The organism is Jiella endophytica (genome assembly GCF_004519335.1).
GTDB lineage: Bacteria > Pseudomonadota > Alphaproteobacteria > Rhizobiales > Rhizobiaceae > Jiella > Jiella endophytica.
Window position 1 is genome coordinate 337441 of record NZ_SOZD01000003.1, and the last position, 112615, is coordinate 450055.

Consider the following 112615-nt stretch of genomic DNA (forward strand, 5'->3'; position numbering starts at 1 on the left):
ACGCGCGCAGCCGCTCGGCGGTCGGCTCCTTCGCCGCCTACGCCTCCTATCATCCGAGCGAGGCGACCTTCGCCGAGGCCGCGCTCGGGGTCTCGCGGCTGCGTCTTTCCGATCGCGTCGACGGCGACCTGGACGAGCTCTCCGGCGACGTCGATCATGGCGGCCTCGGCGGCTATGCGACGGTTGCCGTCGGCCGCGTCGAACAGCTCGGCGGCGTCGAACTGTCGCCCTATCTGAAGGCCGCCGGTCAGGTCATCCGCCTCGAAGCGGCGCGCCAGACCATCGGCTCGACCGCCTACAGGACCCACAGCCAGCTCGCGTCGAGCGTCGCCGGAACCGTCGGCGTCGACGCCTCGGTGGCACTGCGGCGGCTGCCGGACTGGATCGCCGTCAAGCCGAAGGCTGGCGTCGAGATCGGCTATTCGCTCAGCCGCCAGGCCGCGACAGCCATTGCGGTAGAGGCGGGGGACGCCAGCGGCACGGTGCCCGGCACCTTCTCGACCGCCCAGACGCTGCGTCTCGATGTCGGCACCAGCATCAAGCTCTTCGACGAACTGTCGCTGGATTTCGACGTCGAATCCCGGCCGATCGAGGATGGCAGGCCGAAGACGCTGCGGCTCTCGTCAAGCTGGAATTTTTAAGGCGCGACCGGCGCCGGCCTGAAAGATCAGGCTTGGCGCGCCGAATTGGGCCGGCGCGCTCCGCCTGCGGTTTCCGCCGAACCGTCCGCTCGCCTGACGATCAGACCATCAGCCTATCGATTGCGCTCCGCTGGAGCTTGTGCAATCTTCGGGCATCTTCGTTGCCCCCGGGGCGGCCATGTCGCGTCTTCTGCGTCGCATCAGCATCGTCAATGTCGCCACCGGCCTCGCTGCCTTGGCGCTGGTGCTCTTCGGCGTCGGGCTCCTCACCCGCGAGGATGTCGCCGACAAGCCCTATCTGAAGATCGCCGGCTCCGGCTTCATCTTCAACTACCGGGTTGCCGACGTCTATTACGGCTTTACCGCCTTCGTTCAGAAGCCGGTGAAGAACTACTCGGTGATCGAGGCGACCTTCGAAGATCCGTCCGGCGGCTCGCCACACCAGGTGCGTGTGAAGATGTCGCCCCGTTCGAGCCGCTACGGCGTCCGCTCGCCGCCGCTGCGGGGCGTCGAGGCGCACCATCCCTACCGGGTTTCCGTTCGCCTCATCCAGAATGGCGACGGCGCCGTGCTGTTCGAGGATGCCTTCACCGTCACCTCGCAGATTTCCGACCGCATCGTGCCGCCGCAACCTCTGACCGTCGGCCCCGGCTACACCCGCAATCCGCAGATGCCGGACGGCTGGACTGCACCTGCGGCTTCGGACCCAAGGTTAGATCACGCGGGATGAATTATTTGCGGCAAATTCGCCCCCGGCTGTTGCGCCTCGGGACGCAAAAGGTTGATATTGCCGCAGCACCGCCGGCAGGGCGGCCGCACGACCGAACCTTCCCCAAGTATCACAGGAGAACCGAATGAACCGGAAATCGAGGGCTCTTGGCCTCTTTGTCGGAGCGTCCTTCATGATGCTGCCCGCGCTGGCGACCACCGCACAGGCGGCCGATGCGGACAGCTGCAAGACGGTTCGCCTCTCCGACGTCGGCTGGACCGACATCACCTCGACCACCGCGGTGATGTCGAAGCTGCTCGAGGGCATGGGCTACGATCCCGACGTCAAGATCCTGTCGGTGCCGGTGACCTTCGCCTCCCTCGCCGACGACAATCTCGACGTCTTCCTCGGCAACTGGATGCCAGCCCAGGCCGAACCGATCAAGAAGTATGTCGACAACGGCTCGATCGAGCGGGTCGAGACCAATCTCGAGGGCGCCAAATACACCCTCGCCGTGCCGAAATATCTCTATGACGAGGGCCTTCACGACTTTGCCGACATCCACAAGTTCGGCGACGAGCTGGACCACAAGATCTACGGCATCGAGCCGGGCAACGACGGCAACTCGCTGGTCATCGGCCTGATCGACAAGAACCGCTTCGACCTCGGCGACTTCGAGCTGGTCGCCTCGTCGGAACAGGGCATGCTCTCGCAGGTGGCGCGGGCGACCAAGTCGAAGAAGGGCATCGTCTTCCTCGGCTGGGCGCCGCATCCGATGAACACCAATTACGACATCGAATATCTGACCGGCGGCGACGACACCTTCGGCCCGAACTACGGCGGCGCCACGGTCTACACCGTTACCCGCAAGGGCTACAGCGAAGAGTGCCCGAACATCGGCAAGCTGATCAAGAATCTGACCTTCGATCTCGACATGGAAAACAAGATCATGGGCAAGATCCTCGACGACGGCGAGGAGCCCGAGAAGGCCGCGACCGAATGGCTGAAGGCCAATCCCGACCGGCTGACCAAGTGGCTCGACGGCGTCACCACCCTCGACGACAAGCCGGCCCTTGCGGCCGTCAAGGAAACGCTCGGCATCTCGTCCTGAGCCCTTCGCCCCTTCGGGCGCGATCGATGACCTCGGGGTCGGCCGGACGGCCGGCCCCGATCCTTTGGCGGAAACGCGCCCTCCCTTTTTCGCAAGACCCTTTTCATCGAAGCCAAGAGGACAGAGCAGCCCGTGGAATGGCTTGAAGCCCACCCCTTGCCGATCGGCGACTATGCCGAGGCCTTCGTCGACTGGTTGACAGCGAACTTCACCTTCGTCTTCGACGGCCTGACGAAGTTCCTGCAGTCGATCATCGACGCGATCCTGTTCGTTCTGACCTGGCCGCATCCCTTCGTCGTCGTCGCGGCCTTCTGCCTGATCGCCTGGCTGGCGCGGCGCTCGATCTTCCCGGTCCTGTTCACCCTCGTCGGCCTCCTGCTGATCATCAATCTCGGCTTCTGGAAGGAGACCACCCAGACGCTCGCCCTCGTCATCGCGGCGACGGCGACCTGCATGGTCATCGGCGTGCCCCTCGGCATCGCCGCCGCGCGGCGCGAATGGGTCTATGTGATCCTCAGGCCGATCCTCGACCTGATGCAGACCATCCCGACCTTCGTCTATCTGATCCCGGCGCTGATCCTCTTCGGCCTCGGCATGGTGCCGGGCCTCGTCGCGACGGTGATCTTCTCACTGCCCGCCTCGATCCGCCTCACCCGCCTCGGCATCGCCTCGACGCCGACGCAGCTTCTCGAAGCCGGCGACGCCTTCGGCGCGACGCCGATGCAGCGGCTGTTCAAGGTCGAGATCCCCTACGCGCTGCCGCAGATCATGGCCGGCCTCACCCAGACGATCATGCTGTCTCTGTCGATGGTGGTCATCGCCGCCCTCGTCGGCGCGCCCGGCCTCGGCGTTCCGGTGCTGAGAGCCCTGAATGCCATCAATGTCGGCAACGGCTTTGAATCCGGCCTTGCCATCGTGCTTCTGGCGATCATTCTCGATCGCTTCTTCCGGGTCGAGGAGAAGGGCCGATGAGCAAGACCGTCGTCTCCTTCGAAAACGTCTCGATCATCTTCGGCCGCAACCGCGACAAGGCTCTGGCGCTGGCCGACGAGGGCAAGTCCCGCGCCGAGATCCGCGAGGAAACCGGCGCGACGCTCGGCGTCACCAACGCCAGGCTCGACGTCAAGGAAGGCGAGATCGCCGTCCTGATGGGCCTCTCCGGCTCCGGCAAGTCGACCCTCATCCGCGCCGTCAACGGCCTTGCGCCGGTCGCCCGCGGCCGCGTCGTCATCGACACCGGCCGCGAGCCGGTCGATCCGAAGGACTGCGGATCGAAGCGGCTGCGCGAACTCCGGCGCCACGAAGTGGCGATGGTGTTCCAGCAATTCGCCCTCTTGCCCTGGCGCACGGTGGTGGACAATGTCGCCCTCGGCCTCGAATTTGCCGGCGAATCGAAGACCGCCCGGCGCGAGCGCGCCCTCGCCCAGCTCGAGCTCGTCGGCCTCTCCGACTGGGCCAATTCGCGCGTTTCGGAACTCTCCGGCGGCATGCAGCAGCGTGTCGGCCTCGCGAGAGCCTTTGCGACGGATGCCCCGATCCTCCTGATGGACGAGCCCTTCTCGGCCCTCGACCCGCTGATCCGCACGCGGCTGCAGGACGAGCTGATCGATCTTCAGCAGAAACTGAAGAAGACCATCATCTTCGTCAGCCACGATCTCGACGAGGCCTTCAAGATCGGCAACCGCATCGCCATCATGGAAGGCGGCAGGATTGTCCAGATCGGCACCGCGCAGGATATCGTGCTGAGGCCCGCCGACGACTACGTCGCCGACTTCGTCGCCCATATGAACCCGCTCAACGTTCTGACCGCCGGCGACGTGATGAAGCCGGTGACCCGCGAGGACACGACGCCCGCCAATGTCGCCGCCATGGCCGAGCCGACGACGCCGCTGAAGCGGGTGATGGAATCGGTGAGCGGGGCGAAGGGCTCGGTCGTCGTCAGCCACAACGGCAAGATCCTCGGCCAGATCGGCCCGCAGGAGATCGTCGACGCGCTGCAGCGCCACCAGGCCGAGGGCTGAGAGCGCCTGGCGAAGGGCCGCTCTCGCCGAGGCGGGGCGGCCTTTCGCATCCGCCTTGCGCCAGGGCCATCTGCGTTTGCCCCTGATCGACGCGAAGCCGTCGAGCTGTCGAGCGTGCTTTTTGAGAAGATCGGTCCGATTGCCGGGCCGATGCTGCAGCCCGTAGCCCATTCCGATTTTCCGCCGAATGCTGTAGACGGCGGGGCAAACCAGCCGACCCTCGCCTGCGACGCGGGCGGGCGAAAACCCTCGGCAAACCTCGGAAAACGCAGCGGAAAGCAGACCCCATGGACAGCCTCGCCGAGGAAACCGGCCTTTTGCGCCAGACGGCACCCTCGCCGCAGCGCCCTTACGAGACCCGGCGGACCTTCGCGATCATCTCGCATCCGGACGCCGGCAAGACCACCCTGACCGAAAAGCTGCTGCTGGCCGGCGGCGCCATCGAGATGGCCGGCGCGGTGCGCGCCAAGGGCAACAAGAACCGCGCCAAGTCCGACTGGCTCGACATCGAGAAGAACCGCGGCATCTCGGTGACCTCCTCGGTGATGACCTTCGAGAAGGGGGGCGTGAACTTCAACCTCCTCGATACGCCCGGCCATAGCGACTTTTCCGAGGACACCTACCGCACGCTGACGGCCGTCGACAGCGCCATCATGGTGATCGACGCGGCCAAGGGCATCGAGGCGCAGACCCGCAAGCTCTTCGAGATCTGCCGCCTGCGCGACATCCCGATCGTCACCTTCGTCAACAAGATCGACCGCGAGGGCCGCGACCCGTTCGAACTCCTGGACGAGATCGAGGAGCAGCTGGCGCTCTCCGTCGCGCCGATGGTCTGGCCGGTCGGCCAGGGCGGCCTGTTCAAGGGCTGCTACGACCTCGTCGCCAACGACTTCCTCCCGGCCAGAGGCAGCGCCGTCCCCTGCCCCGCCGGGCTCGAGGATCCGGCGCTCGAAACGGCGCTCGGCGCCGAGACCCATGCCGCCCTCAACGATGCCGCGACGCTCGCCGTCGAGGGCTACGCGTCCTTCGACCGCGAGGCCTTCCGACAGGGCCATCTGACGCCGGTGATCTTCGGCTCGGCGCTGGAGAACTTCGCCGTCGGCCGGCTGATGGACTTCATCGCCGCCCATGCGCCGGAGCCGCGGCCGCAACCCTCCGACCGCGGCCCTGTCGACCCGTCCGAGGACAAGGTGTCGGGCTTCGTCTTTAAGGTCCAGGCCAATATGGACCCCAAGCACCGCGACCGCGTCGCCTTCGTGCGCTTCTGCTCGGGCCATTTCCGGCGCGGCATGAAGCTCGACCATGTCCGCTCGGGCAAGGCGCTCGCCGTCTCCAACCCGATCTATTTCGTCGCCCAGGAGCGCTCGCTCACCGAGGAAGCCTATGCCGGCGACGTCATCGGCATTCCGAACCACGGCACCCTGCAGGTCGGCGACACGTTGACCGAGGGCGAAGCCTTCCGCTTCACCGGCCTGCCGGCCTTCGCCCCGGAGGTCCTGCGCCGGGTGCGGCTCACCGACACGATGAAGATGAAGCAGATGCGCCGGGGCCTCGAGGATCTCGCCCAGGAAGGCCTTGTCCAGGTGTTCCGGCCGACCATCGGCTCCGACTTCATCGTCGGCGTCGTCGGCCCGCTGCAGCTCGACGTGCTCGCCTCGCGCATCGCCGGCGAATACAAGGCCGAAGTCTCCTTCGAGCCGGTGCAGTACAATGTCGCCCGCTGGATCCGCTGCGAGAACCCGCAGCTGCTGAAGGAATTCATCCGCGAGAACACGATGAACGTCGTGCGCGACCGCGACGACTGGCCGGTCTATCTCTGCAAGGACGAGTGGGACCTTCGCTACATCATGAGCCGCAACAAGGACATCGCCTTCGACGCGACCCGCGAGATCGTCCAGCAGGGCGATACGGGGAAGTAGGGTCGGCCGTTTCGCCGCGCCGAAGGAGGCCGCTTGCGGTCCCGCTGCGTCAGACGCCCGGAAGTTCGCCGACGCTCACGCCTTCCCTGCCCCTCCCCGGCCCGCCGGACAAGGTGCCGTCCCCTGGCGCGCCGTCATTCTCATCTGTTGCAGCCGCCGCTCACCCCCCTCTGCCCTGCCGGGCATCTCCCCCGCAAGGGGGGAGATCGGCCGAGCGTCACCGCTGCGCCCCTTGTTCGCCGAGCGCCGCTGCAGGGACATCAAAGCAAAGCCTGTGCGGCCGAAGCCGCCTGATCTCCCCCCTTGCGGGGGAGATGCCCGGCAGGGCAGAGGGGGGCGCCTCGGCGCAACGGCCGCCGTGTTTCTCTCCCTCCTGCCATCCCGTCCGCCCGAACCACCGTCCCACGCGGAAGCGCCCGGCGGCGCGATGCGCCCCGAGTTCGGCCCATGCGATCTGCCGCTCCCGATGGAGCCGGCAATGTCCCGCCCGACAGGCGGACAGCGGAACGCCGGAGGCAGGCCCTCCGATAGTCTGGTATTCTACGGCCCGCCTCCGGCGTCCCGCGCGGCGTTTTTTCGGGGTCTTCTCGGCTCACCCACCCTGTCCGTCGCCTCGGCCTTGTCAGCCAAAACGCCGACCTCGGGCCGGCCACACCGGCTGCTGGCTCTTCACCCGCCGCACCTTTTCAGCACGGCGACCTCAAGCGGACCGATCCGCACCCGCGCCGTATTACGCGAGGGCCCTTCGACAGGCTCAGGAGCGGATCCTCGAACCCGTCCGGGGCGCCAAACTCATCGGAATAACTCGCGGCTCGGACACCGCCCGCCCTCGCCCTGAGCCAGCCGAAGGGAAGATCCCGGCGATCGTCCGCGTCCCTCGGGACGGCGGTGCAGGGATTGTGGGCGGGGTGGTTGGGGGTGGGGATATCTTTTTTGCCCGCGAGGATGTGACTTCTCGCCAGGGCAGCGGCGGTTCTGCGGAGACGCCGGAGATGGCCGGGGCTGATCTTGCGGCCGACAGATGAGCGGATCTCCGCGTGGCGCAGACGCTCCGCGGCAGAATCGCGAGAAGCCTCAGATCACGCATATGTTCGCGACCCTGACGCGACGTTGCTTCTGATCAGGATGCGCGAGCGCTATGATCGCGGCAGGAGGCGGATCATGGGACGGCGACTACTCATTCAAGCCTTGACAGCGAGCATGTTGACCGGCTCGGCGCCGGTGGTGCTCGCGCAGGCGCAGTCGACGATCCATTTTGCGACTGGCGAAAGCGCGGCGCGCGTGACCGGCGCGATCACAGGGCACGACTATGCCGACTATCGGCTCGAGGCCCGCGGCGGCCAGACGATGGTGGCGTCGATCGAAAAGACCGGCGGAACCGGGCACGGAACGGTCTATTTCAACGTCCTGCCACCCGGAAGCGACGGCGAGGCGATCTTCATCGGAGCGATGGAGCCGGAGAGACGCGGGCGGATCGCCCTGCCGAGGGACGACGACTACACCCTCAGGGTCTATCTGATGGGTAACGACAGGGACGCCGGAAAGACGATCCGATACGCCCTGTCGGTGACGATCGAATAGGCGGACCGTCGGAGCCCGCATGGCTGCGGCAGGTGGTCTGTGACCGCACAGCACCGTAACGCCGCCGCCGTGGTACAAGTCTTGGGAGGAAGCCTCATGCGTATGTTCGGCCGCATCGCCATCGCCGCGTTACTGGCACTGATGGAGGGCGCCCTCCCCGCTCATGCCACCTCCGGCCCGGGCTGCCTGGTAGTCGTCGGCGTCGGCTATGGGGACGTCCTCAACCTTCGCAAACGCCCCTCGGCATCGGTGCCGATCGTCGATGCGCTGGAGCCCAACCGGCACGGCATCATCCATCTCGACGGCGAATGCCGTCCGCTGTCCGTCGCCTGGGGCAGCCGCTGGTGTCCGGTCACCCATTATTACGGGGACCGTACCAGCCATGGCTGGGTGAAGGCCCGCTTCGTCCGCGACAGCGATTGCCCCTGAAGGCGGGGTGAAAGCCCGGCAGATTTCATTTTACCCGGGCATGATCCATTCCAGGGCTGCCGGCGGCGCTTCATGACGGGCTTTGACGTTTGTGCACCGTCGGAAAGTCACAGCCCTTCGATCCGCCCCTCCTCCACCGCAAAGCACGCCACCCGCGTCGGGCCGTGCGGCGTCAGCTCCGGCCGCTCGGTGTGGCAGCGCTCGTTCGCATAGGGGCAGCGGGGGTTGAAGGAGCAGCCGGGCGGCGGGCTGATCGGCGAGGGAAGTTCGCCGGTGAGGCGGATGCGCTGGCCCTTGGATTTGGGGTCGGTGGCCGGCGTCGCCGAGAGCAGCGCGCGGGTATAGGGGTGGAGCGGCTTTGCGTAGAGGGCGTCCACCGGGGCGATCTCGACGGGGCGGCCGAGATACATGACCATCACACGATCGGCGACGTGCTTCACGACGGACAGATCGTGGCTGATGAAGATGTAGGTGAGGCCGAGGCGCTCCTGCAGGTCGGCGAGGAGGTTGAGGATCTGCGCCTGGATCGAGACGTCCAGCGCCGAGACGGGTTCATCCAGGACCAGGATCTTCGGCTCGAGGATGATGGCTCTGGCAATGGCGATGCGCTGTCGCTGGCCGCCGGAGAACATATGCGGATAGCGGCCGTAATGCTCCGGGCGAAGGCCGACCTCGGCGAGCGCCTGCTCGGCCTTCCTGCGGCGCTCGGCGGAGGCGAGCCTGGTGTTGATCTTCAGCGGCTCCTCGATGATCGAGCCGACCTTCTGGCGCGGATTGAGGGCGCCATAGGGGTTCTGGAAGACGATCTGGACGGTGGAGCGCAGCTTCTTCAGCTGCCTGGCATCCTCGCCGGTGATAGTGACGCCGTCGATGGTGAGGGCGCCCTCGGACGGCGTCTCGATCATCGTCAGCATGCGGGCAAGGGTCGACTTGCCGCAGCCGGACTCGCCGACGATCGCCAGCGTCTCGCCCTCCTCGACGGAAAAGCTCGCATCCTTGACGGCCTTGAGGCCGACCGGCCGGGCGAACATTCCCCGTCGCAGCTCATAGACCTGACTGACATCGGTGGCGGTGACGATGGCGTTCAGCGGGGCAGTCGCCCGGGCGCTGAGGGGCGCGGCGGTCGGAGCAGTCGCCGGAGAGGTCGTCGGCGTGTCGGTCGGGGCGCTCATCAGGCGGCACTCACATTGGCGGGGTGATTGAGCGGATAGTGGCAGAGCGCCTCGCCGAGGCTCTTCGGCTGGCGTGGCGGCACCACCGTGCGGCACTTGTCGTCGGCCTTGTCGCAGCGGGGGTTGAACAGGCAGCCGTCCGGCCGGTCGCCCTGCCCCGGCACGACGCCCGGAATGGTCGGCAGGCGCCTTTCCGTGGCCCGCTCGGGGATCGCTGCGAGCAGCGCCGAGGTATAGGGGTGGTGCGGTGCGTCGAAGAGGGTCGAGACCGGCTGGCGCTCCACCTGCTGGCCGGCATATTGCACGACGACGCGCTCGGCGGTCTCGGCGATGACGCCCATGTCGTGGGTGATCAGGATCATCGCCATGCCGCGCTCCTTCTGGAGATCGAGGAGGAGGTCGAGGATCTGCGCCTGGATCGTCACGTCGAGAGCCGTGGTCGGCTCGTCGGCGATGAGCAGCTTCGGCCGGCAGGCGGTGGCCATGGCGATCATCACCCGCTGGCTCATGCCGCCGGACATCTGGTGAGGAAAGGCCGAGAGCCGGCGCTCGGGCTCGGGGATGCCGACGGCGTTCATCAGCTCGATGGCCCGGTCCTTTCGCCCCTTGCGGTCGAGATCGGTGTGGGCTTTCAGCGCCTCCTTGATCTGGAAGCCGACGGTGAAGCAGGGATTGAGGCTCGACATCGGCTCCTGGAAGATCATCGCGATCTCGGAGCCGATGATCTTGCGCCGCTCGCGGCCGGACATCTGTCGCATGTCGCGGCCCTCGAAGGCGATCTCGTCGGCGGTCACCGTCGCCGACGGGGGAAGCAGGCCCATCAGGCCGAGCATGGCGACGGACTTGCCGGAGCCCGATTCACCGACGATGCCGAGCACCTCGCCGGGCTCGACGGTGATGTCGACGCCGTCCACCGCCTTGAACGGGCCGGAGGCGGTGTCGAAGCTGACGGAAAGATTGCGGAGAGAAAGAAGGGGCATTATGTTCCGGCTTGCTCAAGAGGTTCGATCATGACTGGTCCCATCCTTCCCCTCATCTGATCCATCGGTGTCGCCTGAGTCCGCATGCGGCCTCGCGATCCTGTCCGCGACAGCTCGGAATGCCAGAAGGTGGCGCCGGGCGCCCCTGGCGCGCACGAGCTCGTCGAGGGTTGAGAGGTCTTCCCGGACCGTGCGGGTGACGGGCGAACCATCCAGCCCGTCGAAGGATTTGTGCTGGCACTGCCGGTCCATCAGCAGATAAAACAGGAAGTCCCCGCCGGGCGCCCGCATCAGCCGCGCGGTCTGGAAGAACACCCTGATCGCCTGCACCTTGCGCGCGGTCGAAAGCGCCTCGAATTCGCCGGTCGAGAATTTCTGAAATTGCGCGTCGAGCAGCTCGCTGTATTGCGTGAAGGCCTGAAACGTCTCGATCACCCGCGGGTCGAAATGATGGAGGACCTTACGGAACTCGGGATAGGAGTTCTCCGACCGGGAATATACAGAGAAGAAGCGGAACGGCCGGTTCGGCCGGTCGCTTTCCTCGATCAGCCCGACATAGCGGGTTTCGACTTCGGGATCGTAATAGCGGACGAGGCTTTCGAGCCGCGACTTGACGTCGAAATAGGCGCGCATCGCCGCCTCGCGCCGAAGGCTCGTCGCGCGGAGGTGGTCTCTGACTTCCTGATAGATCGTCTTGCCGACCCAGGCCGCGACGGCGAGGATCGCCGCGCCGAGCAGGCTGTCCTTGCTGAAGACGGTGCCCCAGAATCCCGGCTCCGGGGCGGCGGCCGGAGCCGCCGCAAAGCCGAGAAAGGGGAGCAGGAGATCGGGCATCCGCCTGTCAGCTCCGCTTCATCTTCGGGTCGAGCGCATCGCGCAGGCCGTCGCCGACGAGGTTGATGGCAAGCACCGTGACGAGGATGGCGAGGCCCGGGAAGGTCACGACCCACCAAGCGCGCAAGATGAATTCGCGGGCTTCGGCGAGCATGGTGCCCCATTCCGGCGTCGGCGGCTGGGCGCCCATGCCGAGGAAGCCCAGCGCCGCCGCGTCGAGGATGGCGTTGGAGAAGGACAGCGTCGCCTGGACGATCAGCGGGCCGAGGCAGTTGGGCAGGATCGTCACCACCATCAGCCGCAGCGGGCCGGCCCCCACCACCTTTGCCGCGGTGACGTATTCGCGCCGCTTCTCGGCCATCACCGAAGCCCTTGTCAGCCGGACGAAATGCGGCTGCAGGACGAGGGCGATGGCGATCATCGCATTGGTGAGGCCCGGCCCCAGCACCGCGACGAGGACGAGGGCGAGGAGCAGCGAGGGAAAGGCGAGGATGACGTCCATCACCCGCATGATGACGGTGTCGAGCCAGCCGCCGAAATAGCCGGCGACGAGGCCGACCGCGATGCCGACCGAGACCGCCACGACGACGACGATGACGCCGATGAACAGCGAGTACTGCGCCCCGAAGAGCAGGCGGGAGAGCATGTCGCGGCCGATCGCGTCGGTGCCGAGGATGTAGTTCCAGCTGCCGCCGTCCTGCCAGACAGGCGGCAGCAGCTGCGCCTGGTTGTTCGTCGCGATCGGCGAATGCGGCGCCAGCAGCGGCGCGGCGATCGCCGTCAGGACGATCAGGCCGAAGACGACGAGACCGAGCACGGCGCCCTTGTTCTCGGCGAAATAGAACCAGAACTCCTCCAGCATCTGCCGGCGGGCGCTCTTCTTCACGCGGTGATCGGGACCGTCCGCGCCGACACCCTCTTCGGCTTCCTGGGCTGAGATATGGCTCATGGCGGTGTCTCCTATCGCGCCCGGACGCGCGGATTGATCACCCCGTAGAGGATGTCCACCGCAAGATTGACGAACATGATGATCATCGCGATCAGCAACAGGCCGCCCTGCACCACCGGGTAGTCGCGGCGAAAGACGCTGTCGACCATCCACTTGCCGATCCCCGGCCAGGAGAAGATCGACTCGGTCAGGATCGCGCCGGCCATCAGCACCCCGACCTGCAGGCCGATGGTGGTCACCACCGGGATCAGCGCGTTTCGCAGCGCATGGACGCCGACGACCCGCGAGCGCGGCAGGCCCTTGGCCTTGGCGGTGCGCACATAGTCTTCGCCGAGCACCTCGAGCATGGCAGAGCGGGTCTGCCGGGCGATGACGGCGAGCGGGATCGTGGCGAGCACGATCGACGGCAGGATGAGATGCGAGACTGCCGAGCCGAACGCGCCCTTCTGGTCCGACAGGAGCGAGTCGATCAGCATGAAGCCGGTGGCCTGGGGGAAATAATAGAGCAGCGAGATGCGGCCCGAGACCGGCGTCCATTGCAGGACGCCCGAAAACAGGATGATCAGCAGGAGGCCCCACCAGAAGATCGGCATGGAATAGCCGACGAGGGCCGCGCCCATCACCGTCTGGTCGAACCACGACCCGCGCTTGACCGCGGCGAAGACGCCGGCCGGAACGCCGAGCGCGACCGCGATGACGATAGCGCAGAGCGACAGTTCGAGGGTTGCCGGAAACAGCGTGAAGAACTCGCCGGCCACCCCACGCTTGGTCACGATCGAGGTGCCGAAGTCGCCCTGCAGCAGCCCCCAGAGATAGGAGAGATACTGCATCACCAGCGGTCGGTCGAAGCCGAGCTGATGCATGATCGCGGCATGGCGCTCCGGCGAGACCACCCGCTCGCCGGCCAGCATCTGGACCGGGTCGCCGGGAAGCAGGCGGATGAAGGCGAAGGCGACGATCGATACGCCGATGAAAGTCGGGATCAGGACGGCGATGCGCGATAGCAGGAAGCGCTGCATTTTACCTCGAAGGTCAGGTCGAAAGTCTCGTTATCGTTGCCGGCCTTTGCGACCGGAGCTCATGGGGTCAACCGTCGCGGCCGAGCCGCCTCAGCGCGATCCGCGAGGCGTGCGAGCGCACCGCATGGGCGAGGATCTCGAAGAGCGGCTCGCCATCCTCGTAATTGGGGCCGGCCAGGGCGTCGGGGCGCTGCGCCTGCAGCATCTCGTCCTCGGCGGCGAATTCGCCGTCCCGCGCGACGGCGATGGCGAAGCCGCCCATCTCGCGCACGAAGCCGAAGGCCTGCAGGTCGGAGGCGCCGTCGCCGACATAGATCAGCTGGTCGAAGGCCACGCGCAATTCCTCTTCGGGGATCTCCGCCTCGGTGCGCGACGGTGCATTCGAGCCTCCGAGGTCGATCCCCTTGGCGAGCGCCTGGATGTAGCGGACCTTCTCGGGATGGGAAATCATCTTCTTGACGCCGCGAAGGCGCCGGTCGTTGCCGATGTCGAAGGCCGAGCCGTAGCGGCGGTCGAAGGCCGCGGCGATCGGATGGGCGGAAAAGACGTCGAGATAGCCCGAGGAGACGATGGCAAATTCCAGCGTCACCGACGGGTCAACGTCCCTTGCGACCTGCCGCAGGCGCTCCGGCATCGTCTCGGCGCCGGGAAAGCCGCGGGTGGTCCGCCCGGCCTCCTCGGCCTCGTCGAGGCCGATCGTCCTGCCCGCCGGCCCGCACATGCGGCAGAGCCCCTCGAACTTCGCCAGGATATCGTCCCAGCCGGATTTGCCGAGCGGATGATAGTGCTCGGACTTCCATTCGCCGACGTCGAACCCCATCAGCGTGACCAGGCGCTCGAAGGAATCCTCCGCCAGCGTCCAGTCGAAGTCGAAGGCGAGCAGGATGCGCGAGTTGAACGGATGGGTCGCCGTCATCTCAGGCCCTTTCAATCAGCAAGGGGCGGCTGATGCCGCCCCTTTTCGTTTCGCCAAGCGTGCCGAAGCTCACTCTGCGATGTCGACGTCGTCGAAGCGGTGGTAGCCGAGCGGATCCTGGACGAAGCCCTTCACCGACTTCTGCATCGGCATGAACACCTTCGAATGGTCGATGGTCAGCCAGGGCGCCTGCTTCTTGAACACGGCCTGTGCCTGCTCGTAGAGCTTGGTGCGCTCGGCCTGGTCGTCCGTCGCCTTGGCCTTCTTGACCAGGTCGTCGAACTCCTTGTCGCACCACTGGGCGCGGTTGTTGCCGCCGACGGCGTCGCAGCCGAGCAGGGTGTCGAGGAAGTTGTCCGGATCGCCGTTGTCGCCGGTCCAGCCCAGCATCGCGGCGCCGTCGCGGTCCTTGGCCTTGGACTTTTCCAGATACTCGCCCCATTCGTAGGAGACGATCTCGGCCTTGACGCCGACCTTGGCGAGGTCCGCCTGCATCAGCTCCGCCGCGCGGCGGGCATTGAGCATGTAGGGCCGCGACACCGGCATCGCCCAGATCTTCATCGACAGATCGGTGACGCCGGCATCGGCGAGCATCTTCTTCGAGGCTTCCGGATCGTAGGGATCGTCCTGGATCGAGTCGTCATAGGACCACATCGTCGGCGGGATCGGGTTCTTGGCGGGAACCGCCGCGCCCTGGAACACCGCGTCGATGATCGCCTGCTTGTTGATGGCCATGTTGAGGGCCTTGCGGACCTCGACCTTGTCGAACGGCGCCTGGGTGGTGTTGTAGGCCATATAGGCGACGTTGAGGCCTTCCTGCTCCATCACCTCGAGGTTCGAATCGCTCTTCAGCGAGTCGACGTCGGCGGCGTTCGGATAGGGGAAGATCTGGCACTCGTTCGCCTTCAGCTTCTGCACGCGGACAGAAGCGTCGGTGGTGATGGCGAAGATCAGGTCGTCGATCTTCTGCTTGCCCTTGAAGTAGTCCGGATTGGCCTTGTAGCGGATCACGGCATCCGGCTGATAGGCGACGAACTGGTAGGGTCCGGTGCCGAGCGGCTGCTGGTTGAGCATCGACTCCTGGCCATCGGCCTTGAGCTTGTCGGCATATTCCTTCGACATGATCGAGGCGAAATCCATCGCCAGATCGGCAAGGAACGGCGCCTCGGGCCGCGCCAGCGTGAACTTGACCGTCAGGTCGTCGACTTTCTCGATCGACTTGATCAGGTCGGGAAAGCCCATGCCGCTCGAATATTCCCAGCTGGCGCCGGCGACATACTGGTTCCAGGGACTGTCGCTCTTCAGCTGGCGCTCGAAGGAGAACACCACGTCATCGGCGTTGAGGGTCCGCGACGGGGTGAAGAAGTCCGTCGTCTGGAACTTCACGTCAGGCCGCAGCTTGAAGGTATATTCGGTGCCGTCCTCGGAAATCTCCCAGGATTCCGCCAGGCCGGGCTCGATCTCGGTCGACCCGTGCTTGAACTCGACGAGGCGGTTGTAGACCGTGCGCGAAGCCGCGTCGAAGGTCGTGCCGGCGGTGTAGAGTCCCGGGTCGAAGCCTTCCGGCGACGCCTCGGAGCAATAGACGAGCGTCTTGGCCGACGCCGCCGAACCGAGGGCCAGGGTCAGGGCCGTCGCGGCGAGAAGCCGGGTCAGGGATTTCATGCGGTATGCCTCCTGTCAGGATGGGGCGGTTTCTTCTGTCCGCTCACCGGTGAACCTTTCGCATATCAGCTTCGGATGCGATCGCAACCGGCCGTCGAGCCAAGGGCGAAGTCCAGGCATCCACCGGGGTCAAGTGTTTCGCGGCATTGCAGCAGTCGTGTCGGCGCGAACACTTGCCTCTAGCCTTTGGACCGGCAGGGGCCATGGCCGCACCCGACCGCGGGCCGTATCCGACAGCTTTTGATTGACGAAGGCAAGGGCGTTTTTTGACTGGTCACTCAAAAACGATACGCGGCGCATCCGACTTTGGTCGCGAATCTTCGAGCCCGCCGAGGACTTTCGCCGCGATGTCGCGATAGACTGCGGCATGCGGCCCGTCGGGTTCACTCGCCACAACCGGCCGCCCGGCATCGGAGCTCTCGCGGATCGCCATCTCGATCGGCACCTCGCCGAGAAACGGCACGCCGAGCCGCTCGGCCTCGGCCCTGGCGCCGCCATGGCCGAAGATGTCGTAGCGCTTGCCGGTATCCGGGGCGACGAAGTAGCTCATGTTCTCGACGATGCCGAGCACCGGCACGTCGACCTTCTTAAACATGGCAAGGCCCTTGCGCGCATCGATCAGCGCCAGATCCTGCGGCGTCGAGACGATGACGGCGCCGGCCAGCGGCACCTGCTGCGCCATGGTCAGCTGGGCGTCGCCGGTGCCTGGCGGCATGTCGACGACGAGAACGTCCAGAGGGCCCCATTCGACCTCGCGCAGCATCTGCGTCAGCGCCGACATCACCATCGGCCCGCGCCAGATCATCGGCGTATCCTCGTCGACCATCAGGCCCATCGACATCGCCTTCAGGCCGAAAGCCTCGAGCGGAATGATGGTTCGTCCGCCGGCGGATTTCGGCTTGTCCTTCAGTCCGAGGAGCCGCGGCACCGAGGGGCCATAGACGTCGGCATCGAGGAGACCCACGGAGAGGCCGAGCGCGGCAAGGCCGAGGGCGAGATTGACGGCGGTGGTCGACTTGCCGACGCCGCCCTTGCCCGAGGCGACGGCGATGATCCGCTCGATCCCCGGGATGCCGGGCTTGACGCTTCCCGGCTGGCGAGCCGGGGCGGGCGCCGGCTGGCGAGGCGGCGGCGGAGCCGAATTGCGCGCACCGGGAGCGCCGGCAGTCTTTTCCGCCGTCAGCGCCACCATCGCCTTGGAGATGCCGTCGAGCTTGACCACCTCGGCCTCGATCTGGCGACAGAACGGCTCGAAACGCTCGGCCGCGGCGGCCGGGACGGTGAGCGAGAAGAACGCCTTGCCGTCGGCGATGAAGATGTCCGAGACGAGCGAGCGCGTCACGACGTCCGGTCCGCCATCCGGCGGCGTCATCTGCCGCAGAATGCCGAGGATGCGCGCCTTCATTTCGTCAGCCAAAACCGAAAACTCCTGAAAACATCGATCATTGCGGCTGAGATATCGCGGCCGGGGGCGAACGTCCAAGAAAAACCGAGCCAGGCACGGCCGCCGATCGCGCCCTCCCCGGCATGGCGCAGGCCGGCGAGGATGCTATCTCTGATGGGCGCATGACTGTCGGGAGGTCTCCTGCGGCGTGCCTGCCAGGAGCCGACGGACAGCCAGCATGACCCGTAACGAACCGGACGAAAAAACAGACGACGCTCCCGAGAAATCCGTCGAGCCGGCCGGCGAAGCGCCATCGCTGCTCCAGCCGGTCACCGACGAGACCCGGCGTTTCGCACGCCATCTGCTGCGCGCGGCGAGAGACGCCGGGCTCGGCGTCATCCGGCCGGAGGACGGCTTTCCGGCGGTCAGCCGTGTTCTGATCGCCAGCGATTTTTCCGGCCGCCCGGTGGTGCTCGTCTCGGCCCTGTCGCTGCATGCCGGCGCGCTCGCCGCCGACCCGCGCTGCTCGCTGCTGGTCGGCAGGATGGGCAAGGGCGACCCCCTCGCCCATCCGCGCATGACGGTGTTCGCCCGCGCGGAGACAATCACGCGCGACAGCGAAGACGGGAAGGCGGTGCGCCAGCGCTTCCTCGCCCGCCATCCGAAGGCGGCGCTCTATGTCGATTTTCCGGATTTCCGCTTCCTGCGGCTGGAGCCTGTCGACGCGTCGCTGAACGGCGGCTTCGGCCGCGCCTTCGCCCTCGAGGCGAGCGATCTTCGCGACGACCATGACGCGGACCTTCCCGCCAGTGCGCTGCGCGCCCTCGACCATATGAACGAAGACCACGCCGACGCGATCGACCATCTTGCGGCGTTGAACGGCGCAGATGGCAGCGGGTGGCGGATCGCCACCATCGACCGCCGCGGCTTCGAGATCGTGCGGAGCGACAGGCTGGCGAGGATCGAGTTCGACCGCGATCCGGCAGGCGAAGGCGGCTATCGCAAGGCCTTTGTCGACCTGATGCGGCCCGGCCCTCAGGCGGGCGGCAAAGCTGAATGACTGTCAGGAACGCCCTGCCCAGCGCTCTTCCAGGCTCGGTGGCGCGTCAGACGTCGTAGCCCTCGGGGCAGTTGGCGATGAAGCGGTGGCTGCGATTGGCCCGCAGATAGATGCACTGGCCCGGCGCATTGGCGGCAAGGCCGAGAACCCGGTCGCCGGGCTCGACCACCGGCTCCGGGAGCTTGCCCGACCGGAACGGCACGCTTTCGGCGTCTTCCAGGCCGAACACCGCATTGAAGACCGGCGGCAGCGGCGCCCCGCCGGTGCAGCCGGAGAGAACCGCCAGGGTAACGAGCACGAGCGAAGCCGCGACGGCGCCGCCATGCCGATGGCGGACACGGCCGGCGCGACGGCCATGATCCGGCCGGCTGTCGGCGCCCGGCCGCCGCGAAAATCTCAAACCCGCCATCGACTTCCCCCTCGAACGGCCACGAAAAACCCCGCCACGTGGGCGGGGTTCTAGCATGTTCGCAAATCTCAGTGAACGCTTCGTGCCTGACGCAAGCGTATCGCCGGTGCGCGCGATCAGTAGCCTTCGGGGCAGCGGTAGATATTGCCGTCGGAGTAGCGGCAATAGCCCGGGTTCGACTGGGAACGGCCGATGACGTTGCCCGCCACCGCGCCGACGCCGGCGCCGATGGCGGCGCCTGCCAGGGTCGAGCCGGTGTCGTGGCCGATCGCCTGGCCCGCCAGCGCGCCAACCGCGCCACCCGCCAGAGCGCCACCGCCGGTATAGCGGTCCTCGGTGGTGCAGCCTGCGGCCAGCATGGTCGCAACGGCGATGGCTGCGAAGGAAATCTTACGATACATAGTCAATGTCTCACTCTTCACCGTGGTGTCCCCAGTCACCACCGTTATAGGGGAGTTTTCCTGCGGGTCATCACCCCCTGGAAATCGATTTGCAGCCGACGCGATCAGCGGAGCCGGTCAGCACAACGCCGCCTCGTTCAAAGGAACGGGCGGCGCAGATGATTGGGCTTTCTCAAGAATTCAGCGCGAGGCAACGAGGCTCGGCTCGGCGTCGAAGGTGATCGACAGCTGGCCGTCCCTCGAGACAGACCAGTCGAGCGTCGCCGACTGCTCGAAAACCTCCTCGGAGACTTCCTTGCAGGCGCCATAGACATGCTTGTCCGAAGTGCCGCTCAAGCGGATCTGCAGGGGCAATTCCTGCCGGCATTCGGCAACGGTCTCATAGGCCGGGACGGGGACGGCAATTTCCTTACAGACGGAGATATCCCCTGAGCAACCAACCAGCAACATGAATGCAGCGACGTGTTCCATCTCCAGCTCCCTTTTGGGAAGGATAATACACCGGGTGTGGCTCCGGTTCCGCACGCAAGCGAAAAACGGCGTCACGTTCACGTGAGCCGCGATTGATCGGTAACGCTTTGTTACCAGTTGCTTACGCGGCGTGATTTTCTGAAGACGAAAGTGGAAGCCGCAGACGCGGTCCTGCGGGCAATATTGCGGCTTGCCGCCGCCAAGCCGAAGCTCAGGCAACAGACATCCCGGCTGAGATGGCGAGGCCGAGATCCCTATTCGGGCGTACCGCGCTGCATCACCTCATATTGTGCTTCGGGGACCGTCAGCGTGTAGCGGATCCCCTCGGGCAGATATTCGAGACGCGCTTCGCCGCCGACCGCATTGGGAACGATGCGCTCCAGCGTCGAGGTCCCGAAGCGGGCGTCGCGCTCCGCCCTGACGCGCGGGCCGCCGCGCTCCTGCCAGATGATGAGGAGCCCGGCATCCTCGCCGCCCTCGACCCGCGCCTCGATGAAGACCTTGCCCCCCGGCACCGACAGCGAGCCGTAGGAGGCGGCGTTCACCGCGAGTTCGTGGAGGGCGAGGCCGACATGCAGTGAGGCGGTCGGCGACAGATAGACGTCGACCGGCCGGAACTCGATCTGATCCATGCCGTCCGGCGCATAGCGCTCGACCTGGGTGGTTACGAGGCTTTCGAGATCGGCGCCGCGCCAGTCGGCATCGGTGACGATATCCTGGGAATAGGACAGCGACTGGATGCGGCCGCGGAACCGCACGAGGAATTCCGGCACCGTCAGAGAATGGCGTGCGGTCTGGCTGGCGAGGCTCTGGATGATCGCAAGTAGGTTCTTCGAGCGGTGGGAGAGCTCGCGCAAGAGCGTCTTCAGCGTCTCTTCGCGGCGCTTCTGGTCGGTAATGTCGAAGGACGTTCCGATGATGCCGCAGGGCTCGCCGCTCTCGTCGCGGTCGACATCGACGCAGACGTCGTACCAGCGGGTCTGGTTGCCGCGGTTGATCGACATCTCGTAGCGCAGCGGCCGGCCGGTGGAGAGCACCTCGCGCTTCATCTCGGTGGAGCGCTGCGCTGCGGTCTCGCTCAGGATGTCGGCATCGCTCGCGCCTTCATGGGCGGCCTGCAGCCAGGACTGGCCGGCATTCGACACCCACGAATAGTGCAAATCCAAATCTTGGGCGAATACGGACATTTCCGTATTTTCGATCGCTCGCAAGATTTTATTAGCCAACATCAACCGACGCTCACAACGATCCGGCTCGTGATTGCGATCAACCCAACGGAAGATCGATCCGAAACCGGCTTTGCCCCCATGGTCTCACCGTCTCTCGCCGACCTCCGGGACTCATCTGAATGATGCAGCGCCGCAGAGGTTCCGTAGCCGCGACCGGATAAGGCCCGATGGTTGCAGGTCAACCGTTCTGCTGCGTTTGTGTTCCGCCCGTCGCGGGACAATTTGGCGACGGGCGCTGCGGCGCCCACGGCGCCGTCCAGCAGCGCCTGAAAAGGCGCCCCGTCAGGCAGCGGCGCGGCTGCCGGCCTCGAAGAACAGTGCCTGGCTGATCAGGGCCTTTACCATATCCGGATTAAACGGCTTGGTGACGAGGAATGTCGGCTCCGGCCGCTCGCCGGTGAGTAGCCGCTCGGGGAAGGCGGTGATGAAGATCACCGGCACCGAGACCTTGGCGAGAATGTCGTTCACCGCGTCGATACCCGAGCTGCCGTCGGCAAGCTGGATGTCGGCGAGAACCATGCCCGGGTTCTGGGTCTCGAACAGCGCCATCGCCTCCTTGTGGGTGCGGGCGATGCCGGTGACCCGGTGGCCGAGGCTCTCGACCATCTGCTCGATGTCCATCGCGATCAGCGGCTCGTCCTCGATGATCATGATGTCGGTCGAGACCTGGCGGCCAATGTCGGAACCGGCCTGGTCGATCATTTCGGAAAAGCGCGTCTGGTCGACGCCGAGAATGTGCCCCGCCTCTTCGCTGGTGAAGCCCTCGACCGCGACGAGCAGGAAGGCCTGGCGCGGCAGCGGCGCGATGGCCTTGAGGTTGCGCGCGGCGCGCTCTTCCCAGGCCGAGGTCGGCGCGTCCTCGCGGATGTTCACGTCCAGCGACTGCCAGAGCGAGGAGAACAGCTTGTAGAGGGAGATACGGGGAGACTGGTCTTCCGGAAACAGCGAGGGATCGGCAATCAGCGCCTCGAGAACCGCAGCGACATAGGCGTCGCCGCTCGCCTGCGAACCGGTTAGTGCCCGGGAATAGCGACGCAGGTAAGGAATATGCGGCGCTATGCGGGATGACATCGACATTTAGACTCCCCTCGTATCGCTTGAACGAGACGTATTGATCTTTGCAAGGCCCGCGGTTCCGGGCGAATTCCCATCAGGGAACAAGGCCGAGCGCCGCGAGTTTCCGACTAAATGGGACATTGGTCGCTTGCTGTGAAGACCTGGCTGAAAATTGCATCCATACCCACCTTACGGCTTGCGGGACGCGATTGCCGATTTATCTGTCGGCGCAAGCTTTGGATATCCGCCGGGCCTTGAAGAGACCTTTTTATTCCAGATGCCGCCCCGCGCGTGGTCGGCGCCAGTATCGAGATGGTCGATGAGCGATCGCGAGAATGAGGACGAAAAATTGCAGACGGGACAGACCCAGAAATCGCAGCGGACGGGTTCCGAGTTAGGCATAGGTGCCTCGATCGGAAAGCAGCTCAAGGCATATTACGACGATGTCGCCAGCGAGCCCGTGCCGGACCGGTTCCTGAGCCTTCTCGACGCGCTCGACCAGGCGGAATCGGCGTCGAAAAAGAATCGGGAGTGATGGCGTCCATGAGCGTAGAGTTCGATTTCCGCAAGGAACTCATCACGATCATTCCGAATCTGCGCGCCTTCGCGACGTCGCTGACGGGATCCTTCGATCGTGCCGACGACCTTGTCCAGGAAACCCTGGTCAAGGCGTGGGACAAGCAGCACACCTTCCAGCCGGGGACCAACCTGAAAGCCTGGCTGTTCACCATCCTGCGCAACGAGTTCTACACGCAGATGCGCAAGAAGGGTCGCGAGGTTCAGGACGTCGACGGCATCCACGCGATGCAGCTTGCCGGTCATCCCGAGCAGCAGGGGCACCTCGACCTGCAGGATTTCCGCAAAGCCCTCGACCTCCTGCCCGACGACCAGCGCGAGGCACTGGTGCTGATCGGCGCTTCCGGCTTCTCCTATGAAGAGGCGGCGGACATCTGCAAATGCGCCGTCGGAACGATCAAGAGCCGCGTCTCGCGCGCCCGCACCCGCATCGCCGAGATCCTCGGCGTCGAGGGCGACGGCGACTACGGACCGGACTCGATCTCGAGCCAGATCATCGGTGTCGCCCCGGCCGCCTGATCGGCGCACCAAGGCGGGGAACTCCACTGCGCCGCGGCGGTTATCGGATAAGGATGCGGCGGGGCGCAGAGCTTTCATCGAAGGGGACGCGGCCGGCAGTTTCCGCATCGCCGGCACTAATCAAACAATGACGACGAACGGACCGATCTATGAGTGACAACATGGCCAGTAATCCGACAACGCCCGGCGGCGGCGCCCACACGCCGGGCCAGGACCCGCGCACCCAGGCGGACCGGGCGAATGTCGAGGAGCAGCTCGGCCGGCTGCGCGAGGACGTCTCGGCGCTGTCCGAAGCGGTGAAGTCGATGGCCACCCACGGCGCCGACGACGTCCGCCGGCAGGCTTCGGCGCTGCGCGACGACGTGCGCCAGCGTGGCGAAGCCTATTTCCGCCAGGCCCAGGACGCGGCCCACGATCTCGAGGAAGACGTCAGCGAGCGCATTCGCGCCGAGCCGATCAAGGCGGTGCTGATCGCCGCCGGCATCGGCTATCTCTACGCCCGACTCTTCCGGTAAGGCCCGATGATCTGGCAACTCGTCGCCAAGCTGGTGACCGGCGAGGCGGGCGTCTATGTCGCCCGCATTCGCAGACTGATCATGCTCTATGCGGTGATGGCGGTCTTCGCCATCCTGATGCTGACCTATCTGATCAGCGCGCTCTACGTCTGGGTCGCGTCGATCTACGGTCCTCTCGCGACCTCGCTCGGCTTCGCCGGCGGCTTCCTCGTTCTGATCATCCTCACCTGGATCGCGACAATCATCGTCCGGCGACCGCCACGCAAGCGCGCCGACGACCGTCTGCAGCGGGACATCGCCTCGATCGCCGGGGTGGCGGCCCTCTCCAACGCGCCGCTGCTGTTCCAGTCGGCGAAGCGCAACAAGAAGCTGCTGCTCGTCCCCGTCGCCGGCGCGGTCGGCTGGGCAGTGTGGCGGGCGATCACCGCCTACCGGCATCCGGACGACGGCGGGCTGTAAGCTCCGCCGTCGCTTGCCTTTGATGAAAGCGGCCTGACGAACGCGAATACCCCGGCCGACGTCGCAGCGAGCGGACGGCAGCGTGCCGCGGCGCGAGGCTGCATCGCATTTCCCAGCCATCCGACTTCCGGGACAATGCCGTCTGCCGGATCGCACTTGGATCACATCGTCCCTGCGACGATCCGGCAGGAACGCCTTTCCTTCCCCGACGTTTGTCTCGCGAAGCCGCCGCCTTCCCATCGTGGTCGTCGGCGCAGCGACACCAACCTATGCGCGGCATCGGAGCGGCGGCGGCCATCGCCTCGCCACGCAGTCGCGCGTCCGAAAGAAGGAATGACCCGATGACCAAGATCGACGAGGAAAAGGCGAGACAGGGACAGCGCGGCACGCCGATCCTGATGATCCTCATCGTGGCGCTGGCGCTGTGCGCCATCGTCTTCGTCGGCATGCAGTTCTACGGCGCGAGTGAGCCGGACTCCGCCCTCACCGACGGCAGCAGCACGACGAGCGAGACGGCGCCGGCCGCCGCCGACAGCCAGAGCAATGGCGAGGTCGTCAAGCCGAGCGGCGACGGCGTCACCGGAACCGACACCGGCTCGAAATGAAGCAAGGCGGCGGCCCGCCCGCCGTCAAGGCGGTCGGGCCGGCTTTGCCCTCGCGACTTGGACCGTCGGCCGTGGGCTTGGACCCCGGCGCCGGGGTTTGACGCTCAGGCGCCGAGTGGGCTGGATACCAGCCACCGGGAGCCGCTCATCCGGGCCGCTGGTTTGAGGCGCATAGGGAGAGACAAGAGGAGACGGCAATGGCCAAGCGATCGTCGAATGCCAATGACAATTCGTCGCTGAAGGATCCCGAACTCTACGAAGAGCTTCGCGACCAGGGCTACTCGAAGGAAAAGTCCGCCCGCATTTCCAACGCCAAGGCCAATCCCGACATGCATCCCTCCAAGCGCGGCGGCAAGGCTCCGCCATATGAGGAATGGACGAAGGACGAACTCTACGCGCGAGCGAAGGAGATCGGCGTCGAAGGCCGGTCGGACATGACCAAGGACGACCTCATCGCCGCGTTGCGGGGCGGCTGAGCGAGCCGAAGGCGGAAGGAGACCGCCGGCCGCGTTCGCGAACTCGCCCGCCAATCTGCCCGCACCAGACGTTCGCGGCAGGATGGCAGCATACCCATGCAACGCCAAGCCAGGTGGGGCTGGCCGGAAAGCGGCTCAGCCGGAAACGCTCTCCGAGGCCGCGCCGGAGGCCTCCACTGCCTGGTCGAGATAGCTCGCTTCGGCCGGCACCAGAACGTTCAGCGCCAGCGGGTGGAGTTCCACCTGCGAGAGGTCGTCCAGCACTTCGAGCTCGCCGTCGCGCACCGCCCGGTTCGAACGCGGCTTGCCGCGATGGGCGAGATCGACCTTCCGCGCCGACTTGACGATGAGATCGGGATTTTGCCGCCAGCTGCCGGTGAAGATGTCCAGCGTAAGCTTGGCGACGCGCGACAGCCGTCGCTCGGTACAGATATAGACGCCGAGCTCGCCGCCCTTGGGATTGTCCGCATAAGGCAGATGCCGGGGGCCGTAGAGATTGTTGGAAATCGCGATGGCCGAGCACTGCATCCGCTCGGCGCGCCCGTCGACATTGATCACCAGCTCCACCTTCGGCAGCCGCTTGAAGGCCAGGCCGATGGCGCGCGTCGTCGCCCACATCTTGCCGATCCGCGAACCATAGGCGATCTTTTCGCGAAACCGCACCATTCGCGCATGGAGGCCCGTCGCGAACTGGTGGATGAACGGCTTGCCGTTGACCGTGCCGACATCGACCGGCGTGATCGTGCCGCCGGCAAGGGCCTTGACCGCCGCCTCGAGGCCGAGCGGGATCTGCAGCGTCCGGGCAAAGAGGTTCATCGTCCCGGCCGGCAGGATCGCCAAAGCCGTCTCGCGCTTGAACAGCGCCGCAGCCGCCGCCGAGACCGTGCCGTCGCCGCCACCGACGAGCAGGATGTCGAGGCCCTCCCTATTGGCGGCCGACTGGATGGCGTCGACGATCTCCTTGCCGCTGCAGATCTCGATCGAAATGTCGTGGCCGTGGACGCTGAACTCGTCCTTGATCAGCGTCGACAGCCAGTCGAGATCGGTCGTCTTCAGCGTACCGCCATCGCGGTTGAGGAGCGCCAGTATTCGCATTGCGGCAGGACCATCCAGCTTCGTGTTCGAGGCGGCCGCGCGGGCGGCCGACCCGCATCAGCTAGGGCATATGGGCGAGAACAGAATGGACCGGGCGGACGATCCGGCAATTTCGGGACCGCCGGATGACGCGGGAAACGGCTTATGCGGCTGCCACGGCATTCCGTCATTGCGTCTCCATCCCCGTTTCGCCGCTTCACCCTAGATGCAGTGCCGGGGACAAGATCGGCGCGGCCATCGTTCCTCATACTGAAGGTTCTGAAGGAGTAGAACATGATCAAGTGGATCATCATTCTTTTGGTTGTTGCGGCGATTGCCAGTCTTCTCGGCTTTCGCGGCGTCGCCGGCGTTTCGGCCGGGCTCGCGAAGATCCTGATCTTCATTGTCCTTGCAGGCCTGCTCCTGCTGCTCCTCTTCGGTGTGCTGGTGATCGGCTAGGATTCCTGCGGCGCTGCAGCAAACAAATTGCTGCAGCCAGCGGATTTTTCGGGAACCAGTTGCCCGAGGCCTTAGTTGTGTTGGCATCCAGCATCGCGTGACCCGATACGAACAACGGGCCACGCGAAAAGGTCTATCTCCAATATAGACGAAGGTATTTACGATGATCCGCAAGCTACTCGCAACCACGGCCATCGCCGCCCTGCTCACCGCTCCTGCCATGGCGCAGGACTCCTCCAGCCAGCCGGCACAGGAGCCCGCCGCGACGCAGTCGAGCGGCGACATGTCCGGCGACATGGCCAAATCGGGTGACCAGCAGCAGGCTGCAGCGTCCGGCAACTATCTCACCAAGCTTTCCAGCGACCAGTATCTGGCGTCGAACCTCACCGGCCAGTCCGTCTATGACGGCGAGGGCGAGGACGCCCAGTCGATCGGCGACATCCAGAACTTCCTCGTCGGCAGCGACGGCACCGTCGTCGCCGCGATCGTCGGTGCGACGGTCAACGACGAGTCGAAGACGGTCGCGATACCGTTCCAGCAGATCGGCTGGACGATGGACAAGAACAACGAGCCGCGCGCCGTTCTGAAGGCCTCGAAGGAGGATCTCTCCAGCGCGCCGACCTTCCAGACCAAGGAAGAGCAGCAGGCCGCGCAGCAGCAGGCTTCGAGCGGCGGCGAGACCGCCCCGGCGGACGGTTCCGCTTCGGCTCCGGCCGGCGGCACGACCATGGCGGAGGGTTCCGCAGCGGCCCCGGCTTCGGGTGACCAGATGGCCGCTTCCCAGCCTGGCGACACCGCTTCCAAGCCGGCTGACGGCCAGTCGATGGCCTCCAGCGACAGCAACAACATGGCCTCCGGCAAGACCGACCGCGAGACGGCGACCAACGAGGCCGGCTCGACCGAATATCCCTCGACCGTCGGTTCGGACCAGTATCTCAGCGAGAACCTGATCGGCGCCAACGTCTATTCGGGCCCGGGTGAGGATGCCGACGATATCGGCGGCATCAACGACCTCGTCCTCGCCTCCTCCGGCAAGGTGGAAGCGGCGGTCGTCGGCGTCGGCGGCTTCCTCGGCATCGGCGAGAAGGAAGTGGCGCTGCCGCTCGACCAGCTGCAGATGAGCCGCGACGAGAACGACGAGCCGCGCATCACCGCCGCGCTCGACAAGGAAGCCCTCGAGAAGGCGCCCGAGTTCGACTCTGACAAGTCGTCCGACCAGATGGCCGAGAACTCCGACGCGCAGTCGACGGACCAGCAGTCCGGCGACCAGATGGCTGCCAGCACGGACGCTCAGTCCACCGACCAGCAGTCGAATGACCAGATGGCCGCCACCACGACCGGTGCTGCCACCGGTGCTGCTGCGGGCGCTGCCGCCAACGCCGGCGATCAGGCCGAGCAGACGGCCGACAATGCTGGTCAGGCGATGGACAAGGCCGGCGACCAGGCGCAGCAGACCGCCGAGAACACTGGTCAGGCCATGGACAACGCTGGCGACCAGGCGCAGCAGAACGCTGAGAACGCCACCGAGGACCAGAGCGGCGATGCGACCACCACGGCTTCGACCGGCGGTGACCAGCGTGAGGGCATGACCAAGGTTGCGGACGACGCGCAGCTGACCGCCGACGACCTGATGGGCACCACCGTCTACGGTCCGAACGACCAGAGCGTCGGCGAGATCGGCGATATCGCCCTCAAGGCCGACGGCACGGTCGATGCGGTCATCGTCGACGTCGGTGGTTTCCTCGGCATCGGCGAGAAGCCGATCGCGGTCGGCATGGACAACCTGAACTTCATGCGTGACAAAGACGGCAAGCTGTATCTCTACACGCAGTTCACCGAGGACCAGCTGAACAACGCGCCGGAGTACAACAAGGACGCCTATGCCGAGAACCGCGACAAGATGCGGCTCGACAGCGGCGACGCCACCGGCTCGAGCATGTCTTCGGACCAGCCGGCCGACCAGAAGGCGAGCCAGCCCGCCAACTGATCCGGCTGATCGCAGGAAAATGATCGGGGTCCGCCTTTCGGCGGGCCCCTTTTTCGTGCGTGTCGTAGAGTGCGTTCCGCGCGTCCCCGTTAGCGACCGGCGCGCACGCTCTCGGCGACATTACAATTCGTTACACAGGGATAAGAAATCCGCCCGATTGTTGAATAGGCTACAGTTTTAGAGCGTCCTCTGTGCGTCCCGAATGGGCGTACAGAGGACGCTCTAAGTTGTTGAATCACCGCATCGTGCTTTCCGAAAAGCGATTCCGATCTTCGGGCCGATGCTATAGATATGACCGGTCGATCGACACCCTGGGAGACGCGTGCCGCATGGCCATGATCCGGCAGATACTCGTCACTCTCGTCGTGCTGGTTCTGCTGGCGGCGGCCTACATCAAGATCGAGCCCTCTGCCGGTCGGGCGCTGCTCGCCGCCGGGCTGCCGATCCCCGGACCGGTGGAAGATGTCATCGCCTGGCTGGCACCGCCGGGCAGCGACGCTCCGGCGGCTGCGGCAGGCGGCGAGCGGTCGCGCGGCGGGCGCTCCGGCGGCGGGCCCCAGCTCGTCGTCGCCGATCCCGTCGTCGTCGGCCGCACCCGCACCGAAATGCGCGCCATCGGCACCGGTGAGGCAGCGCGCTCGGTGACCGTCTATCCGGACAACACCACCGGCATCATCCAATCCGTCGCGGTTCGCTCCGGCGACGCTGTCGAGGCCGGCGCGCCGCTGATCGTGCTCGAACATTCCTCGGAAGAACTTGCCGTCAGCCGCGCCCGCATCGCCGTCGATGCGGCCGAGGAAAAGCTCGTGCGCTACGACAGGCTGTCGAAGTCCCGGGCGGTTTCCAGCGTCGAGGTCAATGACGTCATCCGCGAGCGCGACAATGCCCGGCTCGACCTCAAATCCGCGCAGATCGCCCTCGACAAACGCACCGTCAGGGCGCCCTTCGCCGGGCGCATCGGCATCGTCTCGGTCGACGAGGGCGATCTCGTCGGCGCCCAGACGGCGATCGCCAAGGTCGACGATCGCCGCGAGATCAAGGTGGTGTTCTACACGCCGGAGAGCTTCGTCTCCGAGCTGCAGATCGACGCCGCCGTCGAGGCGGTGCCGACCGCCCAGCCGGATCGCGTCTTCAAAGGCCGCATCAGCGCCATCGACAGCCGCCTCGACGAAGCCAGCCGGACGCTGCGCACCGAAGCGCTGGTTGACAATTCCGGCGACACGCTGAGGCCCGGCATGTCCTTCACCGTGTCGCTCTCCCTCGACGGCGAGGAATATCTCTCGGTCGATCCGCTCTCGGTCGTCTGGGAGCGCACCGGCCCGGTGGTCTGGAAGGTCGTCGGCGACGAGGCGGTCAAGGCCTCCGTCGCCATCGTCGAACGCGATATCGACCGGGTGCTGGTCTCCTCGAACGAGCTGAAGGCCGGCGATGCGGTGGTCGTGGAGGGTCTGCAGTCGATGCGCCCGGGGATCAAGATCCGCACCGGCAACGACCGAAAGCCCTCCCCCGTCGCCGGCGCCACGGCATCGCCCGAGGAGAGCGAGGCCGCAGGCGGCAAGCGCTCGTCTCTCGACCGGTCGGCGACGGCCTCTCCGCGCCTGATCTCCGCAGCGGCGGCCCATGAGGCGGCGGCCCAACCACCGACAGCCGCCACCGCGGAGGAACGCCCGTGAGGGCGGAGCAGCGCATCGACGGGCTGACGGCCTTCACCAGCCTGTTCATCCGCCGTCCGGTCCTCACCGTCGTCCTCAACCTCCTCATCGTCGTCGCCGGCCTCGCCGCGCTGAATGCCGTCGAGATCCGCGAACTGCCGAATGTTGACCGCCCGGTGATCACCGTGTCGGTCGATTTCGACGGGGCGAGCCCCGAGACGATCGACCGCCAGGTGACCAGCCAGATCGAGAGCGCGGTCGCCAGGGTGACCGGCATCGAATCGATGTCGTCGAAATCGGAATTCGGCGATGCGCGGGTGACCATCGAGTTCTCCGACGCGACCGACCTCAACGTCGCGGCGAGCGACGTGCGCGATGCCGTCAGCCGGATATCCAACGCCCTGCCCGAGGGCGCCGACGAGCCGCGCATCGTCAAGGCGGATGCCGACGCCCAGGCGATCATGCGCCTTGCCGTCACCTCGAAGTCGATGAAGATCGAGGATCTGACGACCCTCGTCGAGGATCGCATTGCCGACCAGCTCGCCGCCGTCGACGGCGTCGCCGACATGCAGGTCTATGGCGAGCGCGAGAAGCTCATCTATGTGGATATCGACCCGGACAAGCTGGCGACCCGCGGCCTGACCCTCGGCAATGTCGCGACGGCGCTGCAGAACGCCGCGATGGACGTGCCGGCCGGCTCGCTCGCCTCCCCCACCCAGCAGCTGATCGTCCGGGCCGACGCCAACGTCACCTCGCCGGAAGCCTTCGAGGCGATCTATCTCGATGCGCGCACCCGCATCGGCGACGTCGCCTCGGTGCGCTTCGGCCCGGACGAGGCCGGCTCGCAGCTGAGGCGCAACGGCGAGACCGGCATCGGCCTCGGCGTCGTGCGCCAGGCCGGCTCCTCCACCCTCGACATTTCCGAGGGCGTGCGCCGCGAGGTCGCCAATCTCAACCGGACGCTTCCCGAAGGCGTCCATGTCGAGGTGACCAGCGACGACGCGACCTTCATCAACGGCGCCCTGCACGAGGTGGAGCTCGCCATCGGCCTTGCCGTCGTCATCGTCGTCGCGGTGATCTTCCTGTTCCTCCTGAACCTGCGGGCGACCTTCATCCCGGCGGTGACCATGCCGATCGCGCTGATCGGCGTCGTCAGCTTCATCTATCTCGCCGGTTTCTCGGTGAACATCCTGACGCTGCTCGCCCTGGTTCTGGCGACGGGCATGGTGGTCGACGACGCCATCATCGTCCTCGAAAACATCGTGCGCTGGCGCGACATGGGCGCAAGGCCGCGGGCCGCAGCGGTGATCGGCGCGCGCGAGATGTTCTTCGCCGTGGTCTCGACGACGGCGACGCTCGCCGCTGTCTTCGTGCCGATCTCCTTCCTTCCCGGCCAGGCCGGCGGCCTGTTCAAGGAGTTCGGCTACGTTCTCGCCGCGGCGGTGATCATCTCCTCCTTCATCGCGCTCACCCTCTGTCCGATGCTCGCCGCGACCTTCCTGAAAGCCCATGAGGACGAGCGGCGCCCCGGCGTCATCGCGCGGGGCATCCGCTGGTGCGGCGCCCGGCTCGGCGGCCTCTACGCCGTCACCCTGCGCTTCTGCCTGTCCTTTCCGCTGATCGTCGTCGTCGCCGCGGCACTGTTTTCCTACAGTGCCTGGAACGTCTTCAAGACGATGCCGCAGGAGCTGACGCCCTCGGAGGATCGCGCTGTCGTCTTGATGTCGATCAGCGGACCGCAGGGGGCGAGCCTCGACTACACCAACGCCCAGGTGCGCCGCATCGAAGACATCCTGATGCCCTATGTCGACGCGGGCGAGGCGACGAACGTCTTCGCCATCACCGGCCGCGGCGGCGCCAACCAGGCCTTCATGGTGGTCAGTCTCGCCGATTGGGCGGACCGCGCCCGCTCGCAGCAGGAGATCGTCGCCGAGATCAACGGCAAGCTGCGCAATGTTGCCGGCCTTCGGGCCTTCGCCATCCAGCCGAACTCGCTCGGCATCCGCGGCGGCGGCCGCGGCCTGCAATTCGCCATTGCCGGGCAGAATTTCGACGAGCTGGCGACCAGCGCCGACAGCCTGGTCGAGGCAATGCAGAAGGACGGGCGCTGGGGCACGGTGCGGCTGTCCAACGACGCGACCCAGCCGCAGCTCTCGGTGGTCATCGACCGGGCGAGAGCCTCCGACCTCGGCATCGACATCGACGGCCTCGCCACCGCCATGCAGGCGCTGCTCGACGGCCGCGAGATCGGCCAGACCTATATCGGCGACAAGGAAGTGCCGATCCAGCTGATCTCGACCAGCGACCCGGTCAACGATCCAGGCGATCTGCGCAACGTCTTCCTGAAGGCCGAGGACGGCCGCATCGTGCCGATGTCGACGGTCGCCACCGTCGAGGAAAAGCCGATCGCGCCGTCGCTGAGCCGCGAGAACCGCAGCCGCGCCGTCTCGATCACCGCGCAGATCCCCGACGGCTACGCCATCCAGGACGCCTGGAACGACGTCCAGATCTTCTCCAAGGACCTGCTGCCGCCCTCGCAGCGGCTGATCCCCCTGGCCGAAGCTGCGACGCTCACCGAGACCAATGGCGGGCTCGCTCTGGTCTTCGGCTTTGCCATCGTCATCATCGTCCTCGTCCTCGCCGCGCAATTCGAGAGCTTCGTCTCGGCGCTGATCATCATCGCCACCGTGCCGCTCGGCATCGCCTGCGCCATCTATGCGCTCTCCTTCTTCGGCGAGAGCCTCAACCTCTACAGCCAAATCGGCCTGGTGCTGCTCGTCGGCATCATGGCGAAGAACGGCATCCTCATCGTCGAATTCGCCAATCAGCTGCGGGAACGGGGCCTGCCGCTGCGCCAGGCGATCGAGGACGCCTGCCTGATCCGCCTCAGGCCAGTGATGATGACCATGGTGGCGACCGTCGTCGGCGGCATCCCGCTGGTGCTGGCCTCCGGCGCCGGCGCCGAGGCGCGCGTCGCGCTCGGCTATGTTATCGTCGGCGGCCTCGGCCTTGCCACCTTCTCGACGCTCTACATCACGCCGGTCGCCTATCTGATCCTCGGGCGTTTCTCGAAGCCGATCTCGGAACGCACGGCGGAGCTTCATAGGGATGTCGCGGCGGCGGAAGCGCGCCATTCCAGCGAGGACGAGGAAGAGCGCGGCGGCCATCCGGCGCCGGCGGAGTAGGAAACAGCAGCCCGGCTCCGGTTCTGGCTGCAGTTGCCGTCGACCCGGTCGCGCCGTCATCCTCGGCCTCGTGCCGAGGATCTACCGTGACTTCCGCACCAGAATCGATCGAAAATAGCCAATCGCCAGGGATCCAACGCTCCAGCGGCAGTAGATCCTCGGCACAAGGCCGAGGATGACGGGGGTGATGGAATGCGCCCGATTTGTTCGCCGCAGTTCCCGCCCCTGGCTTCCAGGGTGCCCCCCATTTCCTCCTGCCTCGCAAATCTTTAGAAGCGCCCCATGGCACCCCCTCCCCTTCTGCGCCTCGATGGCGTCGCTCTCACCTTCGGCGGCACACCGCTCCTTAGCAGCGTCGAGCTGAATGTCCTTCCCGGCGATCGCATTGCGCTGGTCGGGCGCAACGGCTCCGGCAAGTCGACGCTCCTGAAGATCGCCGCGAGGCAGGTCGAGCCCGACCGCGGCGAGGTGTTTCTCAAACCCGGCACGACCCTGCGCTATCTCGCCCAGGAGCCGGACTTCGGCGATTTTTCGACGGTGGGCGACTATGTAGCGGAGGGCCTCGGTCCCGCCGACGATCCCTACCGCGTGACCTTCCTGATCGAGTCTCTCGGGCTCACGGAAGACATGTCGCCGGCCAACCTCTCCGGCGGCGAGGCGCGGCGCGCGGCGCTCGCCAAGGCCCTGGCGCCGGAGCCGGACGTTGTCCTTCTCGACGAGCCAACCAACCATCTCGACCTCCCGACCATCGAATGGCTGGAAGGCGAGATCCGCCAGATGAAGAGCGCCGTCGTCGTCATCAGCCACGACCGGCGCTTTCTGCAGACGGTGACGAGGGCGACGGTGTGGCTCGACCGCGGCGGGGTGAAGCGGATCGACGAGGGCTTCGGCGCCTTCGAGGCCTGGCGCGACAAGGTGCTGGAGGAGGAAGAACGCGACCTCCAGAAGCTCGACCGCAAGATCGTCCGCGAGGAGCACTGGCTGCGCTACGGCGTCACCGCAAGGCGCACCCGCAACATGCGCCGGCTCGGCGAACTCCACGCCATGCGCCAGCAACGCCGCGAGACGCGGCGGGCCGTCGGCCAGGCGGTGATGCAGGCCGGCGAGACCCGCGAGAGCGGCAAGCTCGTCATCGAGGCGGAGGGGATTTCCAAGGCCTATGACGGCCGGGTGCTGGTGAAGGATTTCTCCACCCGGATCGCCCGCGGCGACCGGATCGGCCTCGTCGGGCCGAACGGCGCCGGCAAGACGACGCTGTTGAAGATGCTGATCGGCGAGCTGCCGCCCGACGAAGGCAGGATCCGCCTCGGCACCAATCTCGACCTTGCCTTTCTCGACCAGAAGCGTGCGAGCCTGAAGGACGACGTCGGCGTCGCGGAAGCGCTGACCGACGGGCGCGGCGACCAGGTCATGGTGAATGGCGAGCCGCGCCACGTCGCCGGCTACCTCAAGGATTTCCTGTTCCAGTCCGAGCAGATCCGCACCCCGGTCGGCCAGCTCTCCGGCGGCGAGCGGGCGCGGCTGCTTCTGGCGAAGACGCTCGCGACGCCGGCCAATCTCCTCGTCCTCGACGAGCCGACCAACGACCTCGACATGGAGACGCTGGATCTCCTGGAAGAGCTGATCGCCGGCTATCCCGGCACGGTGCTTCTCGTCAGCCACGACCGCGACTTCCTCGACCGCACGGTAACCGGGGTGATCTCGCCCGCCGGCGACGGCGTCTGGCTGGAATATGCCGGCGGCTATGCGGACATGCTCGCCCAGAAGCGCGACATGGCGGCGGCGGAGAAGCGGCCGGCAAAGGCTTCCGGCTCGGCGGCGGCGAAGTCGGCCCCTGCCACCGCGGCGAGCGGCCGGAACGATGCGGCACAGGCCAAGCCAACCTCGGCGGGAAAGCTCTCCTTCAAGCAGAAATTCGCACTCGAAACCCTGCCGAAGACTATCGCCGAACTGGAAGGCGCCATCGCCGGGGCCGAGGCCGAGATGGCCGATCCGGCGCTGTTTTCGAAGAACCCCGGCCGGTTCCAGGAACTGGCCAAGCTGATCGAACAAAAGCGCGCGGCGCTCGCCCAAGCGGAAAACGAGTGGCTCGAACTCGAAATGCTGAAGGCCGAGATCGAGGGATGAGCCCGACAGGCGGGCCCACCCTCGTCGCCACTTTTACGCCGCGTTGGCGTAGCGGGCCTTTTCCTCTTCGGTGAGGGCCGGATAGTCGGTGTAGCCTTCCGCGCCGCCGCCGTAGAAGGTCGCCTCGTCCCATTCGGCGAGCGGCGCACCGAGGCTGATCCGCTCGACGAGGTCCGGGTTCGAGATGAACGGCCGGCCGAAGCAGGCCAGATCGATCTCGCCCTTGGCGAGACGCTCTTCCGCCAGATCCGGGGTGTAGTTGTTGTTGCCCATGTAGACGCCGTCGAAATGCCGGCGCAGCGACCAGGCCTTGAACTGGTGCGGATCGCGATCGCCGCGGGTCGCCCCCTCGATGACGTGGAGATAGGCAAGCCTTCGCCGCGACAGCTCCTTCACATAGGCGGTGAACACCGCCTCGGGATCGCTGTCGCTCAGGTCGTTGGCGGGCGACACCGGCGAGATGCGGATGCCGGTCCGCTCCGGGCCGAAGACACCGGCGACGGCGTCCACCACCATCAACGGGAAGCGCATGCGATTCTCGATCGAGCCGCCATACTCGTCCTCGCGCTGGTTGGCGCCGTCGCGCAGAAACTGGTCGAGCAGATAACCGTTCGCCGAGTGGATCTCGACCCCGTCGAAGCCGGCGCGCTTGCTGTTTTCCGTCGCCTTGACGTAGTCGTCGATCACCCGCGGCAGTTCGCCCGCCTCGAGCGCGCGGGGCGTCACGGCATCCTTCATGCCAGTTTCCGTAAAGGCCTTCATCGCCGGCGCGATCGCCGAGGGTGCGACGGGCAGCGCACCGCCCGGCTGAAGATCCGGATGCGACACGCGGCCGACATGCCAGAGCTGCAGCACCATCTTGCCGCCCTCTTCGTGGACGGCGTCGGTCACCTTCTTCCAGGCAGCCACCTGTTCGTCGGAAAAGATGCCCGGCGTCCAGGCATAGCCGCGGCCCTCCGGCGAGATGTTGGTCGCTTCGGTGATGATCAGGCCGGCGCTGGCGCGCTGGCGGTAGTATTCGACGTGGATGTCCTTCGGCACGCCTTCGCTGGTCGCCCGGCTGCGGGTGAGCGGCGCCATGACGACGCGGTTGGCGAGCGCGATCGGCCCGAGGTCGAGGGGCTTCAGAAGATGGTCGTAGCTCATGGTTCGGCATTCCTTGTGAGTGGGCGCGCGGTGGTCTGCTCGTGCGTCATCCTTCGGTCTGCCAATGTGGTGCGCCGCAACAGACCGGAAAGCCGGTTGAACATTGCGTCACCGGGGATAAGACGGTTACGGACCGTCAGCCGGTCTGGATGAGGGAGCCGGCTTTGAGAGGACAGGACGGCTTGGATCACCCGAACTCCGCAACGAAAGACGTTTTTGCAGACTGGGCCGGGCGGGAACTCGCCTTCTGGCGCGACGTCTACAAGGGCGGGCGGGACTTCTCAGCAGCCCATGCGGCGCTCAACGAGACGCAGCGGGCGATCTTTCTCTTCGACATTGCCGAAGATCGGGTAACCCTCCGTGCCAAGCCGGCCTTCTATTCCGACGAGGACATGGCCGAGGCTCCCGTCGGCCCCTGCCGGCGGGCACGATTCTACCGCGACTTCCTCGCCGAATGCGCCGGGCAAGAAACGCTGCCGCCGCTGACGATCGCCATCGATGTCGGCGACATCGCGCCCGCCCGTTTCGAGGCGCCGGTCTTCGCCTTCCAGAAGCCGCGCGGCACGGCGAACATCCTTTTGCCGGACATCGATTTCCTGCGCACCGACCACTATGCCGGCGAGGAACCAGATCCTTATGCCGTCGCCGACAAGCGCCACGGCGCGGTCTTTGCCGGAGCCTCGACCGGCGGCCAGGTGACGATGAAGGCGCTGCGCGACCTGACCCTTCCCCGCCTTCGCCTTGCGGACGAACTCGTCGGCCATCCGGACATCGATTTCCGCATCGCCAGAGCCGTCCAGTGCGCCAACGGCACGGTGCAGGCGGAGCTGGAAGCCCGGCCCTATTTCGGGCCGCATATCCCCTTCGCCGAGCAGCTCGCCTATCGCTTCGTCATTTCCGTCGACGGCAATGGCGCCACCTGCTCGCGCATCGTGCGCACGCTCAGAAGCCGCAGCGTCCTCATGAAGGGCGACTCGGAGAACCTCCTCTATTATTTCCACGGGCTTCAGCCGCATCGCCACTACCTGCCCTTCGCGGGCAAGGCGGAGATCGAGGCCTATCTCGCGCTCGACAAGGCCGGGAATCTGGATAGCGAGGCGATCCTTGCAGCTGCGCAGCATTTTCACCGCAGCTATCTGACCCGCAAGGCCGTCGTCGCTTACGGCCGCACGCTGCTTGCCGCTTTTGCCGCCTGGCAGACCGGGGTGACAGGTGGCCCGACACAACGCCACCCCCGAGCCTGGCGGCTGTTTCGGCTGCGCCGGTCGGCCGCCCCCGAGACCCACCGGAACCCTCGACCGTGAACTACCGCCACGCCTTCCACGCCGGAAACTTCGCCGACGTCGTCAAGCATGCGCTGTTCTGCCGGCTGCTGCGCTATCTGCAGCGCAAGGACGGCGCCTTCCGCATCTACGACACTCATTCAGGCCCCGGCCTCTATGACCTTTCCGGCGACGAGGCGACGCGGACGATGGAGCACGAGGCCGGCATCTCGGCGCTCCTCGAAGCAGATGCCGCCGTCCGGGACCATCCCCTCCTCGCCGACTATCTGGCGATCGTCCGGCCGGAACATGCCGCCGGCCGCTATCCCGGCTCGCCGCTGATCGCAAGGCGCCTGATGCGCCCGCAGGACCGGCTCTCGGCCTATGAGCTGCACGATGAGGATGCCGCGGCGCTGAAGCGCCTGTTTGCCGGTGATCCGGCGGTCAAGGCGATCGCCCTCGACGGCTGGCTGGCGCTCGGCGCGCATCTGCCGCCAAAGGAAAAGCGCGGTCTCGTGCTGATCGACCCACCCTTCGAGAAACCGAGCGAGGTGGACGACATTTCCGGGGCGCTCGCAAAGGCGGTCGCGCGCTGGCGCGGCGGCACCTATGCGGTGTGGTATCCGATCAAGCGCCCGGCCATGGTCGAGCGGCTGCGCGCCTCTCTCGCCGCCATCGCCCTCGACGAGATCGCCTTCGCCGAATTCCTGCGTGAGCCGATGACCACTGAGGAAAGGTTTGTCGGCACCGGCATGGCGGTGATCAACCCGCCCTTCGTCTTCCGCGAGGAAGCCGAAACACTGCTCTCGCTGCTCGCCCCGGTGCTCGGGCGCGGCAGCATGGCAACATCTTCGGTCAAAGTGGCGCGAGCGGGCGCTTGATAAGACGCCTCTTGACGCAAAGGGTGATAGCGTCCGCGCCGACCCATTCGTTGCTGCGCTGCAGCCAGCCGATCATACGGGAGTAGTCACCATGACCCGGCCCATCCTTCTTCTCACCTGCATCCTGTCCCTCCTCGTCTCGCCCCAGATCGCCCTTTCGGCGGACATGCAGGGCTACCGGGCCGAGGCGATCCCGGCCAAGGTGCCGGCCTGCGACGACGCGGCGGTGCTCGGCGAGGTGGAGGACCAGTTCGAATACGGCGCCCCGCACATGCTCGAGGCGCGACTCGAGATCCTCGAATTCCAGGGCATGTTCGAAAAGGCCTATCAGCCGCAGGTGAAGGACGACCCCTATCCGGCGCCGAGCCCCTTCGAGCGGCGTTACTGCCAGGCCAAGGCGCTGATCTCCGACCACCAGTGGCGCACGGTCTACTACGTCATCGAATATCCGATGGGCTATGCCGCGGCCGGCGACTATCTCGGCATCTTCTCGCCGGTGCGCGGCTGGAAGGCGGAGGGCTGCGTCCTCGGCCTCGACGAGTGGCATGTCTATGGCGCCAACTGCCAGTCGCTGCGCCGCTATCCGCCGGAGGCCGCGATCTACGCCCATCCCGGCTTCGTCTCGAAATACTGAGGCGGAAGGCTATTGATGCGCGTCTTTTATTCCGCCGCCTCACCCTTCGCTGCCAAGGTCCGCATGGCGGCGCGCCACTGCGATCTCGAACTCGAGAGCGTGACCGCCAACACGACGGCGGAGCCGGCCGATCTTCTTTCCGCCAACCCGCTCGGCAAGATCCCGGCGCTGGTCCTCGACGACGGGACGACGCTCTATGACAGCCGGGTGATCTGCGACTATTTCGACCGGCTGACCGGCGGCCAGTTGGTGCCCCAGGGCCTCGACGCCTGGCGGGCGGTCAGGCTGATCGAGGCGACCGCCGACGGGATTGCCGACGCGCTGATCCTGTCGCTCTACGAGGAGCGCTTCCGGCCCGAGGAGAAGCGCCACCAGCCCTGGGTGGACAAGCAGCTGCGCAAGGCCGACCGCGGCCTTGCGGCGCTCGAAACGATGCTCGGCGACCTGCCCGAAACGCTGACGACCGCGCATTTCGCCGTCGCCGCGCTGCTCGGCTGGATGGGCTTCCGCTTCGAGGGCAAGCTGGAATCAGAGCGCCCTCGCCTTGCCGACTGGCTGGCGGCCTTCCCCGACGCATTCCCGGCCTATGGCGAGCTGAGGCCGCGGCTTTCCTGAGACGTTGCAAGGGCCGGCTCGAGCGGCTATGAGACCGGCCCACGGCCGATCGCGTCGTTGGGGCGTCGCCAAGCGGTAAGGCAGCGGCTTTTGGTGCCGCCATTCGCAGGTTCGAATCCTGCCGCCCCAGCCAATTGATCCAACGCATGGAAATCGCTCGAGTTTCCACGGGCCACGCCTTCCGGCAGCTTCAGGAAGCACGGTGCGTGGCAGACAGGCGATCGTCCGATTGCGGGAATCCCCGGATCCAAACTGCTTTCTGCTAGAAAATCGATGCCGATTTTCTCGCCGATGTTGTTGGCTCACCGATGGTGCGTCGCTTCCCGGGGAGTGTCGCTCGACACCCGATCCGACCGGGCCGACAGCATGTCAGATCAGGTGCGTCTCGAGGCTCGAAGGATGGAAGAGCTCTTCGGGCGTCAAATGGCGCGAGGACAGGCCCTGGGCGTGGTGGTGCCGCAGGAAGACGCCCAGCTGCTCGCGATTGGGCGCATAGCCATAAGACCAGAAATCGTCGCCCATCAGCCGGCGCGCCTCACGCAACCGCTCCTCGACGAAGGGCAGCGTGACCTTGGTCGCGGAGGTATCGCTCAGCCGGCGCTGGGCGACGGCCTTCGCCTCAGTGAACGCCTTCAACAGCGCGCCTGCAAGCCAGGGATGCTGCTCGGCGAGTTCGCGGCGCAATCCGGTGAGATGCATGATCGGAAAGATGCCGGTGCGTTCGTAATAGTCCTTCGCCGCGGTCGTCGGATCCTCGAACAACCAGCGCACGCCCGGCTCGCCCCGGTCGTAGGCGGACGGCGCGCGGGGCGTCAGGATGGCATCGATCTCGCCGGCAAGGAGCAGGTCCGACAGGGAGCGCCCTTCCGGTGCGCTCTCCAAGACGACACCCTCCGGCAAATCGATGGCGATCTTCTCGGGCCGGCCGGGCTGCTCGATGCCGCCGCGCACCCAGATGATTTCGCTCGGATCGATGCCGTATTCGTCCTTCAGGATCACCCGGCCCCAGACGCAGGCGGTGAGCTGATATTCCGGCACGCCGACCCTCTTGCCGCGAAGGTCCTGCGGCGAGGAGATGCCGGCAGCGGCGTTCACATAGAAGGACGTGTGGCGGAAGGCGCGCGAGAGAAACACTGGCAGCCCGACATAGGGACAGTCGTTGCGCGCGGTCTTCACCGAGAACGAGCTGAGCGACAGCTCCGACACATCGAACTCGGCGTGACGGAAGGCCCGGAAGAAGATCTCCTCAGGGTCGAGCGTCATGAACACCGGATCGACACCGTCGATCTGCACGGTTCCGTCGATCAGCGGCCGCGTGCGGTCGTAGTCTCCGACGGCGATGGACAGTCTGAGTTTGCTCATGAGTTGGTTCCACTGGCGATGTCAGAGGGTGGGCGGTCGGGCCACGGGAACGCTTCCCGGCTGGCCTGAGGACGGTCGAGAGAGATCGGCCGCGGGCCGCCCGTTTCCGGTGAAGCTCAGGCCGCGTTCCGGGCAAGCCGGGTGCGGCTGCGGTCGAGCCGCACATGGACGTTCTTCTCGCGCGTGTAGGCGAGGAGTTCCTCGAGGCATTCCTCCCGTCCCAACCCGGACTGCTTGACGCCGCCGAAGGGCGCACCGAGGAAGTGTTTCGAGACCTCGTTGATCCAGACATAGCCGGCCTCGACCTCGCGGGCGGTGAGATGCGCCTGGTTGAGGTCGTCGGTCCAGATCGAGCAGGTCAGCCCGTAATCGACGGCGTTGACCTCCTCCAGCATCGCTGCCTCGTCGCGCCAGGGCGCGATGGCGAGCACCGGCCCGAACACCTCCTCGCGGGCGATCCGCATTGCGGGCGTGACATCCGCGAACACCGTCGGCTCGATGTAGTATCCGTCCTTCAGCGCCGGATCCGCCGGGTGGCCGCCGCCGGTGACGAGGCGTGCGCCCTCCGCCTTCGACGCGGCGATGAACGCCTTGATCCGCTCGTACTGGGCCTCGCTGACGATCGCGCCCATGGTGGTCGCCGGGTCGGTCGGGATACCCGGCCGGAAGGCCGCGCAGGCCTCCTCGAGATGCGAGAGCACGTCCTCGTAGATCGCCTCATGGATGAAGCCGCGGCTGGTCGAGCCGCAGGACTGGCCGCACCAGGTGAAATTCATCCCCGCGGCGAGCGCCTTCGCCACCGCGCGCGGGTCGGCATCGGGATAGGCGATGAGGGCGTTCTTGCCGCCGAGTTCCAGGAGCAGCGGCTTGATCGTCTCCGCCGCGGAGCGCATCACCGCCTGGCCCGTCCTGACGCTGCCGATCAGCGACACCATGGCGACGTCGCGGTGGCCGGAGAGGACTTCGCCGACCTCGCGCCCGCCCGGCAGGAGGTTGAAGACGCCGGCGGGGAGCAGACCGTCGATCAGCTCGGCAAATCGCAGCGAGGACAAAGGCGCCTGCTCCGGCGGCTTGACGACGACCGTGTTACCGGCCGCCAGAGGGGCTGCGATCTTGCCTGCGCAGAACATGAAGGGGTGGTTGAAGGGCATGATCTTGGTGACGACGCCATGCGGCTCGCGCAAGGAAAAGTTCACCGAGTGAGGGCCCATCGGGATCGAGGCGCCCTTCATCTCCGTCACCAGCCCGGCGAAGAAATCCAGCTGGGCGCTGGCAATGTCGGCATCGCCCTGCATCGCCGTCATCGGGTTGCCGCAGTCCGCAGCATCGATGGTCGCGAGTTCGCGGGCGTTCTCGCGGACGATCGCCGCGATCGCCCGCAGGATCCTCGCACGTTCGTTCGGGGGAACGTCGCGCCACTCCCGAAAGGCCGCCTTGGCAGCGGCGATCGCCGCTTCGGCGTCGGCCGCCCCCGCCTCGGCGACCCGGCCAAGCGACTGCCCCGTGCCGGGGCTGGTCAACTCGACCTGCCGACCGGCGGCGGGCTCGCGCCAGGCGCCGGAGACGTAGAGTCCGCGCCGGGTGGGAAGGATGGCGGAAAGGTCGGCGGTGAAGTCGTCGCGCATCGCATGGATCCTCGAAAATGGGCAGTGAGAGCGGCCGGCCGCAGGGCAGCCGGCCACCCGGTCATTCCGTGTGGCCGCCCGGATACTGGATCAGTTCGTCCAGCTGCTCCCCGGTCAGCGGTTCGGGAAGGAATTTCAGCCTGACGGCGTCGGCCATCGCATCGTCGATGCCGCTCAGCCGGTCGATCCGAAGGTTGTCCTTGGGATAGAAGTCGTCGCGGGTCTGCTCGGCGACCGCGACCGGCACGTCCACCCACTTGGCATAAGCCTCGACGGCTTTCGGATCGGAATACATCCAGTCGAGCGTCTCGGCATAGGCCTCGACATACCGCTTGATCTGATCCTTCTTGGATTCAAGCGCCGGCGCCGAGGTGATCATCAGCCGGACCGTCTGGTTGCGCAGGGACGGCACGTCGCTGCCCCGCGCGATGACGCGGATCTTGCCGTCCTTGATCTCCTGCACGCCGCGAGGCGGCGCGGACCAGCCGATGTCGACCTGACCGGACATCGCCTGGGTCCAGGTCGAGGCGGGGCTGCCGGTTGCCACCGGCTCGGCCTCAACGCCGAATTCCTGGATCAGCCCGAGAACCATCGTGTTGGTGGAGGAGCCGTTCGAGGAAAAGGCGATGGTCTTGCCGCCGGCGTCCTTCATCGACTTCACGTCCGAGGCCGCCGGCACATACCAGTAGAGATCGTTGGCACCGGTGGTGGAATTGGCGATCGCGCGCACCGGCGCGCCCTTGGAAAAGGCGCTGAGAATGCCGGAGGTGCCGACGCCGACGCCGATGTCGACGCTGCCCGAAATGACCGCCTGCATCGTCTCGCCGCCCCCTTGCGTGTAGAGGATGTCGAGCTTCAGCCCGTGCTTGGCGAAGATGCCGGCCTGCTGCCCGAGTTCGGCGGGCGAGTTCTCCCAATTGCCGCGCTGGCCGATCGCCAGCTTCAGCGTATCGAGGTCCTGGGCCGCGGCGGCGCCGGCGGCCAGCGTCGACGCCAACAGGACGAAAGCCTTCAGAATGGTTCTGCGCATGAGTGTTCCTCCGTGTTTATCGTCTGCCTGATCGGCCGCCGGACCGCCTCCCGGGCCCGGCGGCCGCGACCTCACTGGCGGGGCGGGATCTGGATCAGCTGGGCGAGCTGCTCGTCGGTCAGCTTGTCGGACAGCGTCTTGTACTGGACCGCGTCGGCCATGATCTGGTCCATGCCGGACATCTTGTCCGGGTCGATCAGGCTCTTCGGGAAGAACTCGTCGCGGATGCGTTTGGCCGTCTTCTCGTCGACGCCGACGAAGTCGGCATAGGTCTTGAGCGCCTCGTCGCCGGAATACATCCAGTCGATCGTCTCGCGGTAGGCGGCCATGAAGCGCTGCAACTCGTCCGGATGCTCTTCGACGAACTGCTGGTTGCCGATCAGCGTGCGGATCGACTGGTTGCGGATCGCGTCGATGTCGTTGCCGCGCGCGACGATGCGGATCTTGCCTTCGTCGAGGGCGTCGAAGCCGAAGGGCGGCGAGGACCAGCCGACATCCACCTGACCGGTCATCACCGGCGTGAAGGTCGCCGAGGGGCTGCCGGTGGCGACGGGCTTCGACTTCAGCCCATACTGGTCGATGAAGCCGAGCACCATCGAGTTGGTCGACGAGCCGTTGGTCGAAAAGGCGATCGTCGTGTCGGCGTCGGCGTCCTTCAAGGACTGCAGCTTGGAATCCGCCGGCACGTACCAGAAGTCCGCCGCGCCGGTCGCCTGGGCACCGATGATGCGCACCGGGGCACCCTTGGAGAACGCCCCGAGGACGCCGAGCGTGCCCGCCGCGACGCCGATGTCGACGCTGCCCGAGATCACCGCCTGCATCGTCTCGCCGCCACCCTGGGTATAGAGCAGGTCGAGATCGAGATCGTGTTTCTTGAAGATGCCGGCGCGCTGGCCGAGCTCGGCGACCGAGGTGTCCCAGTTGCCGCGCTGGCCGATCGCCAGCTTGAGGGTGTCGGCGGCGAAGGCGTGGCCGGCCACCGTCGAGGCGAGCAGCGCCGCCAGAAGCAGTTTGGTCTTCATGAATCCTCCCTTTGGATGTGTCTTCGTGCGAACGCCGTTACGGGCGCTCCCTTCAGTGCGCTCCGCCCCTCCTCGAGCGGGGCGCCGTCAGCCGGCTGATGCCGGCATTGGCCAGCATCGACAGTGCGAAGATCACGATGATCAGTGCGTACATCGCCGGCATGTCGAAGCGCTGGTAGTTCTGGATGACCAGGAAACCGAGGCCCTGGTTGGAGAGCTTGGTCTCGGCAAGAAGCACGCCGATGAGCGCGATGCCGAAGCCGAGGCGGAAGCCGTTGACCACCGGCTCGCGCATCGCCGGCAGGTAGACCTTGGTCACCATCTGCGCCTGGCTCGCCCGGAAGCTCTGACCGACCCGGATCAGGATCGGCGGGATCGCCCGCATTCCGACCGCCACGCTGAGCGCCACGGGGAAGAAGCAGGACAGCGCTCCCATCGCCATCTTCGAGCCGGGACCGACACCGAACCACATGATCATGATCGGGAAGAAGATGATCTTCGGGGTCGGCCCGAGATAATAGAGATACGGCTCGAAGGCGCGGCCGAGAAAGCGACTGCCGCCGAGGACGATGCCGACGAAAAGCGCCGCCCCTCCGCCGACGACGAGCGCGACGGCGGTTTCGTAGAGGCTCGCCCAGAGATTGGCGTAGAAGTCGCCACTGCCGAGGAGGCGGATCAGCGCGACGGCGATCGCCTGCAGCGGCGGGACGACGTCCTGGTAGAGCAGTCCCGAAATGGCAAGCAGCTGCCACAGGATCAGCACCGCCGCGATGATCGCGGCCCGCACCAGCGTGACCGCATCCGGGCGCCAGCCAGGCGCTGCCCCGGTCACGACGCCGGTCGTAGCCATCTTTCCACCCTTTCGACCGCGAGGAAGAAGAGGACGCTGACCAGCACCACGAAGCAGATCGCCGCATAGGTGCCGGGCATGTCGTACCGCTCGGACAATTCGTTGATCAGCGGTCCGAGACCGCCGAAATTGATCAGGAACTCGACGCCGACGACGTTGATCATCGCGAAGATCAGGCCAAGCCGAAGCCCGGCGAAGATCGTCGGCACGGCGGCCGGGAACAGGATCGTGCGGAACTGCTGCCAGCCGGTGAGGTTGAAGCTCTCCCCGACACGGATCAGCACCGGCCGCACGCCGGAAAAGCCTTCCAGCGTCTTCAGGACCACCGGCGGGAGCCCGGCGATGGTTCCGATCGCGATGATCGTCCAGGACGAACGCCCGAAGATCACCAGGAACAGCGGGTAGACCAGAACGATCGGCGCCGCGGCGAAGGCCGCCACCCAGTTCTCCGTCGCCCGGCGCAGGAGATTGAAGCGGAAGAGCAGAATGCCGGTCGGAATGCCGATCCCGGCGACCAGAAGCCCGGCGGCGAGCGATTCCCCGGCGGTCAGCAGGAAGCGCGGCAGGACGCCCTCCTCGGCGACCACCCGCCCCAGCGCCACGAGCACGGCGGAGGGCAGAGGCACGATATAGCCGTTGATGACGCCGACGCGGACCAGGATCTCGACGGCGACCAGGAACAGGATGAAGCCGCCGAGGCCGAGCGCGGCCGGAGCGAAGCGGTCGAAGGCTCTCACCGGCGCCTCCTCTCGGCCATCGTCTCCTGGTCGTGCATGCCCTTGCTGGCTTCCTCGCGCAGATCGTTCCAGATCTCGGCGACGTAGTGGCCGAAGGCATCGCTGCCGACGATCTCGGAGGTGCGCGGGCGCGGCAGCTTGATCTCGACGAAGCGCTTGGTGCGGCCCGGACGGTAGGTCATGATCAGGATGCGGTCGGAAAGCTGCACCGCTTCGGTGATGTTGTGGGTGATCAGCACCACCGTCTGATTCAGCTCCTGCTGGATCTGCAGGACCTTGTCGCCGAGCAGCAGCCGGGTCTGCTCGTCGAGGGCGGCGAAGGGCTCGTCCATCAGGAGCAGCTTCGGCTCGAAGGCCAGCGTTCTCGCCATGGCGACGCGCTGGCGCATGCCGCCGGACAGTTCGGTCGGATAGCGCCTCTCGAAGCCTCTCAGCCCGACCATGGCGATGAAGTGGCGCGCCCGCTCCAGCCGCTCGGCCTTGCCGACGCCCTGCACCTCCAGGGAAAAGGCGACGTTCTCCTCGACGCTGCGCCAGGGGAACGTCGATTCCTCCTGGAACACCATGCCGATCGACGGATGCGGGCCGCGCACCTCCTCGCCGGCGATGGAGATGCGCCCCTCGGTCGGCGACAGCAGCCCGCCGATGAGGTTGAACAGCGTGGACTTGCCGCAGCCGGAGGGGCCGATGACCGAGACGAACTCGCCCTGGCGCACGTCGAGCGACATGTGGTCGACGGCAACGACCGGGCCGTCCGGTGTCTCGAAGCGCTTGACGACGTCGTCGACACTGAGGATCGCCGGGGCGGTCCCGGCAGCCGGTTCCGGCTGGAGCTTGAGATTGGCCTGGTTGCCGCTCATTTCTTGCCGCCTCCGGTTTCGCGGGTCAGGGCACCGGCCATCGCCGGCGTGTAGCCTGTCGCCACACGGACATCGACGACCGCGACGCCGCCAGCGTCGACCGCGGCGATGGCGTCTGCAAACGCCTTGTCCATGGTCGCGTGGTCGGTGACCGGACCGAAGCCGGCGGCGCCCTGCGCCTTGGCCATCGCGGCGAGATCGATCTCGGGATCGGTCATCTGCATGCCGATCCACTTGTTCTCGACCGGCCGATCGCGCATCCGGGCAACCCGTTCCTGATGCACCTCGTCATTGAAGAAGGAGCGGTTGTTGGCGATGACGACAAGCAGCGGAATGCGGTAGTGAACGGCCGTCCAGAGCGCCGTTACGCCCATCAGGAAGTCGCCGTCACCGCAGATCGCGATGGGCAGACGGCCGGTTCCGCGCAGTGCCAGCGCCGCGCCGACGGCGATGCCGGGCCCGCCACCGATGCCGCCGCCGCCGTCGGAGCCGAGGAAGTCGAGTGGATGGCGGAACGGCCAGAAGGCGCCGTCCCAGGATAGCGGCAGATGCAGGAGCGACATCGGCCTATCGCCTACCGCGCGCCTCAGCTGGCGCGCCAGATCGGGCACCTGGAGCCCCGCCCCCCGATCTTCCGGCTGCGAAACTTCCTGCTGAGACATCGGCTCATAGGTGGCGGCGGGCGCAAGCTCCAACTGCCGACAGAGCACCTCGACGAAGATGTCCGGATCGGCCGGCACAAACGTGTCGACCGGCGTCAGCGCCTGGTGATCCATGCTCCAGCCATTGTGGAGGTGATGGTCGAGCGAGACGTGGACGATGTGGGCGCCGGGGCGCCGGGCTGCCGGAAGCACGCCCTGCAGCACCACCCAATCCAGGCTGAGGACGAGATCGGCCTCGTCGATCGCCGCCTGCGCCTCCGGCAGGGGGAAGACCCCCGGCGCGGCGAGCGACAGCGGATGGTCGGTCGGAAAGCCCGCGCCGATCTTGAGGTCGGTGAGAACCCTTGCGCCGGTCGCCTCGGCGAGCGCGACGCGCTGTGCCCAGTCCCGCTCGGAGCGCGATACCCGGCCGACGAGGATTACCGGGCGACTTGCCGCCTTCAGCCGCGCGGCGATGTCTTCGACCGCAGCGGCGCCGGGCGCGTAGTCGACCTGCGGCATCAGCCGTGCGACCTCGATCTCCGCAGGCGGCTCGGCAAGCGGCTGCTCCTGCATGCCGGCATCGAGATTGACGTAGGTGGGACCCTTCGGAAGCGTGTCGGCGATCCATTTTGCCCGCGCAAGCGCCTCGCGCGCAGCCCCCGGAGACGCCGGCTGATCGTCCCACTTGACGTAGTTTCGGACGATCGCCCCCTGGTCCCGGGCGGTGTGGATCCAGTCGATCCAGGGCCGTCGGTGCATGGCGTCCACCGGCCCGGTGGCGCCGATCACCACCATCGGCATGCGGTCGCACCACGCGTTGAAGATCGCCATCGTGGCGTGGAACAGGCCGACATTGGAATGGACCGCGACGGCCATCGCCTTGCCGGTGACCTTCGCCCAGCCCTGGGCGATGGCGACCGCATGTTCCTCGTGCAGGCAGAGCAGCATCTGCGGCTGTTCGTTGCCGAGATGGTTGACGAGGCTGTCGTGAAAGCCGCGAAAGCTCGCGCCGGGATTGAGCGCGATATACGGGATGTCGAGCGCACGCAGCGTTTCGGCGACGACGTCGCTGCCGAAGAGCGCATTGCCGCGATGCTCGACGGGACGCTCGATCGGGCGCGACGCGTCGCGGCCGCCGGAGCGATCCCGGTCCTCAATGCTCATCGATACTCCTCCCAGACCGCCGAAGCGGCTATTCAGCTGGCTGACGCCAACTCATGCGCCGCGGCGCGTTCCGCGCCGCCGGCCCTGCGGCTCCAGTAGTCCCATGCGCGATCCAGCACCGGTTCGCGCAGATTGAATTCGGCCGACAACACGGTCTCGCGCTCGGTCAGCGGATCGACCGGCCCCAGCGACTGCGCGGCAAGCAGCATCGCCGCATTGCGGCGGAGCTGAATGGTGCGGAACACCATCTCCTTCAGGCTGCGGCCGGCGACCACCGCGCCGTGATTGGCCATCAGCACCGCCCAGTCGTTCTGCATGGCCCGGGCGAGCGAGTCGCCTTCCTCCGGCTTGCCGACGATGAGGTTGGTGTCGCCGAAATCATCGCGGCTCGACCAGAAATGCACCGGCCCGACCGTCGCGCAGAGATGCGACACCGGCAGGATCGGCTTGCCGGTGATGCAGAAGGGCATGATCGCCGCAGCGTGGAAGTGACAGACCGCCCCGATCTCAGGGCGCAGCTGGTAGAGTGAACCGTGGATTACCCGTTCCGAATAGCTCGGCGGCCCGTCCGGATCGACAGGGACCGAGTCGAGGGTGAAGCGCAGGATGTCCGCCTCTTCGACGACCTCAGGGCTGCGGGCGCGGGCCAGGAGATAGTTGCCGGCATGCTCGGGATCCCGCACGCTGACATGGCCGAAGGCGTCGAGAACCCCCTCATGCGCCAGGATATGGTTCGCCAGAACCAGATCGCGCACCGAACTCGACGTCTGCCGCATCACCGCTTTCCTCTCATGCCGGGGCTTCGCCCTTCTGATGGCGGAGAAGAGAGCAGTCGCGGACGGCTGTCCAATACATGTTTGTTGCGCTGTCAGACCGAAACGGATTGACTGACCCCGTTTTCCAGCCGAGAACCGCTCGGGGAGGACGACAGGGTTGCGCATCAGGCAGTTGGAGTTTTTCGTCGCCGTCTGCGAGACGGGCAGCATCACCCAGGCCGCGGCGCGGTTGAACGTCGCGCAGCCGGCCCTTGGCGTTCAATTGAAGGCGCTGGAGGAACATGTCGGGGTCACGCTCTTGACGCGCACGCGGCGCGGCGCCGTGCCGACCGAGGCCGGCACGCTGTTCCTCGAGGAAGCCCGGCACATCCTGAAAAGACTGAGCGAGGTGCAGCGGCGTCTGCGCGAGACCGCCGAGCATCGCCGCCGGACCATCACGCTCGGTCTGACGCCAAGCCTCACCACCGTTCTCGCCAGCCGCCTGCTGCACACGGCGATGACGAAGCTTCCCAATGTCGAGTTGCAGATCTTCGAGGAATTCAGCCACACGCTGCTCGATCGGCTGGCACGCGGCCGGCTCGATCTCGCCCTCGCCTATTCGGTGCCGGAGGGCGAGAAGCTCCGCCGCAAGGCGCTGCTGGAGGAGGTGCTGTTCTTCGTCTGCGCTGCCGGCTCGCCTTTCGACAAGCCGGAGCCACTACCCTTTGCCGAGCTCCACGGCCCGAATTTCGTCATGCCGAGCGAGCGCGATTTCGTGCGTCAACTGGTCGAAGAGACGATGGCGACGAACCGCACGACCCTGAAGATCCCCTATCAGGTGGAATCGATGCAGGCGATGAAGGAACTGATCGCCCGGGGCATGGCCTGTGGCATCCTGCCTTACGGCACGATCTCGCGAGAGGTCGAGGCCGGGACTCTCGCTATCCGCCCCATCGTCGCACCGGCGATCACGCGCCGGCTCTCGATGGTCTGGAGCGCCGATGTCGAGATGACGCGGGACGAACTGACGCTCGCACGGGTGATCGAGGAACTCCTCGCCGATGTCTGCCCGGGCCATCCGGCATTCACCCTCATGGGACCTGCGGGCCCGGAGGCAGCGGTCGAGCCAGCTCCCTCCTGATCGATCAGACGGCGAACCAGCCGCGCCCAACCGGTCGCGGCCGGCGCTGCAGGGCTTCGATCGAGGCCTGTCGATCGGCGATCGGCGCCCATTGGTCGTAGCGTCGCATTTCATCGCCGAGCATGTCGAACAGGATCGCCTTCAGGGCGACTTCGGCCTTCGTCAGCGAACGGCGCTCGGAATGGATGAAGAACAGGTCCCGCTTGACCTCGGGATCGACGATGCGCTTGGCGATCAGCCGGCCGGATTCGATCTCCTGGCGCGCCGCGCCATAGGGCATCACGGTGGCGGCCATGTGCTGGGAAACGAGATCGCGCACCGTCGAGACCGCATGCACCTCGTAGGCGATGTCGAGCGTCACCTCGGCTTCCCGGCTCTTCTCCTCGATCAGCGCGCGGATACTGTGCGGCGAGGCGGGCACCACCAGCCGGTGCGCGGCGACCTCGGCGAAACGGATGGTGCCGCCATTGGTCTTTCCCATCTCGGCACTCTCGACGAAGTAGAGGCTTTCCTGGAGGACCGGTTCCCAGCGCAGGCCGGGGACGCTGGCGACGTTGAAGGCGAGCGCGATCTGCACCCGCTCTTCGGCGACCCACTCCATCAGCATCGAGGACATCTCCTCGACGAGACAGAGCTGGACGCCCGGCAGTTCGTCGGCCGCCCGGCGGATCAGCGGGCCGGCCAGCATGCCGCTCATCATTGTCGTCAGGCCGAGGTTGATGCGCCCCCGCGGCCGGGAGGTGAAGTCGCGCAGGCTCGCCGACGCCGCATCGACCTGCGCGAGAATCCCGCGTGCATGCTCCAGCATCAGGACGCCGGCTTCGGTGGTGTCGACGCCGCGCGAGTGCCGCCGCAGAAGCTTGACGCCGAGTTCGTCCTCCAGCTTGCGCATCTGCTGACCGAGTGCGGGCTGGGCGACGCCAAGCTGCTCGGCAGCGTGGGTGAAGCTGCAGGCCTCCGAGATGGTGACGAAATATTGGAGCTGTTTCAGGTTCACGTCGCCTCCCAACAACGCGTTCGCCGAACCGGCGATCTGCCGGGAGCGATATAAGTAAAAGCTCTGACAGCCAACGGCGCAATGATTTTGTTCTCGCGCTATCGGGGCTGTAGCCTCCGCCTGCATGAAATGGGAGGAACATTCATGAAGACCATCAGCGCCCTGATTGCGGCGTCGCTTCTCGTTGGCGCCAGCCTGACGGCTTCCGCCCAGGAAAACCCGGCCGCCGATTTCTACAAGGGCGAGACCATCAGCCTCATCGTCGGCACCGGCCCCGGCGGCGGCTTCGACCAGTATGCCCGGCTTCTCGCACCCGAACTCTCCGACGCCACCGGCGCCACCGTCGTCGTGGAAAACCGACCGGGCGGCGGCGGCATCACGGCGATCAACCAGGTCGCCAGCGCCGACGCAGACGGGCTGAGCGTCATGCTGATCAACGGCGTGCCGGCCGCGCTCGGCCAGATCACCGGCGCACCCGCCGTCCGGTTCAAGTTGCAGGACCTGCCGTTTCTCGGCCGGGTCGCCGCCGAACCCTGGGTGCTTCTGGTCAGCAAGCAGTCTGGCTATACCAGCCTGAAGGACCTCGTCGAGGCCAGCAAAGGTGGAAAAACGCTGAGCTTTTCGGGTCTTGGCCGCGTCGACGGCCCGACCGACACCGCCGCCGTCGTCTGCGAGGCGCTGCAGCTCAACTGCAAGCTTGTCGTCGGCTTCAAGGGATCGAGCGAAGCCTCGCTTGCGGCCATTCGCGGCGACGTGACGGGCTTTGCCGTGACGGACCGCAGCGCCCGCGACTATTCGCAGGACGGCTCGCTCGTTCCGATCGCCGTCGTCGGCCACAACCGCTCGAAGCTCTTGCCGGACGTGCCGACGATCTTCGAGGCCGTGGACGTCCCCGAAGACGCCGCCTTCTGGATCGACTTCAGGGCGAAGGTCGTCGACGTCGGCCGGGCGCTGATCACGACGCCGGGTACCCCCGACGACCGCGTCGCCTTCCTGCGCGAGGCCTTCGCGAAGATCCTGAGCGATCCCGAACTGGTCAAGACCGCGACGGACCGGGGCCTGCCGATCGACTATGCGTCCGGCAAGGACGTGCAGGACACGGTGACTGAGATCTTCGGCGACCTGCCCGAGGACAAGATATCGACCATTCGCGACGTCCTTCTCTCCAAATACTTCTGACCGGGACGCGGATCCGTCGATGTTGGACGCACTCATCAGTGCGGGCAGCCAGACGCTGCAGCCCGCCGTCCTCTGGGCTGTCGCCAGCGCGCTGCCCGTCGGGCTGCTGTTCGGCCTGCTTCCGGGCCTCAGCGGTCTGACGGCGATGGCTGTCCTCATTCCGTTTGTCTACGGCATGGACGGCTTTGCCGGGCTCGCCTTTCTGCTCACGGCCCACGCCGTGGTCTCGACCGGCGGGTCGGTCACCGCGATCCTGCTCGGCATCCCCGGTTCGCCGGCGAATGCCGCGACCGTGGTGGACGGCGTTCCGCTCCGAAATGCCGGTCAGAGCGGCACCGCCGTCGGCGCCGCCCTGACCGCCTCGGCGATCGGCGGCGTCTTCGGGGCGCTGGTTCTCCTGGTTCTCCTGCCGGTGCTGCGTCCGGTCATTCTCGCCTTCGGACCGGCGGAAACCTTTCTTCTCTCGCTGATGGGGCTGACCTTCCTCGCCGCCGTCGGCGCTGGCTCGCCGGCCAGGGGCCTCTTTGCAGGCGCCTTCGGCATCTTCATCAGCTTCGTCGGCTACGAGCCGGTCAGCGGCGTGCCCCGTTACTGGCTCGACTACGACTACCTGCTGGATGGCTTTCGCCTGATCCCGCTGGCGCTCGGCCTCTTCGCGATTCCCGAACTCGTCGCGCTGGCTTCCGGCCGCATGCTCGAACAGTCCAAGGGCGAACTGCCCGGCACCCAGCTCCTCAACGGCATGAGAGCCGTCTTCGACCGGGTGGGGCTCGTCCTGCGGAGTTCGGCCATCGGATCGATCATCGGGATCATCCCCGGCGTCGGTGGCGAGACGGCACCGTTCGTCGCCTACGCGGCGGCCCGGCAGTCTTCGCCGGACCCGGAACGGTTCGGGACGGGCATCATCGAGGGTGTGATCGCGCCGGAAGCCAGCAACAACGCCAAGGAAGGCGGCGCGCTGGTTCCCACACTGGTCTTCGGCGTTCCCGGTTCGTCGGGGATGGCGCTGCTTCTCGGCGCATTTCTCGTCCTCGGCCTGCAGCCCGGCCCCAACTTCCTGCGCGACCATCTCGATATCGGCCTCGGTCTCGTCCTGATCCTCGCCGTCGTCAACGTCCTCGCCGCCGTGCTGATGTTTGCGCTGATGCCGATCCTCGCCCGTGTGGTCAGCGTGCCGCCGCGGCTGTTGGTGCCGTTCCTTCTGATGCTGGCGCTGCTCGGAGCCTATTCGACCCAGGGCGACATGCATGACGTGGTGTTCACCTTCGTCTTCGGCGCGGTCGGACTTGCCTGCGTCAGATACGGCTTCAACCGGGCGGCACTGCTTCTCGGCTTCGTCCTCGGCCCCGCCGTCGAGCGGTATCTGGAGATTTCCCTCAACATCTACGGCCCCGGATTTGTCTTCAGGCCGATCTGCCTCGTCCTGATCGCGCTGATGATCGCCGCGCTGTTCGCGCCGAAGATCGGCTCGCGGCTGCGGAGGAAGCGCGCATGATCAGAACCGACCGGCTGCTGATCTGCGGGACGATCCTTGCCGTCCTCGCCATGGTCGTCTGGGGAATGACGATCGGCGGATATCCGGCCAATGCCAATGTCTTTCCCGCCATCGCTGCGGGCGGTGTCCTCATTTTCGGTCTGCTTGCCTTGCGCGAGCCGCCGCCCGAGGGCGGGGCCGGCGACGTCACATGGTCCGCCATGCTGTGGCTCGTTGCCGTGCTGCCGCTGGTCTATCTCCTGGGCTTCCGGATCGCACTGCCGCTCTACGCCTTCATCTTCGCCATCGCCCGGCGAACCAGCCCGCTTGTTTCTCTTCTCCTCGCTGTCGGCGTCGCCGTCGTCGTGGAGGCGCTGTTCGTCAGAGTGCTGGGCCTGCGCCTGAGCTGGGGCTGGCTCGCCGGCGCATTCCTGCGCTAGCCCGCAACAAGGAAAACATCATGAGCAACGAAGCATCCGCGGCGGCGACCGGCGCGACCGCCGCGACCCTCAACCGCCGTCCGGAATTCATTTCGAATGGCGGGACCGCCCGGCTCCAGCTGACGCTGGCGATGGCCGACTACGACCACGTGCACAACCTGGCCAATGGCGACGTCCAGCCGGAAGGCATTTCGCTGACGCCGCTGCTCCTGCCGGTCGAGGAGATCTTCTACCGCTTCCTGAAACATCAGGAATTCGACGTCTCGGAGGTCTCCTTCGCCAAGTTCCTGGCGCTGACCTCGCAGGGCAACGCCCCGATGGTCGGCATTCCGGTCTTCCCCTCCCGGGTGTTTCGCCATTCGGCGATCTATCTTCGTGCCGATTCCCCGATCACCAGGCCGGAAGACCTCAACGGCAAGCGGATCGGCATTCCCGAATGGGCCCAGACCGCCGGCATCTACGTGCGCGGCATGCTGCAGGAAAGTTACGGCCTCGACCTTTCGTCGGTCGACTGGGTGCAGGCCGGCGTCAACCAGGCCGGTCGGCAGGAAAAGGTGCACCTGCGCCTTCCCCCGAGCATCCGCTACAGCAGCCGCCCGGACACCAGCCTGAACGACATGCTCCTCGCCGGCGAGGTCGATGCGATCGCCACGGCCCGCCCGCCGCGCGCCTTCACCGAAGGTGACAATCGGATCCGCCGGCTCTTCGAGGATCCGCAGGCCGAGGAACGACGCTACTATGTCGAGACCGGCATTTTCCCGATCATGCACACCATTTCGGTGCGCCGGAGCGTCTTCGAGCAGCATCCGTGGATCGGAACGAGCCTGGTGAAGGCCTTCGAGGAGGCCAAGCGCTTCGGCATCGAGCGGACGCTCGACGTCGCCGTGTCGCGCATCCCGCTGCCCTGGATCGCCGCCTTCGCGGGCGACGTGCGGCAGCTCTTCGGCGAGGACTTCTGGCCCTATGGCCTGGAGCCCAACCGGCTGACGCTGGAAGCCTTCTGCCGCTTCGGCCACGCCCAGGGCATCTCCGACCGCAAGCTCGACCCGGAGGAACTGTTCGCGCCGGAAGTCCGCTCGAGCGTCAAGGTCTGAGACGACGACCGGCGATGGCCCGTTGTGGCCTCGCCCCTGCCATCGACGGCATCTGCCGCAATCATCGATCCTGAAGGAGACTGAAATGTCGCTCGACCCGACGCACGAGACATCCGTCATCGAGGCAACTCTGACCAACCTCGTGATGGCCAACCGGATTCTTGCCCGCGAAAACATCATCGACAATTTCGGCCATGTCAGCGTGCGCCATCCGCTGCGGCCGGACCGTTATTTCCTGTCCCGCTCGCGCAGCCCGGAGATCGTCACCCGCGACGACATCATGGAGTTCACGCTGGAAGGCGAGCAGGTCGGCAACGATCCGCGCAAGCCCTATGCCGAACGGCACATCCATGGGGCGATCTACAAGGACCGGCAGGACGTTCATGCCGTGACGCACCATCATGCGCGCTCCGTGCTGCCGTTCACGATGTGCGACGTCTCCCTGCGCCCGATGTTCCACATGGCCTCGGTGATCGGCGCCACGATCCCGGTCTGGGACAGCCAGGACGAGTTCGGAGACACCAACATGCTGGTCGATTCGATGGCGATGGGTCATTCGCTGTCACGCGCTCTCGCGGATAATGCCGCGGCGCTGCTGCGCGGCCATGGCGCGATCTGCGCTGCCGCCGACCTCAAATCCGTGGTCATGATCTCGATCGGATTGCGCGACAATTCCGAGCTGATCCAGGCGACACGCCAGCTCGGTACGGTCACCTATCTCACCGACGGCGAGATCGAGAAGGCCGGAGCGATGCTTCTCAGCCCGATGCCCGTCGCCCGGGCCTGGGACTACTGGGTCGCGCGCGCCGGCTTCGGTGGGCTCTGAAAAAATTCAGAGGCGCAGCGTTCTTCGGAATGCAGGGCGACCCGCAAACCGGAGGCGCTCGCCGATGCACCGGCCATGACGTCGACAGAGCGACCACCCTGGCCGGTCATCTCCTCTCTGCGGACGCAGCCGCCGAGACCTTCGAGGCGAGCGCGACGAACTGCCGGTATTCGTCGTCGTCGAGGCCCGGGAGGATGTCCTTCTGCAGGGCAATGACGACGGGAAGCAATTTGGCGAGCAACGCTTCGCCTTCCGGCGTCAGCGCGAGCACCCGCGCCCGCTTGTCGTCGGGGCTGACGCGGCGCGTGACCAGGCCCTTCTGTTCCAGGCGCTCCACCACCGTTCCGAGGGTGGCGCGGTCCTTGGCGACGAGCTCCGCGAGCCCCTTCTGATCGATTTCCGGGTTGTGGGCGAGCGCGTCGAGGGCGGCGAACTGGACCGGCGTGATGTCGTGTCCCGCCGCTTGGACATGGCGGTGAAACACCAGCGTCGAAACCTGATGGAGCCGCCGAATGAGGTGTCCGGGCATCGCAAGGCTGACCGAGGCAGCCACCGTCCTCGCTCCATCTCTGGTCATCTGGCGCCTCCTCGTCCGATCCACGTCGCGTCTTGATATGACGACATACTATCTTGCGGTCGCGATGCCTAGCGCGTATAATATGTCCACATATTATTGTGTCGTCATCTCAAGGTACGGATCGGGTTTCCGGCGCCTGCGACGCGCAATTCGAGGAACCTGAGCGTCTGTCGTGCACGCGAAAGAAGGCACGGCGCTGCCATGCGGGAGGAACCATGCAGTACCATCTCAACGGATTTCGTGCGGGCGATCCGGAAGTCTTCGACCCGGCACCTGATGGACCAGCCGGCAGTGGCCTTCCGGAATGCGTCGACGTTTTGATCGTCGGCTGCGGCCCGGCGGGCCTGACCCTCGCGGCACAGCTCGCCGCCTTTCCGGAAATTTCGACGCGCATCGTCGAGCGCAAGAGCGGTCCGATGGAACGGGGTCAGGCCGACGGCATCTCCTGCCGCTCGATGGAGATGTTCAACGCCTTCGGCTTTGCCGACACGGTCAAACGCCAGGGCTATTGGGTGAACGAAACGACCTTCTGGAAGGCCAATCCGGGACAGCCGGAGCACATCATGCGCACCGGGCGGGTGCAGGACGTCGAGGACGGACTTTCGGAAATGCCCCACATGATCCTCAACCAGGCCCGCGTACACGACATGTATCTGTCGGTGATGGCCAAATCGCCGTCGCGCCTGGTGCCGGACTACGGTCTCGAAGTCGTCGCGGTGAAAACCGACGAGGATGGCGGCGACTATCCGGTCGCGGTGACATTGCAGCGGGTCGACGCCGCAGCAACGCCCGCGGACGCGGACCGGCTCGCCAAGGAGCCCGGCGGGACCGTCACCGTGCGGGCGAAATATGTCGTCGGATGCGACGGCGCGCGCAGCAACGTCCGGCGCGAGATCGGACTGGAGCTCAAGGGCGATTCCGCCAATCAGGCCTGGGGCGTGATGGACGTCCTTGCGGTGACGGATTTTCCCGACATCCGCTGCAAGACGCTGATCCAGGCGTCCTCCGGCGGAAACATTCTGATCATTCCCCGGGAAGGCGGCTATCTGCTGCGCTTTTATGTCGAGCTCGGCTCTCTCGGGGCGGGAGAGAGGCTCGCAAGGGACGAGATCACCGTCGACCGGCTGATCGAAACCGTCCAGCGAACCTTCAGGCCCTACAGCTTTGCAGTGAAGGAGGTCGTGTGGTGGTCGGTCTACGAGATCGGCCAGCGTCTCAGCGACCGGTTCGACGACGTCGCGGAGGGCGAAGACAGGCCTCCCCGCATTTTCATCGCCGGCGACGCATGCCACACCCACAGCCCGAAAGCCGGCCAGGGCATGAACGTTTCGATGGGCGACGCCTTCAATCTCGGATGGAAGCTCGTTTCGGTCCTGAAAGGCCGCTCGTCGCCGGATCTTCTGTCGACCTATTCCGCCGAGCGCCAGGCCGTGGCGCGGGACCTCATCGAATTCGACCGGCAATGGGCGAAGATCATCAGCGAGCGCGCGACGGCGGAGACGGACGCTGCGGGTGAGGCGCCGAAATTTCAGCGCTATTTCGTCGAGCATGGCCGCTACACCGCCGGCATGTCCGTCGCCTACGAGCCGTCGGTGCTGACCGGCGCGGCGACATGGCAGTCGCTTGCGCCGGGATTTCCCGTCGGCGAGCGGTTTCATTCCGCACCCGTCATCCGCCTCGCGGACGCCAAGCCGATGGAGATCGGCGACACCGTCAAGGCCGACGCCCGCTGGCGGATCTACGCCTTCACCCCGGCGGAAGATCCGGCAGCCGAGGGCTCTGCGATCCGCAAGTTGTGCGATTTCCTTGCGGCGGATCCCGCCTCGCCGGTCCGGCACCACACCTCACGGGGTCTGGATGTCGACGCGGTGATCGATCTGCGCGCGGTCTTCCAGCAGCCGGCGCATGACATCGCTTTGGAAACGATGCCGGCGATCCTCCTGCCGAACAAGGGCCGGCTGGGCCTCGTCGACTACGAGAAGATCTTCTGCGCCGACGGCGCTTCTGGACAGGACATCTTCGACCTCAGGCATGTCGATCGGCAGAACGGCTGCCTCGTCGTCGTCCGCCCCGACCAGTATGTCGCGCACATCCTGCCCCTGGATGCGCATGACGAACTGGTCCGCTTCTTCGCCGGCGTCCTGTTGCCGGCAGCGGCGGCCTGAATACCCGATGCCGAAACGGCTGCCGCCGAACTCTTGGAGAGGAACGGCGGCGGGGCACACGGTTAGCGTGATCGCGATCGGAACCGAGCTGATCGAGAATGAGGTGCCTCAAGAGGCCTTGAGCCCACGTCGCGAGCGAGACCGGCTGAGCGCGCAAGGCTGAGGTCGAAGCGGCGGTCGGCTATTCTTTTCGGCGAGAATAGCCGCTAGGTGGCAGATGAGACCATCTTGCAGAGAAGTCATGAAGCCGAAAAAGAACGTCGTCGATCGGGTCGCCCAGATCTGCTCCGCCCTGCGCCGTGCGATCATCGAGCGAGCGCTGTCGCCGGGCGACAAGCTGCCCGAGGATCAGCTGGGTCTCAGCTTCGGGGTCAGCCGGACGATCGCCCGTCAGGCGCTCGGTCAGCTGGCGGCCGAGGGGCTCGTCAATCTGAGGCGCAACCGGATCGCGGTCGTCGCGACGCCCACCGTCGAGGAGGCACGCGATACGTTCGAGATCCGCATCGCGCTCGAAGCCGTCGTCGCCAACTGCCTCGCCTTGACCATCACCCCCGAGCAGATTGCCGAGCTCAGGCGGCACATCGCCGACCAGGGCGCCGCCGATCCGGCCAGCCAGTCGGCGTCGATCCGCCTTGCCACCGACTTCCACGTCCTCCTCGCCGGGATGACCGGCCGCCCGATCCTCGAGCGCTACGTGACCGAAGTCGCCTATCGCAGCGGCCTCGCGCTGTCCGCCTATGGCCGTCCGCATTCGAACGATTGCGCCATCGAAGAACACTGCCAAATCGTCGACGCGCTGGAAGAGGGCGACGTCGCCGCGGCCGCCGCTGCGATGACGAGCCATCTCTCCGCAGTCGTCGATCGCGCGATGATCCGGCCACCCCAACGCACCGAGCGCGACCTGTCGGCCATCCTCGCCCCGTTTATCGCAGGCTGAGCCCTGCCGGCCACTCCCATCGGGCACGGGACACGGCGTTCGCTCCAACTGCGGGCGCGAGGCCCCAGCTCGGCGTCCAAGGAGGCCGACGCGAAGAAACTCGCGCAACCCACTTCCTTTCCGATCGCAAAAGTGCATACAATTAGCAGCGCAAAGTGCATGCAAAAAACTTGGGCGGTCGGCTGCTTTTTCGCGCAGGAGCCCGCAATTTCCTCGAAAGCCGGACAGAAAGGTCCTGACATGATCGGTAGACGTTTGTTCCTTGCCACCGTCCTTGCGGCCGGCCTTGCGGCATCGCCGGCCCTCGCCGAGACGCTGACGGTCGGCGCCAATGTCGGCAACGTGCCCTGGGAGTTCCAGGACCAGAGCGGCGAGATCACCGGCTTCGAGGTCGAACTCGTCAAGGAAGTCGCCAAGCGGCTCGGCTATGACGGCGTCGACCTGCAGAACATTCCGTTCAACGGCCTGTTCTCCGCCGTCCAGTCCGGCCGCATCGCGGTCGCGGTGTCGTCGATCACCATCACCCAGAAGCGGCTGGAGTCGGTCTCCTTCGCGCAACCCTATTACGACAGCGACCAGTCGTTGGCGGCGAAGGCCGATTCCGGCATCGCGAGCACGGCGGACCTGAAGGGCAAGACCGTCGGCGTCGATACCGGCTCGACCGGCGACATGTACGCGACCGAGCGCGAGAAGGACTGGGGGCTGACCGAAATCCGCCGCTACGAGGGCCTCAACCCGGCGATGCTCGATCTGCAGGCCGGCCGCATCGACGGCTATGTTTCCGACATCCCGGCCGTCGCCTATTATCTGAAGGACAAGCCGACGATGAAGGTGGTCGAGCGGCTGAAGACCGGCGAGCAGTATTCGATGATGTTCGCCAAGGATGCCGAGCTCGCCACCAAGGCCAATGCCGTTCTCGATACGCTGAAGGACGAAGGCTTCATCGCCAAGCTGCACGAGAAATGGTTCGGCACGCAGCCGGAAGCGACCACCAGCACGGTCGAGAAGCTGCCGATGCCGACGCCGAAGTCCTGACGACGGCCTTCGCTCGATCATCGAAGCCGCCGGCGCGTTCGACGCGCCGGCGGTGCGTCTTTCACCATCCGGGCCACGCATGGACCTCGTCTCGACCTTCTTCAACTGGGCGGTCTTCGTCCGCTCGTTCCCGCTGCTGCTCGACGGTCTGTGGCGGACGATCGCCCTTGGTTTCCTGTCGATCCTGCTGGGCCTTGCCGGCGGGCTCCTGCTGGCGCTCGGCCGGATGTACGGCCCGCGCTTCCTCCGGGCACTGATCATCGCCTATGTCGACGTCTTCCGGGCGCTGCCGGTGCTCGTCTGGCTGGTCATCGTCTACTACGCGCTGCCCTTCGTCGGCATCAGCCTGTCGCCTTTCGCCAGTGCGGCCTTTGCCTTGACCACCGTATCCAGCGCCTATACCGCCGAGATCTACCGGGCCGGCATCGACGCCATTCCCCGCGGCCAGTTCGAGGCGGCCCAGGCGATCGGCCTTTCCGCCTTCGACGTGATGCGCGACGTCGTCCTGCCCCAGGCGATCCGCATCGTCATCCCGCCGCTCACCAACAATTCGATCAACGTCATGAAGGACACCGCGCTCGCTTCGGTCGTGGCGATGCCGGACCTCCTCAAACAGGCGACGCAGGCGCAGGCGCTCGCCGCCAATCCGACGCCGCTGATCGGTGCGGCCTTCCTCTATCTCGTGCTGCTTCTCCCTCTCGTCAGGATGGTGGCGATCTTCGAGAAACGGCTCGGCCGTTCGGGCCGGCGCTGATGGCGACCTCCGCAAACGCCGCGCCGATCGTCACCATGCGCGCCGTCACCAAGCGTTTCGGCGAGTTCGCGGCGCTGAAGGCCGTCGATCTCGACGTCGCGCCGGGCGAGGTCGTCGTCATCGTCGGCCCCTCCGGATCGGGAAAATCGACCCTCATCCGATGCATCAACCTGCTCGAGACCTATGACGAGGGCGACGTCGTCGTCGACGGCATAAGGGTCGAGGAGGGGCGCAATCTGAGGAAGGTGCGCGAAGAGGTCGGCATGGTCTTCCAGGCCTTCAACCTCTTCCCCAACCTCACCGTCCTCGACAATGTCGCGCTCGGTCCGGTCCGCGTCCGCAAGCTCTCCTGGGAGGCGGCCCGGCAAAAGGCGCGGGGGCTCTTGACGCGGGTCGGCATCGGCGAACAGGCGGAAAAATATCCGGTCCAGCTTTCCGGCGGCCAGCAGCAGCGGGTCGGCATCGCGAGGGCGCTGGCGATGGAGCCGCGCGTCCTCCTCTTCGACGAGCCGACCTCGGCGCTCGATCCGGAAATGGTCGGCGAGGTGCTCGACGTCATCCGCACCCTCGCCGGCACCGGCACGACCATGCTGCTCGTCACCCACGAGATGGGTTTCGCCCGCAAGGTCGCCGACCGCATCGTCTTTATGGAGGCCGGCGAGATCAAGGAGATCGCCGCGCCGGACCGGTTCTTCACCAATCCGGCGAGCGAGCGCGCCCGCGCCTTCCTCGACGCCGTCCTCAATCACTGAAATTCCAGCGCCGCCCCGATGCGGGGGCCCGGCGCATCACGAACGGAAAGGCTGCCCGATGGCTCTCGATCTCGATTTCGTCCGCTCGCAATTCCCCGCCCTCGCTGGCGAATGGGTATTTATGGACAATGCCGGCGGCAGCCAGGTGCTTTCCCGCGTCGCCGAGCGCGTCTCGGACTATCTCCTGACCACCAACGTCCAGACCGGCGCGAGCTACGCGCCGAGCCTGAAATCGACCGAGCGGGTGCGCGAAGCCCGCAAGGCCTATGCCCGCTTCATGAACGCTTCGGACGCCTCCGAGATCGTCATGGGCGCGTCGTCGACGGCGCTGTTCCGCTATCTGTCGGAGGCGATGACCGGCAAGCTTGCGCCAGGCGACGAGATCATCCTCACCAATGCCGACCACGAGGCCAATATCGGGCCCTGGCTGAAGCACCAGGAGCGCGGCGTCGTCGTCAAGTTCTGGAACGTCGACGCCGAGACCTTCGAACTCGAACTGGACGATCTGAAGGACCTCCTCACCGAGCGCACGAAACTCGTCTGCGTCACCCATGCCTCGAACATCCTCGGCACGATCAATCCGATCGCCGAGATCTCCGCGATCGCCCACGCGGCCGGCGCCGAAGTGGTGGTGGACGCCGTCGCCTACGCCCCGCACCGGGCGATCGATGTCGAGGCGCTCGGCTGCGACTACTACGTCTTTTCGAGCTACAAGGTGTTCGGCCCGCATTTCGCGGTGATGTGGGGCAGGAAGGACAAGCTCCTCGCCCTCGACAACATCTACCACTTCTTCATGTCGAAGGAGTCGGTGCCGCACAAGCTCGAGCCCGGCAACATCAATTATGAGGCCGCCTGGGGCGCCATCGGCGCGGTGGACTACGTCGAAGAGCTCGGGCAAAAGGCCGACGCCGAAAAGGGCCGCGCCGCCGTCGAGGCGGGCTTTGCGGGCATCGCCGAGCAGGAGCGGGCGATCACCCAACGGCTGATGGACTTCCTCGACAGCCGCAACTCGGTGCGGATCATCGGACGGAGATCGAGCGCCCTCGCCGACCGCGTCGCGACGGTTAGCTTCACCGTCGAGGGGCAGGATTCCAGGGCCGTGGTCGACGCGGTGGACGCCGCGAAGATCGGCATCCGCCACGGCCATTTCTACGCCTACCGGCTGATCGACGATCTCGGCCTGATGCCGCAGGGCGGCGTCGTGCGGGTGTCGATGGTCCACTACAACACGCTCGCCGAAGTGGACCGCCTCGTCGCGGCGCTCGAGCCGAAGCTCTGAGGCCGGGGAAAACGCCATGTTCGACCTTCTCATCCGCAACGGCACGGTGGCGACCGCGTCGGACGTCTTTCCTGCCGATGTCGCCGTCAAGGACGGCGTCATCGTCCAGATCGGCCGCGACCTCGGCCCGGCGGCCGAGACGATCGACGCGTCCGGCCGCTACGTCCTGCCCGGCGGCATCGACAGCCATGTGCATCTCTCCCAGCCGCAGGCGCCGGGCATCGTCATGGCCGACGACTTCGAGAGCGGCACGCGCTCGGCGCTGTTCGGCGGCAACACCACCGTCCTGCCCTTCTGCCTGCAGGAGAAGGGGCGACCCTTGCGCGAGGCGCTGACGGCCTACCACGCTCTCGCCGACGGCAACTGCTACACCGACGTCTCATTCCACCTGATCGTCTCGGATCCGAGCGAGGCGGTGCTCGGCCAGGAACTGCCGGCCCTCGTCGAGGACGGTTACACCTCCTTCAAGATCTTCATGACCTATGAGGACCTCCGGCTGAACGATGCCGAGATCCTCGCCACCATGGACTGCGCCAGGCGCACCGGCGCCCTCGTCATGGTCCATTGCGAGAACGAGGACGCCATCCGCTACCTGATCGGCCGGCACGAGGCCGATGGCGATGTCGCCCCGAAGGCCCATGCGACGACGCGGCCGATCGCCGTCGAGCGCGAGGCGACCCACCGGGCGGTCTCGCTCGCCGAGGTGGTCGACGTGCCGGTGGTCATCGTCCATGTCTCGAACCGGGAAGCCATGGAAGAGATCGAGCGGGCGCGCCGCCGCGGCCGCAAGGTGATCGGCGAGACCTGCCCGCAATATCTGATGCTGACGGCAGACGATCTCGACGGCATGGACTGGGAGGGGGCGAAGTTCGTCTGCTCGCCGCCGCCGCGCGACTCGGCCAGCCAGGAGGCCTGCTGGGAGGGGATCGAGCGGGGCGTCTTCGACCTTTATTCCTCCGACCACTGCCCGTTCCGCTACGACGATCCGCACGGCAAGCTGAACCCGAAGGGCCGCGAGAGCTTCCGGCACATTCCGAACGGCATTCCCGGCGTCGAGACGCGGCTGCCGATCCTGTTTTCCGAAGGCGTCATGAAGGGCCGGATCGACCTTTGCCGCTTCGTCGCCCTGACCGCGACCAACCACGCCAAGACCTACGGCCTCTATCCGAAGAAGGGCACGATCGCCATCGGCGCCGACGCCGACATCGCCATCTGGAATCCGCAGGCGACCCGCACCATCCGCCACGCCGACCTCCACGACGCCTCGGACTATTCGCCCTATGAGGGCCTCGAAATCGCCGGCTGGCCGACGACGGTGGTCCTCGGCGGCGCCGTGGTCGTCGACAACGGTGTGCTGACAGGGCATGCCCGCGCCGGGCGCTATGTCTCGCGCGGCCGCTCGAGCCTGGCAGGATCGACGCGGCCGTGAAAGCTTCTTGGGCAGAGCGACATTCAAGGCCGCCGGCCAAAAGCTCAGCGTCTGGTTTCAACAGCCCCCCTCTCGCGTCAAGGGACGTTCATCAAACCGTCGCCCGCCTGTCACCGTGACTTATTGTACGTGAACTAACAGTCCCTCCGGTTTCGAGAGAAAACGAGGGGCAGATATGATTTCGCGCGCATTGACCGGACTGCTGACAGCCGGTCTCGTGGCAATCGGCGGCGCAGCGCTGGCCGCGGCCGACACCGACAACCGTCCGGACATCGTCGTCGCCGTCGCCGACAATCCGCCGACGCTGGAGCCCGCCAAGGAGCTCTCCAATGTCGGCACGCGGATCACCTATTCGGTGTTCGACACGCTGATCCGGCGCGACTTCCTGTCGGCCGAGGGCGGCGGCGGCTCGAAGCTCGTCCCCTCGCTCGCGACGAGTTGGAAGCGGCTCGACGACAAGACGCTTGAAGTGAAGCTGCGCGAAGGCGTCAAGTTCCAGAACGGTGCCGCCTTCAACGCCGACGACGTCGTCTTCACCTTCTCGCCGGAGCGGCTGATCGGCAAGGATTCGCCGCTGCCGCAGGGCCGCGCCTATTTTGGCGTGCTCGACCATGTCGAGAAGGTCGACGACCACACCGTCCGCTTCGTCACCAAGGCGCCGGATCCGCTGCTCGAACAGCGCCTCGCCTCCTGGGCGTCGTGGATCGTCGATAAGGACGACTGGCTGGAGAAGGCCAAAGGCAAGGCCTTCGCCCAGTTCCCGGTCGGTACCGGCCCCTACATGCTCGAGGACTATCGGCCGGACCAGTACGTCAAGCTGAAGGCGTTCGACGGCTATTGGGGCGGCAAGCCGACCGCCGCGACGGTGACCTTCAAGAAGGTTCAGGAGCCGGCGGGGCGCATTGCCGGCCTCGTCAGCGGCGAGTTCGACATCATCACCAACGTCGCCCCGGACCAGATCGCCCAGATCGACGGCTATGACGACATCGAGACCCGCAGCGTCGTCCTCGCGAACTCGCATGTCCTCGTCTACAACACCCACAATGCGGTGCTGAAGGACAAGCGCGTGCGCCAGGCGATGAATCTGGCGATCGACCGCCAGCTGCTCGTCAAGGCGCTCTGGGACGACAAGGCGGTTGTCCCGAACGGCCACCAGTATCCCGAATATGGCGACATGTATCAGGCCGACCGTCCGGGCTTCGAATATAACCCGGAGAAGGCGAAGAAGCTTCTCGAGGAGGCCGGCTACAAGGGCGAGACCATCGTCTACTCGACCGAGCCGAACTATTATCTCAACGCCCTGCCCGCCGCCCAGGCGATCCTGGAGATGTGGAAGGCCGTCGGGATCAACGCCAAGCTCAACGTCGCCGAGGATGTCGACACCATCCCGAACGACGAGCTGATGGTGCGCAACTGGTCGAACTCCACCCGCTACCCCGACCCCGTCGGCGGGCTGTGGAACACCTGGGGGCCCTACGGCTCGGCCCAGAAGACCTGGGAAAGCTGGGCTCCCAAGGAGTTCAACGAGGTCGGCCACGAGCTCGAGACCACCCTCGATCATGACAAGCGCTACCAGCTCGCGGTCAAGCTGATGGATCTCTGGGAGGACGATGCGCCGGGCACCATCCTCTACCAGCCGCTGGAGACCTACGGCGTGCGCAAGTCGCTGAAGTGGCAGCCCTACACCTTCTACTACATGGATCTGCGCCCCTATAACCTGACCGACGAGGCGCATGGCTCGTGACGGCGGCCGTCCTGACGAAAGTAGGCGTCGGCTCCGCCGGCGCCTTGCCCGTTGAACCAACGATCGATCCCGCCCGCGCTCCTGCCGCAACGCCGGTCCTTGCGATCGAGGGCCTGACCGTCGGCACGGGCGCGGTCGATCTCGTCATCGACGTGTCCTTTGAAGTCGCCGCCGGCGAAACGCTCTGCCTTGTCGGCGAGAGCGGCTGCGGCAAGAGCCTTACCTGCCTCGCCGCCATGGGCCTCCTGGCCGAGCCGGTCCGCCGCAAGTCCGGCAGCGTCCGGCTGGGCGCAACCGAACTCACCAGCCTCGACGACCGCAGGCTCCGGGACATCCGCGGACGCGACATGGCGATGATCTTCCAGGATCCGGTCGCCTCGCTCAATCCCGTGCAGAGGGTCGGCCGCCAGGTCGCCGAAGCGCTCGTCGTGCATGAAGGGATCGCCATGCGGAGCGCGATGCGCCGGGCGGTCGAGCTTCTGGGCAGGGTCGGCATCGCCCGGCCGAACGAACGCGCCAATGCCTATCCGCATCAGCTGTCCGGCGGCATGTGCCAGCGGGTGATGATCGCCATGGCGCTGGCCTGCCGGCCGAAGGTGATCGTCGCCGACGAGGCGACGACGGCCCTCGACGTCACCACCCAGGCACAGATCCTCGCGCTGATGAAGACGCTACAGGACGAGACCGGGACGGCGATGATCTTCGTCACCCATGATCTGAGCGTCGTCGCCGAGATCGCCGACCGCGTCGCCGTGATGTATTCCGGCCGCATCGTCGAGACCGGCCCGGTCGACGCGCTGTTCGACCACCCGGCCCACCCTTACACCCGCGGGCTGATGGATTGCCGGCTGCATGCGCTGTCGGCAGCCGGCGGCCGGCTGGCGGCGATCGGCGGCACCGTGCCGCGCCCCTCGGCCCGTCCGGTCGGCTGCGCCTTCCGGCCGCGCTGCCCGAGGGCGGAAGAGCGCTGCGAGATGGTGCCCGAGCTGAAGCCCTTCGCCGGCAGCCAGTCCGCCGCCTGTCACTTTCCCGGCAGCGCTCGATGACGGTTCCATTGCTCGTCCTCGCCGATGTCAGCCGCCATTATCGCGGCAAGGGCGGCCTCTTTCGCACCGGCGAGGCTGTCCTCGCCGTCGACGGGGTCGATCTCGAGCTTCATCCCGGCGAAACTCTCGGCATCGTCGGCGAGAGCGGCAGCGGCAAGTCGACGCTCGGCCGCCTCGCCTCAGGCATCGAGCGGCCGAGCACCGGCAAGGTCGCCTTCCAGGGCGAGCCCTATGCGCCGATCGGCTCGCCCGCCTGGCGGCGGCAGCGACGCTCCGTCCAGGTGGTGTTCCAGAACCCCTCCCAGGCGCTCGATCCGCGGCTGTCGATAACCGCGCAGGTCCGCGGCGCGATGGACGCCCACGGGCTGACCGGCGGAAAGGCCAGCGCGGGCAGCCCGGCGGCGATACTCGCCCGGGTCGGCCTCGAAGGCCTTGGCAGGCGCTATCCGCATCAGCTTTCCGGCGGCCAGCTGCAGCGCGCGGTGATCGCCCGGGCCCTGTCGCTGTCGCCGGACCTCATCGTCTGCGACGAAGCGGTCAGCGCCCTCGACGTCTCGGTTCAGGCGCAGATCCTCAACCTGCTTCAGGATCTGCAGGCCGAGCTCGGCGTCGCCTACCTGTTCATTTCCCACGACCTCGGCGTCGTCCGGCATGTCAGCCACCGCATCGCGGTGATGCAGCACGGGCGGATCGTCGAGACGGGCGCGGCGGGCGACGTCTTCGCGTCACCGCGCGACGCCTACACCCAGGCGCTGATCGCCGCGCTTCCGGCCGCGTCCCCGGCGGCACGCCGGGCCCGCGACGCCAGGCGCCGCCTCGAGCTCGCGAAGGTCTGACGATGTCTGAGCCCGCCGCCCCGCATTCCGTCTCGATCGTCGCCCACCGCGGTTTCTCCGCCCGCCACCGCGAAAACTCGCCGCACGCCTGGCATGCGGCGGTCGAGGCCGGCGCCGACGTCGTGGAAGTCGATATCCGCATGACCCGCGACGGCGTGCTCGTCTGCAGCCACGACGCCGATCTCAAACGCCTCGCCGGGCGTCCGGAGACGATCGCGGCAACGGACGCTGCCGAGCTTACGGGGATCGTCGTCGCCGGCGCCGCCGCGACGCCGACCCTCGAACATCTCTTCGCGACGCTGCCGGCGGAGCAGCCGATCCTCTTCGACGTCAAGGACGAGCGCTTCGAAGCCCTCGACCGGCTCGTCGCGGCAGCGGCCGCCTCGGGCCGCGACAGGCTGGTCTTCGGCCTGCACGAGATCGCCTCGGTTCGCCGCGTACGGCAGCGGACCGGCGCCGCCATCCTCGGGCTGTTGGCAAGTCCCGGAGAGGAAGACGCGTTCTTTGCCGCCGGCGGCGACATCCTTCGGCTTTGGGAGAGCGACGCCACGTCAGACCTGATCGCCGCCGTCACCCGGCGCGGACATCCGGTCTGGGTGACCACCGGCCACGGCGCGACCGGCCGCAGGGTCGGCGACTTCGACGCGCAGGCGCTTCGCCGCATGGCGGCGGACGGCGCCAGCGGCTTTCTCGTCAATGATCCCTCGGGCGCGCGCGCCGCGCTTTTTGACCAGCTGGCGGAGACGAAGGCATGACGACCGGTTCGACCCTCCTCGTCTGCTTCGACGGGCTGCGCCGCGATCGCGCGACGCCAGAGCGCATGCCAAACCTCGCCCGCTTCATGGAGACCGGCGCCGACCTTCTAAACTCCCGCAGCGTCTTTCCGAGCGAGACGCGGGTCGCCTCGACGAGCACCGTGACCGGTTGCGCGCCCGGCGAGCATGGCCTCGTCGCCAACCAGTTCATCAACCGCGCGGTGGTGCCGGACGGCCTGTTCAACACGGCCAACCATCACAATCTTGCCCGTGCCGACGACCTCGGCCTGCTTCTCGATCGGGAAAGCCTGGGGCAGCGGCTGGCCCGGGCCGGCAAGCGTTTTGCCGTCGTCACCACCGCGACGGCCGGCGCCACCTTCATGATGAGCTACGGGGCGCAGAAGCTCGGCCAGCCGGTCTTCTCGGTGCATCAAGGCGTCGGCTCGCCGGCGCTGACAAGGGCGGCCGAGGAGCGGCTCGGCCCGGTTCCGGCCGCGGCGACGCCGAACACGGCGCAGATCGATCACGCGACGCGGGTGCTGACCGAGATCGCCTATCCGGACCACCGGCCGGATCTTGCGATCCTTTGGATGTCCGATCCCGACATCACATCGCATGGCTTCGGCATCGACGCGCCGGAAACGATCGCCGCGCAGCGCGGCTGCGACGATGCCTTCGGCCGCATCCTCGATTGGCGTGGTTCCGGCGAGGGTCCGGAAAACATCATGGTGATGTCCGACCACGGCCATGTCACCGGCGCGGCGAAATTCGATCTCGCCGCAGCGCTGCCGGGCTATGCCGGATCCCTCTCGCCCGGCTATTTCTCTGGCCTCTATCTGCCGGAGCCGACGCATGACACCATCGCTGTCGCGGCCGAGCGACTGGCGCAGCAGCCCTGGTGCGGCCTCGTCTTCGTCAACGTCCCCGGCGATCCGCTCGCCAGCGTGCCGGGCGCCCTGCCCGCTTCCGTCCTGGGAGGCGGCCATCCTCGATCGGCACCCGTGACCTTTACGCTACGCGCCACCGGGAGCCCTGAATCGGCCTCGCCCGAAACATGTCTCTTCACCGGCTCCATTTCGCCGGGTGGCGGCATGCATGGCGGGCTTGCCCGCGGCGAACTCTCCACCGTGCTTGCCGGAGCCGGTCCGGCCTTCCGAAGCGGCATCCGCTCGCAAACGCCCTGCTGGCTGCCGGACATCGCGCCGACGCTGCTGACGATCCTCGGCCTCGACACCGAGGGCACCAGTGGGCGGGTGCTGCGGGAGGTGCTTGAAGGCCAGGAGAGCGAACCGCCGGCGGTATCCCGTCGCAGCCTCACCGCAACGATTGGCGATCACCAGCAGGGCGTCGAACAGTGGCTCGTCGACGGCCGGCCGATCACCGATTTCGGCTGGTCGCGCGGGCCCGGGGAGTTTCCGGCATGAGCCTGCGCTTCATCCTCGGCAAGCTGCTGCGCGCTTTCCTGACGCTGCTTCTCGCCGTCACATTCGTCTTTATTGTCCTGCGCATGTCGGGCGATCCGGTGAGCCAGATGCTGCCGGACGACACGCCGGCTTCCGTGGTTGCCGCCTATCGGCAGATGTGGGGGCTCGACCGGCCGCTGCCGGAGCAATATGCGCGCTATGTCGCCGGAATCCTGCATGGCGACTTCGGCTTTTCCTTCCGCGACAACCGTCCGGCGCTGGATGTCGTTCTCGAGCGGGTGCCGCTGTCCCTCGAACTCGGCCTGACGGCCCTCGCTCTGACGATCGTGCTCGGCATCGGCGGCGGCATCCTCGCGGCGCTGAAGCGCGGCACGTCGGTCGACCACGCCACCATGGCCTTCACCATCATGGGCCACTCGATGCCGAACTTCTTTCTCGGCATCCTTCTGATCCTCGCCTTCGCCATGACCTGGCGGATCCTGCCGAGTTCGGGGACGGGAAGCTGGCGACACCTGGTCATGCCGGCGGTGACGCTCGGGACCAGCTATGCCGCGACGGTCGCCCGCTTCACCCGCTCCTCGCTCCTCGAAGTCCTGCACCAGCCCTTCATGCGCACCGCCCGCGCCAAGGGCGTGCCGTTTCGCCGGCGCATCCTCGGCCATGCCCTGCCGAATGCCGGGATCCCCATCGTCACGGTGGTCGGCCTGAGGCTCGGTGCGCTGATCGGCGCCGCCGTCGTGGTCGAGCCGGTCTTCGCCTGGCCGGGCGTCGGCCAGCTGCTGGTCAGCGCCGTCGCCTTCCGGGACCTCGCCATCGTCCAGACGATCGTGCTGCTGATCGCCTTCACCATGGTCGTCGTCAACTTCCTGGTCGACCTCACCTATGGCTGGCTCGATCCGCGGATCGGCATGGTTTCCGGCGAGGCCGCGGCATGAGTGCGACCCCGGCCGACACCGTTTCTCCCGCCGATGCCGATGCGCAGCGTCGCTTCCGACGCCTGCCGGTCGTCATCGTCCTCTGCGCGGCCTGGCTTCTCCTCTGCGCCGTTCTCGCCATCGGCGCCGACTGGATCGCGCCCTATGGCTATGCCGAGCAGAGCCTGCTCCACCGGTTGCAGCCGCCGGCCTTTCTCGGCGGCGATCCGGCCTATCTCCTCGGCACCGACGGGCTCGGCCGGGACGTCCTCTCGCGGCTGATCTTCGCGATGCGGGCCAGCATCCTGATCGCCTTCTGCGGCACGTTGATCGGTTCGACCATCGGCACCGTGCTCGGCTTCCTGGCCGCGCATTTCCGCGGCTGGGTCGAAGACGCGATCATGCTGATGGTCGACTTCCAGGCCGCGATGCCGTTCCTGATCATCGCGCTGGCGATCCTCGCCTTCTTCGGCAACTCGTTCGGGCTGTTCCTCGTCGTCGTCGGCTTTCATGGCTGGGAGGTCTATGCCCGGCTCACCCGCGGCCTCGTGCTGCAGGCGAACGCGAAGGGCTATGCCTTCGCGATCCGCACCCTCGGCGTCCATCCGCTACGGATCTATGTCCGCCACGTCCTGCCGAACATTCTGAGTGTCCTCGTCGTGCAGGTGACGCTGAACTTTCCCGAGATCATCCTGCTCGAGACCTCGCTGAGCTTTCTCGGGCTCGGCGTCCAGCCGCCGCAGACCAGCCTCGGCCTGATGCTCGGCGAGGGCCGCAACTACATCGCCACGGCCTGGTGGATGGCGATTCCGGCCGGCATCGCGATCTTCCTGACGACGCTTTCGGTCAGCCTCATCGGCGACTGGCTGCGCGACCGGCTCGATCCGACGCTGCGACCGGCCGAGCAGTAGTCGCAAATTCGAAAAAACACAGATCGAGGCGTTGACGATCGCGCCTTCCTCCGAGGGCTGCGACCTCTATGGCCGCCAGGTCGGGCGCGCGAGGATCTGCGCAAAACCGTCTTCGAGGATGCGGTAGTGCGCATCGACCGGTTCGTTCGCCGCGCCTCCCTGGATCGGCACGATGTCCTGCGGACAGGCTGACAAAGCGACGATGCAGTCCATCTCGGCGCGAAGGGTAATCGCGTCGCCCGGCCGGCAGGGCGTCGGCAGGGTCGCCAGGCTGTGGCCGTCCGCCTGGACCTTGATGTTCATGAAGACGTTGAAGGAAGCAAGGATCGGCGGCACGTCCGCAAAGCCGAGATCCGCCATCGCCTCGCGCATGTTGTCGACGCAGTTGCGGTGGTCCTTCTCGACGCCGAGCAGGCGATAGCGCTCGCAGTCGCAGGCGGCCATGATGGTGTCGTGGATGCCCGGCGAGGTGTCGGCGACGACGGTGAGGATCGGCCGCCGCCGGGTGGTGACGAATGTGTCGCCGACCTGCGGAATGAAGCTCTGGTTCCAGACCCGGCTCGCCTCCATCGACATGTATTCGCGAAGATCGTCGGCAGCGAAGGCCCAGCAGTCGACCACCTGGGTGCCATGGGTGTTGACGATCTCGACCGATTGGCCGCGGCGCAGATGCAGCGCAGCGCCGTGGCGGGCGGGAATCGTCTCAAGCGGGCCGTTGGCGGTCATCGTGGTCTCCAGGGCGGCTGTCATCGGACAGGCCGGCAGGGATGAAGTTTCAGGGGATCAGCCGGTTGTCGACCCGGACCCGGATGGCGCCCTCGCCGGTGTCGATGCCGAGACCCGAAGGCGTGTTGGTGACGACGACGCACATGTCCATCACCACCCGGCAGGTGACCGAGCGCCCGGGCGCCGGCGGCGCGGCGGCGGGGACGAGACGGCCGTCCCGCTCGACACCGACATTCAGGAAGAGGTTCACCGGATCGGGAAATTTCGGGGCGTTAAGACCGGCATGGCGAACCGCGGCCCTGAGCGCCTCGTGACCGCTGGCAGTGTCGTTTGGCAGCGAGGCGAGATCGCCGGGCAGCGAGGCGGGGATGAGAAGGTCGTGCCCGCCGGCCCGGTCGCGGCCGAGCACCATCATCGCCCGGCGCCGGTTGCTGACGAGCCGCATGCCAAGGCCGAGACGGTAGCTGTTGCTGAAGACGCGGGTGTGGTGGGGCGAGAGGAACTCGGTCATGTCCGCCCGGGAAAACGCATAGAGCTGAGCGGTGCGATCGCCGCAGGGATCCTCGACGGTGAGAAGCTGGCCGGTGGCGATCTCGACGACCGCAAAGCCGCCGAACGGCGCCTCGGCCAGGGTTTCGGGCGGCAGCGGCCCCGCCTCGGGCGTCGTCATCATCAGCGGCATCAGGCTCCCTTTCCCTCAAGATCATCCGAGACGACGATCCTGATGTCGCCGACCTCGAGGCCGTTGCCGGGGATAATGTCCTGCGGACAGGGCGAGACCGCCACGATCACGTCGATCAGGGCTTTCAGGACGATATGGTCGCCGGGACGGCTGGTCGGATCGGTGACGCTCATCCGGCCCTCGACCGTGACCGGCCCATATTGGAAGAAGTTGTAGGGCTCGGGCACGGCGAGCCGGTCAATGCCGTGGGCCTCGAGCGCGCCATGCATGTTATCGAGACAGTTGCGATGGCCAGGCACGCCGAAATCGACGGCATAGCGCGTCGGATCGCAGGCTGGGACATTGGAATCGTGCTGGCCGACGGTGTCGGCAACGACCGTGAACATCGGCTGGCCGCGATTGCTCATCAGATGATCGCCGACGGCGAAGAACAGCGACAGGTTTTGCCGCCGCGTGTGGCCCGGCGACAGGACTTCCGCGTGGTCGTCCCGGTTCAGCGCAACGAAGTCGCAGGCCTGGCGCCCCATGACGTCGACGATGGTGACGTGTTGCCCGGCCTTCGCCTCGAAGCCGAAACCGAAGCCACCGGGGACGACATGATCGAGCGCGACGGCCCGGAACTCCGGCAGCGGTGCCGCGGTAGCAGCCGGCGCGCTCATGGCTCCACCACGAAATGCGCCTCGGTGGGCAGATGGCCGACGCCGTTGATCGGCAGGATGTCCTGCGGGCAGGCGCTGAAGGCGATCACGAGGTCCATTTCCGCCTTCAGCCTGACGAAGCTGCCCGGCGTCGACACCGGCGCCTCGAAGGAGACCGAGCGATCCGGGTGAACCGGGATGTTCATGAACAGATTGAGCGGGCTCGGGGTTTCCGGCGCTTCGAGCCCGATCTCGCGCATCGCGGCGTGGAGGTTGTCCTCGCAATTGTCGTGATGGCCCTCGACGCCGAGAAAGGCGTAGCGATGCCGGTCGCAGGCGGCGATGATGGTATCGTGGATGCCGCCGGACGTATCCTCGACCAAGGTGAGGATCGGCCGCCGCCGGTTGGTGCGCAGGATGTCGCCGACGACCGGGATGATCTTCAGCATATGCGCCCGGCTGTGCTCCATTGACATGAATTCGGTGAGGTCCTCGGCGTTGAAGGCCCAGGTATCGATCACCTGCTCGCCATGGGTGTTAATCACCCTGACGGTTTCGCCTTTGGCGACGCGATGGGCCTTGCCCCGCCGGGCGGGGATGGTCAAAGGCTGCGACATGCTGCTTCCTTCCTGAAGATGGCGCCGTCAGGCGGCGATTGCCGCTTTCCAGCGCGGCTGGGCACAGATCTCGCCGAGAAAGCCGAGGACGATGGTGGCGGCGAGGTAGGCCGTCGCGCCGGTGCCGACGTCGAGGGCGGGATTGACCTCGACGAGGTCGAAGCCGACGACTTCGCAGCGCTCGGCGACCGCCTTCAGCGCGTCGCGAAGCTCGCCATAGAGAAAGCCGTCCGGCTCGCCCGAGACGCAACCCGGCACCAGCGAGATGTCAAGCGCATCGATGTCGATCGAGACATAGACCGGCGCCCCATCCGGCACGAGCCCGGCGATCCCCTCGGCGCCGAGCATCCGCGCCTCCGGCATGGCGACGACACGGTTGCCGCCGGCTTCGATCGCCGCATGGTCGCGGCCGTCGCTGCGCAGCGAGCGGATCCCCACCTGGGTCAGGCTGAGCGCGGTGTCCATCGCCGCCATGTGGCGGAAGGCATGGCCATTGGTGTAGCGCAGGCCGTTCGCTTCCGGCGCATAGTCCATATGGGCGTCGAAATGCAGGATATGCACCTTGCGATCGAAGGCGCGGAAGATCGGATAGGCGATCGAATGATCGCCGCCGAGCCCGACCGGCATCGCTCCGCGGTCCAGGATGCCGCGCACCGTGGCGGTGATGTTGTCGAAGGTCCTTTCGACATTGGTCGGGGCGATGTCGACGTCGCCGACATCGGCGATCAGGCCCCGTTCGCGCTCCTCGACGAGGAACTGCCGCCGCGTCGCCGGATCGTAGAGCCCGCCGCAAAAGCGCAAGGAATGCTCACGGATCGCCCGCGGCCCCATGCGGCTGCCCGGATAGAATGGCGAGCCCTCGTCGAAGGGAACGCCATAGACGCCGATCTTCGCATCGAGTTTCGACAGGTCTTCGCAGATCGGTGCCCTGAGGAAGGACGGAATCCCGACATAGGGGCGATCGATTCGGGCCATTGCGGCATCTCCTTTGATCAAGGTTCAGACGGCCTCTGCGGCGGCGGGCCGGATCAGCGAGAGAAAGGCCTGCAGCCGGGGATCGCCCGGCTGCTTCAACACCCGTCCGGGCGGGCCCTCCTCGGCGATGCGACCGCCATGCATGAAGACGACGCGGTCGGCGACATTCGCCGCAAAGCCGATCTCGTGGGTGACGACGATCATCGTCATGCCGCCGGCGGCGAGATCCTTCAAAAGCGCCAGCACGCCGCCGATGAGTTCGGGATCGAGGGCCGAGGTCGGCTCGTCGAACAGCATGATCTCCGGATCCATGGCGAGCGCCCGGGCGATGGCGACCCGCTGCTTCTGGCCGCCGGAAAGCGCATGGGGCAGCCGGTCGCCACGATCGGCAAGGTCGAGATCGGCCAGAAGCTTCTGCGCCCGCGCCGTCGCCTCGTCGCGGCTGCGCTTCAATACGACGACCTGCGGCCTGACGACGTTTTCCAGCGCCGTCATGTGCGGCCACAGATTGAGTGCCTGAAACACCATGCCGATCTTCGGACGCATGGCATCGACCGCCCGCCGCGGCTGGCGGTGGACGGTGCCGCCGACCACCTCGCGGCCGAAGGGTTTGCCGGCGACGCTGATGAATCCGGCTTCCGGCTGTTCGATGAGCGTGATGCAGCGCAGAAAGGTGCTCTTGCCGCAGCCGCTCGGGCCGATCATCGCGACCACCTCGCCCCTGGCGACGTCAAGATAGACGTCGTCGAGCACCGCGCTGCCCTTGAAGCGCTTGGTGAGGCCCGAGACGGACAAGGCAGTGGCACTCATCGCCGACTCCTTTTCGGCATCGCCTCCAGCGACAGGAAACTCGCCGCCAGGGCCGAGCCGACGAGATGCTCGCTGCGGGCGCGCCCGAAACGGCGTTCGAGCAGCGAGGCGGCATGGGCGACGATGGCGGTAATCGCCCAGTAGATCAGCGTGACCGCGGCGAAGGCCTCGAAAGGCGCGAAGGTGTTCCCCTGGACGACGAGACTCTGATAGGTCAGCTCGGCGACGGTGATCGAACTCAAGACCGCCGATTCCTTGATCATCGTCAGGGTAATGTTGGTCGAGGGCGGCACCAGCGTCGGCACGATCTGCGGAAAGATCACGTGGCGCATCGCCTGCAGCGCCGACATGCCGATCACCCGGGCGGACTCGTACTGCCCCCTCGGCAGCGCCTCGATCGCGGCGCGCACGATCTCGGCATAATAGGCGCTGGCATAGAGCGACAGCGCGATGGTGCCGGTGATCACCGCCGGGATCCGGATGCCGGAAAACGGCAATCCGTAATAGACGACGAAGAGCAGGATGATGAACGGGATCGCCCTCAGCGTCAGAAGATAGATCTCGATCGCCGCCTTGATCGCGCGGCTGGGGATCTGCGAGAGAAGCGCGAGGACGATGCCGATCACATAGCCGATGATCGTCGCCGCGAGGCAGATGCGGATCGTCAGCCAGGTGCCCTTGACGAAGAGCGGCCAGTACTGGGCGAGGATCGAAAGGTCGAAGGTCATCGCCTTGCTCCGGCCGTGCGCCGTTCGATCACCTTGCCGGCGGCGATCACCGGCAGGTTGAGGACGAGGAAGCAGAGCGCCGCACCGACCAGGGTCTCGAAGGGGCGGAAGCTGGAGCCGGCGATCTGCTGGGACGTCCGCAACACCTCGACCACGGTGATCACCGACAACAAGGCAGTTCCCTTGACGATCACCGTGACCTCGTTGACCAGCATCGGCAGGATGATCCGGAAGAGCTGCGGCAGGACGACCTTTCGCCAGATCAGCCAGCGCGGCAGCGCAAGCGACGTCGCCGCCTCGATCTGGCCGGGATCGATGCCGGTCAGGCCGCCGCGCATCATCTCGGTGATGAAGATCGTCGAGTTCAGCGAGATCGCCGCGACGCCAGCGCTTTCCGGGCCGAGATCGAGGCCGAAGATCGGCAGGACATAGAATGCGATGAAGATCTGGATCAGCAGCGGCGTGCCGCGGATGAAGGAGATCACCACGGCGACGACCGCGTTGAGCGCCGCGATCTTCATCGCCCTGAGGATCGTCAGCAGCGTGCCGCCGAGAATGGCGAGAACCGCGATGATGGCGGCGAGCCGAGCATTGATCAGCGCCGCCTCGCCGAGGCTCGGCAGGATCGAGACCAGATAGCCGAACTGAAAACCCATTGCAGCCCTTTCCCGATCCGGCCTCGCGGCGTCAGACGGCGTCCGGCGGCAGATAGCCGGTGTCGGGGATCTCCATCTTGAAGCCGAACCACTTCTCCTGAAGCTCGTAGAGCCGGCCGTCGTCGCGCATCTTGCGGATGACGCCGCTGATGAAGTCGCGCAGGTCGGTGTCTTCCGGCCGGGTGCACCAGGCGAGATAGGTCCACTTGACCCCGGCGGTGATCGGACAGGCGAGCTCGAACGTGTCCGGCTTCTCCTTCACCAGCACGGCCAGCGACGGCAACGACTGGATCACCGCGTCGATCTCGCCGTTGGCCAGCGCGACATAGGACTCGGTGAAGGCGGTATAGAGCTTCAGATCGGCGAAACCTTCGCCGTCCGCCTTCAGCTTGTCGTCGAGAGCGCGGGCGATCGGCTCGGTGGAGGAGGCGAGCTGGGTGCCGACAACCTTGCCCTTGAGATCGTCCTCGGACTTGATCGCATCGCCCTTGCGCATCATCGCATAGGGCTGGCCGTTGGCGATCGGCATCGTATAGGCGTAGCGCTTGGCGCGCTCCTCGTTGATCGCCACCGTGGTCGCGACGAAATCGAACTTGCCGGCAAGGACGCCCGGCAGGATGCCCTGCCAGGGCAGGTCGAGCTGGTTCAGCTTGACGCCGAGTTCCTCCACCACCACCGCGAGGATGTCGGAGCCATAGCCGACGATCTTGCCGTCCTTGACGAATTCGAAGGGCGGGAACGCCGCTTCCGTCCCGACGGTGACGACGCCCTTCTTGCGGATCGCCTCGAGCGTCGTCTCGGCGAAGGCCGCCCGCCCGGGCAGGAGAGCGGCGAGCGCCGTTCCCACTGCGAGACGGCCGAATTGTCTGCGATCGAGTGTCAGCATGCGAAATCTCCGGCAGGTTGGGAAGGAACGGATGCTTGTCCGGCCCCGAAGGGCTCAGACGGATGGCGACTTTTCGAAGTAGCCGGCGCGCACCGCCGCGCCGATGAGATTGACGACGAGGCGTCCGGCGGTGATGGCGGTGATGCCGTTGACGTCGGCCGACGGGGTGATCTCGACGATGTCCATGCCGACGACACGCCCCTTGCCGACGAGACCGTGGATGAGGCGGCGCACCTGGTGGAAGGTCAGCCCGCCCGGCGCCGGCCCTTCGACCGCCGGCATCACCGTGGGATCGAGGCCGTCGGCATCGATGGTGATGTAGTAGCGACCGCCATCCGGGATCTGCGCCAGCACCGCGTCGATGCCGCCGTCATGCACCTCGAAGGCCGGAATGATACGGGCGCCATAGGCCATGGCGGCCTCGTATTCCTCCGGCCGGCCGCTGCCCTGGGCGCGGATGCCGATCTGGAAGATCTCGCCGATGTGCTCCATCTCGGAAGCCCGGCGGATTGGGCTCGAAAGACCCTCGGTGACGCCGTTGACGTCGTTGCGCCAGTCGATATGGGCATCGACCTGGATGAGGGTGATCGGTCCCTCCCCGTCCAGCGCCTTGAAGATCGGGATGGGAATGCCGTGGTCGCCACCGATGGTGATCGGCATGGCGCCGGCCGCCAGCACCTTGCGGACCACCTCTTCGGCCCGCTGCAGATGGCCGAGATGATCGGCGATGTCGAAGGTGACGTTGCCGACGTCCACCGCCTTGATCGGGCGGTTGTCGTAGATCGGGCCGCCGACGTCGAAGTCGTGGCGCTCGAGATGGCGCGACACCCGGTCAGTCACCGCGCGCACCGCATCTGGCGCCAGGGTCTGGTCATTGATCACCGCATGCGGCTCATACGGATTGCCATACGGCATGCCGATAAAGGCGATATCGGCGTCCAGCGTGTCCAGATCCGTGTGCAGATCGGAATAGAGAAACGTCTGATAGCCCACACGGGGGGCGACGGTCAGCGGCACGGTCATGCGGGTGCGATCCTGTGGCCGGTTCAAAGCCCGGCCTCACTTGCGGGTTTCGATATCGCAAGCTAGCGAGCCATGCTGCGCCGCATCAATTGCAAACTTTGCAAGCATGCATGTATGTTGTGCAACATGAACGCTCCCACCTCGAGACCGATCGCCAGTCTCACGGAAAACGACCTCAGGCTGATGCGAATTTTCCGCGTCGTCGCCGAATGCGGCGGCCTGACAGCCGCCGAGGCGCGGCTGCATCTGGAGCGTTCGACGATCAGCCGCAACATCAAGGCTCTGGAGGAGCGGATCGGCGATACGCTGTGCCTGCGCGGGCCGTCGGGCTTCGAGCTGACGCAGATGGGCGAGACGGTGCTGCGGGCGGCGATCTCGGCCTGCGACACGCTTGACGCGGTGCGCGACGACCTGAACATGGCCCGCAACGTCATGACCGGCGACCTGGTCATCGGCATTGCCGACAACATCCTGACCAATCCGAAGTGCCGGCTGGTCGAGGCGCTCGCCGATTTCCAGCGGACGGCGCCTGCCGTGCGGCCGACGATGATCGTACGGCCCCCGGCCGAACTGGTGCTGGAGCTGCAGCACCGCCACGTCCACCTCTGCATCAACGGCGCCGCGCCTTTCGACGCGGACTTCGTCCGGCACGACCTCTTCGATGAGGAGTTCTGCCTCTATGCCAGCCGCAACCATGCCGACGGCCCGGTCAGGCTCGCCGATCTCGACCGCCTCGGCATCGGCCTCGTCATGCGCGACGGCAACGCCCAGACGGAGATGCTCTGGCCGCGCCTCGGGCTGCAGCACAAGGCCAAGGCCTCCGGACTGGAAGCCGTCGGCATGCTGATCGCCGGCGGCCGCTATGTCGGCTACCTGCCGACGCATTTTGCCGAGGTCATGCAGGCGCGGTGGAAACTGGTCGAGGTCGAGGACGCGACCGACATGCGCTACGCGACAACGTTCTATCTCAATTACGAGCGCAGCCGTCCCCTCAGCGCGCCGGCCCGGTGCTTTCGCGATCTCCTGCTGAGGGCCCATCGGGCGGACTGAAGCGCCGGAATGGCGATGCCAGGCCGGCGTGGTCCCATCAGGGTGCCACGATCGCCTCGGCTTCGATCTCGACCGCGTAGTCGCCAACCAGCGCGCCGGCCGCCAGCAGGGTGTTGGCGGGCCGGATCTCGCCGAAGACGCGCCCATGGGCTCGCGAGACCGCTTCCCAGTCCTCGATGCGGGAAAGATAGACCCGGGTTCGCACCACATCCTCGAGGCTGGCGCCGAGGGCCTTCAGGCTCGCGGCGATCTTGTCGAGCGCATAGGTCGCCTGCGCCCCGGCATCGCTCGGCGCGACGATGCGGTCGGTGCCGTGGGTGGCGGTGGTGCCCGAAACGAAGATGCGGTCGCCCTCGCGGATGGCGCGGCTGTAGCCGGCGATCGGCTCCCAGATGCTCTTCGAAGAGACCCGGCTGCGCCCGGGGCGGCCCGGCACGGGCTCGGCACCGTAAGGCAGCGGGATGTCGCCGAGATGGTGGCTGAGATCGCCGGACGCCGTGAGAAAGGGCGGCCTGCGGTATTCGTCGCCGCAATCGCCGGGGATCGGCGTCGATGTCCGAAGTGCGTCGGCGAGCAGCGCCCTGTCCGCTTCATCGAGGGTGAAATCGAAGAGCTTCAGATTGTCCGCCCGGTGCTCGCTTTCGCCGAGCCGCGCCCCGATGATGACGCCGGCGACGGCGGCGTGATCGAGCACCCAGCGGGTCGCCACATTGGCGATGGAGACGCCGTGGCGGCGCCCGATTTTCGCGGCGGCGCCAAGGATCGCCTGCAGCACGTCCCAGCCGCCGGCGGCATCGATGAAGCGCTTGTACTTCATCGAGCTCCAGTCGCCGACGGCGCCTGGCTCGGGCTTGCCCAGCCAGCGCTCGGAGAGGAAGCCGCCGCACAAGGTGCCATAGGCGAGAAGCCGCACGCCGGTCCGGGCGCAGACTTCCGAGAGGGCTTCGGCGGCGCGGCGGTCGACCAGCGAGAACGAGACCTGGTTCGAGACGACCTTGACGCCGTCGGCGACTGCGACGGCGAGATGCGCCGCGTCGAAATTGGTAAGGCCGATCGCCCCGATCCGGCCCTCCCGCCGCAGCGCCTCGAATTCGTGCAGGGCATCGAGCCAGCCGGGATGCTCGAAGCTCCACCAGTGGAACTGCAGGAGGTCGACCTTTTCGACGCCCAGGCGGTCGAGCCGCTCCTCAACGCCCGCCCGCACCGCCTGCGGCGTCATCGGCCCGGGCGCCGGGCACCATTTGGTGAAGGCGAGCGGCCGCGCCGCCCCGGGGTGCCTCGCCAGAAGACGGCCGGTGACGAGCTCTGCGCTGCCATAGTGATCGGCCATGTCGAAGGTATCGAAGCCGGCATCGGCATAGGCGCCGAGGGCGTCCGCCGCAGCGTCGAGGTCGAGGACGCGGCCGTCCTTTTCCATGTCGGCGATCTGCCACAGGCCGGTGAGAACGCGGCTGATGGCGAGCTCCGGCGTCAGCTGGAATCGTTCGGGGCGCTCGGCCATCTGGCGGTCTCCTTGTATCGGGTGAAGCGTATCGGGTGAAGCCGGGCTCCGCCCGGCGCGGTGTCATCGGTCCGGTCGTCTGAGGCGCCGCCAGCGCGTATCGCCCCGGCCGTCGGCGAAACGCGAAATCGTCCGCCGCTCGCCGATCAGGCCACGCGGGCGAAGGAGCAGGATGACACAGAGGGCGACGCCGATCAGCACGATCTGCAGGGAGGCGCCGCGGGCCTGCTGGTCGGCCGGCACGAGCGCGCCGATGGCCGAGGCCGAGACCGCCCAGAGCGCCCAGACGACCACCGCCCCGACCACCGCGCCGAGATTGTTGCCGGAGCCGCCGACGATCAGCATCGTCCAGACCTGAAACGTCAGGAGCGGCAGGTAGTTGTCGGGCGCAATGAAGCCGATGAAATGGGCCTGGACGGCGCCGCCGAGAGCCATCAGCGCGCCGCCGAGGGCGAAGGCCTTGAGCCGGAAGTGTTTCGCATCCTTGCCAAGCGAGACCGCCGCCGTCTCGTCCTCGCGGATCGCCCGCAGCACCCGGCCGAAGGGCGAACTGCTCAGCCGCTCGACGGCCAGGAACATCGCAAGAAGCACAAGCGCGACGAGGCCGAGATTGAACAGGCCGAAGCGCAGCGGATCGGCTGCGAAAGCCGAGAACGGCCGCGGGATGAAGCTCATCCCGAACGGGCCGCCGGTCAGCCTCTCGAGATTGAGTGCCGCGAGCTGCGCCGTGACCGCGAATCCGAAGGTGGTGATGGCCAGATAGTCCGAACGAAGGCGGATGGTCAGCCAGCCGAGCGCATAGGACAGCACCGCCCCGGCGACCATCGCCGCGGCCCACCCGATCGGGATCGGCAGGGAAAAACCGCCGACGCGGCCGGCGAGGGCCGGTGTCGTCAGCAGGCCGGAGACATAGGCGCCGATGGCGACGAAGCCGGCAACGCCGACATTGAAGAGGCCCGCCTGGCCCCACTGGACGTTGAGACCGAGACAGATGATGGCATAGGATAAGGCGATGGTCAGGAAGAACGCGCCATATCCGAGAAGATCGATCATCGCCGCGCTTTCCCGAAGAGGCCCTGCGGACGCAGCACCAGCACCGCGGTGAGCACGGCGAAGGCCGCCGCCGCGCGCCATTCGGCACCGATCGTCTGCACCGCCAGCGCTTCGCAGAGGCCGACGACGATGCCGCCGAGAATGGCGCCCGGCACCGAGCCGATGCCGCCGAGGATCGCCGCGGCGAACAGGGGCAGCAGGAGGTCGAAGCCCATATAGGGGCGGATCTGGACGAGCAGTCCGGCCATCACGCCCGCCGCCGCCGCCAGGGCGCCGCCGAGGAACCAGACGGTGCGCACGACCTTGCCGACATCGACACCGGCGACCCGGGCGAGCACCGGGTTCTCGCTGACTGCCCGCATCTGCCGGCCGATCGCCGTGCGGGTGAGCAGCAGATGGATGGCGACGACGAGGACGACGGTCGTCGCCAGCATCAGGATCTGATCCGGCGTCGCCCGCAGGCCGCCGCCGAAACGCACCGCGATCTGCAGTTCGCGGGTGAAATAGACCGGCTTGGAGGTGAAGACGAATTCCAGGAGAGCGCGCAGCGCCATCGAGGCGCCGAAGCTCGCGATCACCATGATGATGGTCGCCGAACCGCGCGCCCGGAAGGAGGAGAACAGCAGCCTGTCGAGGAGAATGGCAAGGCCGCCGGCAAGGACGGCCGCGACGATCGCGGCAAGCGGCAGGAGCCAGCCGAAGGAGAATGGCCCGAGCGGCTCCATGCCAATGCCCAGCACCGAGACCAGCGCCAGGGCGAAATACGCCCCCCAGGCGATGAACTCGCCATGGGCGAAATTGGCAAAGCGCAGGATCGAATAGGTGAGCGTCACGCCGATGGCGCCGAGCCCGATCATCGACCCCGCGACCAGCCCGTCGACGATCGCCTGCGGGCTCATGCCGCCTGCCCTTCGTACCGGCCGAGGAACATCTCGCCGAGCCGCGGGTCGTCGGCAAGACCGGCGGCCGGTCCGCGATGGACCACCCGCCCGTCGCAGAGGACGAGAGCCGAACGGGTGACGGCGAGCGCGGCGCGCACGTTCTGCTCGACCAGGATCACCGTCACGCCCTGTTCGTTGATCCGTAGAAGCGTCTCGAACACCTCGCCGACGAGCTTGGGCGAGAGACCGGCGGAAGGTTCGTCGAGGATCATGACGCTTGGCTCGACGAGCAGCGCCCGGGCCGTCGCCAGCATCTGGCGCTGGCCGCCCGAAAGCGCCCCCGCGGCGATGGTGCGGCGGGCGCCAAGATCCGGAAACATCGCGTAGGCCGCCTCGATCCTTTCGCCGCGACGCGCCGCCGGCAGGACGTCGGCACAGAGCTGCAAGTTTTCCTGGATGGTGAGGGTCGCAAAGATGTTCTCGGTCTGCGGCACGAAGGCAAGGCCCGAGCGGACGAGTTCATGGGCGGGCAGACCGGCGATGTCGCGGGTGCCGAGGGCAAGCTCGCCAGAATGGATCGAGACGAGGCCCGCAATCGCCTTGGCGAGGGTGGACTTGCCGGCGCCGTTCGGCCCGAGAATGGCCAGGAACTCGCCGGCACCGACCACGAGATCGACCCCCTTGACGATCGGCAGGTCGCGCTCGTAGCCCGCGACGAGGCCGGCGACGGCGAGCGCCGGAGAGGGAACGGCGGCGGCGCTCATGCCGGCGCTCCGCCGAGATAGGCCTCGACCACCCGCGGATCGCGGGTGATTTCCTCGGTGCGCCCTTCCGCGAGTCTTCGGCCGGCCGCCATCACCATGACGCGCGGACAGAGCCGGGCGACCATCTCCATATTGTGCTCGATCAGGAGGACGGTGATGCCGCTGCGGTTGATCTCGGCGATGCGCTCGATGATGAAGTCGAGCAGCGCCGGATTGACCCCCGCGGCCGGCTCGTCAAGGAGGAGCACCTGCGGCTCGGACATCAGCGCCCGGCCGAGTTCGAGAAGCTTGCGCTGTCCGCCCGACAGGATGCGGGCGTCCTCACCGGCGAGCTTGGAAAGCTGCAGGAATTCGAGAAGTTCGCGCGCCCTTTCGACCGCCTGCCGCTCCTGCCGCGCCACTTCCCGCGAGCGCAGGAAGTTGGCAAGAAGTCCCTCGCCCACCTGCCCGCCCGGCGCGACCAGCATGTTTTCCAGCACGCTCATGCCGCCGAAGGGCCGCGGGATCTGAAACGTCCGGGCGAGACCGCGGCCGATGCGGCGCGAGGCGTCCTCCCTGCCGACGTCATGGCCGGCGAGGCGGACCGTGCCGGCGTCGGGCCTCAGCACGCCAGCGACCAGATTGAAGAGGGTGGACTTGCCGGCACCGTTCGGGCCGATCAGACCGAGGAGTTCGCCAGCTTCGACCACGAGCGACATGGCGTCGACGGCCTTCATTCCGCCGAAGGCGATCGACACGTCACGGACGTCGAGCGCCGGCGCGGAGGCCTCGGCGCGCGCTTTCGGCTCCTTGGCGGCCGCGCTCACCGCCGCCGCATCGCATCGTGCCGCGGCCTTGCACCCGCCATGCGCCCCTCGAAACATCCCGAATCTGCTTGATCTTTGATCAAACTTTACAGCTGCACGCTATGGGACTAGCCTTTTCTTGGCAAGCGGCGGACCACCCTCCGCGCCAGGGCGATGCGAGGAGCGATGGCAGGCGCAGCGGGAGGCGTTCACGACAACGGCGCATGGGCCATGCGGCCGGCAGGTACTGCCGAACGCACTGCCGAGCGTGCCGGGCCTGCCGCCAGTTCCCTGTCGGCTCTTGCGCCGGTCGAGCGCCGCACGATGCAGCAGCGGGTCTACGACCTCCTGCGCGGTTCGCTGATCGAAGGCCAGTTCGAGGCCGGCGAGATGATGCGGATCCAGGATCTCGCCGCCCGCCTCGAGACCAGCACCATGCCGGTCCGCGAGGCCCTCGGCCGGCTGGTCGCCGAACAGGCGCTGGAGGCGCTGCCGAACCGGTCGGTCAGGGTTCCGCTCCTGACGCGCGAGCGGCTCGACGACGTCGCCAGGGCGCGCATCCTGGTGGAAGGCGAAGCGGTGCGGCTCGCCGTCCCGCGGCTGACCGGCGCCGAGATCGAGGCGCTGGCGGCGATCACCCGGGACTATGACACGGCGATGACCCGCCCCGACGATCATGGCCGCCGCGCCGCCTACAACCACGCCTTCCACTTCGCGATCTACCGCGCCGCCGGATCGAAGGTGCTGATTCCGATCATCGAGAGCCTGTGGCTGCAGAGCGGCCCCTTCATCCGCGCCTCCGCCAGCATCTATGACGGCTCGGATGGGCTGTCGGCGACGCATCACCACTGGGCGATCATCGAGGCGCTGCGCCGGGGCGACGGGAAGGCGGCGACTGCTGCGCTGAAGCAGGACATCGACCGCGCCCTCGACCTTCTGCGCATGCGACTCGACGCAGCGGGGGAATCGGGGCGGGAGCCATCGGCATGAGCGAGACGCCGGACGACAGCTTCGAACTCTACGACCTCAAGGTCGAGGTGGTCAGCCCGCCGGGACAGGAGATCTATTGCAGCGCGAAGCCCGGCGACAGCTTCGAGCTGCACGGCGAGATGCTACATCTCCCGGACGGCCAGGGCTTCTCGATCTATTCGCTCGCCGCTCTCCTGCCGCTGCTGCCGGCCAAGCAGCGCCCCACCCATCCGAACGACTGGATGTCCACCGACGCCGAGGTCGCCTGCCCGGACCCCAACTGCCCGACCCGCTTTCGCATCACGCGCCTCGCCCCGAGGCGCTTCAGCCATGCCGCGACGACCGCCGTTCCCCTGACCGGCGCCAAGGACGATTGATGGAATACGCCGAACTCTCTCCCGACCACCGCATCTCCCGCGTCATTCGCGGCAACTGGCAGCTCGCCGGCGGCCACGGCCCGATCGACCGGGCCGAAAGCGTCGCCGACCTCGCCGCCTTCGCCGATGCCGGGATCGTCACCTTCGACTGCGCCGACATCTATACCGGCGTCGAAGAGATCATCGGCGAATTTCGCGAGACCTATGGCGTCGAGCGCGGCCGCGCGGCGCTCGACGCCATCCGTGTCCACACCAAGTTCGTGCCAGACCTCGGCAGCCTCGGCCAGATGACCCGGCGCTCGGTCGAAGCGGCGATCGACACCTCGCTGCGGCGGCTGCGGACCGAGCGGCTCGATCTCGTGCAGTTTCATTGGTGGGATTACGGGATCGAAGGCTGGCTGGAGACCGCCGGCTGGCTTGCCGAGCTGCGTCAGGCCGGCAAGATCCGCAATCTCGGCGGCACGAATTTCGACACCGCTCATGTCGCGGCGATGATCGAGGCGGGCGTGCCGCTGGCGTCGATGCAGGTGCAGTACTCCCTGCTCGACGCGCGGCCGGAGCGCGCCATGGTGGCGGCCTGCCGGCAGAACGGGGTCAAGCTCCTCTGCTACGGAACCGTCGCCGGCGGCTTTCTCAGCGACAGATGGCTCGGCCAGCCGGAACCCGAGGCGCCGCTCGAGAACCGCTCGCTGGTGAAATACAAGCTGATGATCGACGAGGCCGGCGGCTGGTCCGTCTTCCAGGAGCTTCTGGCGACGCTGCGCAGCGTCGCCGACCGGCACCAGACGGACATCGCCACGGTGGCAAGCCGCTGGGTTCTCGACAGGCCGCAGGTCGCCGCCGTGATCGTCGGCGCCCGCAATCGCAGCCATCTCGCGGCAAACCTCGCCATTGCAGACCTCGCGCTCAGCGAAGCCGACCGGGCGGCGATCGAAGGTGTCCGCGGCAGGATGGGAGTGCCGGCCGGCGACGTCTACGAACTCGAGCGTGACCGCGACGGGCCGCACGGCTCGATCATGCTCTACAGCCTGAATTCGAAGGTCGCATGAGCAGCGGTGCGGCGACCCTCGGCATTCTCGCCCTCGAAGAGGTGAGGCTCTGTCACGCCTTCTTCGAAGACTGGTTCGCCGGCCGCACCGATCCCGCCGCGCTCGACGCGCGGCTTCAGGCCTTTTCGGACGAGTTTCTCCGGGTCGCGCCCGACGGCAGCCTCGTCACCTGTGGGGATCTGCGCAGATTTCTCGAAAGACGCCACGATGAGGAAACCGGAACGGGCTTTTCGATCCACATCGAGAACGAGGCCATCGTCTGGGAAAGCGCCGACGCCGCGCTGGTCTCCTATGTCGAGCGCCAGTCGTCGCGCGGCTTTTCGAGCCGGCGGCTCTCCACCGCTCTCTTCATCGCCTCCCCGCACACCCCTGGCGGCGTCCAATGGCGGCACCTTCAGGAAACCATGATCCCCTCACCCCAGACCGCCGGCGAACCCGCCCGGCCGAACCCATAGGAACGCATTGATGATGACGAAATCGCTGCTCCTTTCGACCGCCATCGGCGCGGCCCTTTTCACCGCCGGCACGCCGGCCTTGGCGGCCGACTGCTCGGTGACGGTCGGCATGGTGATGGAACTGACCGGCCCTGCGGGGCAATACGGTCAGGCCGGTGCCAAGTCGGTCGACATGGCGTTCCGCGACATCAACGAGGCCGGCGGCGTCGGCGGCTGCGATCTCGTCAGCGACACCCGTGACAGCCAGAGCCAGGGCAATGTCGCGGTCGATCAGGCGACCCAGCTCGTCAACGTCAAGAAGGTGCCGGTGATCATCGGCGGCATCATCTCGTCGGTCTCGATCCCGATCCTCACCTCGGTGACGGCGCCGGCCGGCGTGCCGCAGGTCTCGCCCGCCTCCTCCTCGCCGACGCTCACCGACCTCGCCCGCGAGGGCAAGACCAACGGCGTGTTCTTCCGCACCATCACCTCGGACGCGCTGCAGGGCACGGCGGCGGCGAAATACGCCATCGACCAGGGGCTGACCAAGCTGGCGGTCATCCACGTCAACAACGACTTCGGCGTCAACATGATGCGCGAATTCGAAAAGGCCTACAAAGCGCTGGGCGGCACCATCACCTCGGTGACGCCGTATAACGAGAAGCAGGCGAGCTACACCTCCGAGGCGACGGCAGCCATGGAGGGCGATCCGGACGGGCTCTATCTCGTCAGCTATCCGGTGGACGGCGCGACCATCGCCCGGGCCTGGATCAGCCAGGGCGGGCCGGCGACCTTTCTCCTCAACGACGGCATGAATTCGTCGGACTTCATCGAGGCGGTCGGCGCGAAATATCTGGAAAATGCCTACGGCACCTCCTCCGGGACCAATCCCACGGCCTCGACGGAATATTTCAACGGCCACTACAAGGAATTTTCCGGCGGTATCGAACCGGACGCGCCGGCCGCCGACCGGTCCTACGACGCCGGGGCGATCGTCGGCCTTGCCATCGCCAAGGCCGGCAAGGCCGAGCCGGAGGCGATCAAGGCGGCGATTCCGCAGGTGGTCGATCCGAAGGGCGAGACGATCCACGCCGGGCCGGAAGAGTTCAAGAAGGCGCTGCAGCTGATCAAGGACGGCAAGCCGATCCGCTACGAGGGCGTCATCGGCCCGGTGAATTTCGACCAGTATGGCGACATCACCGGCCCGTTCCGGCTCTGGAAGATCACGGACGGCAAGGTCACGACCACCGGCGAAATGTCGGCCGACGAGGTCACGAAGCTGAAGGCTGACCTGAAATAGCGCCACCAGCGACGGGAAAGCTCTGCTGGGGAGACAGGGGAGCATCGCACGTTCAGGCCGCAGCGCCGGCTCGGCAAGCGATCCGGGGAGGAGACCACTGGCTTCAATCGGACCGGCGACGCTGCGTCAGCGGCTGCCGGTCCGATCGCCTCGGTCCATTCCCGGCAGACCGTCGGAACTGCAATCGGCAGTGATCGCCCTGCCGACCATAGCGGGCGGGATCGGCCGGTTTTACCGGCGCGCCTGGCCGCTGCTCGCCGGCACCCGGCCGGACTTCACCTGGGCATCGCGGACCAGCGCGGCCATCCTATAGAAGCCATGGGCCATCTTCGAATAGGGCGTGAGGAGAAACAGCGCCAGCACGCAGCCGAGATGCAGCGCCAGGATTGAGCCCACTGCCGCCGTCCCCGTCACCGCGTAGAGGACGAGGCCCGTGAGGCCCGTCAGCCCGAGAAGCAGGATGAAGGCCATTTCGCCGTTCCAGTTCGCCGGCGAGCCGAGGGCGGGGTCGGCGCGGGTCTTCAGCCAGCCGAGGCCGGCCGTGCCGACGACGAGGAGAATGCCGCCGGGAACGCCGAGGAGCTTCGGCAGTGTCCACCAGGGATAGGGCGCCGACCAGTCGAATAGGTAGTGGTAGAGCGTCGCCGAACAGGTGGAGAGGAAGCAGAGCAGGAAGCCGTACATCACCGCCTGATGCAGCCAGCGGCGCTGGTCGCTGTAGCGCTCCTCCTCCTCGAAATTGCAGCCCTGCCCCTGCCCGCCGGAAAGATTGCGCAGCTGCGCCACCGCGGCGCCGGCGTCGGCCAGATCGCGCCAGACGACGGGCTTGCCGCCGACCTCGCGCCAGTAGCGCCTGATGCCGATCGCGAGGGCAGCAATCGGAAACAGGAAGGCCGGCGCGAAGATCGCCACCATCGCATTGTGGCCGAGCCAGGCGTAGAAGCCTGCGCCTTCTCCGGGCAGCGCCGCGATGGCGGCGAAGAGCAGGGCCAGCGCGACGACCAGCGCCAGGGCGATGCCGGCTCCGCTCCGCTGGAACAGGCCCGCAAAGCCGGTCGGCCAGGCGAAGCGGGACCAGGAATCGCTGCGGATGTCGGAAAGGACACCCGGAAGGTTGAGGGCGAATTCGTGGGGCGCCGTATACTGGCAGGCATAGTAGCAGCCGCGACAGTTGTGGCAGAGATTGGCAAGCTGGGTCAGGTCGCCGCTGGCAAAGGCCGTCTGGCGGGTGATGGCGGGAAAGACCTGGCAATAGCCCTCGCAATAGCGGCAGGCATTGCAGATCTCCACCTGCCTGCGGGCTTCCGCGAAGATGTCGAAGGCCGGCTCGGCCAGCGGCATGTCCGCCGCTTCGGCCCGGCCCCGCGCGTCGTCGCCGCGCCCGTCAATTGCCTCAAGCGTCATGTGCCGCAGCCCCCTTGCCAGCCAGCCGACCGAAGACGGTGCCGATGGTCATTCCAAAGCCGGCGAGATAGCCCTGTCCGAGGATCGAACCGGCGATCATCTCCCCGGCGGCCCAGACATTCTCGTAAGGACCGTCGGCGCCGGTGGCGCGGGCCTCGCCGTCCACCTTCAGGCCGAGATAGGTGAAGGTGACGCCCGGCCTCAGCGAATAGCCGTAGAAGGGCGGCTCGACGATCGGCCGCGCCCAGTTGGTCTTCGGCGGATCGAGCCCCTCGGTGGCGAGCCCGTCCAGCTGCTGCGGGCGGAAATCGCCATCCCGGCAGCTGTCGTTGAACTCCCTGACGGTCCGCGCGACCTTGTCCGGGTCGAGTTCGAGCTTTTTCGCCAGCTGCTCGATCGTCTCGGCCGCGACCGGCGGATAGACCGACGGCATGAACAGCGGCAGGGACCGGCTGTCGATGATGACATAGGCGACCTGATCCGGCTGCGCCGCCACGAGGCGGCCCCAGATCGCGTAGCGCTTCGGCCAGACGTCTTCGCCCTCGTCGTAGAAGCGGTCGCCATGCTTGTTGACGACGACGGAGAACGGCACGCAGTCGAGCCGGGTGACGATGCCGCCATCGAATTTCGGGGCGCGCCCGTCGATGGCAACGGCGTGGCACTGGGTCGGATCGCCGACACTCACCGCCCCCTGGTCGAGCATGTCCTTCAGGACGACGCCGCGATTATAGGGGGTTCCCCGGATCAGGAAGTTGCGGGCCGAGGGCCCCCAGGCCCGTGCCAGCCATTCGATGTCGGACTGGAAGCCGCCAGCCGCGAGCACCACCGTCGATCCCTTGATCCGGAATCTCTGGCCGGCGATGTCGACGTCGACATGGGTAAACCGCCGCCCTTCCAGGCCGACATGGCGCACCTGCGCCTCGTAGCGGATGGTCACGCCGAGATCTTCCGCGGTGGCGTAATAGGCATTCACCAGCGCCTTGCCGCCGCCGAGAAAGAAGGCGTTGGTCCGCTCCAGAGACAGCGTTCCGGACAGGGATTTCTGGAAGCGAACGCCGTGGGCCTGCATCCAGGGCAGGCATTGCTCGGAGTTGCGGATGACGAGTCGCGCCAGGCCTTCGTCGGTCTCGCCCTTCGTCACCTTGAGGAGATCGTCGAAGAACTCGTCCTCCAGATAGTCGTCGATCAGCGGGCCGAGGGCGCCGCGATGCATGCAGCGGAAGTTCCGCGTGTGGCGGGAGTTGCCGCCGCGATAGAACTTCGGCGCACCCTCCAGCAGGACGACGCTCCGCCCCGCCTCGGCCGCCTCCATCGCCGCGCAGAGGGCGGCGTTGCCGCCGCCGACCACCACGACGTCGAAGGTCTCTGCGATGTCGTCCCTGTCCGACGTGCCCATGCACCGTCCTCGTTTCCACGTCTCGCACATGCCTGCCCGCAGCCGGCGCGCCACGGCGCATCGGCCCGCGTCACGCCCTGCGCCGCTGTGGTCGGCGCAGGCTCCGGCTGCGCGCCAAGCTTCGTTCAGCGCTTTGTATACAGTCGGATACAATGACGTCAAGCATGGCTGGACGGGCGTGCGGTTCGTCGATGCCGGGGAGCTTTCACAGGGAGTTGCCGACACCGATGCGGCCCGCCCACGGTCGAGGCCCGCCATTTCCGAAGCTTGTGGCAGCGCCGGCCACCTGCGGCGATGGCGCGTCCCTCCGGTTGCTCGTCGCTCCGGGTGCTAGTCTCTCCGCCGACGGTCGCGCCGCCGGCCAGCGCAGGAGGCGCAACCCGGGCTCCGCAGGCTCTGGTACCGGACGCCCCCAGGCGGGGCAGCCGGCACCTCCAATACCCGGGAGGCGTCCAGAGAGGTATACAGTCGCATGCAGGATCGGATTGTCCGGTCACGCCAGCGGGTGCTAGGAACCTCGGATGGGCAGCGTGGGCGACGGGGCACGATGAGCAACGAAAACGAGCCGTCTTCCGGGCGACGCCCGGGCGCGCGCGGAGCGCAGGTCTATCACGCGCTGGTCGAGCGGATCCGCAACGGCGAGTTCAAGCGCGGGGTGCGCATCCGCGAGGAGGAAGTCGCCGCGATGCTCGACGTCAGCCGCACTCCGGTGCGCGAGGCGTTCGCCCGGCTGCAGGCCCGCGGGCTTCTCGAAGCCTCGGCCGGCGGCCTGTCGATCGCCCAGCTCAACCGCCCCCAGGTGATCGAGCTCTATGCGATGCGCGCCAAACTCGAGGCGGCCGCGGCGGGCTTTGCCGCCGAGAACGCGTCGGCGACGGAGATCTTCGGGCTGCGGCACATGGCCGAGCTCTTCGAGGCCGAAAGCAGCGGCGAGGCGGCGACGCTCGCCCGCGCCAACCGGCTCTTCCACGAAGCGATCTACGAGGCCGCGCACAACCGCTACCTTCTGAAGATGCTGGAGGATCTCAACGATTCCCTGGCGCTGCTGCCGGAGACGACATTCGCCCTGCCCGACCGCGCCCCCGAGGCTCGGGACGAACACCGCGCCATCGTCGAGGCGATCGTCGCGCGCCAGCCGGCCAAGGCCGAGGCCGCGGCCTCCGAGCACATCCTGAAGGCGCTGTCGGCGCGGCTGAAGCTGCTGTTTTCGATGGACCCGCAGAAGACGGCCTTCTCGCACAACGTCTGAGCCCTTCGGCGGGCTCTCCACCCGGCCGCCCGTCCGCTCTTCCCCATGTCCAAGCCCCTTGCGCCGTCATCGGCCGCGCCCCGAGAATGTGAGACCAGAGCGGCCGTCGGGGCCGCGGCTTCGCCGCGGATTTCGTCTTCGGAACGGGTTTGAGGGCGCGGCGGGACGCGAGTGGCTCGAAGCTCCGGCCGAGAAAGGCGATTCGCCGCACCCGTTCTTGAAACCAACCGGTCCTGCGCTCGGTTCGAACTCCTGGAAACGCCCGTCGGGCGGCCCGCTCATGCGGAGACGAAAGGCGAACGCGGGGATGCCGAGCGCATCTCGTTGCATCGCCCTTCTGCCGGCGGGTTGGTTCCAAGCGGCGAATTCCGGCCGGTCCGAAGCGGACCGGCGCAAGGATGCCGGCAACGCTGACGGTGCGATCGATCGATGGGACGATATCTGATCTTTGGTGGCAATGGCGGGATCGGCGAGGCGATCGCGCGGCGTCTTTCAAAAGCGGGGCACGATCTCGTCCTTGCGGGACGGAACGAGGAGGCCCTGGCCGGGCTCGCCGAGGAACTCGGCGCAGCCACCATTCTCTGCGACGTGATGGACGCGGATGCGATCGAGCGGGCGGGCGACGCGATGCCGCAGAGCCTCGACGGCTTCGTCTATGCCGTCGGGTCGATCAATCTGAAGCCCTTCGCCAAGGTCTCCGCCGACGACTATCTCGACGACTTCCGCCTGAACGCGCTCGGGGCGGCCCTGAGCTTCAAGGCGGCGACGCCGGCGCTTCTGGCGGCCGGGGATGGAGCCAGCGCGGTGTTCTTCTCGACGGTCGCCGTCGATCAGGGTTTTGCCGCCCACGCCTCCATCGCCATGGCCAAGGGCGCCGTCGTCGGCCTGACCCGAACCCTCGCCACCGAATATGCCGGCAAGATCCGCGTCAACGCCATCGCGCCGTCGCTGGTAGACACGCCGCTCGGACAGACGGTGGCCGGAAACGAGCGGATGGCGAGCGCGATCGCCAGGATGCACGCGATCCCGCGGCTGGGGCGGCCGGACGACGTCGCCGCCATGGCGGAGCTGCTGCTCACCGAGGCCGGCTCGTGGATCACCGGCCAGGTGATCGGCGTCGATGGCGGCCGCTCCTCGATCCGCGTCATGCGCAGCTAGGCCGCGGCGCGATGCCGACCCTGCGCTTCGTTCTCGGCGACCAGCTCAGCCGGGACCTCTCCTCTCTCCGCGACATGGAGGCCGGCGACGTCGTCCTGATGTGCGAGGTGGCGGACGAAACCCGCTACGTGCGCCATCACAAGCGCAAGATCGCCTTCCTCTTTTCCGCCATGCGCCACTTTGCCGACGACCTCCGCGATCGCGGCGTCACGGTCGATTACGTGACGCTCGACGATGCGGACAACACCGGCTCCTTCACCAGCGAGCTGAAGCGGGCGGTCGAAAAGCACGCGCCGGACGCCGTGGCCGTCACCGAACCGGGCGAATGGCGCGTCCGCCAGATGATGGACGACTGGCGCGAGGAACTCGGCGTCGCCGTCGAGATCCGTCCCGACGACCGGTTCCTCTGCAGCCACGAAAAATTCCGCGGCTGGGCCGAGGGGCTCAAGGAACTGCGGATGGAGTATTTCTATCGGGAGATGCGCAGGTCCACCGGCTATCTGATGGAGGGCGATCATCCGGCGGAAGGCAAGTGGAACTTCGACCATGCCAACCGCGAGCCGCTGAAGAAGGGCGTCGAGCCTCCCGAGCGGCCGACCTATGCCGTGGACGAGACGACCGAGGCAGTGCTGGGTCTCGTCGCCTCGCGCGTCGGCAATCATTTCGGCAGCCTCGACGATTTCGACTATCCGGTCTCGCGGCGCCAGGCGCTGCATTACCTCAACTGGTTCGTCGAAGAGGCGCTGCGGGATTTCGGCACCTATCAGGATGCAATGCGCGAAGGCGCGCCGCTGCTCTTTCACTCCCATGTCTCGGCGCTGATCAATTGCGGGCTGATCGACCCGCGCGAAGCCTGCGAAAGGGCAGAGGCGGCCTGGCGGGATGGCAAGGCGCCGATCAACGCGGTCGAGGGGTTCATTCGCCAGATAATGGGCTGGCGCGAATTCATCCGCGGCGTCTACTGGCGGGAGATGCCCGGCTACGAGACGTCCAACAGGCTCGACGCCCAGCGCAGCCTGCCGGATTTCTTCTGGACCGGCGAGACCGACCTCAACTGCCTGCATCACTGCATCGAGGAGGTGAAGGCCCGCGCCTACAACCATCACATCCAGCGTCTGATGGTGCTCGGCAATTTCTGCCTGCTCTGCGGCTTCGATCCGAAAGAGGTGCAGGAATGGTATCTCACCGTCTATCACGACGCCTATGAATGGGTGGAGATGCCCAACGTCGTCGGCATGATCCTTTATGCCGACGGCGGGCTCTTCGCCTCCAAGCCCTATGCGGCTTCCGCGAACTATATCGACAAGATGTCGGACTATTGCGGCGGCTGCCGCTATTCTCCGAAGGTGAAGACCGGCGAAGGGGCCTGCCCGTTCAATCTGCTCTACTGGGACTTCATCGTCCGCAACGAGAAGCGCCTGAAGGGCAATCCGCGGATGAACCGGACCTATGCGACCCTCGACCGGATGGACGGCAGGAAGGTCCAGACGATCCGGAAGGAGGCGACGGCCTTTCTCGACGGTCTTTCGTCGACCGGCAATTATTGATGCCCAGTCGCCGCCCGGTCGGACGCCGGGCGCCGAACGTCATGCGACGCAGGCCGCGTCCCCTGTCGCTTCGGAGGGCTCTGCGCCCGGCCAGGACTGCATGAACTGCCGGACCACGGCCCTCAGCTCTTCGGGCCTCGCGCCGCCATTCGCCTGCACCACCAGGCCGTTGGCGACGGTGGCGACGTAGCGGCCGAGGCTTTCGGTATCGGTGTCGTGCGGCAGGTCGCCGATCGCCTTCCAGTCTTCCAGCCGTTCGAAGAGCTGCTTCATCCGAGAGGAGCGACGCGAGAGGAGATCCTCCTTGACCGCTTCGCCGTCCGGGCTGCAGACCAGCGCGCCCTGCACCATCAGGCATCCGCAGGGTGTGCCGTCGGGAGCGTCTGCACCGGTGAACATCATCAGGAAGGCCTCGATGGCCCGGCGGGACGACGGCTGGTCGAAGATGCCACCGAGAAAGGCGATGCGTCGCTCCTCGTAGCGGTCGACCGCCTTCTTGAACAGCTCTTCCTTGTTGCCGAAGGCGGCGTAGAGACTGGGCTTGGTGATGCCCATCGCATCGACGAGATCGCTCATCGACGTGCCCTCATAGCCCTGTCGCCAGAACAGGAAAACCGCCTTGTCGAGCGCCTCGTCGGCGTCGAACTCCCGTGGCCGTCCCTTGGCCATGTCGCTTCCTCCGCAGGCTGGTTCTTGTTTTCGCGCCGATGGCGGGAGCGTCCTGCGTGGCGCTCCGACAGTTGGTTCTGCCCATCCGGTCGACCGAAGATCGATTCCGATTTTGGGGTTTGTTCCCTAGCACATGTAGGCATTTTGCTGCCGTTTCGAAATGTTTCCTGTCTCGCAGCGTCTAGACTCATGGCATGTTTAGATCCCGTGCCGGGCTAAGGATGCGCCGCCGGAGCGTCCGCCTCGCCAACTTCCGGTGCCGCCTCGCCGCTCCGCCTGAGCGGCCGTCCGCCGGAAAGCGCGCGGACGAGGACGTAGAACACCGGCGTCAGGAAGATGCCGAAGAGCGTCACGCCGAGCATGCCGGCGAAGACCGCAACACCCATGGCCGCGCGCATCTCGGCGCCGGGCCCGGTCGACAGGACGAGCGGCACGACGCCCATGATGAAGGCGATCGACGTCATCAGGATCGGCCGTAGCCGCAGCCGGCTCGCCTCGACCGCCGCCTCGCGGGTCGCCATTCCGGAGATCTCCAGGTCGCGGGCGAATTCGACGATGAGGATGGCGTTCTTTGCCGACAGGCCGACCAGCACGATGAAGCCGATCTGGGTGAAGATGTTATTGTCACCGTGATCGAGCCAGACGCCGATCAGTGCGGCGAGGATCCCCGTCGGCACGATCATGATGATGGCGAAGGGCAGCGTCAGGCTCTCATATTGGGCGGCCAGCACCAGGAAGACGAGGAGCACGGCCAGCGGGAAGACGATCAGCCCGGAATTGCCGGCGATGATCTGCTGGTAGGTCAGGTCCGTCCACTCGAAGCCGATGCCCTTGGGCAGCGTCTCCGCCGCGACACGCTCGACCGCTGCCTGGGCCTCGCCGGAGGAAAAGCCCGGCGCCGCGCCGCCATTGATGTCGGCGGCGAGAAAGCCGTTGTAGCGGCTCGCAAGCTCCGGCCCGGCCGACGGCCTCACGGTCATCAGCGCCGAGAGTGGCACCATGGCGCCGTTCGACGAGCGGACCTTCAGGCGGGCAATGTCTTCCGGCTGGCTGCGATCGCCGGCGTCGGCCTGCACACGGACCGAGTAGGTCCGGCCGAAGGCGTTGAAGTCGTTCACATACAGCGATCCCAGATAGATCTGCAGCGTCTCGAAGACGTCGGTCACCGAGACGCCCAGCTGATGCGCCTTGGTCCGGTCGAGATCGGCGAAGAGCTGCGGCACCGAGATCCGGTAGCTCGAGAACATGCCGGCCAGCTCCGGCGCCTGCCGCGCCTTGGCGAGGAAGGCGTTGGTCGCCTGGCTGAGCGCCTCGTAGCCGAGGCCGGCGCGGTCCTCGAGCTGCAGCTTGAAGCCGCCGATCGTGCCGAGACCCTGGACGGGCGGCGGCGGGAACATGGCGATGGTCGCTTCGCGGATGCCGGCATATTGCTGGTTGAGAGCCCCGGCGATCGCGCCGCCGGGCAGGCCCTCGCGCTCCTCGAAGGGGGCTTCGGTGACGAAGACGACGCCGGCGCTGGAAGAGTTGGTGAAGCCGTTGATCGACAATCCGGGGAAGGACACCGTGTCGGTCGCCCCCGGCTGCTTCAGGGCGATCTGGTCCATCCGCTCGATGACGTCTTCCGTCCGGTCGAGGCTGGCACCGTCGGGCAGCTGCGCGAAGCCGACGAGATAGCCCTTGTCCTGCGCCGGCACGAAACCGCCCGGCACCTGGTTGAACATGTAGACGGTGCCGCCGACGAGCAGCAGATAGACGCCCATGACGATCGTCTTGCGCGAGAACAGCCGCCCGACGGAATTGCCATACTTTCGCGATCCGAAGCCGAAGGCCCGGTTGAAGCCGCGGAAGAACCAGCCGAGCAGGAAGTCCATCACCCGGGTCGGGACGTCCCTCTTAGCGCCATGTCCCTTCAAGAGAAGTGCCGCGAGTGCCGGCGACAGGGTCAGCGAATTGATCGCCGAGATCACCGTCGAGATCGCGATGGTCACCGCGAACTGCTTGTAGAACTGGCCGGTGAGGCCGGAGATGAAGGCCAGCGGCACGAAGACGGCGACGAGCACCAGGGCGATCGCGATGATCGGGCCGGAGACCTCGCTCATCGCCTTGTAGGTCGCCTGGCGGGGTGGAAGCCCCTCTTCGATGTTGCGCTCGACATTCTCGACGACGACGATGGCGTCGTCGACGACGATGCCGATGGCCAGCACCAGCCCGAAGAGGCTCAGCGCATTGATCGAGAAGCCGAGGAGATAGAGTGCGCCGAAAGTGCCGACGATCGACACCGGCACGGCGATCAGCGGGATGATCGACGCCCGCCAGGTCTGCAGGAAGACGATGACGACGATGACCACCAGCACCACCGCCTCGAGCAGCGTGTGGACCACCGCTTCGATGGAGGCGCGCACGAACTGCGTCGTGTCGTAGACGATCTCGTATTGGACGCCCTGGGGCATGGCGGCCTGCAGCTCGTCCATCGTCTGGTGGATCGCGTCGGAGACGGCGATGGCATTGGAGCCCGGCGACTGGAAGATCGGCAGGGCGACCGCCGGCTTGCCGCTGAGCAGCGAGCGCAGCGAATAGCCGGACACGCCGAGTTCGACCCGTGCGACGTCGCGCAGCCGGACGACGGCGCCGTTCGGCGCGGTCTTGACGATGATGTCGCCGAAGGCTTCCGGCGTGTTCAGCCGGCCCTCCGCATTGACGGACAGCTGCAGCTCGACGCCGCTTCCGGCCGGCGGCGCGCCGATCTGGCCGGCCGCCGCCTGGACGTTCTGCTCGCGGATTGCCGCGACGACGTCGCTCGCCGAGAGGCCGACCTCGGCGACCTTCTGCGGGTCGAGCCAGACGCGCATGGCATAGTCGCCGGAGCCGAAGACCTGAACGTCGCCGACACCGGCGATCTGGGCGAGGCGATCCTTGACGTTAATGACGGCATAGTTGCGCAGATACTTGATGTCGTAGCGCCCGTCCGGCGAGACGAGGTGGACCACCATCATCAGGTCGGGCGAACTCTTCTTGGTGGTGATGCCGAGGGAGCGGACCTCTTCCGGCAGCCGCGGCTCGGCCTGGCTCACCCGGTTCTGGACCAGTTGCTGCGCCTTGTCGGGGTCGGTGCCGAGGGCGAAGGTCACGGTCAGGGTCAGCGCGCCGTCGGCGGTCGCCTGGCTGGACATATAGAGCATGCCCTCGACGCCGTTGATCTCCTCCTCGATCGGCGTCGCGACGGTCTCGGCGATGACCTTGGGGTTGGCGCCGGGATATTGCGCGCGCACCACGATCGAAGGCGGCACGACCTCGGGATATTCCGAGATCGGCAGGGCCTGCATGCCGAGAAGGCCGCAGATCAGGATGAGCACCGAAAGCACGCCTGCGAAGACCGGGCGGTCGATGAAGAACTTGGAGATGTTCATGATGGTCTCTTCGGCTCGGCGGTGGCGGCCTGGCGGCAAAGGCAGGCCCGGCACCCGGCAAGGCGGGCGCTAAGGCAGGCACGGATGGTGGCGGTATCGGGCGTGGAGCGCGCCGGGACGCGCCGCGCTCCCAAAGCCCGCTCGATCTCTCTGTCCGGCTTGATCGTTTCCGAAAGCCGGCTCCGACGCTTCGGGTCATGCAACAGGGGGAAGACGGTCCGGCCTCGGGGGTGAGACGGACCGTCTTCTGCCGTCGCGGGCTACTTCGCGGATGCCACGGCGACGGGTTCGGGATCGACGAGCGTGCCCGGCGCGAGGGACTGGATCCCCTCCGCGACGATCTGCTCGCCGGGCTTCAGGCCCGAGGATACGACTCTGAGGCCGGCGACCGAGGCGCCGAGCTCGATCGTGCGGTACTCGACCTTGTTGTCCTTGCCGACCACCAGGACGAACTTGCGGTCCTGGTCGGTGCCGACGGCTCTCTCGCTGATCAGGAGCTTGTCCTCGGGCTTCGGCTGTCCGAGCCGGATGCGGACGAACTCGCCGGGCACGAGGGTGCCCTTCGGATTGTCGAGGGAGGCACGCAGCCGCAGGGTGCCGCTTTTCTCGTCGACCTCGTTGCCGATCAGCTGCACATGGCCGCGTACCGGCTTCGAGGCGTCCGTGGCGGAGAACCGCTCGACCTCGACCGGGATGTCGCCATAGGCGGGAAGCGGACCGTCCTGATCCGGCAAGGCGGAGAGGATCTCCGCAACATCGCCGGCATTGACGTCGAAGCCGGCATAGATCGGATCGACGGACACCACCGTCGTCAGCACCGGCGAGGAAAGGCCCGCCGCGACGAGATTGCCCGCGGTGACCTCGATCTGCCCGATGCGCCCGTCGATCGGGCTGCGCACCGCGGTATGATCGAGGTCGAGCTCGGCCGTCCGCAGCGACGCCCTGGCGGCGTCGGCGCTGGCGAGCGCCTGGTCGTAGCCGCTGGAGCGCTGGTCGAGGGTGCTCTGCGAGACGGTGCGGGAGGTCACCAGCGATTTCGCCCGGTCGACTTCGAGCGCGGCCAGATGGACCTGCGCCTCGGCCGCCTCCACATCCGCCCTCGCCCGCGCGACGGCGGCCTGATAGGGCGCCGGATCGATGGTGGCGACGAGATCGCCCTTTTTCACCAGCGCGCCCTCGCGAAAGTGGAACGCCTCGATGGCGCCGGAAACGCGGGGCCTGATCTCGACCCGATCGACCGCCTCGAGCCGCCCGGAATATTCCTTCCAGAGCGTCACGGACTGCGGCTCGACCGGGTTGACCGGCACGCCGACGGCAGCCGGTGCCGGGGCTGCCGCTTCGGTCGCTGCCGCGGGCTCGGGTTCGTTGAAGGCCACGGTCGTTGCGGCCGCGGCAATGAGGACCGTCAGGCTCGAACTCCAGAGGAGCCGCCGAAAGGCTGTCTGTTTCATGGAGAGAACTCGCTAACGAAATTTCAGGGATCGGACGCTGCAAGGGGACGGGGCGACAATGCCTCTGGTCCTGCGCATCCGCTGCGACGAGCGCCCCGGTTCTGCGGGGTTCCGCCCGTTGATTTACGTCGCCGGAAGCCGAGGGAGCCTCGCTGCCGAACTTGCTGGATTTGCCGAAAGTGCCCCGGTCATCGCTATGCCCTCTCGCAATCCCGCATGACCGACGCCAGTTATGTACCGAGCGGTAGGGCTGCAGTTAAGTGGCCGATCACTCGTGGTCAAGAGAAATATCTACCGATCGGTATAAAAATATCCGAGGAAGGTTTTGTGACCACCACGGTGATCTGACGGCCCCGCCGCCGGCCCGACCCGCGAGATCCTGTCTCGACTTCACCGCAAGACCCGTCCATTCTCTTCTTGGATCGATCCAAATCGGCTCGGTCCCGTGGAATCGGATCGGGAGGGAACGCCGTGCCGAAGCGCCCAACCTTGCTCGACGTCGCCGACCGGGCCGGCGTCTCGCGTGCGACCGCCTCGCTGGTCGTGCGCAAGAGCCCGCTGGTCTCGGCTTCAACGCGGGAGCGGGTCGAGGCCGCCATGGCCGAGCTCGGCTATGTCTACAATGCCGGCGCCGCCCGCATGCGCGCGGCGCAGAGCCGGACGGTGGGTGTCGTCGTGCCGAACCTCACCAACCCGTTCTTCGCCGTGCTTCTGGCCGGGATGGAATCGGTGTTCGAGACGGAAGGGCTCGCCGTCATCTTCGCCAATTCCAACGAATCGCTGGACAAGCAGAGCGGCTTCTTGCGGCGGATGCGCGAACATGCCGCCGACGGGGTCATCGTCTGCCCCTGCGAGGGAACCGACCTTCGTCTCGTCGAGGATGCCGCCGCCTGGAGCCTGCCGCTGGTCCAGGCGCTGCGCTACGTTCCCGGGACAGGCAGCGACTATGCCGGCATCGACTACCGCGCCGGCATGCGCGAGGCGACCGAGCGGCTGATCGGCCTCGGCCACCGGCGGATCCTGTTCGTCAGCGGCAATCGCCGGCACTCTGCGCAGGCCGACAGGCTGGCGGGCTTTCAGGAAGCGATGTCGGCTCGTCGGCTCGACGCGGACGCCGTCATCCACCTGCCGCTGACCCACGGCGCGGCGCGCGAGGCCGCTGCCGCCATCGCTGCCGGGCCGGACCGTCCGAGCGCCGTGATCTGCTTCAACGACGTCGTCGCCCTCGGCCTTCACCGGGGGTTCCTCGATCTCGGTCTCACCCTCGGCCGCGACATCTCCCTGGCCGGCTTCGACAATGTCGCGGAAGCCGCCCTCGTCCTGCCCGGCCTCACCTCCGTCGCGACCAAGCCCTTCAGCGTCGGAGAGAATGCCGCGCGGCTGCTGCTGCGCCGGATCGGCGAGCCGGCGGCGCCGGTGAGCCGCCTGATCGAACCCACCGAATTTGTGGCGCGCGAATCCGTCGGGCCCGCCGGACCGGCACTTGACCGGTCGTCTGACCTGCTTTAGATCGATCCAAACGACGCTCGGTCGCTCGAAATGCCGCTCCACGGGAGGTTGCGGCTCGGAGGTTTCGGGACTTGGACTACCAGCTCAAATTTGCGCCGGTCTTCGACAATTTCGGCCATCTTCTGTCCGGACTTCTGGTCACGCTCGAACTGTCGTTCGGCGCCATGCTGCTCGGCACGCTGGTCGCGATCGTCTGCGCGGCCGGCAAGACCGGCGGCCCCCGGCCCGTCCGCTGGATCATCGACGTCTATATCGAGGTCATCCGGAACACGCCGTTCCTGATCCAGATCTTCTTCATCTTCTTCGGCCTGCCGGCCCTCGGCATCCGCTTTTCGCCGAACACCGCGGCCCTCGTCGCGCTGACAGTCAATGTCGGCGCCTATGCGACGGAGATCATCCGGGCCGGCATCGAGTCGATCCAGAAGGGCCAGGTCGAGGCTGGTACGGCGCTGGGGCTGAAGCCGGTCCAGATCTTCCGCTACATCATCGTCAAGCCGGCGCTGCGCACCGTCTATCCGGCGCTGACCAGCCAGTTCATCTATCTTATGCTGACCTCGAGCGTCGTCTCGGTGATCTCGGCGACGGACCTTGCGGCGGCCGGCAACGACATCCAGTCCCAGACCTTCGCCTCCTTCGAGGTCTATCTCGTCATCACCGCCATGTATCTCGTCCTGTCGATCGCCTTTTCCGGGCTGTTCTCGCTGGTCGAGCGCATGGCGTTCAACTACCCGCTGAGCCGATAGGAGCACGCGATGATCCGCCCCTTCGGCATCGACGAAATCCTGTTCATCGTGGCGGCCGTCCAGTGGACGCTGGCGCTGTCGGCGATCGCCTTTGCCGGCGGCGCGATCGGCGGCCTCGTCGTCGCGCTGGCAAGGGTGAGCCAGGTCAGAGCGCTGCGCTATCTCGCGCTCGGCTATGTCCGGCTGTTCCAGGGCACGCCGCTGCTGATGCAGCTCTTCCTGGTCTATTTCGGCCTTAACATCTTCGGCGCCGGCATCAATCCGTGGCTGGCCGCCTCGCTCGCCCTGACGCTGCATGCCAGCGCCTTTCTCGGCGAGATCTGGCGCGGCTGCATCGAGGCGGTGCCCTCCGGCCAGTCGGAGGCGTCCTGGGCGCTGGGTCTCGGCTATGTCGACCGGATGAAGTCGATCGTCCTGCCCCAGGCGGCGAAGATCGCCGTCGCGCCGACCGTCGGCTTCCTCGTCCAGCTGATCAAGGGCACCTCGCTCGCCTCGATCATCGGCTTCGTCGAACTGACCCGCGCCGGCCAGATCATCAACAACGCCACCTTCGTGCCGTTCAAGGTCTTCGGCCTGGTGGCGATCCTCTACTTCGTCCTGTGCTGGCCGCTCTCGCTGCTGGCCCGCTGGATGGAACGTCGTTTCGCCGTGGCAACCCGGCGGTGAGCCGGGGCCGGCAAGACAAGCACGCAACAGGGAAGGAAACAGCCATGAACATCTTCAGAAAAGCCGCGGCGATCGCGGCCGCAGCGGCCATCTTCGTCGGGCTCGGCGCCGTCGCCGCCAAGGCGCAGACGCTGGAGGCCGTGAAGTCGCGCGGCACGATCAATGTCGGCATGCTCGTCGACTTCCCGCCTTTCGGCATTCTCGACAATGCCGGCAAGCCGGACGGCTACGACGCCGATGTGGCAAAGCTCCTCGCCGAGGATCTCGGCGTGAAGCTCAATCTCGTCCCGGTCACCGGGCCGAACCGCATCCCCTATCTTCTCTCCGGCCAGGTCGACGTCCTCGTTGCCTCGCTCGGCATCACCCCCGCCCGTGCCGAACAGGTCGACTTCTCGCAGCCCTATGCCGGCATCGAGATCTTCGTCTTCGGCGACAAGGATCTGGCGGTGAAGGGCCCCGAGGATCTTTCCGGCAAGAATGTCGGCGTCGCCAGAGCCTCGACGCAGGACACCGCGATCACCAAGGTGGCGCCGCAGGACGCCAACATCCAGCGCTTCGACGACGACGCCTCCGCCGTCCAGGCGCTGCTTTCCGGCCAGGTGCCGCTGATCGGCTGCTCGAACACGGTCGTCGCCCAGGTCGAGAAGGTCCGCCCCGACACCTACGACACCAAGTTCTCGCTGGCTCAGCAGAAGCAGGGCATCGCGACGCGGCCGGGCTCCGACGAGCTGATGGCGGCGGTCAACGACTTCCTCGCCAAGGCCAAGCAGGACGGCGCCCTCAGCAAGCTGCACGAGAAGTGGCTCGGCGCGCCGCTGCCGGACTTCATCGCCAACAGCAAGAGCTGATCTTTCAAGGAAAGCGGGACGTCAGCGATGAGCAACACCTCGCCCGAAGGGCGCGCGGACAGCGCCCACATGCCCGCGGTCACCATGGAGGGTGTCGAGAAATACTACGGCACCTTCCACGCCCTCAAACACATCGACCTGACGGTCGCACGCGGCGAGAAGATCGTCGTGTGTGGGCCGTCGGGCTCGGGAAAGTCCACACTGATCCGCTGCGTCAACCAGCTCGAGGCGGTCCAGGAGGGCCGGATCGTCGTCGACGGCATCGAGCTGACCGCCGGGCCGAAGAACGTCGAACAGGTTCGCCGCGACGTCGGAATGGTGTTCCAGCAGTTCAACCTGTTCCCGCACATGACGGTGCTGCGCAACTGCATGCTGGCGCTGATGAAGGTGCGCGGCATCGCCAGGGACGAAGCCGAGGCGACGGCCCGCCGGTTCCTCGAGCGGGTGAAGATCCCCGAACAGGCGGAGAAATATCCCGCCCAGCTGTCCGGCGGCCAGCAGCAGCGCGTCGCCATCGCCCGGGCCCTCTGCATGAACCCGAAGATCATGCTGTTCGACGAGCCGACCTCGGCGCTCGACCCGGAAATGGTCAAGGAAGTGCTCGACACGATGATCGATCTTGCCCGCGAGGGCATGACGATGATGGTGGTCACCCACGAGATGGGATTTGCCCGGCAGGTCGCCGACCGGGTGATCTTCATGGACCGCGGCGAGATCGTCGAGATCGCCGGGCCGACGGAGTTCTTCGGCAATCCCCGGCACGAGCGCACGCGGACCTTCCTCGGCCAGATCACCGGCCACTGACGAACCAACAGCGCTCCATGAGGCATGACGTGAAACACGACATCCTGCTCGTCGAGCCGATGCTCGCCGAGATCGAGGCGCGGCTCGACGCCGCCTATCAGGTGACGCGGCTGTTCGCGCCGGACGGCGCCCGGGCGGCGGATCAGTCCGCGGGCCGGATCCGCGCCGTCGTCACCGGCGGCGGCACCGGCCTTTCGCCCGACTGGTTCGAAAAGCTTCCCTCCCTCGGCCTCGTCGCGGTGAACGGCGTCGGCACCGATAAGGTCGACCTCGATCTTGCGCGCCGGCGCGGCATCCATGTCTCGACGACGCCGGGCGTCCTCACCGACGATGTCGCCGATCTCGGCATGGCGCTGATCCTCGGCGTCATGCGCCGTCTCGGCCAGGGCGACCGGCTGGTGCGCAGCGGCGCCTGGGGCGCTGGCGAAACGCTGCCGCTCGGATCGAGCCTTACGGGCAAGCGTCTCGGCATTCTCGGCTTCGGCCAGATCGGCCGGGCGCTCGCCGGCCGTGCCGAGGCCTTCGGCATGAAGGTCGCCTATTGGAACCGCTCGGCCGTCGAGGCGTCCGAAAGCTACCGACGGTGCGAAACCGCCGTCGGCCTTGCGACCGAGTGCGACATCCTCGCCGTCTGCGTCGCCGGCACCGCCGGGACGGAAAGGATGGTCGGCAACGAGATCCTGTCCGCACTCGGAGCGGACGGCGTTCTCGTCAACATCGCCCGCGGCAGCGTCGTCGACGAGGAGGCGCTGATCGCGGCGCTGAAGGGTGGCACGATCGCCGCGGCGGGCCTCGACGTCTTCGTCGGCGAGCCGAACATCCGGCCGGAGTTTCTCGCCTTGGACAACGTGCTTCTGATGCCGCACCAGGGCAGCGCGACGATCGAGACCCGGCTTGCGATGGGCGAACTGGTGCTCGCCAATCTCGACGCCTTCTTCAAAGGCGAGACGCCGCCGACATCGGTGATCCGGGGAGAGCGCCGCGCGTCCGCCGGGACGCGCTGAAGACGCTCGAAATGCCATCGGCCCCCGTCGTCGTCCGGCGCAAGGCGGAGACGCTCGGGCACCGCGGGAACAGCTTCGGGCGACAGGGCGACAGGAAGTCGCCCTCTCCGGCCGTTGGCGTAACGCATTCAATCTGCTCATCGTGCCTTGCGAAGATCGATCCCGACCTTCGGCCCGGTGCCGCAAGCCAGGAGACAGTCAGATGATCGTCCGACAGGCGCTCTTCGAGGGCGCGATCCATGCCGGGAGCGAGACCGATTTCAGAAACTTCGTCGAAACCCGTCTCGTCCCGATGTGGCGGCAGTTTCCCGGCTTGCGCGATCTGAAGGTGATGTTCGCCCTTTCGCGGGACGACGGAGCCCCGTCCTTTCCGCTGACGCTGACGATGAGCTTCGAGGACGAGGCGGCCCTCGCCGCGGCTCTCGACGCGCCGATCCGCCTCGAAAGCCGGGCGGTGACCGGCGAACTCATGGCGATGTTCGACGGCCGGATCCACCATCACGTCTTCGAAGCGCTGGCCGAGCGCTGAGCATCCGATCTGCCGCTGAACGTCGCGCCCCGGTCATTGCGTGGGCGAGCGGCCTTTGATCGAGGCTTGCCAGTCGTGCAGGAACTTCGCCTTCTTCCGCCCGTCGAGCCAGGTCAGGAGGCTGGGCCTCAGGCGGATCGGCAGGAGCGAGGTTGAGCCCTCGAAGCGGCTCTCGAAAAAGGACTGGCCCTCGCGGAAGCTTTCGATCAGCGGGAAGAGCGAGGAGTTCCGGTCGATCAGCGTCTGGCCGGCATCGGAGAGCAGGAAGCGGATGAAATCCCCGGCCGCGCCCTTGGCATCGGACTCCTTCGGCACGAGCACCGAGCGGGTGAACACCAGCGCATAGTCGCTGAGGAGAAGAATGCCGAGCCGCGCGTCCTGGCGCACCTGTTCGAGCGCATAGGAGCCGATGACGTTGTAGGCGAGGACCAGTTTTCCCGTCGCGACGTCGCCCACCATGTCGCTGGTGCAGCAATAGGTCCGCGCCCGGGCGCGGCCGAGGGATTCGACCAGGCGAGACGCCTGGAAACCCCGCTGCGCATCCTGTGCGGCGAACATGTAGCCGACGCCGGACAAGGCGACGTCGTAGGTCCCGACCCGACCGTCGAAGAAGGACGGCTCGTCGCGGATCATGCCGGCGAGCTCCGATCTCGTGCTCGGAAGCCGACGATCGGAAAACGCCTGCCGGTTGTAGACCAGCGCCACCGGCTCCTGGGTGAAGCCGAAGAGTTCCTCGCGCCAGCGCGCCCAGTCCGGCGTCTCGGGAACGTCCGAGACGGGGCTCGCCAGACCGCGATTGACCAGCTCGACCTGAAGATCCATCGCCGAGGAAATCACGACGTCGGGCATTTCCTTCGCCGCCAGGACGGCGTCCTGAAGCTCGGAGGTGTTGAACTCGGTGTAGCGGACGGAGACGTTCGGATAGGCGGCCTCGAAGCCGGCGACGATCGCCGACATCGCCGCCTTGTCCGTGGCGCTCCAGACGTCGAGGACCGTTCGCTCGGGCGCGTCCGATCCCTCCTTCAGGACGACGAGCCATATCGTCAGGGCCGCAAGGGCGACGAGTAACGCCGCAAGGACGGCGCGCGAGCGGACGGTCATGGGGCCTCGCCCCCCGGCAGGGGCGATTGCGGCAGCGTCATGCTGGCGCGAAGCCCGGAGGGTTTGCGGTCGGCGAGATCGAGCCGCCCCTTGTGGCTCTCGGCGACCGCCGCGACGATGGCGAGGCCGACGCCGGAGCCGCCCCCCGGCCCGCTCGAATAGAAGCGCTCGACCACCCTCGGCTTGTCGGCATCGGCGATCCCCGGCCCCTGATCCTCGACGCCGATCGCGAAGGCCGGTCGCCCCCGCAGCGTCGTCGCAACGACGTGAAGGGTGATCTGGTTGTCGGGCGGGCCGTGGCGCACGGCATTGTCGACGAGGTTGCGCAGCGCCTCGCGGATCGCGATGGGATCGCCCATGACCTTCGCCGGGGTCGGCGGTGGCGGCAGCTCGACGGCGAAGTCGATGCCGCCCGCGCGCTCGTCCCGGACGATCTCCTCCATCAGTCGCCGGACGAGTTCACCGAGATCGATCGTCTCGAACATCTCCTTGTCGGCCCGGTGGATCACCATCGCATGGCTGAGAAGCTGGTTGGTCAGCCGCACGGTCCGGCGGGCCTGGTCCCTGGCGCGCAGGACGGCGACGGTGCCCGCCTCGCCCTGGTCGCCGGCAGCCTCGAGATGGCTGTAGAGCGCCGCCAGGGAGGTGCGCATCTGGTGGGCGACGTCGGCGATGAAGGATTCCGCCTGATCGCGCGACAGGTCGAGGCGGCGCATGAAGCCGTTGATGGCGGTGATCAGGCTCTCGACCTCCCGCGGCGGCAATGCGTCGAGGGGCTTCAGGTCGTTGGGCTGGCGTTCGCGGATATCCCGCTCGATCCCGGCGAGCGGCCGCATGGCAAAGCCGATCCCGGCGCGCGCCATCGCCACCCCGGCGATCGACAGCGCCGCCAGCGGCACCAGCCCCTTCAGGATCAGGTCGCGTTCCATGGCATTGCGGGCGATCCGCGTCTGACCGATCTGGACGCCCACCCATTGCGGCTCGTCGGCGGAAAGGAGTGTGCGCCCGTTGACGACGAAGCGGACCGTCTCGCCGCTGTACTGGCTGTCGAAGAAGACCGGTTCCTGCAGCGGCGGCGATTTTGCCAGCGAGCCTTCCGACGGAAGGTCCGCTGTGCCGGTCAAGGTCGCGCCATCCGCGTCGACGACCCGGTAGAAGACCCGGTCGTCCTGGTCGAGGGCGAGGATTTCCAGCGCCGAGGGCGGCAGGTCGATGTCGATCCCCTCGGGCGTCACCGAGATGCGTTCGAGAATCGCGATCGCCGCTCCGCGCAGGAGGAGGTCGTAGGTCTCGTTGGCCGAACTCCGCGCATAGGTCCACAGGCCGGCAGACAGGAGGGC

At 66.7% G+C, this 112615-nt stretch carries 108 protein-coding genes and 1 tRNA gene (2 of these 109 running past the window's edge); 61 read left to right on the top strand and 48 right to left on the bottom strand.

Annotation, left to right across the window (positions count from 1 at the left end; all coding sequences use genetic code 11):
* The 8 genes from E3C22_RS11515 to E3C22_RS11555 form a co-directional block, all read left to right on the top strand.
* On the top strand, positions 1–641 hold the 3' portion of the coding sequence (locus E3C22_RS11515; RefSeq protein ID WP_134762165.1) for an autotransporter outer membrane beta-barrel domain-containing protein. Its footprint begins 595 nt before the window's first position; the window shows 641 of its 1236 coding nt (coding positions 596–1236); its start codon lies beyond the left edge, outside the window; its stop codon occupies positions 639–641.
* A gap of 178 nt (positions 642–819) precedes the next feature.
* The gene (locus tag E3C22_RS11520) at positions 820–1371 is read left to right on the top strand and encodes a hypothetical protein (protein ID WP_134762166.1); all 552 of its coding nucleotides are present in this window, start codon (positions 820–822) and stop codon (positions 1369–1371) included.
* Positions 1372–1495: 124 nt separating this feature from the next.
* The gene (locus tag E3C22_RS11525; RefSeq protein ID WP_134762167.1) at positions 1496–2461 is read left to right on the top strand and encodes a choline ABC transporter substrate-binding protein; all 966 of its coding nucleotides are present in this window, start codon (positions 1496–1498) and stop codon (positions 2459–2461) included.
* A gap of 132 nt (positions 2462–2593) precedes the next feature.
* Positions 2594–3433: a choline ABC transporter permease subunit gene (gene choW / locus E3C22_RS11530; protein WP_134762168.1), complete on the top strand. Its 840-nt coding sequence runs from the start codon at positions 2594–2596 to the stop codon at positions 3431–3433.
* On the top strand, positions 3430–4482 hold the full coding sequence (choV, locus tag E3C22_RS11535) for a choline ABC transporter ATP-binding protein (protein ID WP_134762169.1): 1053 nt from the start codon (positions 3430–3432) through the stop codon (positions 4480–4482). The genes choW and choV overlap by 4 nt, the downstream gene beginning before the upstream one ends.
* A gap of 287 nt (positions 4483–4769) precedes the next feature.
* On the top strand, positions 4770–6401 hold the full coding sequence (locus E3C22_RS11540) for a peptide chain release factor 3 (protein ID WP_134762170.1): 1632 nt from the start codon (positions 4770–4772) through the stop codon (positions 6399–6401).
* 1200 nt (positions 6402–7601) lie between these two features.
* On the top strand, positions 7602–7982 hold the full coding sequence (locus E3C22_RS11550) for a hypothetical protein (protein ID WP_134762171.1): 381 nt from the start codon (positions 7602–7604) through the stop codon (positions 7980–7982).
* 96 nt (positions 7983–8078) lie between these two features.
* A complete protein-coding gene (locus tag E3C22_RS11555; RefSeq protein WP_134762172.1) occupies positions 8079–8411 on the top strand; it encodes an SH3 domain-containing protein in 333 nt (110 codons plus the stop codon).
* 107 nt (positions 8412–8518) lie between these two features.
* On the opposite strand, the gene E3C22_RS11560 is transcribed toward E3C22_RS11555, so the two are convergent.
* The 8 genes from E3C22_RS11560 to E3C22_RS11595 form a co-directional block, all read right to left on the bottom strand.
* Positions 8519–9499: an ABC transporter ATP-binding protein gene (locus E3C22_RS11560; RefSeq protein ID WP_280987706.1), complete on the bottom strand. Its 981-nt coding sequence runs from the start codon at positions 9497–9499 to the stop codon at positions 8519–8521.
* An 83-nt stretch (positions 9500–9582) separates the two neighbouring features.
* Positions 9583–10563 carry an ABC transporter ATP-binding protein gene (locus E3C22_RS11565; protein WP_134762175.1) on the bottom strand — a complete coding sequence of 327 codons (981 nt, stop codon included), beginning with the start codon at positions 10561–10563 and terminating at the stop codon, positions 9583–9585.
* Positions 10564–10578: 15 nt separating this feature from the next.
* On the bottom strand, positions 10579–11397 hold the full coding sequence (locus E3C22_RS11570; protein WP_134762176.1) for a hypothetical protein: 819 nt from the start codon (positions 11395–11397) through the stop codon (positions 10579–10581).
* A gap of 7 nt (positions 11398–11404) precedes the next feature.
* Complete coding sequence (locus tag E3C22_RS11575) at positions 11405–12259, bottom strand: ABC transporter permease subunit (protein WP_245514975.1); 855 nt, start codon at positions 12257–12259, stop codon at positions 11405–11407.
* Between the two features lie 98 nt (positions 12260–12357).
* Positions 12358–13365: an ABC transporter permease subunit gene (locus E3C22_RS11580; RefSeq protein ID WP_134762178.1), complete on the bottom strand. Its 1008-nt coding sequence runs from the start codon at positions 13363–13365 to the stop codon at positions 12358–12360.
* Positions 13366–13432: 67 nt separating this feature from the next.
* Positions 13433–14281 carry an HAD family hydrolase gene (locus E3C22_RS11585; protein ID WP_134762179.1) on the bottom strand — a complete coding sequence of 283 codons (849 nt, stop codon included), beginning with the start codon at positions 14279–14281 and terminating at the stop codon, positions 13433–13435.
* A 69-nt stretch (positions 14282–14350) separates the two neighbouring features.
* The gene (locus tag E3C22_RS11590; RefSeq protein ID WP_134762180.1) at positions 14351–15946 is read right to left on the bottom strand and encodes an ABC transporter substrate-binding protein; all 1596 of its coding nucleotides are present in this window, start codon (positions 15944–15946) and stop codon (positions 14351–14353) included.
* A gap of 274 nt (positions 15947–16220) precedes the next feature.
* Positions 16221–17351 (bottom strand): Mrp/NBP35 family ATP-binding protein, encoded by a 1131-nt coding sequence (locus E3C22_RS11595; protein ID WP_134762477.1) that lies wholly within the window; start codon positions 17349–17351, stop codon positions 16221–16223.
* 217 nt (positions 17352–17568) lie between these two features.
* Here E3C22_RS11595 and E3C22_RS11600 point away from each other — a divergent pair, with 217 nt between their 5' ends.
* Positions 17569–18390 (top strand): HugZ family pyridoxamine 5'-phosphate oxidase, encoded by an 822-nt coding sequence (locus E3C22_RS11600; RefSeq protein WP_134762182.1) that lies wholly within the window; start codon positions 17569–17571, stop codon positions 18388–18390.
* Between the two features lie 46 nt (positions 18391–18436).
* Here E3C22_RS11600 and E3C22_RS11605 read toward each other — a convergent pair whose 3' ends face one another.
* The 5 genes from E3C22_RS11605 to E3C22_RS11625 form a co-directional block, all read right to left on the bottom strand.
* A complete protein-coding gene (locus tag E3C22_RS11605; RefSeq protein WP_134762184.1) occupies positions 18437–18799 on the bottom strand; it encodes a hypothetical protein in 363 nt (120 codons plus the stop codon).
* 116 nt (positions 18800–18915) lie between these two features.
* Positions 18916–19200, bottom strand: coding sequence for a YMGG-like glycine zipper-containing protein (locus tag E3C22_RS11610; protein WP_134762185.1), 285 nt, complete (start codon positions 19198–19200; stop codon positions 18916–18918).
* Positions 19201–19380: 180 nt separating this feature from the next.
* Entirely contained in the window at positions 19381–19890 is a 510-nt protein-coding gene (locus E3C22_RS11615; RefSeq protein ID WP_134762186.1) for a hypothetical protein, read from the bottom strand.
* A gap of 35 nt (positions 19891–19925) precedes the next feature.
* Positions 19926–20900 carry a PAS domain-containing sensor histidine kinase gene (locus tag E3C22_RS11620; protein ID WP_134762187.1) on the bottom strand — a complete coding sequence of 325 codons (975 nt, stop codon included), beginning with the start codon at positions 20898–20900 and terminating at the stop codon, positions 19926–19928.
* A 282-nt stretch (positions 20901–21182) separates the two neighbouring features.
* Entirely contained in the window at positions 21183–21977 is a 795-nt protein-coding gene (locus E3C22_RS11625; RefSeq protein WP_134762188.1) for a response regulator, read from the bottom strand.
* Between the two features lie 298 nt (positions 21978–22275).
* On the opposite strand from E3C22_RS11625, the gene E3C22_RS11630 reads away from it, so the two are divergent.
* The 6 genes from E3C22_RS11630 to E3C22_RS11655 all read left to right on the top strand — a co-directional run bounded on the left by E3C22_RS11630 (position 22276) and on the right by E3C22_RS11655 (position 25106).
* On the top strand, positions 22276–22491 hold the full coding sequence (locus tag E3C22_RS11630) for a NepR family anti-sigma factor (protein ID WP_167591738.1): 216 nt from the start codon (positions 22276–22278) through the stop codon (positions 22489–22491).
* A gap of 8 nt (positions 22492–22499) precedes the next feature.
* Entirely contained in the window at positions 22500–23051 is a 552-nt protein-coding gene (locus E3C22_RS11635; protein WP_245514936.1) for a sigma-70 family RNA polymerase sigma factor, read from the top strand.
* A gap of 149 nt (positions 23052–23200) precedes the next feature.
* Positions 23201–23566: an ElaB/YgaM/YqjD family protein gene (locus tag E3C22_RS11640; protein ID WP_134762190.1), complete on the top strand. Its 366-nt coding sequence runs from the start codon at positions 23201–23203 to the stop codon at positions 23564–23566.
* A gap of 6 nt (positions 23567–23572) precedes the next feature.
* Entirely contained in the window at positions 23573–24025 is a 453-nt protein-coding gene (locus E3C22_RS11645; protein ID WP_134762191.1) for a hypothetical protein, read from the top strand.
* Between the two features lie 341 nt (positions 24026–24366).
* Positions 24367–24630, top strand: a complete 264-nt coding sequence (locus E3C22_RS11650) for a flagellar basal body-associated FliL family protein (protein ID WP_134762192.1) — start codon at positions 24367–24369, stop codon at positions 24628–24630.
* Between the two features lie 197 nt (positions 24631–24827).
* Complete coding sequence (locus E3C22_RS11655) at positions 24828–25106, top strand: DUF7218 family protein (RefSeq protein WP_134762193.1); 279 nt, start codon at positions 24828–24830, stop codon at positions 25104–25106.
* A 135-nt stretch (positions 25107–25241) separates the two neighbouring features.
* On the opposite strand, the gene E3C22_RS11660 is transcribed toward E3C22_RS11655, so the two are convergent.
* Positions 25242–26201: a diacylglycerol/lipid kinase family protein gene (locus tag E3C22_RS11660; protein ID WP_134762194.1), complete on the bottom strand. Its 960-nt coding sequence runs from the start codon at positions 26199–26201 to the stop codon at positions 25242–25244.
* A 273-nt stretch (positions 26202–26474) separates the two neighbouring features.
* Here E3C22_RS11660 and E3C22_RS11665 point away from each other — a divergent pair, with 273 nt between their 5' ends.
* The 5 genes from E3C22_RS11665 (at position 26475) to E3C22_RS11685 (ending at position 35590) form a co-directional block, all read left to right on the top strand.
* A complete protein-coding gene (locus E3C22_RS11665) occupies positions 26475–26639 on the top strand; it encodes a DUF1328 domain-containing protein (protein ID WP_134762195.1) in 165 nt (54 codons plus the stop codon).
* 163 nt (positions 26640–26802) lie between these two features.
* A complete protein-coding gene (locus E3C22_RS11670) occupies positions 26803–28626 on the top strand; it encodes a PRC-barrel domain-containing protein (protein WP_134762196.1) in 1824 nt (607 codons plus the stop codon).
* A 329-nt stretch (positions 28627–28955) separates the two neighbouring features.
* Positions 28956–30299 carry an efflux RND transporter periplasmic adaptor subunit gene (locus E3C22_RS11675; RefSeq protein WP_134762197.1) on the top strand — a complete coding sequence of 448 codons (1344 nt, stop codon included), beginning with the start codon at positions 28956–28958 and terminating at the stop codon, positions 30297–30299.
* Entirely contained in the window at positions 30296–33463 is a 3168-nt protein-coding gene (locus E3C22_RS11680; protein ID WP_134762198.1) for an efflux RND transporter permease subunit, read from the top strand. The genes E3C22_RS11675 and E3C22_RS11680 overlap by 4 nt, the downstream gene beginning before the upstream one ends.
* 282 nt (positions 33464–33745) lie before the next feature.
* Positions 33746–35590 (top strand): ATP-binding cassette domain-containing protein, encoded by a 1845-nt coding sequence (locus E3C22_RS11685; protein ID WP_134762199.1) that lies wholly within the window; start codon positions 33746–33748, stop codon positions 35588–35590.
* Positions 35591–35623: 33 nt separating this feature from the next.
* Here the strand turns inward: E3C22_RS11685 and E3C22_RS11690 are convergent, their stop codons facing one another.
* On the bottom strand, positions 35624–36736 hold the full coding sequence (locus E3C22_RS11690; RefSeq protein WP_134762200.1) for an alkene reductase: 1113 nt from the start codon (positions 36734–36736) through the stop codon (positions 35624–35626).
* A 182-nt stretch (positions 36737–36918) separates the two neighbouring features.
* Between E3C22_RS11690 and E3C22_RS11695 the strand changes: the two genes are divergently transcribed.
* The 5 genes from E3C22_RS11695 (at position 36919) to E3C22_RS11715 (ending at position 40261) form a co-directional block, all read left to right on the top strand.
* Positions 36919–38040: a glycosyl transferase family 90 gene (locus tag E3C22_RS11695; RefSeq protein WP_167591739.1), complete on the top strand. Its 1122-nt coding sequence runs from the start codon at positions 36919–36921 to the stop codon at positions 38038–38040.
* Entirely contained in the window at positions 38037–38879 is an 843-nt protein-coding gene (locus E3C22_RS11700; protein ID WP_134762202.1) for a 23S rRNA (adenine(2030)-N(6))-methyltransferase RlmJ, read from the top strand. Before E3C22_RS11695 ends, E3C22_RS11700 begins: the two co-directional genes overlap by 4 nt.
* 91 nt (positions 38880–38970) lie before the next feature.
* The gene (locus tag E3C22_RS11705) at positions 38971–39513 is read left to right on the top strand and encodes a hypothetical protein (RefSeq protein WP_134762203.1); all 543 of its coding nucleotides are present in this window, start codon (positions 38971–38973) and stop codon (positions 39511–39513) included.
* Positions 39514–39528: 15 nt separating this feature from the next.
* On the top strand, positions 39529–40128 hold the full coding sequence (locus E3C22_RS11710; protein ID WP_245514937.1) for a glutathione S-transferase family protein: 600 nt from the start codon (positions 39529–39531) through the stop codon (positions 40126–40128).
* Positions 40129–40186: 58 nt separating this feature from the next.
* Positions 40187–40261 (top strand) — tRNA-Gln (locus E3C22_RS11715).
* 236 nt (positions 40262–40497) lie between these two features.
* Here the strand turns inward: E3C22_RS11715 and E3C22_RS11720 are convergent.
* From E3C22_RS11720 to E3C22_RS11760, 9 genes are all read right to left on the bottom strand, one after another.
* Positions 40498–41490 (bottom strand): substrate-binding domain-containing protein, encoded by a 993-nt coding sequence (locus E3C22_RS11720; protein ID WP_134762205.1) that lies wholly within the window; start codon positions 41488–41490, stop codon positions 40498–40500.
* Positions 41491–41606: 116 nt separating this feature from the next.
* Positions 41607–43115: an aldehyde dehydrogenase family protein gene (locus tag E3C22_RS11725; RefSeq protein WP_134762206.1), complete on the bottom strand. Its 1509-nt coding sequence runs from the start codon at positions 43113–43115 to the stop codon at positions 41607–41609.
* A 61-nt stretch (positions 43116–43176) separates the two neighbouring features.
* Complete coding sequence (locus E3C22_RS11730) at positions 43177–44145, bottom strand: ABC transporter substrate-binding protein (RefSeq protein ID WP_134762207.1); 969 nt, start codon at positions 44143–44145, stop codon at positions 43177–43179.
* Positions 44146–44216: 71 nt separating this feature from the next.
* Complete coding sequence (locus tag E3C22_RS11735; RefSeq protein ID WP_134762208.1) at positions 44217–45167, bottom strand: ABC transporter substrate-binding protein; 951 nt, start codon at positions 45165–45167, stop codon at positions 44217–44219.
* Between the two features lie 52 nt (positions 45168–45219).
* Entirely contained in the window at positions 45220–46017 is a 798-nt protein-coding gene (locus tag E3C22_RS11740; protein WP_245514939.1) for an ABC transporter permease, read from the bottom strand.
* Positions 45996–46754, bottom strand: a complete 759-nt coding sequence (locus E3C22_RS11745) for an ABC transporter permease (RefSeq protein ID WP_134762209.1) — start codon at positions 46752–46754, stop codon at positions 45996–45998. Before E3C22_RS11745 ends, E3C22_RS11740 begins: the two co-directional genes overlap by 22 nt.
* Complete coding sequence (locus E3C22_RS11750) at positions 46751–47614, bottom strand: ABC transporter ATP-binding protein (protein ID WP_134762210.1); 864 nt, start codon at positions 47612–47614, stop codon at positions 46751–46753. Before E3C22_RS11750 ends, E3C22_RS11745 begins: the two co-directional genes overlap by 4 nt.
* Positions 47611–49422 (bottom strand): thiamine pyrophosphate-binding protein, encoded by a 1812-nt coding sequence (locus E3C22_RS11755; protein WP_134762211.1) that lies wholly within the window; start codon positions 49420–49422, stop codon positions 47611–47613. Before E3C22_RS11755 ends, E3C22_RS11750 begins: the two co-directional genes overlap by 4 nt.
* 32 nt (positions 49423–49454) lie before the next feature.
* On the bottom strand, positions 49455–50198 hold the full coding sequence (locus E3C22_RS11760) for a class II aldolase/adducin family protein (protein WP_134762212.1): 744 nt from the start codon (positions 50196–50198) through the stop codon (positions 49455–49457).
* Positions 50199–50355: 157 nt separating this feature from the next.
* Between E3C22_RS11760 and E3C22_RS11765 the strand changes: the two genes are divergently transcribed.
* On the top strand, positions 50356–51318 hold the full coding sequence (locus E3C22_RS11765) for a LysR family transcriptional regulator (RefSeq protein ID WP_134762213.1): 963 nt from the start codon (positions 50356–50358) through the stop codon (positions 51316–51318).
* A 4-nt stretch (positions 51319–51322) separates the two neighbouring features.
* Here the strand turns inward: E3C22_RS11765 and E3C22_RS11770 are convergent, their stop codons facing one another.
* Positions 51323–52315 carry a LysR family transcriptional regulator gene (locus E3C22_RS11770; RefSeq protein ID WP_167591740.1) on the bottom strand — a complete coding sequence of 331 codons (993 nt, stop codon included), beginning with the start codon at positions 52313–52315 and terminating at the stop codon, positions 51323–51325.
* 144 nt (positions 52316–52459) lie between these two features.
* Between E3C22_RS11770 and E3C22_RS11775 the strand changes: the two genes are divergently transcribed.
* The 5 genes from E3C22_RS11775 (at position 52460) to E3C22_RS11795 (ending at position 57328) form a co-directional block, all read left to right on the top strand.
* The gene (locus E3C22_RS11775; protein WP_167591741.1) at positions 52460–53494 is read left to right on the top strand and encodes a Bug family tripartite tricarboxylate transporter substrate binding protein; all 1035 of its coding nucleotides are present in this window, start codon (positions 52460–52462) and stop codon (positions 53492–53494) included.
* Positions 53495–53513: 19 nt separating this feature from the next.
* Positions 53514–54989, top strand: coding sequence for a tripartite tricarboxylate transporter permease (locus tag E3C22_RS11780; protein ID WP_134762216.1), 1476 nt, complete (start codon positions 53514–53516; stop codon positions 54987–54989).
* Positions 54986–55408 (top strand): tripartite tricarboxylate transporter TctB family protein, encoded by a 423-nt coding sequence (locus E3C22_RS11785; RefSeq protein ID WP_134762217.1) that lies wholly within the window; start codon positions 54986–54988, stop codon positions 55406–55408. The genes E3C22_RS11780 and E3C22_RS11785 overlap by 4 nt, the downstream gene beginning before the upstream one ends.
* Before the next feature lie 20 nt (positions 55409–55428).
* Complete coding sequence (locus E3C22_RS11790) at positions 55429–56502, top strand: ABC transporter substrate-binding protein (RefSeq protein ID WP_134762218.1); 1074 nt, start codon at positions 55429–55431, stop codon at positions 56500–56502.
* An 85-nt stretch (positions 56503–56587) separates the two neighbouring features.
* A complete protein-coding gene (locus E3C22_RS11795) occupies positions 56588–57328 on the top strand; it encodes a class II aldolase/adducin family protein (RefSeq protein ID WP_134762219.1) in 741 nt (246 codons plus the stop codon).
* Positions 57329–57434: 106 nt separating this feature from the next.
* Here E3C22_RS11795 and E3C22_RS11800 read toward each other — a convergent pair whose 3' ends face one another.
* On the bottom strand, positions 57435–57905 hold the full coding sequence (locus tag E3C22_RS11800) for a MarR family winged helix-turn-helix transcriptional regulator (protein ID WP_134762220.1): 471 nt from the start codon (positions 57903–57905) through the stop codon (positions 57435–57437).
* A 215-nt stretch (positions 57906–58120) separates the two neighbouring features.
* Between E3C22_RS11800 and E3C22_RS11805 the strand changes: the two genes are divergently transcribed.
* The 14 genes from E3C22_RS11805 (at position 58121) to E3C22_RS11870 (ending at position 73886) form a co-directional block, all read left to right on the top strand.
* Positions 58121–60070, top strand: a complete 1950-nt coding sequence (locus E3C22_RS11805) for an FAD-binding monooxygenase (RefSeq protein ID WP_134762221.1) — start codon at positions 58121–58123, stop codon at positions 60068–60070.
* Between the two features lie 241 nt (positions 60071–60311).
* Entirely contained in the window at positions 60312–61007 is a 696-nt protein-coding gene (locus tag E3C22_RS11810) for a GntR family transcriptional regulator (RefSeq protein ID WP_134762222.1), read from the top strand.
* Positions 61008–61247: 240 nt separating this feature from the next.
* Complete coding sequence (locus tag E3C22_RS11815; RefSeq protein ID WP_134762223.1) at positions 61248–62042, top strand: transporter substrate-binding domain-containing protein; 795 nt, start codon at positions 61248–61250, stop codon at positions 62040–62042.
* Positions 62043–62121: 79 nt separating this feature from the next.
* Positions 62122–62796 carry an amino acid ABC transporter permease gene (locus E3C22_RS11820; protein WP_134762480.1) on the top strand — a complete coding sequence of 225 codons (675 nt, stop codon included), beginning with the start codon at positions 62122–62124 and terminating at the stop codon, positions 62794–62796.
* On the top strand, positions 62796–63548 hold the full coding sequence (locus E3C22_RS11825; protein WP_134762224.1) for an amino acid ABC transporter ATP-binding protein: 753 nt from the start codon (positions 62796–62798) through the stop codon (positions 63546–63548). The genes E3C22_RS11820 and E3C22_RS11825 overlap by 1 nt, the downstream gene beginning before the upstream one ends.
* Positions 63549–63606: 58 nt before the next feature.
* On the top strand, positions 63607–64827 hold the full coding sequence (locus E3C22_RS11830; RefSeq protein ID WP_134762225.1) for a cysteine desulfurase-like protein: 1221 nt from the start codon (positions 63607–63609) through the stop codon (positions 64825–64827).
* A gap of 16 nt (positions 64828–64843) precedes the next feature.
* Positions 64844–66256, top strand: a complete 1413-nt coding sequence (gene hydA / locus E3C22_RS11835) for a dihydropyrimidinase (protein ID WP_134762226.1) — start codon at positions 64844–64846, stop codon at positions 66254–66256.
* A gap of 175 nt (positions 66257–66431) precedes the next feature.
* On the top strand, positions 66432–68000 hold the full coding sequence (locus E3C22_RS11840; RefSeq protein WP_134762227.1) for an ABC transporter substrate-binding protein: 1569 nt from the start codon (positions 66432–66434) through the stop codon (positions 67998–68000).
* A gap of 62 nt (positions 68001–68062) precedes the next feature.
* Positions 68063–69046: an ABC transporter ATP-binding protein gene (locus E3C22_RS11845; RefSeq protein WP_425364977.1), complete on the top strand. Its 984-nt coding sequence runs from the start codon at positions 68063–68065 to the stop codon at positions 69044–69046.
* Positions 69043–69882, top strand: coding sequence for an ATP-binding cassette domain-containing protein (locus E3C22_RS11850; protein WP_134762229.1), 840 nt, complete (start codon positions 69043–69045; stop codon positions 69880–69882). The genes E3C22_RS11845 and E3C22_RS11850 overlap by 4 nt, the downstream gene beginning before the upstream one ends.
* 2 nt (positions 69883–69884) lie before the next feature.
* The gene (locus E3C22_RS11855) at positions 69885–70637 is read left to right on the top strand and encodes a glycerophosphodiester phosphodiesterase (protein ID WP_134762230.1); all 753 of its coding nucleotides are present in this window, start codon (positions 69885–69887) and stop codon (positions 70635–70637) included.
* Positions 70634–72061: an alkaline phosphatase family protein gene (locus tag E3C22_RS11860; protein WP_134762231.1), complete on the top strand. Its 1428-nt coding sequence runs from the start codon at positions 70634–70636 to the stop codon at positions 72059–72061. The genes E3C22_RS11855 and E3C22_RS11860 overlap by 4 nt, the downstream gene beginning before the upstream one ends.
* Positions 72058–72996: an ABC transporter permease gene (locus E3C22_RS11865; protein ID WP_134762232.1), complete on the top strand. Its 939-nt coding sequence runs from the start codon at positions 72058–72060 to the stop codon at positions 72994–72996. Before E3C22_RS11860 ends, E3C22_RS11865 begins: the two co-directional genes overlap by 4 nt.
* The gene (locus E3C22_RS11870) at positions 72993–73886 is read left to right on the top strand and encodes an ABC transporter permease (RefSeq protein ID WP_134762233.1); all 894 of its coding nucleotides are present in this window, start codon (positions 72993–72995) and stop codon (positions 73884–73886) included. Before E3C22_RS11865 ends, E3C22_RS11870 begins: the two co-directional genes overlap by 4 nt.
* A gap of 66 nt (positions 73887–73952) precedes the next feature.
* Here E3C22_RS11870 and E3C22_RS11875 read toward each other — a convergent pair whose 3' ends face one another.
* The 10 genes from E3C22_RS11875 to E3C22_RS11920 are packed head-to-tail and all read right to left on the bottom strand — an operon-like array spanning position 73953 to position 81627.
* Positions 73953–74612: a DUF1989 domain-containing protein gene (locus E3C22_RS11875; RefSeq protein ID WP_134762234.1), complete on the bottom strand. Its 660-nt coding sequence runs from the start codon at positions 74610–74612 to the stop codon at positions 73953–73955.
* A 49-nt stretch (positions 74613–74661) separates the two neighbouring features.
* Positions 74662–75294, bottom strand: coding sequence for a DUF1989 domain-containing protein (locus tag E3C22_RS11880; protein WP_134762235.1), 633 nt, complete (start codon positions 75292–75294; stop codon positions 74662–74664).
* Entirely contained in the window at positions 75294–75953 is a 660-nt protein-coding gene (locus tag E3C22_RS11885; RefSeq protein WP_134762236.1) for a DUF1989 domain-containing protein, read from the bottom strand. The genes E3C22_RS11880 and E3C22_RS11885 overlap by 1 nt, the downstream gene beginning before the upstream one ends.
* Positions 75950–76549: a DUF1989 domain-containing protein gene (locus E3C22_RS11890; protein ID WP_134762237.1), complete on the bottom strand. Its 600-nt coding sequence runs from the start codon at positions 76547–76549 to the stop codon at positions 75950–75952. The genes E3C22_RS11885 and E3C22_RS11890 overlap by 4 nt, the downstream gene beginning before the upstream one ends.
* A gap of 27 nt (positions 76550–76576) precedes the next feature.
* Positions 76577–77524, bottom strand: a complete 948-nt coding sequence (locus E3C22_RS11895) for an arginase family protein (protein ID WP_134762238.1) — start codon at positions 77522–77524, stop codon at positions 76577–76579.
* 24 nt (positions 77525–77548) lie between these two features.
* Positions 77549–78334, bottom strand: coding sequence for an amino acid ABC transporter ATP-binding protein (locus E3C22_RS11900; protein WP_134762239.1), 786 nt, complete (start codon positions 78332–78334; stop codon positions 77549–77551).
* Positions 78331–79062 (bottom strand): amino acid ABC transporter permease, encoded by a 732-nt coding sequence (locus E3C22_RS11905; RefSeq protein WP_134762240.1) that lies wholly within the window; start codon positions 79060–79062, stop codon positions 78331–78333. Before E3C22_RS11905 ends, E3C22_RS11900 begins: the two co-directional genes overlap by 4 nt.
* A complete protein-coding gene (locus E3C22_RS11910; RefSeq protein WP_134762241.1) occupies positions 79059–79718 on the bottom strand; it encodes an amino acid ABC transporter permease in 660 nt (219 codons plus the stop codon). Before E3C22_RS11910 ends, E3C22_RS11905 begins: the two co-directional genes overlap by 4 nt.
* A gap of 31 nt (positions 79719–79749) precedes the next feature.
* The gene (locus E3C22_RS11915) at positions 79750–80604 is read right to left on the bottom strand and encodes a transporter substrate-binding domain-containing protein (RefSeq protein WP_134762242.1); all 855 of its coding nucleotides are present in this window, start codon (positions 80602–80604) and stop codon (positions 79750–79752) included.
* 54 nt (positions 80605–80658) lie between these two features.
* Positions 80659–81627: an agmatinase gene (locus E3C22_RS11920; protein ID WP_134762243.1), complete on the bottom strand. Its 969-nt coding sequence runs from the start codon at positions 81625–81627 to the stop codon at positions 80659–80661.
* Positions 81628–81810: 183 nt separating this feature from the next.
* Between E3C22_RS11920 and E3C22_RS11925 the strand changes: the two genes are divergently transcribed.
* A complete protein-coding gene (locus E3C22_RS11925; protein WP_167591742.1) occupies positions 81811–82677 on the top strand; it encodes a LysR family transcriptional regulator in 867 nt (288 codons plus the stop codon).
* A gap of 37 nt (positions 82678–82714) precedes the next feature.
* Here the strand turns inward: E3C22_RS11925 and E3C22_RS11930 are convergent, their stop codons facing one another.
* The 5 genes from E3C22_RS11930 to E3C22_RS11950 form a co-directional block, all read right to left on the bottom strand.
* The gene (locus E3C22_RS11930) at positions 82715–84178 is read right to left on the bottom strand and encodes an aldo/keto reductase (protein ID WP_134762245.1); all 1464 of its coding nucleotides are present in this window, start codon (positions 84176–84178) and stop codon (positions 82715–82717) included.
* Between the two features lie 63 nt (positions 84179–84241).
* Complete coding sequence (locus tag E3C22_RS11935) at positions 84242–85231, bottom strand: branched-chain amino acid ABC transporter permease (RefSeq protein WP_134762246.1); 990 nt, start codon at positions 85229–85231, stop codon at positions 84242–84244.
* Positions 85228–86130 (bottom strand): branched-chain amino acid ABC transporter permease, encoded by a 903-nt coding sequence (locus E3C22_RS11940; protein WP_134762247.1) that lies wholly within the window; start codon positions 86128–86130, stop codon positions 85228–85230. The genes E3C22_RS11935 and E3C22_RS11940 overlap by 4 nt, the downstream gene beginning before the upstream one ends.
* Entirely contained in the window at positions 86127–86876 is a 750-nt protein-coding gene (locus tag E3C22_RS11945) for an ABC transporter ATP-binding protein (RefSeq protein ID WP_134762248.1), read from the bottom strand. The genes E3C22_RS11940 and E3C22_RS11945 overlap by 4 nt, the downstream gene beginning before the upstream one ends.
* The gene (locus E3C22_RS11950) at positions 86873–87682 is read right to left on the bottom strand and encodes an ABC transporter ATP-binding protein (RefSeq protein WP_245514943.1); all 810 of its coding nucleotides are present in this window, start codon (positions 87680–87682) and stop codon (positions 86873–86875) included. The genes E3C22_RS11945 and E3C22_RS11950 overlap by 4 nt, the downstream gene beginning before the upstream one ends.
* 165 nt (positions 87683–87847) lie before the next feature.
* Here E3C22_RS11950 and E3C22_RS11955 point away from each other — a divergent pair, with 165 nt between their 5' ends.
* The 5 genes from E3C22_RS11955 to E3C22_RS11975 are packed head-to-tail and all read left to right on the top strand — an operon-like array spanning position 87848 to position 91790.
* On the top strand, positions 87848–88651 hold the full coding sequence (locus E3C22_RS11955; protein WP_245514945.1) for a GntR family transcriptional regulator: 804 nt from the start codon (positions 87848–87850) through the stop codon (positions 88649–88651).
* Positions 88648–89007, top strand: a complete 360-nt coding sequence (locus tag E3C22_RS11960; RefSeq protein WP_134762250.1) for a TIGR04076 family protein — start codon at positions 88648–88650, stop codon at positions 89005–89007. Before E3C22_RS11955 ends, E3C22_RS11960 begins: the two co-directional genes overlap by 4 nt.
* Positions 89007–90056 carry an aldo/keto reductase gene (locus E3C22_RS11965; RefSeq protein ID WP_134762251.1) on the top strand — a complete coding sequence of 350 codons (1050 nt, stop codon included), beginning with the start codon at positions 89007–89009 and terminating at the stop codon, positions 90054–90056. The genes E3C22_RS11960 and E3C22_RS11965 overlap by 1 nt, the downstream gene beginning before the upstream one ends.
* A complete protein-coding gene (locus tag E3C22_RS11970; protein WP_134762252.1) occupies positions 90053–90511 on the top strand; it encodes a hypothetical protein in 459 nt (152 codons plus the stop codon). Before E3C22_RS11965 ends, E3C22_RS11970 begins: the two co-directional genes overlap by 4 nt.
* A 13-nt stretch (positions 90512–90524) precedes the next feature.
* On the top strand, positions 90525–91790 hold the full coding sequence (locus E3C22_RS11975) for an ABC transporter substrate-binding protein (RefSeq protein ID WP_134762482.1): 1266 nt from the start codon (positions 90525–90527) through the stop codon (positions 91788–91790).
* Positions 91791–92021: 231 nt separating this feature from the next.
* Here the strand turns inward: E3C22_RS11975 and tcuB are convergent, their stop codons facing one another.
* Both tcuB and tcuA read right to left on the bottom strand, forming a co-directional pair.
* Entirely contained in the window at positions 92022–93194 is a 1173-nt protein-coding gene (gene tcuB / locus E3C22_RS11980) for a tricarballylate utilization 4Fe-4S protein TcuB (RefSeq protein WP_245514947.1), read from the bottom strand.
* Positions 93184–94590 (bottom strand): FAD-dependent tricarballylate dehydrogenase TcuA, encoded by a 1407-nt coding sequence (tcuA, locus tag E3C22_RS11985; RefSeq protein WP_206026944.1) that lies wholly within the window; start codon positions 94588–94590, stop codon positions 93184–93186. The genes tcuB and tcuA overlap by 11 nt, the downstream gene beginning before the upstream one ends.
* Positions 94591–95137: 547 nt before the next feature.
* Here tcuA and E3C22_RS11990 point away from each other — a divergent pair.
* From E3C22_RS11990 to E3C22_RS12000, 3 genes are all read left to right on the top strand, one after another.
* Entirely contained in the window at positions 95138–95839 is a 702-nt protein-coding gene (locus E3C22_RS11990) for a GntR family transcriptional regulator (RefSeq protein WP_134762253.1), read from the top strand.
* Positions 95840–96268: 429 nt separating this feature from the next.
* Entirely contained in the window at positions 96269–96997 is a 729-nt protein-coding gene (locus tag E3C22_RS11995) for an SDR family NAD(P)-dependent oxidoreductase (RefSeq protein ID WP_134762254.1), read from the top strand.
* 11 nt (positions 96998–97008) lie between these two features.
* Positions 97009–98544 (top strand): cryptochrome/photolyase family protein, encoded by a 1536-nt coding sequence (locus E3C22_RS12000; protein WP_134762255.1) that lies wholly within the window; start codon positions 97009–97011, stop codon positions 98542–98544.
* A 39-nt stretch (positions 98545–98583) separates the two neighbouring features.
* Here E3C22_RS12000 and E3C22_RS12005 read toward each other — a convergent pair whose 3' ends face one another.
* From E3C22_RS12005 to E3C22_RS12015, 3 genes are all read right to left on the bottom strand, one after another.
* On the bottom strand, positions 98584–99213 hold the full coding sequence (locus E3C22_RS12005) for a TetR/AcrR family transcriptional regulator (RefSeq protein WP_134762256.1): 630 nt from the start codon (positions 99211–99213) through the stop codon (positions 98584–98586).
* A gap of 215 nt (positions 99214–99428) precedes the next feature.
* Positions 99429–102620, bottom strand: coding sequence for an efflux RND transporter permease subunit (locus E3C22_RS12010; protein ID WP_134762257.1), 3192 nt, complete (start codon positions 102618–102620; stop codon positions 99429–99431).
* 260 nt (positions 102621–102880) lie between these two features.
* Entirely contained in the window at positions 102881–104071 is a 1191-nt protein-coding gene (locus E3C22_RS12015) for an efflux RND transporter periplasmic adaptor subunit (RefSeq protein ID WP_134762258.1), read from the bottom strand.
* Between the two features lie 471 nt (positions 104072–104542).
* On the opposite strand from E3C22_RS12015, the gene E3C22_RS12020 reads away from it, so the two are divergent.
* The 7 genes from E3C22_RS12020 (at position 104543) to E3C22_RS12050 (ending at position 110174) form a co-directional block, all read left to right on the top strand.
* Complete coding sequence (locus tag E3C22_RS12020; RefSeq protein ID WP_206026945.1) at positions 104543–105580, top strand: LacI family DNA-binding transcriptional regulator; 1038 nt, start codon at positions 104543–104545, stop codon at positions 105578–105580.
* 71 nt (positions 105581–105651) lie between these two features.
* Entirely contained in the window at positions 105652–106323 is a 672-nt protein-coding gene (locus tag E3C22_RS12025) for an amino acid ABC transporter permease (RefSeq protein ID WP_134762259.1), read from the top strand.
* A 9-nt stretch (positions 106324–106332) separates the two neighbouring features.
* Positions 106333–106989: an amino acid ABC transporter permease gene (locus tag E3C22_RS12030; protein WP_134762260.1), complete on the top strand. Its 657-nt coding sequence runs from the start codon at positions 106333–106335 to the stop codon at positions 106987–106989.
* A 44-nt stretch (positions 106990–107033) separates the two neighbouring features.
* Positions 107034–107837: a transporter substrate-binding domain-containing protein gene (locus tag E3C22_RS12035; protein ID WP_134762261.1), complete on the top strand. Its 804-nt coding sequence runs from the start codon at positions 107034–107036 to the stop codon at positions 107835–107837.
* A gap of 27 nt (positions 107838–107864) precedes the next feature.
* Positions 107865–108641, top strand: a complete 777-nt coding sequence (locus tag E3C22_RS12040) for an amino acid ABC transporter ATP-binding protein (protein ID WP_134762262.1) — start codon at positions 107865–107867, stop codon at positions 108639–108641.
* Positions 108642–108700: 59 nt separating this feature from the next.
* Complete coding sequence (locus E3C22_RS12045; RefSeq protein ID WP_425364978.1) at positions 108701–109645, top strand: 2-hydroxyacid dehydrogenase; 945 nt, start codon at positions 108701–108703, stop codon at positions 109643–109645.
* 202 nt (positions 109646–109847) lie between these two features.
* Entirely contained in the window at positions 109848–110174 is a 327-nt protein-coding gene (locus tag E3C22_RS12050; protein WP_134762264.1) for a hypothetical protein, read from the top strand.
* Between the two features lie 33 nt (positions 110175–110207).
* On the opposite strand, the gene E3C22_RS12055 is transcribed toward E3C22_RS12050, so the two are convergent.
* Together E3C22_RS12055 and E3C22_RS12060 are read right to left on the bottom strand one after the other, a co-directional pair.
* Entirely contained in the window at positions 110208–111275 is a 1068-nt protein-coding gene (locus tag E3C22_RS12055) for an ABC transporter substrate-binding protein (RefSeq protein WP_134762265.1), read from the bottom strand.
* Positions 111272–112615 carry the 3' portion of a sensor histidine kinase gene (locus E3C22_RS12060; RefSeq protein WP_167591743.1) on the bottom strand. It continues 114 nt past the right edge of the window, so only the last 1344 of its 1458 coding nucleotides appear in the window; its start codon lies off the right edge, out of view; the stop codon is at positions 111272–111274. Before E3C22_RS12060 ends, E3C22_RS12055 begins: the two co-directional genes overlap by 4 nt.

Bases quoted from the DNA above. Each gene is read 5' to 3' on its own strand.
- E3C22_RS11520 (WP_134762166.1), top strand. From the start codon at position 820: ATGTCGCGTCTTCTGCGTCGCATCAGCATCGTCAATGTCGCCACCGGC.
- E3C22_RS11525 (WP_134762167.1), top strand. From the start codon at position 1,496: ATGAACCGGAAATCGAGGGCTCTTGGCCTCTTTGTCGGAGCGTCCTTC.
- choV (WP_134762169.1), top strand. From the start codon at position 3,430: ATGAGCAAGACCGTCGTCTCCTTCGAAAACGTCTCGATCATCTTCGGC.
- E3C22_RS11540 (WP_134762170.1), top strand. From the start codon at position 4,770: ATGGACAGCCTCGCCGAGGAAACCGGCCTTTTGCGCCAGACGGCACCC.
- E3C22_RS11550 (WP_134762171.1), top strand. From the start codon at position 7,602: ATGTTGACCGGCTCGGCGCCGGTGGTGCTCGCGCAGGCGCAGTCGACG.
- E3C22_RS11555 (WP_134762172.1), top strand. From the start codon at position 8,079: ATGCGTATGTTCGGCCGCATCGCCATCGCCGCGTTACTGGCACTGATG.
- E3C22_RS11565 (WP_134762175.1), bottom strand. From the start codon at position 10,563: ATGCCCCTTCTTTCTCTCCGCAATCTTTCCGTCAGCTTCGACACCGCC.
- E3C22_RS11570 (WP_134762176.1), bottom strand. From the start codon at position 11,397: ATGCCCGATCTCCTGCTCCCCTTTCTCGGCTTTGCGGCGGCTCCGGCC.
- E3C22_RS11575 (WP_245514975.1), bottom strand. From the start codon at position 12,259: ATGCTGGAGGAGTTCTGGTTCTATTTCGCCGAGAACAAGGGCGCCGTG.
- E3C22_RS11580 (WP_134762178.1), bottom strand. From the start codon at position 13,365: ATGCAGCGCTTCCTGCTATCGCGCATCGCCGTCCTGATCCCGACTTTC.
- E3C22_RS11585 (WP_134762179.1), bottom strand. From the start codon at position 14,281: ATGACGGCGACCCATCCGTTCAACTCGCGCATCCTGCTCGCCTTCGAC.
- E3C22_RS11590 (WP_134762180.1), bottom strand. From the start codon at position 15,946: ATGAAATCCCTGACCCGGCTTCTCGCCGCGACGGCCCTGACCCTGGCC.
- E3C22_RS11595 (WP_134762477.1), bottom strand. From the start codon at position 17,351: ATGAAGGCGCGCATCCTCGGCATTCTGCGGCAGATGACGCCGCCGGAT.
- E3C22_RS11600 (WP_134762182.1), top strand. From the start codon at position 17,569: ATGACCCGTAACGAACCGGACGAAAAAACAGACGACGCTCCCGAGAAA.
- E3C22_RS11605 (WP_134762184.1), bottom strand. From the start codon at position 18,799: ATGGCGGGTTTGAGATTTTCGCGGCGGCCGGGCGCCGACAGCCGGCCG.
- E3C22_RS11610 (WP_134762185.1), bottom strand. From the start codon at position 19,200: ATGTATCGTAAGATTTCCTTCGCAGCCATCGCCGTTGCGACCATGCTG.
- E3C22_RS11620 (WP_134762187.1), bottom strand. From the start codon at position 20,900: ATGTTGGCTAATAAAATCTTGCGAGCGATCGAAAATACGGAAATGTCC.
- E3C22_RS11625 (WP_134762188.1), bottom strand. From the start codon at position 21,977: ATGTCGATGTCATCCCGCATAGCGCCGCATATTCCTTACCTGCGTCGC.
- E3C22_RS11630 (WP_167591738.1), top strand. From the start codon at position 22,276: ATGAGCGATCGCGAGAATGAGGACGAAAAATTGCAGACGGGACAGACC.
- E3C22_RS11635 (WP_245514936.1), top strand. From the start codon at position 22,500: ATGAGCGTAGAGTTCGATTTCCGCAAGGAACTCATCACGATCATTCCG.
- E3C22_RS11640 (WP_134762190.1), top strand. From the start codon at position 23,201: ATGAGTGACAACATGGCCAGTAATCCGACAACGCCCGGCGGCGGCGCC.
- E3C22_RS11645 (WP_134762191.1), top strand. From the start codon at position 23,573: ATGATCTGGCAACTCGTCGCCAAGCTGGTGACCGGCGAGGCGGGCGTC.
- E3C22_RS11650 (WP_134762192.1), top strand. From the start codon at position 24,367: ATGACCAAGATCGACGAGGAAAAGGCGAGACAGGGACAGCGCGGCACG.
- E3C22_RS11655 (WP_134762193.1), top strand. From the start codon at position 24,828: ATGGCCAAGCGATCGTCGAATGCCAATGACAATTCGTCGCTGAAGGAT.
- E3C22_RS11660 (WP_134762194.1), bottom strand. From the start codon at position 26,201: ATGCGAATACTGGCGCTCCTCAACCGCGATGGCGGTACGCTGAAGACG.
- E3C22_RS11665 (WP_134762195.1), top strand. From the start codon at position 26,475: ATGATCAAGTGGATCATCATTCTTTTGGTTGTTGCGGCGATTGCCAGT.
- E3C22_RS11670 (WP_134762196.1), top strand. From the start codon at position 26,803: ATGATCCGCAAGCTACTCGCAACCACGGCCATCGCCGCCCTGCTCACC.
- E3C22_RS11675 (WP_134762197.1), top strand. From the start codon at position 28,956: ATGGCCATGATCCGGCAGATACTCGTCACTCTCGTCGTGCTGGTTCTG.
- E3C22_RS11685 (WP_134762199.1), top strand. From the start codon at position 33,746: ATGGCACCCCCTCCCCTTCTGCGCCTCGATGGCGTCGCTCTCACCTTC.
- E3C22_RS11690 (WP_134762200.1), bottom strand. From the start codon at position 36,736: ATGAGCTACGACCATCTTCTGAAGCCCCTCGACCTCGGGCCGATCGCG.
- E3C22_RS11705 (WP_134762203.1), top strand. From the start codon at position 38,971: ATGACCCGGCCCATCCTTCTTCTCACCTGCATCCTGTCCCTCCTCGTC.
- E3C22_RS11710 (WP_245514937.1), top strand. From the start codon at position 39,529: ATGCGCGTCTTTTATTCCGCCGCCTCACCCTTCGCTGCCAAGGTCCGC.
- E3C22_RS11720 (WP_134762205.1), bottom strand. From the start codon at position 41,490: ATGAGCAAACTCAGACTGTCCATCGCCGTCGGAGACTACGACCGCACG.
- E3C22_RS11725 (WP_134762206.1), bottom strand. From the start codon at position 43,115: ATGCGCGACGACTTCACCGCCGACCTTTCCGCCATCCTTCCCACCCGG.
- E3C22_RS11730 (WP_134762207.1), bottom strand. From the start codon at position 44,145: ATGCGCAGAACCATTCTGAAGGCTTTCGTCCTGTTGGCGTCGACGCTG.
- E3C22_RS11735 (WP_134762208.1), bottom strand. From the start codon at position 45,167: ATGAAGACCAAACTGCTTCTGGCGGCGCTGCTCGCCTCGACGGTGGCC.
- E3C22_RS11740 (WP_245514939.1), bottom strand. From the start codon at position 46,017: ATGGCTACGACCGGCGTCGTGACCGGGGCAGCGCCTGGCTGGCGCCCG.
- E3C22_RS11750 (WP_134762210.1), bottom strand. From the start codon at position 47,614: ATGAGCGGCAACCAGGCCAATCTCAAGCTCCAGCCGGAACCGGCTGCC.
- E3C22_RS11755 (WP_134762211.1), bottom strand. From the start codon at position 49,422: ATGAGCATTGAGGACCGGGATCGCTCCGGCGGCCGCGACGCGTCGCGC.
- E3C22_RS11760 (WP_134762212.1), bottom strand. From the start codon at position 50,198: ATGCGGCAGACGTCGAGTTCGGTGCGCGATCTGGTTCTGGCGAACCAT.
- E3C22_RS11775 (WP_167591741.1), top strand. From the start codon at position 52,460: ATGAAGACCATCAGCGCCCTGATTGCGGCGTCGCTTCTCGTTGGCGCC.
- E3C22_RS11780 (WP_134762216.1), top strand. From the start codon at position 53,514: ATGTTGGACGCACTCATCAGTGCGGGCAGCCAGACGCTGCAGCCCGCC.
- E3C22_RS11785 (WP_134762217.1), top strand. From the start codon at position 54,986: ATGATCAGAACCGACCGGCTGCTGATCTGCGGGACGATCCTTGCCGTC.
- E3C22_RS11790 (WP_134762218.1), top strand. From the start codon at position 55,429: ATGAGCAACGAAGCATCCGCGGCGGCGACCGGCGCGACCGCCGCGACC.
- E3C22_RS11795 (WP_134762219.1), top strand. From the start codon at position 56,588: ATGTCGCTCGACCCGACGCACGAGACATCCGTCATCGAGGCAACTCTG.
- E3C22_RS11800 (WP_134762220.1), bottom strand. From the start codon at position 57,905: ATGACCAGAGATGGAGCGAGGACGGTGGCTGCCTCGGTCAGCCTTGCG.
- E3C22_RS11805 (WP_134762221.1), top strand. From the start codon at position 58,121: ATGCAGTACCATCTCAACGGATTTCGTGCGGGCGATCCGGAAGTCTTC.
- E3C22_RS11810 (WP_134762222.1), top strand. From the start codon at position 60,312: ATGAAGCCGAAAAAGAACGTCGTCGATCGGGTCGCCCAGATCTGCTCC.
- E3C22_RS11815 (WP_134762223.1), top strand. From the start codon at position 61,248: ATGATCGGTAGACGTTTGTTCCTTGCCACCGTCCTTGCGGCCGGCCTT.
- E3C22_RS11820 (WP_134762480.1), top strand. From the start codon at position 62,122: ATGGACCTCGTCTCGACCTTCTTCAACTGGGCGGTCTTCGTCCGCTCG.
- E3C22_RS11825 (WP_134762224.1), top strand. From the start codon at position 62,796: ATGGCGACCTCCGCAAACGCCGCGCCGATCGTCACCATGCGCGCCGTC.
- E3C22_RS11830 (WP_134762225.1), top strand. From the start codon at position 63,607: ATGGCTCTCGATCTCGATTTCGTCCGCTCGCAATTCCCCGCCCTCGCT.
- hydA (WP_134762226.1), top strand. From the start codon at position 64,844: ATGTTCGACCTTCTCATCCGCAACGGCACGGTGGCGACCGCGTCGGAC.
- E3C22_RS11840 (WP_134762227.1), top strand. From the start codon at position 66,432: ATGATTTCGCGCGCATTGACCGGACTGCTGACAGCCGGTCTCGTGGCA.
- E3C22_RS11850 (WP_134762229.1), top strand. From the start codon at position 69,043: ATGACGGTTCCATTGCTCGTCCTCGCCGATGTCAGCCGCCATTATCGC.
- E3C22_RS11855 (WP_134762230.1), top strand. From the start codon at position 69,885: ATGTCTGAGCCCGCCGCCCCGCATTCCGTCTCGATCGTCGCCCACCGC.
- E3C22_RS11860 (WP_134762231.1), top strand. From the start codon at position 70,634: ATGACGACCGGTTCGACCCTCCTCGTCTGCTTCGACGGGCTGCGCCGC.
- E3C22_RS11865 (WP_134762232.1), top strand. From the start codon at position 72,058: ATGAGCCTGCGCTTCATCCTCGGCAAGCTGCTGCGCGCTTTCCTGACG.
- E3C22_RS11870 (WP_134762233.1), top strand. From the start codon at position 72,993: ATGAGTGCGACCCCGGCCGACACCGTTTCTCCCGCCGATGCCGATGCG.
- E3C22_RS11875 (WP_134762234.1), bottom strand. From the start codon at position 74,612: ATGACCGCCAACGGCCCGCTTGAGACGATTCCCGCCCGCCACGGCGCT.
- E3C22_RS11880 (WP_134762235.1), bottom strand. From the start codon at position 75,294: ATGCCGCTGATGATGACGACGCCCGAGGCGGGGCCGCTGCCGCCCGAA.
- E3C22_RS11885 (WP_134762236.1), bottom strand. From the start codon at position 75,953: ATGAGCGCGCCGGCTGCTACCGCGGCACCGCTGCCGGAGTTCCGGGCC.
- E3C22_RS11890 (WP_134762237.1), bottom strand. From the start codon at position 76,549: ATGTCGCAGCCTTTGACCATCCCCGCCCGGCGGGGCAAGGCCCATCGC.
- E3C22_RS11895 (WP_134762238.1), bottom strand. From the start codon at position 77,524: ATGGCCCGAATCGATCGCCCCTATGTCGGGATTCCGTCCTTCCTCAGG.
- E3C22_RS11900 (WP_134762239.1), bottom strand. From the start codon at position 78,334: ATGAGTGCCACTGCCTTGTCCGTCTCGGGCCTCACCAAGCGCTTCAAG.
- E3C22_RS11905 (WP_134762240.1), bottom strand. From the start codon at position 79,062: ATGACCTTCGACCTTTCGATCCTCGCCCAGTACTGGCCGCTCTTCGTC.
- E3C22_RS11910 (WP_134762241.1), bottom strand. From the start codon at position 79,718: ATGGGTTTTCAGTTCGGCTATCTGGTCTCGATCCTGCCGAGCCTCGGC.
- E3C22_RS11915 (WP_134762242.1), bottom strand. From the start codon at position 80,604: ATGCTGACACTCGATCGCAGACAATTCGGCCGTCTCGCAGTGGGAACG.
- E3C22_RS11920 (WP_134762243.1), bottom strand. From the start codon at position 81,627: ATGACCGTGCCGCTGACCGTCGCCCCCCGTGTGGGCTATCAGACGTTT.
- E3C22_RS11925 (WP_167591742.1), top strand. From the start codon at position 81,811: ATGCGAATTTTCCGCGTCGTCGCCGAATGCGGCGGCCTGACAGCCGCC.
- E3C22_RS11930 (WP_134762245.1), bottom strand. From the start codon at position 84,178: ATGGCCGAGCGCCCCGAACGATTCCAGCTGACGCCGGAGCTCGCCATC.
- E3C22_RS11935 (WP_134762246.1), bottom strand. From the start codon at position 85,231: ATGATCGATCTTCTCGGATATGGCGCGTTCTTCCTGACCATCGCCTTA.
- E3C22_RS11940 (WP_134762247.1), bottom strand. From the start codon at position 86,130: ATGAGCCCGCAGGCGATCGTCGACGGGCTGGTCGCGGGGTCGATGATC.
- E3C22_RS11945 (WP_134762248.1), bottom strand. From the start codon at position 86,876: ATGAGCGCCGCCGCCGTTCCCTCTCCGGCGCTCGCCGTCGCCGGCCTC.
- E3C22_RS11955 (WP_245514945.1), top strand. From the start codon at position 87,848: ATGGCAGGCGCAGCGGGAGGCGTTCACGACAACGGCGCATGGGCCATG.
- E3C22_RS11960 (WP_134762250.1), top strand. From the start codon at position 88,648: ATGAGCGAGACGCCGGACGACAGCTTCGAACTCTACGACCTCAAGGTC.
- E3C22_RS11965 (WP_134762251.1), top strand. From the start codon at position 89,007: ATGGAATACGCCGAACTCTCTCCCGACCACCGCATCTCCCGCGTCATT.
- E3C22_RS11970 (WP_134762252.1), top strand. From the start codon at position 90,053: ATGAGCAGCGGTGCGGCGACCCTCGGCATTCTCGCCCTCGAAGAGGTG.
- E3C22_RS11975 (WP_134762482.1), top strand. From the start codon at position 90,525: ATGACGAAATCGCTGCTCCTTTCGACCGCCATCGGCGCGGCCCTTTTC.
- tcuB (WP_245514947.1), bottom strand. From the start codon at position 93,194: ATGACGCTTGAGGCAATTGACGGGCGCGGCGACGACGCGCGGGGCCGG.
- tcuA (WP_206026944.1), bottom strand. From the start codon at position 94,590: ATGGGCACGTCGGACAGGGACGACATCGCAGAGACCTTCGACGTCGTG.
- E3C22_RS11990 (WP_134762253.1), top strand. From the start codon at position 95,138: ATGAGCAACGAAAACGAGCCGTCTTCCGGGCGACGCCCGGGCGCGCGC.
- E3C22_RS11995 (WP_134762254.1), top strand. From the start codon at position 96,269: ATGGGACGATATCTGATCTTTGGTGGCAATGGCGGGATCGGCGAGGCG.
- E3C22_RS12000 (WP_134762255.1), top strand. From the start codon at position 97,009: ATGCCGACCCTGCGCTTCGTTCTCGGCGACCAGCTCAGCCGGGACCTC.
- E3C22_RS12005 (WP_134762256.1), bottom strand. From the start codon at position 99,213: ATGGCCAAGGGACGGCCACGGGAGTTCGACGCCGACGAGGCGCTCGAC.
- E3C22_RS12010 (WP_134762257.1), bottom strand. From the start codon at position 102,620: ATGAACATCTCCAAGTTCTTCATCGACCGCCCGGTCTTCGCAGGCGTG.
- E3C22_RS12015 (WP_134762258.1), bottom strand. From the start codon at position 104,071: ATGAAACAGACAGCCTTTCGGCGGCTCCTCTGGAGTTCGAGCCTGACG.
- E3C22_RS12030 (WP_134762260.1), top strand. From the start codon at position 106,333: ATGATCCGCCCCTTCGGCATCGACGAAATCCTGTTCATCGTGGCGGCC.
- E3C22_RS12035 (WP_134762261.1), top strand. From the start codon at position 107,034: ATGAACATCTTCAGAAAAGCCGCGGCGATCGCGGCCGCAGCGGCCATC.
- E3C22_RS12040 (WP_134762262.1), top strand. From the start codon at position 107,865: ATGAGCAACACCTCGCCCGAAGGGCGCGCGGACAGCGCCCACATGCCC.
- E3C22_RS12045 (WP_425364978.1), top strand. From the start codon at position 108,701: ATGCTCGCCGAGATCGAGGCGCGGCTCGACGCCGCCTATCAGGTGACG.
- E3C22_RS12050 (WP_134762264.1), top strand. From the start codon at position 109,848: ATGATCGTCCGACAGGCGCTCTTCGAGGGCGCGATCCATGCCGGGAGC.
- E3C22_RS12055 (WP_134762265.1), bottom strand. From the start codon at position 111,275: ATGACCGTCCGCTCGCGCGCCGTCCTTGCGGCGTTACTCGTCGCCCTT.